Consider the following 94,005-nt stretch of genomic DNA (forward strand, 5'->3'; position numbering starts at 1 on the left):
GATACGATGAACAATCAAACCAAGCACTATTATCGACTACGTTTGAATGATTGGACGATACCGCTCACCTTTCAGCGGAAAACAACAACCTCTAAAGCAATCATTGAACAGTTTAGTTTACCCTGGCTAGCGTTGAGTGTTGAAAAAATATTAGAGACGACACCGTATTCTATGAAGGATGAGTTAGACCAAGACGCGCTTTACCAATTAGCGCAACAACAATTAAGGCAGCGGATTTTATATGAACCGCATGTGGAAGAGGTCTATGATGAAAAAGTTTTGCATCAATCGATAGGGAATGGTAAAGTAAACGTAACCGTCTTTTTTTCAGTATTAGAGACTTATAAAATTGAATGATTATTTCACTTAAGGGAGTTTATTTATGACACAATTGATTGATTTAGTATTCAAAGACCACGATGAAGTGCAGGCCTTATTTGGCACGGAAGATCGCCATCTTCATCTTATCGAAGATAAATTATCGGTCACGATTATCACACGCGGTGAAGAAGTTAGAGTTGAAGGCAACGCCGACGCCGCCGCACTTGTAGATGCAGTATTGAAAGCTTTGATTGATGTAATCAGACGAGGTAATAGCATAACGGAACGCGATGTGATTTATGTTGTGGACCTTGCAAAGAAAGGCCGTATAGATCAATTTCATCAATTATTCGAAGAAGAAATTATGCGCACACATCTTGGACAGCCGATTCGGGTAAAAACGATTGGCCAACGTGGTTATGTGAATCAAATGAAAAAACAAGAGGTTGTTTTTGGCATCGGGCCAGCTGGAACAGGTAAAACATTTTTAGCCGTTGTCATGGCTGTAAAAGCCTTGAAAAAAGGTGAGATTAAACGGATTATTCTTACGAGACCAGCCGTTGAAGCAGGTGAGAGTTTAGGTTTTCTACCAGGTGACTTAAAAGAGAAAGTTGATCCATATTTACGTCCGTTATATGATAGTTTACATGCGATTTTAGGACAAGAACACACAACGCGTCTCATTGAACGTGGCACCATTGAAATTGCGCCGCTTGCTTATATGCGTGGACGTACGCTTGATGATGCCTATGTCATTCTTGATGAAGCACAAAATACAACGCCTAATCAAATGAAAATGTTTCTGACCCGACTTGGTTTTGGTTCGAAAATGATTGTCACAGGTGATATTACGCAAGTCGATCTACCAAGAGGGACAGAGTCAGGTTTACGTTCAGTAGAGACGAGATTAAAAAACGTCTCAGGTATCGGATTTGTTTATTTAAAACAACAAGATGTCGTTAGACACCCTGTTGTTCAACGAATCATTGAGGCATACGAAGAAGAATAGTCTAAGAGACCGTCATTTCATCGTGAGGGTCTTTTTCTCTGCTAATTTACCAACCAAAAAAAGTCGATGTGTGGTAAAATGTAGTTAATGTCACAAGCTAAAGGAGTTTTGTGCGTGAAAATTTGGTTAGAACGATTGGTCAAGTCGTATCAACATATCATCATTTGGGTCACCCTCGCTTTCATCGCGGTGGGCTTGTTTCTATTACTTGTCTCAAATGTTTTTACAGAAACGTACGAAATAGAACGATTTAGTCAAGCGAAAGAAACCATCCGCTCACCGATCACCATTGAGGATACAAAAGAAACCGAACGGTTACAACGTGAAGCCGTGCAAGCGGTTGGTGATCGATACGAGGTGCTACACAGCATTACATCGGAGCAATTGGCTTTAATTGAAGATGTTTTTGAAGCGATTGACGTCGTAAATGAACCTATAACGATAGAAGACGAAAGAGCAGATGACGCTAATAATGAGGAAACAGACACGAGTGATAATCAAGAAACAACTGAAACAGTAGAAGTTGAGCGAACCTTACCTGAGAAACTACAGCTATTAAAAGAAATGCTAGGAGAAGATGTTTATCAAGCGTTACCTGAATCCGAATGGCAAACATTAATGAACATGTCAGCGGCGCAAAAAAATAGTAGTTATACTCTGCTTGTCAGTACGTTAAATGAAGCTTTTAATGAGGGGATTACGCGTGATGAGTTAGCTGCTAAGCGAGAGGGACTTGATGACCGGTTAAAATACGCTATGTTACCGGAAGAAATCATTATGACCTTAAGTACACTCGGTCAGGAAATATTAGTAGAAAATTCGTTTTTCTCGATTGAAAAAACGATGGAAGCCGAACAACAAGCACTAAATAATGTGGAGCCTCAGATGATTAGAGCAGGAGAAGTTATTGTCAGAGAAGGCCAAACAATCTCTAATGATATATATGAGACGCTCTCGTTAGTGGGCTTACTAGACCAAGGACGTAATTTTTATCCGCTTATTGGGCTCGCCTTTTTTGTCGCGTTACTAGTGAGTGTTTTAGGTTATGGCTTTTACTTTGATATTGATTTAACGAAAGATGGCGGAAAGCATGCGTTAGCTTTACTCATTTTAACGTTAGTGCCATTAATCATGATGAAATTTATGAGTTTAATCGAGGTCGAGGCGACCTCGCTCTATTTACTTATGCCAATTGCCTCTGTCAGCATGCTTATTCGTTTGTTGTTTAAAGAAAAGCTGGCGATTTTATATGCGCTGTTTTTCAGTTTATCCGCAACCGTTCTGTTTAATCAATCGATTCCAGGGGCACTGAACTTACAGGCAGGTGTGTATTTGTTATTTTCACAACTCGCGACGATTTTTGTATTGCGAAAAGTGACGGAAAGGTTTACGATTTTAAAAGTTGTACTGGCTAACAGTTTGGTGAATAGTGTTGTTATTTTGAGCTTTTTGTTTATTGCTTATGAAAGCTACTCTTGGACGTTTATCATGTTACAAGTTGGCTTTGGCATTATTCAAGCAATGGTCTCAGGTATTGTTGTGGTCGGTACTTTACCGTTCTTTGAATCCATTTTAAGCATTTTATCCGATACTAAACTCATTCGTTTAGCTAATCCAAACCATCCGTTATTGAAAAAAATCTTAACGGAAGCACCGGGGACATATCATCATAGCTTAATGGTCGCTAATTTAAGTGAAGCGGCGTGTGAAGCGATTGGTGCGAATGGTTTATTTGCTCGCGTGGCAAGCTACTTTCATGACATCGGTAAAACAGCGCACCCGCATTATTTTATTGAAAATCAGATGGGGATTCAGAATCCGCATGATTTCTTAACTCCGATTCAAAGTGCCACGATTATTCTATCGCATACACTTGACGGTGCTAGGATTTTAAAAGCGAATAAATTCCCGCAAGAAATTATTGACGTGGCTAAGCAGCACCACGGAACAACACTCGTTAAGTATTTTTACTATCAAGCAAAAGAAACGTTACCAGATGTGGAAGAAAGTAAATTCCGCTATCCTGGCCCGAAGCCGCAAACGAAAGAAAATGCTGTCATCTCGATTTGTGATTCAGTCGAGGCGGCGGTGCGTTCGATGAAAGAACCGACGAAAGAAAAAATCGATCACTTAATTCAATCGATTATCAATGACCGCATGCAAGATGGTCAATTTGATGACTGTCACTTAACTTTTTTAGACCTTAGAAAAATCAGTTACACATTATCTGAGACGTTAAACGGTATTTATCATTCTCGAATTGAATATCCAGACGAAAAGAAAGGATGACTCCTATGTTAATAGACTATCTAGACGATACAAACGTGGTATTAGGCGAACACATGCAGCTCGTTGATGAATTGCTTCACTATGCAGCGCAAGAAGAAAAAGTATCCGACCTAGCCGAATTATCAGTCACATTTGTTGATGATGCTCGGATTCAAGAACTCAATCGTGATTTCCGGGATAAAGATCAACCGACCGATGTGATTTCATTTGCATTACTTGAGGAAACAGACGATGGTTATCCTGTCGAACCGTTACCCGGCATGCCAGTAGTACTTGGTGATATCATTATTTCCATTGATCGGACAAAAGAACAAGCAGAGCTTTACGAACATAGCTTTGAGCGAGAACTTGGCTTTTTAGCTTTACATGGTTTTTTACATTTACTTGGTTATGATCATATAGAACCCGAAGATGAACAAGTGATGAATAATAGACAAGAGGAGCTTCTCAATGGCTTCGGATTATCAAGAAATTAAACAAAAAACAATCGGGCTAAAATATGCCATTAACGGCTTAGTTTTTGCATTTAAAAATGAAATCAATATGCGGGTACATGTCTTACTAACAGTAATCGTTATTATATTAGGTTTTGTTTTTCAAGTGAGTTTTACCGAATGGGTGCTGTTATTTTTGACTTTCGGATTAGTTCTATCTTCGGAAGTATTTAATACAGCCGTTGAAATGTTATTGGATTATTTAGCGCCTGAGTGGCATCCAAAAGTAGGCATCATCAAAGATTTAACAGCGGGTGGCGTTTTAGTAGCGAGCAGTATTGCGCTCGTAATCGGTTCTATTATTTTTATCCCTAAATTGCTCGCTGTATTTTTCTAACAACAACAGATGGAGGAACATATATGACAAATCAAGCATTTAAATCAGGTTTTATCACGATCATTGGGCGACCAAACGTTGGAAAATCAACTTTTCTAAATCGCGTTATTGGACAAAAAATTGCGATTATGAGTGATAAAGCCCAAACGACAAGAAATACCATTCAAGGTGTCCTCACGACAGACGACGCTCAACTCGTGTTCATTGACACACCGGGTATTCACAAACCAAAGCACCGGTTAGGTGACTTTATGGTCAAGCTTGCTGAAAATACCTTAAACGAAGTCGATGCGGTGATGTTTATGATTAATGCAGAAGAAGGGTTCGGTCGAGGGGACCAGTATATTATTGACCGCTTAGCCTCTGTGAAAAAGCCCGTTTACTTAATCATTAATAAAATTGATCGCATTCACCCGGATAATCTGTTTACTTTGATTACGGAATACAAAGATAAATATGATTTCAAAGAAATTATCCCGATTTCTGCCTTAGAAGGCAATAATGTGGATCACTTATTAGAAGTCTTAACAGACCAACTGCCAGAGGGACCGCAATATTATCCGAAAGATCAAGTGACTGATCACCCGGAACGCTTTATTATTAGTGAGTTGATTCGCGAAAAAGTCCTGCATCATACCCGTGAAGAAGTACCACATTCCATTGCAGTTGTTGTTGAGAAAATCGAGAAAAATCCTGATGAAAAAGTCCTTGTTCAAGCAACGATTATTGTCGAACGTTCGACTCAAAAAGGAATCGTCATCGGAAAACAAGGGACGATGCTAAAAAAAATTGGTCATCAAGCACGCCGTGATATCGAGCGTTTACTCGGTAACAAAGTGTATTTAGAACTATGGGTGAAGGTGAAGAAAGACTGGCGTAATCAAGAACGTTACTTAAGTGAATTCGGATTTGATCCAGAAAATTATCGTTAAGGTAAATTTAAGGGTAGAGGACGGTTTTCATGTTTGAAAAAACAGAAGCAATTGTTATTCGTACATTTGATTACAAAGAAACACATAAAATTGTCACCTTGTTGACGAAGCGATTCGGTAAAATAGCGGTCATTGCTCAAGGAGCGAAAAAACCGAAAAGTAGAAATGGTGCCATTTCTCAAATGTTTATTCAAGGTGATTTTTTATTAAGAGTAGGCAAAGGTCTTGGTACGCTCCAACAAGGTGATGTGATTCATTCATTTCGCAAAGTGAGAGAAGACCTATTCAAAACAGCCTATGCGAGTTACATGGCAGAACTTACCTATCGTGTTGTAGATGAAGGTACGCCTTTACCCTTTATCTATGACCAATTGCTTAAGACGCTTACAGCAATTGAACAAGATAAAGACCCAGAAGTCGTAACGATGATGTATGAGATGAAACTTTACCCGCTCTTAGGAATTAAACCTATGTTAGATCATTGTCAGTCGTGCGGGACAACCGACAACTTAACTCACTTTTCGATTGGTGATGGTGGTGCGCTGTGTCAGTCGTGTGGCAAGCGAGATACGTATAGTTTGGCGTTAAATCCACAAGTGATTAAACTGATGCGACTCTTTTTAGAAGTGGACGTGAACCGAGTTGAGAATATTTCGGTTAAACCTGAAAATAAACAGCTATTAAATTATGTGTTAAAAGAGTACTTCGAACATCATTCAGGTGTCTTCTTAAAATCACGTCGGTTTTTAGATCAGTTGGATGCGTTAAAGTAGCACTTGACAAAAGCGCGTTGTTTCATTAAGATTTTAACTAGAATATGATTACTAGCGATGAAAGAGAAGAGTAAAATAAGGGAACGATTGACTAGCGAATTTGGGATAGTGAAAGCCAAATAATTGTCCTTATTTGAAGGCGCTCGTGAGCTATTGTTTTAAAAAAAGTGACTAAAGCTTGCTTTAGTAAATAGGGTGGAACCGCGGAAATCCCGTCCCTATGTTTCGATCATTGATTGAAGCATAGGGACGGGATTTTTAATGTGGTAGTTAAATAAGCGTACGACAATAACCATGTAAGAAATGAAGGGTTTAAAAAAGGAGGACAATGGTATGCATATTCAAGATATGATTTTAACATTACAAAAGCATTGGTCAGATGAAGGCTGTATTTTAATGCAAGCCTATGACACAGAAAAAGGGGCCGGGACGATGTCACCGATGACTTTACTAAGAAGTTTAGGTCCAGAGCCTTGGAATGTGGCGTATGTAGAACCGTCACGTCGACCAGCCGATGGTCGTTACGGTGATAACCCGAATCGATTGTATCAACACCATCAATTCCAGGTGATTATGAAGCCATCACCAGATAATATTCAAGAGTTATACTTAGATTCACTGAAAAAATTAGGTATTAATCCATTAGAACATGATATTCGTTTTGTCGAAGATAACTGGGAAAATCCAACGCTTGGTGCGGCAGGACTTGGCTGGGAAGTATGGTTAGACGGGATGGAAATTACACAATTTACGTATTTCCAACAAATTGGTGGTCTGGAAGCCAAACCTGTCGCGGTTGAGATTACTTATGGAATGGAACGTTTAGCTTCATATATCCAAGATAAAGAAAATGTGTTTGATTTAACGTGGACGGAAGGTGTCACGGTGCGTGATATTTTCTATCAACCAGAATTTGAACATTCAACTTATACATTTGAAGCGTCAGATACAGACTTGTTGTTTAAATTGTTTAATCAATATGAACAAGAAGCTAAGCGGGCGATGGAACAATCGCTTGTCTTCCCAGCATATGATTATGTTTTAAAATGTTCACATACCTTCAACTTACTTGATGCGCGTGGGGTCATTTCAGTCACTGAGCGAACAGGTTATATCGGACGCGTACGTAACTTAGCGCGAGAAATCGCGAAATTATATGTAGAAAAACGTGAAGCTTTAGGTTTCCCAATGTTAAAAGAGGAGGGCTCTCATGACAACAAGTAATGTCTTATTCGAAATTGGTTTAGAAGAAATGCCGGCCCGTTTCTTGACGGACACAGAAAAGCAATTATCTGAAAAAACAGCGGCTTGGTTAGACGAGTCACGGTTAGCTTATGAAAAAATGGACACATTTATTACCCCGAGACGTTTTGCGGTCCTTATTCATAACCTTGAATCAAAACAGCCTGATCTCCATGAAGAAGTAAGAGGTCCGAAATTACAAATTGCAAAAGACCAAGCAGGCGACTGGTCAAAAGCCGCGATAGGTTTTTGTAAAGGTCAAGGCAAAACGGTTGAGGATATCGTTGTGAAAACAGTCGATGGCCATGAGTATATTTTTGTTGAAAAATATACTGAAGGACAACTTGCAACCGCCATCTTACCAGATTTTAAAGACGTTGTTTTATCGCTTAACTTCCCTAAAAATATGCGATGGGGCGATCGTTCTTTACGGTTTATTCGCCCTATCAAATGGATACTTGCCTTAAATGATACCGACGTCATTCCGTTTGAGATTGAAGAGGTTGTGTCAAGTAATGACACGCGTGGCCACCGCTTCCTCGGTCACACTATCACAATAAGTGACGCTTTATCTTACCAAGCGGCCTTAAAAGATGAGTATGTCATCGCAAGTACAACTGAAAGACAGGCGATGATTGTTGAACAAATCAAAGCGCTTGAAACTGCACAAGATTTTGTTGTGCCAATAGATGAGGACTTGTTAGAAGAAGTCACGCACCTCGTGGAATATCCAACCGTGTTCTACGGAGAGTTTAGTAAAGACTTCCTAGACGTCCCTGAAGAGGCCTTGATTACATCAATGAAAGAGCACCAACGTTACTTCCCGGTTAGACAAACAGATCACACGTTATTACCGTACTTTATAGCGGTGCGAAACGGTAACGATGATCATATCGATACCGTGAAACGCGGAAATGAAAAAGTATTGAATGCGCGTCTTAAAGATGCCGTGTTCTTCTATGAAGAAGATCAAAAACAATCGATTGAAGCGAATAATGACAAGCTAACACGGATGGTCTTCCAAGAAAAACTCGGTACCTTACATGACAAAGTCGAACGTGTAACAGCCATCAGTCAAAGTGTGGCGATTGCGCTACAATTTGACCAAGCAGTCGTAAAAGATGTTCACCGTGCGGCTCACATTAGTAAGTTTGACTTAGTCACCCAAATGGTCAATGAGTTTACCAACTTACAAGGTGTCATGGGCGAAAAGTATGCACGCCTTAAAGGAGAAAGTGAAGCTGTCAGTGTTGCTTTAAACGAGCAATATATGCCGCGACATGCACATGACGCTTTACCGGTATCAACCGTCGGTCAAATTTTAAGTGTGGCTGATAAGATGGATACGATCGTGGGTTGTATTGCCGTTGGCTTAATGCCAACAGGCTCACAAGACCCTTATGCCTTGCGTCGACAAGCGATGGGGGTGGTTCAAATTTTAGAACGCTTTGGTTGGTCTCTATCATTTGAAGATTTACTCGACCTCATCGTGAGTCACTATGAAACAACAGCGATTGCCGTGAATGATTATGACGTGGTGAAACATAATGTGACGGACTTCTTCCGTGCTCGTGTAAGCTATATTGCTAAAGAACGCGGTGTGGAACGTGATATCATAGAAGCTGTCACAAGTTTAGGGCTGGGTCAGTTACATCAACTCTTCATTAAAGCTAATCTACTAGAAGATAGCCGTAAAGATGAAGCGTTTAAAGAAACGGAAGAAGCGCTCGTACGCTCATTAAATTTAGCAAAGAAAGCAACAACAACTGAGGTTGAGGCACATCTATTTGATAATGAATCAGAAACAGCTTTATATCAGACACTCCTTGAAGTGCGAGCCTCATTTGAAGCTCGGATCAAAGAAGAAGCTTACAAAGAGGCGTTAGAAGAACTTGAGGCACTGACACCGGCAATCAATCGTTTCTTTGACGAGACGATGGTGATGGTTGATAATGACAAAGTAAAAAACAATCGCCTTGCCTTGCTTAACCAAGTTAAACAACTCGTCGACCAGCTAGGTGATTTCACACAGATTGAATGGAAACAACAATTTTAAAAAGCTTGAGGTGGTAACATGGTTAAACCTGTGATTTATTTAGTATCAGATTCACTCGGTGAAACAGCTGAAAAAGTTATCAAATCAGCGCTGTTGCAATTTGGTGATCATCATGAATATGAATTAGTCAGAGAACCATACGTTGATGGAACAGAGAAAATCAATCATGTGCTCATGACTGTCGCAAGAGATAGGGCGATTGTTGGTTACACATTAGTTGACCCGGACTTGCGTGAATATATCAGTGAACGTTCCCAAGAACTTGATATTGAAGCCATCGATATTCTAGGGCCAATGCTTGATGCGATGGAGCGGATGTTTAGGAAAAAGCCGCGAGTAAAACCTGGTCTCAGTCATCAATTAGACGAAGCGTATTTTAAGCGAATTGAAGCGATTGAATTTGCGGTCAAGTATGACGATGGGCGAGACCCGAGAGGGATTGAAAAAGCAGATATTGTCCTGATAGGTATTTCAAGAACGTCAAAAACGCCTTTAAGTCAATATTTAGCACTGAAAAGTTTTAAAGTGGCGAATGTCCCTATCGTACCTGAAGTCGACCCGCCGAAACAACTGTTTGACGTGGACCCAAGTAAATGTATTGGACTTAAAATTAATTCAGAGAAATTAAATGATATAAGAAAAGAACGCTTAAAAGCCCTCGGTTTAAAACCGAATGCGAACTACGCAACAACGACGCGTATCGAACAAGAACTCGAGTATTTTGAGCGTCTCGTTGAAAGGATTCAGTGTCCTGTGATTGATGTTTCGTATAAAGCAGTCGAAGAAACAGCTAATATTATTTTACAGTTACAGATGTTGAGGTAACATAGTAGCAACCTTTTTGTTGATGGTGAACATTGGCAAAAAGGTTTTTGCTATTTAGCAATATATGTTTTGATGTTTTCGTTTATTTATACTATAATTAATATTTGCGTAAAAAACTTGTCTATTTTTGATTTTTTTTGTTTTGAAGGCAGGATTTTTTAACTTATATAAAGAATAAGTCATAAAAGAAATGTATTTGATAATGGAATACAGCTGAAAGACGTTTAATGCGTGAGTATTTAAGGTAAAGTAATACTATCATGAGGTGGGATTATTTTTTTCTTCTAGATGTCGAATCTTGAAGGAATTTTTGATTTCATCTAGAAATTAAGTGTTGGTGATATCAATGGCAGGTCAAATTCCTGAACAATTAATTGAAGAGGTACGAAAAGCGAATGACATTGTGGATGTTGTTGGTGAACATGTGTCTCTTAAAAAGAAAGGTCGAAATTATTTTGGTCTTTGTCCTTTTCATGGTGAAAACACTCCGTCATTTTCTGTGACGCAAGAAAAACAAATTTTTCATTGTTTTGGTTGTGGAAAAGGTGGAAATGTCTTTAATTTCTTAATGGAACTCGAGGGATTCAGTTTTTATCAGGCAGTTGAATACTTGGCCAATAAAAGTGGGATGGCGTTACCTGAGTCTGTCTCAAGTCAACACACCCAACAAAACAATCGAATGGACCAAGAAAGTTTAAATGCTTATGAATTTCTGACGATGTTTTATCATCATTCATTAGTACACGCCAACGGCGCAGAAGAAGCTAAGCAATACTTGACGGCGCGTGGATTAACAGAAGAGACAATGAAAAAATTTAATGTCGGTTTTGCTCCATATAAGAGCGATGTCACAACAACGTTACTTGAGAAGAAATCCTTTCATCTCAATCATTTAGCCCACACGGGTGTGCTTTCACAAACAGAAGACGGTAAGGTCTTAGATCGTTTTAGAGGACGCGTTGTCTTTCCGATTAGAAACCATTTAGGAAAAACCGTTGGTTTTGGCGGACGCACGATAAGTAATGAAGAACCGAAGTATTTAAATAGTCCAGAATCGAAGCTGTTTCAAAAAGGGCGCTTATTATATAATTTTGATCAAGCCCGTAGTGAGATGAAAAAGTTAAATCAAGCCATTTTATTTGAAGGTTATATGGATGTCATTACAGCTGATCAGTATGGTATTACTCACGGTGTGGCATCATTAGGTACCGCACTCACCGATCACCAAGCGCAATTACTGAAACGTTATGTTGATGAAGTCATTGTTTGTTATGATGGTGATCATGCTGGAATTGAAGCGGCTTTTAAAGCGGCTGAACGCTTAAAAAAAGCGGGACTTGAATCGCGTATTGCGTCGATACCTGATGGCGATGATCCCGATGATTATTTAAAGGCCTATGGAAAAGAAGCTTTTGAGCGTAAAATACTCGAACAAAGCGCCACATATATGAGTTTTGTTTTAACGTATTTAAAACGTCAGTATGATACGTCCATTGAAGCGAGTCGCATGCAGTATATTGATGAAGCCATTCGATACATTGCGACACTCGCTAAGCCTATTGAAAGAGATCATTACGCCAGAGAACTAGCGAATGAATATAATCTTTCTGTCGATACTATCATGGGAGAAGTGGCGTTAAATAGGCAACAAATTGCGCCAGAACAGAAACCACGGATTCAAAAGCAGACGGCAAGAAAAAAACAACAACGGTTATATCCCGCTTATTATAATGCTGAGAGAAAACTCATCAGTTATATGTTGTACGATGCAACGATTGCCGAACGTATGAAGCACCGTTTAGGTGCCTCGTTTAATGTTGATGTTCATAAGGTGATTGTGACACATCTTTACGCTTATTATGAGGCTGGTCACCCGGCAGATGTTAGTCAATTCGTTGAACGGATTGAGGACTCAGAAATGAAAAATTTGATCATTGAACTGGCAATGCAGTCACTCTCACCTGAGGTGACAGAAGAGGAAATCAATGATTATGTTTATATGATTCAAAGTGAACAAGGAGATAAAGCACTCATCAAGGAGCTGTTTTATCAACAAAAACAAGCAGAGATTGACAAGGACTATACGAAGGCCGCTCAAGTCGGTATGGAAATTGTTAAGCTTAAAAAACGTTTAAAAGAGCCATTACGTGAGTAGGATAAAGTTAGTTGGAGGGGGATGCTGTTATGGCAGATAAGAAGTCGAAACAAAATGAACCAGAAATTACATTGGACCAAGCCAAGGAGTTAATCACACAAATCGGGAAGAAAACAGGGGTCATTGCTTACGATGATGTTGCTGAGAGGTTAGCAATGTTCGAACTGGATTCAGACCAGATGGATGAATTCTATGAACAACTTCAAGACCAAGGGATTGATGTGATTGCTGATTCAGATAAAGACCCAGATGAAAAAGATATTAAAAAAGAAGAAGAGGAATTCGATCTGAATGATTTAAGTGTGCCGATTGGGATTAAAATCAATGATCCTGTTCGTATGTACTTAAAAGAAATAGGTCGTGTTAACCTACTTTCAGCTCAGGAAGAGGTTAGTCTTGCTGAACGCATTGAACAAGGTGATGAGGAAGCAAAACAACGTTTAGCTGAAGCCAACTTAAGACTAGTGGTGAGTATTGCGAAGCGTTATGTCGGTCGTGGGATGTTATTCTTAGACTTGATTCAAGAAGGTAATATGGGTCTTATTAAAGCGGTGGAAAAATTCGATCACCGTAAAGGGTTTAAGTTTAGTACGTACGCCACGTGGTGGATTCGTCAAGCCATCACACGTGCGATTGCTGACCAGGCTCGTACGATTCGTATCCCCGTGCACATGGTTGAAACAATCAATAAGCTCATTCGCATTCAGCGCCAACTCCTACAAGATTTTGGTCGTGAACCCACACCTGAAGAAATTGGCGAAGAAATGGATTTAACACCTGAAAAGGTAAGAGAAATCTTAAAGATTGCCCAGGAACCTGTATCGTTAGAAACCCCAATTGGTGAAGAAGATGACTCTCACTTAGGTGATTTTATTGAAGACCAAGAAGCAACATCACCTTCTGATCATGCGGCTTATGAATTATTAAAGGAACAGTTAGAAGATGTGTTAGATACGCTTACTGATCGTGAAGAAAATGTCTTGCGTTTACGCTTTGGTTTAGATGATGGTCGCACACGTACGCTTGAGGAAGTGGGGAAAGTTTTTGGTGTTACCCGAGAACGGATTAGACAGATTGAAGCAAAAGCTTTACGCAAATTACGTCACCCGTCACGTAGTAAGCGTCTGAAAGATTTCTTAGAATAAGTCGTGATTGGTATAGTCAATCCAGTCTCAATTGAGATTCAATTGATACTCGATTGACTTTTTTTACATAAAAATAATCTAGTGGCGTCAATGAGGTGATTGAATGGACCAACAACGAAAAGCAACGATTATACATGAAATAAAATACTGGAAAGATAATCATTTATTGCCCTCGCATTATTGTGACTTTTTATTGGCACTGTATACAGAGGGAACAGGAGCAACGGACGATGCACTCGATGACTTATTACCAAAGGATGCATCATCAGGAGATAGTGCGCTGTCAATGTTAATACCACATTTATTTAGTTTATTGATGATTTCTATCGTGCCACTTGTGTTAAGTGTGCTGTTGTTGATGGACTTTTCTATCGCCATTGAAATAACAATCATACTTGGTGGCATCATCGTTGTCTCAATATTTTATATGTTAAGTCAACATGTAAAAGTATTCAAAGTGAACTATAGTCGTGCATTGTATTTTATTAGTCTTGTTTTAGCAGGGTTATATGTCAGTGGATTATTGACCAATCCTTTTCTTTATCGGAGTATCATGCTTGTTTTCATGATCGTTGTTGGCGTCAGTTTGGGGTTAGTTAAAAAAGATCGCTGGCTACTTCTCATCAGTGGTCTCATGTTTGTTTTAGGTGTGATTGGGTTAGTTATATAGGTGAGGATGTGAAAAGATGGAGACAATGAAGTTATCAAATCGGTTAAAGCAAGCGAGTCAATATGTCAGTACAGGCGCTTTTTTTGCGGATATTGGCAGTGATCACGCCTATTTACCGATTTACGTCTGTCAAAAAGACGCATCAGCAAAAGGAATTGCTGGAGAGTTGAATCAAGGGCCGTTTGAGGCGGCGGTGTCACACGTGAAAGGGTATCAATTATCCGATCGCATTGATGTTAGAAAAGGTGATGGTTTGACGGTGATAAATGAAGAACCTATAGATACCGTAGTCATTTGCGGGATGGGCGGCGGTTTAATCCGCTCTATTTTGTCAGAGGGTTTACAATACTTATCACATGTTGAGCGGTTAATTTTACAACCGAACGTCGACAGTCATTATTTACGTGAATGGTTAGTGATAAATGATTTTCAGATCGTTGCTGAAGATATTCTAAAAGAAGATGGCCACATTTATGAGATCATTGTAGCGGATAAAGCTTCCGAGGCTGTTTCGTTATCACCAAAAGATGTCTTTTTCGGGCCATTTTTACGACGAGAGTCATCAGACGTTTTTAAAGAGAAATGGCAACGCGAGTATGATAATGTCGTTCGTGTCATCAATAATATGTCTCTAGCAAAACAAATCAATGAAGAGAAGTTAGCACTTTTTAATGAGAGAAAACAGTGGATCAGCGAGGTGTTAAGCGATGAATAAGGCTGTATACATCAAAGACTTTTTACAAGCGTTTGAAGCTGTTGTGCCCGAACGGTTAGCGTATGATTGGGATGCGGTTGGTTTACAAATTGGAGATATCAATACCCCGCTTACAGGTGTTTTAACGACGTTAGATGTAACAGAGAGTGTCATCGATGAAGCCATTGAACAAGGTGTGAATCTTATCATTAGCCATCACCCTATCATGTTTAAACCGATGAAAAAAATCGATTTCTCGACGATGAAAGGACGCATCATCAAGAAATGTCTATTGAACGATCTAACGATTTTCTCGGCTCACACGAATTACGATCGTGTTAATGGCGGGATGAATGACCGTTTAGCTGATCGGTTAGGGTTGATTAATAGAGAGGTGCTCGTTGAAGAAGATAGCTCGACACTTATTAAACTACAAGTGTTTGTACCAAATACGCATAAGCAAATGGTTGATCAAGCTTTGATAAATATGGGTATTGGCACGATGGGAGACTATGAAGCTTGCGTGTATGAAATGACAGGTACAGGGCGTTTTCAACCAACAGAGAAAGCTAACCCCTTTATTGGCACGAGTGGGGCACGTGAAGCAGTAGAAGAAATAAAACTTGAGTATGTGATTACGCGAGAACAAGTATCCGTTGCATTAGCGACGATTCATAGCACGCATCCTTATGAGACACCTGCTTTTGATCTTATTCCACTACTTAATACAGGTAAAGTATTCGGTCTTGGTCGTGTAGGTGATTTAACGGAGTCCTTACCTTTTGACCAATTTGTTGAACGTGTCAAATCAATCTTTGGTTTACAAGGCGTGAGAGTGGCCGGGTCAAAAGATCAAGTGATTAAGCGGGTGGCTATCTTAGGGGGAAGTGGTGAAAAGTTTGTGATGGATGCGCTGAAGAAAAAAGCAGATGTCTATATCACGGGTGATATGACCTTCCATCCAACGCAAGATGCGGAAGCTCTTGGTTTAAATATTATTGATGCCGGGCATTATTTAGAAAGTGTGATGAAAGAGGACTTTAAACAGATAAGTCAGTCTATTTTCACAAAAAAAGAATGGGATTATCCGATTGTGGCCTCAAAAGGCCATACGAACCCATTTCGGTATAAATAGAAGGTTGTACAATAGGCATAGATGCGAATCTAGGTTATACTAAACGTATAGTTTGGACGTTGTTTTAAAAAAAGGAGACCATTATGGAAAAACATTTATTTAAAGAGTATGCATTAAACAGTTGGATTCACGAGGTTGTAGATGGCCTAGGATTTAAAGAACCAACACCGATTCAGCAAAAAGTTATACCAGCCATGTTGCGCGGAGAAAGTGTTATTGGCCAATCGCATACAGGTTCAGGAAAAACCCATGCGTTTTTATTTCCTTTATTCAATCAAATAGAGGTAGATAAGCGGGAAGTACAATTTGTTGTGACCTCACCAACTCGTGAGTTAGCAACTCAAATTCATGAAGAAGTCAAGCGCATCATCGCATTATCACCACATAAAGAGGTGATTCAATCAAAATTGTTTATCGGTGGAACGGATAAAAAGCGTTCGATTGAAAAATTAAAAGAACAACCGCATATTATTGTGGCGACGCCAGGTCGCTTGCTTGATTTAATTAATGAAGGCGCGATTGATTTGTATTCAGCAAAGAGCTTTGTCGTTGATGAAGCGGATTTAATGTTAGATCTCGGCTTAATTAATGAAATTGATCAAATGTTAACCAAAGCGAATCAAAAGATTCAGTTGGCGGTATTTTCTGCGACGATACCAGAACGCCTTCATCCGTTCTTAAAGAAATATTTACAAAATCCGACGCACGTGCACATTAAAGATCACTTTGCGCCTGAAAAAATTGAACATCAATTAATTCCACTAAGACACCGGGAATTAGCGAGTGTGATTCATGATATCACGAAAGTGATTAACCCTTATTTAGCTATCATTTTTACAAACAATAAAGATGAGGCGAATAAATTACACAAAGGTCTTTTAGATAAAGGCATTAATGTAGGTATCATCCATGGTGGCTTGCCATCACGGGAAAGAAAACGCGTGTTAAAGGATATTCAAGCATTAAAATATCAATACATCGTAGCGACCGATTTAGCTGCACGTGGGATTGATATTAAAGGTGTGAGCCATGTCATTAATGCTCAACTTCCTAAGGAAGAAGAATTTTATATTCACCGTATTGGTCGAACGGCTCGTGCCGGTATGGAAGGGACAGCTATCAATATTTATCATGAGGACGATGTGCCATTACTGCAAAAACTAACGTCACGTAAAATTGACTTCACGACCTATGACATTATCAAAGGTGAATGGCGTGAAATTAAACCATGGGATGAGCGTCAGCGCCGGAAGAAAGACGGGCATGACACTGATCGTGAAGCTTGGTTAAAGGTGAGAAAACCTGATAAAGTCAAACCAGGTTACAAAAAGAAAATGAAACGTCAACAACAACGGATTAAACAACAATTAAATCGCAGTAAAAATAAACGAGGGTGAGTAGAATGTTGAAATTAGGATCACATGTTTCGATGAGTGGGAAAAAGATGTTGCTTGGTTCAAGTGAAGAAGCGGCAAGTTATAACGCAACCGCGATGATGATTTATACAGGTGCACCGCAAAATACGAGACGAAAAGCGATTGAGGAACTAAATATCGAAAAGGGTCTTCAGCATATGAAAGATCACGGCATCGAGGATTTAGTCGTCCATGCGCCTTATATCATAAATTTAGGTAACACAACGAAACCAGAAACATTTGAGCTTGGTGTCAACTTTATGAAAAGTGAAGTAGATCGCACCGAAGCTTTAACCGCCAAACAAATTGTGCTCCATCCTGGTGCCCACGTAGGGGCTGGTAGTGAAACAGGTGTTAAACGGATTATTGAAGGGTTAAACGAAGCGCTAACGAAAGGTCAAGACGTTCAGATAGCGTTGGAGACGATGGCAGGAAAAGGGTCAGAAGTCGGTCGCACGTTTGAAGAGATTGCTCAAATCATTGATGGTGTGACGCTAAGTGATCGTTTATCGGTCTGTTTTGATACGTGTCATGTGCATGATGCGGGATATGATATTGTGAACGATTTTGATGGTGTGCTCAATGAATTTGATAAAATTGTTGGTGTTGATCGCATTAAGGTCGTGCACGTCAACGATAGCAAAAATCCAGTCGGTGCCCATAAAGATCGTCATGAAAATATTGGCTTTGGCCACATTGGCTTTGAGGCGTTAAACTACATTGTTCATCATGAGGCATTTAAAGACATTCCAAAGATTCTTGAAACGCCTTATGTAGGGGAAGATAAAAAGGATAAAAAACCACCATACAAATTTGAAATTGAGATGCTGAAAAAGCAAGCATTTGATAATGATTTAAAAAATAAAATTTTAAATCAATAAAAATGAAGCTTTAAATCTTATGTTGAAAAGTATCATCTATCAAACCGCAAACGACCGTCACAATGGTCGTTTGCGGTTTTTTTTTTGCGTTTAATCAAACAATTCAATGAGATGATAAGACTCAATCAGGTCGATAAGCGATTGATGTATATAGGTGACTTCGTGTGCCGGTAAAATAGTACGTAAATAGCTAAACAAATAAACAAGGTTATCCTGTTTAAATGGATCTAGTGGCCGGATGAAAGCTAAAATATCTTTAGCGTGCTTGGCTGTTTCTGGTAAGTTGTGCATCAAAGCGAAATGTTTTATCTCGTCTGTGGATAACTCGTGAAAACGCTTTAATATCAATGGTTTAAGTATTTTTGACACGGAAAAAAACCTCCTAAAAATATCTTTTTATTAACTTAAATATGAAATTAAATGAATTAAATGTTAGATAAATACTATAAATGGGTAATATAAACCTTAAAGGTTGCAAAGGATTTTTAAATAGTGTAGTATAACGACTTGTATTGTCAAACAGACATACAGAAAGGAAGAAATTTATGACAAAACGCTACGTCGTTTTAGTAAGTGCTCTTATTTTTGTTATTTTATTATCTAGCATAAACTTACTAAATATTAACGAGCAAACAGTGCAAGCTGAAGAAAAAACATTTATAGCATCTGATAAATCACAAAGACGAATCGATGAAGAAACTTCAGCTTATGAAAAGGACACGTCCGATGTTCAATCGGTTGTGTGGCAAACAATTGAAAAGGATGCCGAAACAATGATGAATGATAGCGAAGGTCGCTTTAAAAAGAGTTGGGCTGTCTACATGATTAAAGAGGCAAGAAAATATGAGATTGATCCATTCATCGTGTATGAATTATTAAAAGTAGAGACAGGTCATACATTCGCACCTGATACGGTGGGACCAGAAACAATTTATGGTCATGCCTACGGTATGGCGCAATTTATGGAAAATACAGCGCCGTGGATTGCTGAAATGGCAGGTGTGGCATATGAAAAATCGATGTTATTTGACCCCTACTATTCAATGAAATTATCTGTCGTCTATCTTGATTATCTTTATGAGAAATATGGCCGCTGGGATGAAGCTTTAACGGCTTATCATCGTGGGATGACAGGTATGGAAAATTATAAAAAAGCGAATGGCACAGCAAAAAGTCAATATGCTACAGTGATCCAATCAAAAGCAAATCAGCATCATGCGATTGTTATGAAGTGAAATATAATGATATTAAGTCGGGAGCATGTGCTTCCGGCTTTTTAAATTGTGGAAAATAATAATAGCACTGAAGCGGGATACGGGTAAGGTTTTCTAAGTTGTTGATATCTTGAAACACTTCAATTCCTTTTATCGTTATCTGTGAGGCTGTTCCGTTTAATTCATATAGAGTGACTAAGATATCTGAAACATCATGAACATATTTAATTTTTACTTGATATGAAGCAGATGGAGGGGGATAATAGGAAGTGGAAGGGTCATTCATTTTTGGTAAGTTTTCATCTATGATTAATAAACATATAATGATACTACTCAAGATGATGATAGACTTTCTTTTCATTATTTAAAGACCTCACAAAAAGATTTTTTTATATAATATGAAGAAAGAAGGGGTTATATGCCAATTTTATCGACTTATCCTATCCTCAGCTTAATTGTAGTTTTATTTGCGACAATGTTTGTTTTTGGAGAAGTCTTAGTAAAAGCAAAAGGCTTACTTGCTGTTTTAGGATTAGGATTGATCACGTTCTATTTCTCTGTTTTCTTAGATCCAAGCATGGTGTTAATTGTTGGTTTAGTTTATGGTTTAGGACTTATTTTGATCTTTATTGATGGTGAATTAATTAACGATGGGTTGTTAGGTAGTATCGGTGTGCTACTTATGATTGGTTCACTCGCTTTTGCCTCACCTAATGTATCCACTGGTTTATATGCCTTTCTTGGATTGATTTTCGGAGCGGGATTAAGCATTGTCTGGTTGAAAATATTACCACGCCGAGCCCTTTGGTCTAAAGTTATTTTAGCTGATCGCCTTGATAGTGTATCAGGATATAATTCTGTTAATCCAAGCTTTCAATCATTCGTTAATCAAACAGTTGAAACTACGACGGACTTACGCCCTGTTGGTCGGATACTTATAGATGATCAAGAGTATAGCGCTATATCAAACGGTCAATATATCGCAAAAGGTGAACAAGTAAAGATAATCTCCGTAGATGGCACGCGAATATTAGTTGAAAAAATCCACGAACACGCCTAATTTCGGCGTGTTTTTTTATAGATGAAGCGTATGTTAGAAGTTTGTAAAGTTAATGTAAAGTTTCGTCGAATTATCTTTACATTTCATTTATAAATCGTGATAATGGATAAGGATTGTTTTAACACGTATATAATTTTTGAAATGAAGGGATTGGATTCCGTGGAAGTTAATGTGCAACAAATGTTATTTGAATTTTTTGGAGGGTTAGGTATTTTCCTTCTCGGTATTAAGTATATGGGAGAAGGGCTCCAGAATTCAGCTGGGGACCGACTAAAAGATATTTTAGACAAATTTACTAGTAATCCACTGATGGGTGTGTTAGCGGGGATTGTGGTGACGATTTTAATTCAATCAAGCTCAGGCACGACCGTCCTTGCGATTGGTTTAGTTAATGCAGGCTTTATGACATTCAGACAGTCCATTGGGGTTATTATGGGTGCGAATGTTGGTACGACAGTGACCTCCTTTATTATCGGTATTGATATTGGCGCTTATGCGTTACCGATCATTTCAGTAGGTGCCCTTCTTATGTTCTTTGCGAAAAATAATAAATTACAAAATTATGGGCATGCGATCTTTGGTTTCGGTGCGCTGTTCTATGGTTTGGAATTGATGGGTGACGGTCTTAAACCGCTACGCTACTTACAAGCGTTCCAAGACTTAACGATTCAAATGTCAGATGTGCCAATCTTAGGTGTTGTTATCGGGACGGTATTTACGTTTATCGTTCAAAGTTCAAGTGCGACGATTGGTATTTTACAGAATCTTGTTCAAGACGGGATGATTGAACTAGATGCTGCTCTACCAGTATTATTTGGTAACAACATCGGAACAACCATTACTGCTGTTATTGCGTCGATTGGAGCATCGATTGCCGCGCGTCGTGCCGCCTTAACACACGTTATTTTTAATGTGTTAGGGGCTGTTATTGTGATGCTTGTCTTATCACCTTATCAAGCAATAGTGGAATATTTGACGACAACATTAGATTTAAACGCCAGAATGTCGATTGCTTTTGCGCACGGTATTTTTAATGTCGCTGCTGTTCTTGTTTTCTTCCCGCTTATTGGTGTGCTAGCTAACTTAGTTACAAAAATTATTCCTGGTGAAGATTCAGTGATTGAATTTAAACCAACACACTTAGATCCGATCTTTATTCATCAAGCGCCATCAGTTGCTTTAGAGCAAGCGAAAGAAGAAATTATTAAGATGGGTGAATATGCGTATAAAGGCTTAGAGGAAAGCGCAAATTTCTTAAATAATCATGAACAAAAACATGCAGATAACGCCTTGCAAATTGAGAATGCTTTAAATAAGCTAGATTCTCAAATAACAGATTATTTGATTGACTTAGCCTCTGCCCCGCTTTCTGATGCGGATAGTGAGAAGCATACGGCACTCATTGATTCTGTTCGAGATATTGAACGTATTGGTGACCACTTTGAAAATATTATTGAGTTAATTGAATATAAAATTAAAAATAAAATTGTTATTACGGATGATGCTCGCGGAGATTTGAACGAAATGTTTGATAAAACTAAAAATATTGTGAAAGAAGCGATTGAAGCGATATCTGATATGAACCGTGAAAAAGCACTAGATGTAGTTAAATTAGAAAATCAAATTGACCGCTTGGAGAAAAAATTCCGTAAAAAACATATCATTCGTCTTAATGAAGGGTCATGTTCAGGACCATCAGGAATTGTTTATGTAGATATTTTAAGTAACTTAGAGCGTATTGGTGATCACGCATTAAATATCGCTGAAGACGTATTAGGTGAAAAAATACCTGAGACCGTGCATTAAAAACGATGGGATGATTTAAATAGTTGTGAGAACAGAGAGGGGTCAAGCTCTGTTCTCACCTACTATTTTTGGTCAACTAAAGAAATTTAAGATATTTTTTCCTAAATGTATTGACGACTATTTTAAAACATGATATATTATTAAACGTCGCTGAGTTACAAAAACTCAAACGACAACATTATTCCACAGTAGCTCAGTGGTAGAGCAATCGGCTGTTAACCGATCGGTCGTAAGTTCGAATCTTACCTGTGGAGCCATTATGGCGGCGTAGCTCAGCTGGCTAGAGCGTACGGTTCATACCCGTGAGGTCGTGGGTTCGACTCCCTCCGCCGCTACCATTTAAAAATTATATAGCGTTATGGCGGTCGTGGTGAAGTGGTTAACACATCGGATTGTGGTTCCGACATTCGTGGGTTCGATCCCCACCGGTCGCCCCATAAAGGACCCTTAGCTCAGTTGGTTAGAGCTATCGGCTCATAACCGATCGGTCGCAGGTTCGAATCCTGCAGGGTCCACCATCAGACGCTAAGTAATTAACATTATATTTCGGAGGAATACCCAAGTCCGGCTGAAGGGATCGGTCTTGAAAACCGACAGGGGCTTCACGGCTCGCGGGGGTTCGAATCCCTCTTCCTCCGCCATTATATCCCTTTTACGGCTCGGTAGCTCAGTTGGTAGAGCAACGGATTGAAGCTCCGTGTGTCGGCGGTTCGACTCCGTCCCGAGCCACTCGTTAAAACACCTAAGTACTCTGTACTTAGGTGTTTTTCTATGCATGTATATAGAATGTAAGATGATTAGAATTTCAAATATGTTTAAAACATATGACTTGTGGAAAATATAAGAGAAGGCGAAAATAGTTATGGCATAGAGAGGAGAGAGTTCTTTGAATAGTGAACAATTACAAACGATTAAACAAACGTTATTAGAAGAACAAGATACATTAATCGAACAAATTAAAAAGCATAAAGCAGAGGTATTTGATGATGGGGAATTGTCGCACTATGATAATCATCCGGGAGATGAAGGTTCTGCTTTATATGATGAAACATTAAGGCGCACTTTAACTGAACAAGAAATTCGACATTTAGGTGATATTAGACATGCACTTGAACGGATGAATGAAGGTGTTTATCATCTCTGTGAAGTTTGCGGGAAAGAGATTAATCCGGATCGTTTAGAAGCGCTTCCGACAACCTCAACGTGTATTGATCATGCTGAGCATGGATTAGACAGAAAGTTGTACCATGAGTCCAAAGAAGGTCTTGTGATTGATGATGTTGGTGCGCTTGAACAATTACAAGCGTTTGGCTCGTCTGATCAGATAGGTGATCAAGACGGTGATAATGAGGATCCGATTGAAAAAATAAGTAGTCACACAAAACATGTTTAACAATCTTCCGTGAAGTGAATATAGTATGATGAACAGGTAAGAATCAAAATGTTTGCTTCATTTATACAAATTTGATAAAGTATGAGTATAGTAAAAGTGAACATTTTGTGAATCATTAGAATCACTAAAATCTAAGGAGGAAATTTATTATGGCGAAATTTGAATTACCAGAACTACCTTATGCGTACGATGCACTCGAACCACACATTGACAAGGAAACAATGAACATTCACCACACGAAACACCACAACGGTTATGTGACGAAGTTGAATGCAGCATTAGAAGGTCACAGTGCGTTTGATGACTTAACTGTGGAAGAAATTTTAGCAGACTTAAATAAAGTACCTGAGGATATTCGAACGGCTGTAAGAAATAACGGTGGCGGTCATGCCAATCACAGTCTATTCTGGACTGTTCTTGGTAAAGACGGCGCAAAAGAACCTGTTGGTGACTTAAAACAAGCGATTGATGGAACCTTCGGTAGCTTTGATGCCTTTAAAGAAACATTTGCGAATACAGCGGCTACTCGTTTCGGTTCAGGTTGGGCATGGCTTGTTGTTTCTGATGGTAAGTTAGAAGTTTTAAGCACACCAAACCAAGATTCACCTATTAGTGATGGCAAAACACCTATTCTAGGTATTGACGTATGGGAACATGCTTATTACCTCAATTACCAAAACCGTCGACCAGATTATATTGATGCTTTCTGGAACGTGGTTAACTGGGATAAAGTAGAGGAATATTATCAAGCAGCTAAATAATAAATGAATGACACAAAGAATCATGCCTTAGGGTGTGATTCTTTTTTGTCTGTTAGTCTAATTAATGCTATAATACGTAGGAAGTATGTATAGAAAAAGGTGATCAAGATGGCTAAGAAAAAGAAAAAACGAGCACAAACAGCCATGCGTTTAAATATAATGTTTTTATTTGTGTTTCTCTTATTTTCACTGCTTATTTTGCAGTTAGGTGTTGTACAAATATTAAATGGAGAAGAAGCGCGCGAACGGCTGAATGAAACAGAAAATGCTAAAACATCGATTGCGGTGCCGCGAGGCTTAATGTATGATGCTGACGGTGAATTAGTTGTCGATAATGAACCGGTGCGTTCCATCACGTATACACCGCCTAAAAATGGTGATTCACATCTCGCAAAGATTAGTATTGCTGAAAAACTAGCAACGATGGTAATGATGGCAGAAGATGAAGAAGGATTAAATGAGATTGTAAATGAACGAGATAAAAAAGAGTTTTGGTATGTGTCTAATGAAAAAAATCGCGAACAAATTGAAGAGCGCTTAACGGAAGAGGACAATGAATTAGAAGCAGGAGATTTGTATCAAAGGCAGCTTGATCTTATTACGCCTGAAGATTACAACAGTCTTGACTGGTCCGATCCGTATCAACTAAATGTCGTGGCTATAAAAAAAGAACTCGATCAAGCGATAGAATTGTCACCGCACGTGATTAAAAATGAAGAGGTAACGGAGGAGGAATACGCTCAAGTATCGGAACACCTCAATTTACTTCCAGGTATTGATGCGAAAATCGATTGGAACAGAGTCTATCCATTTGACGATACCTTCCGCACATTTATCGGTAATATTACCGATGCTGATCAGGGGATTCCGCGAGATAATCAAGACTATTATTTAAACTTAGGTTATAGTTGGAATGATCGTGTTGGAGAGAGTGGCCTAGAACAGCAATATGAGGATGTGTTGCGAGGTCAAAAAGAAGTCATTCAATATACGATTAATAACGATGGAGAAATTGTCGGTACCAGCACTGTACAAGCAGGAAAAGCTGGGAATGATTTAGTTCTTACCATCGATATGGATTTTCAACAAGCTTTGGATGAGATTGTAAAAGACGAATTAGAAAAGTATATTGCCCAAGACCCTTATCGGAATCGTCACATGGAAGATGCCTTAGTAGCCGTTCTTGACCCACAGACAGGGGCAGTACTAGGTATGACCGCAGCTCATTACAATCGTGATGAGAATACTTTTGAAAATCAACCTCACCGTGTCGTATATGATGCCCATATTCCAGGCTCATCAGTGAAAGGGGCAACAGTGCTAACAGGTTATGAAACGGGTGTCATTGATATTGGAACAGTACTGAATGATCGTCCAATTAAAATAGCGGGGACCCCGATTAAAAAATCATGGCGTAATTTTGGATTGATCAATGACTTGAAAGCTCTAGAACAATCGTCAAACGTCTATATGTTTGAAATTGCGATGCGTATTGCGACTGCGGTATACAATTATAATGAACCACTCCGGTCATTTGACCAATCAAGTTTTCAAACCATGCGGAATCACTTCCAACAATTTGGCTTAGGATCAAAGACGGGAATTGATTTACCGTTTGAAGCGACTGGTTATGTGGGTTCTAATATCATTGATGGTGGTTTATTACTTGACTATGCGATTGGGCAGTATGATACGTATACGACTTTACAGATGGCACAGTATGTGTCAACGATTGCTAATGATGGTTACCGTTTAGCGCCATACATTGTTAAAGAAGAACACTCAGCAAATGGCGACAAAACCACGTTAGGACCAGTGGTCACGAGTACTACGCCAAATGTGTTAAACCGTATTGATATGGATGAGCGTTATATTGACCGCGTGCAACAAGGGTTTAGACTAGCGGCTACACAAGGGACTGGACGAGGACACTGGGCGAATAACCCTTATGACGTGGCGATCAAAACTGGAACAGCGCAAAATTATTTTTACGTTGACGGGGAAGAACAGCGGACGAACAACCTCACTTTAGTAGGTTATGCCCCATATGATGAACCAGAAGTTGCCTTCGCCATTATTATACCTAAAACAGGTGTAGGAAATGATCAAAACGGTATTCACCATAATATTGGGAATCGTTTAATCGAGGCTTATTTTGATATTAAAGAAGAAAAAGCCGAAGAACAGCAATCAAACACTAACCCATCAAATAATGAAGAAGTAAATGAAGATTCTCTGGATGAAGAAGAATAAAATAAATAAAAAAGCTTAAGTGAAGAAGAATATTTCTCCACTTAAGCTTTTACTCTTTATTTGCAATAACATCAACGACTTCATCTAATGTCATGTCACGATCGAGTTCAAATGAGCCCACTTGAATGTTCGTTGCATAACCGTTGTCTGATAAATAATTGATGAATTGTTCACGTGATTCGATTAGGTTGGCAATGATTAAGTAGTTCGAGACTTCGGTAACCGTCATACCTGGTTCAATCGTAAGGATAAACGATGACGTATCAACAGAAGATTCTTGATTATCCTTTGACGGTTCTTCTGGTGTAGGCTCATTTTCAGGTACTGATGATGGCTCGCTCTCGTCTATGTCTGACGTGTTATTTTGATTTTTTTCATCCGCCGTTTGTTCAGCTAATTGTTCGTCAATAAACCGTGTTAACTCATCATCTGTGTAAATATGAAAGCCGTTATCTTCTAAAGATTGAATCATGTCAGTATCACTTGGACGTGCTGTGGATGTATCTGTTTCGTTAAAAAAGAAGATATATATACTAAAAATTGTCGTTGTTGCGAGCATTCCTAAACTAAAAGCACGAAGCGTGTGTTTCATATTAATCTCCTAACTCATTTATCTTATTGTTTGAATAACCTGCTCAATATCGTATTCGCTAATGTTTGTTAGGTGGCTTATCTCTGATAGCGAATGACCGCTACGATACAACGATTCGATGCGTTGTGTCACGGTAGATTTACTTTGAGGTTTAAAATCTGTATGGACTGTTGTTGGTAATAGCTCTTCTTCAAGAATTTTTAGCTTTTGATTTGTTTGATAACTTTCCTGCATCTGATTAAGGGAAAGTTGTTCAATCTGATCCTCTATTTTTTTAAAGCGATCGCTCATAAAGAAAGAGAGTGCAAATAAAACAACACTTATAATGACTAAACCGATGATTAATTCCAGCAAATAAATTGCCTCCTTTCACTCCCCTTATTTATAGCATAATTTACTTCATGTCGTAAAGGTAAATCGAAACGGTGCGATACATGTGCAAAAACAACGGATAAAATAAAAGAAATAATAAACAAGTGCTTGATTATTTCTTTATATCTTGTTAAAATGAATGGGTCTGAAAATGATATTTTATGAAAATGATAGTTGAAAAGTTTGGAGGGATAATCATGCGTGTAAACATCACACTAGCGTGTACTGAAACTGGTGATCGTAACTACATTACGACAAAAAATAAACGTACAAACCCTGAGCGTATTGAGCTTAAGAAGTATAGCCCACGTCTTAAAAAACATACGCTTCACCGTGAAACAAAATAATGTTTGCTAAAACTCTTATCTTTTTACTTTAGATAAGAGTTTTTTCTATAATGAAAGAAGATAGCTTACCGCAGGTATAATATGTACAGTATACACGATTAGTAAATGGGGGCTCTAATGATGGAAGAAAAATCTCACATGCGTAAACAGACAATACAACGCCTCTTAGCTTTTTCGAAAACCCGAAGAAAACAAATAGAAACGACCCTTTATAATCAGTTCATTGAAACAGATCTATATAAAAACAGTAAGACTATAGGCTTGACCGTTAGCCATGCGCATGAATGGGAAACAAGACTAATTATCAAACAGGCGCTATCAGATGGAAAACAAGTCTGTGTCCCGCTCTGTTTAACCGATACAAAGACGTTAGCCTTTTATCAATTATCATCTATTGAACAGTTATCGGTCGGACATTTTAATTTATTAGAGCCTGATCCCACGGTCATGCATAAAGTTAGCAAAGACCACATAGATGTATTAATTGTCCCAGGCGTCGTTTTTGATACGGATCATTATCGCATTGGTCATGGTGGCGGGTACTACGATCGATTCTTAGAAACATTCTCGGGACAAACGCTGTCCATTCTTCATGAAACTCAACTTATTGATCATATTCCAATCGAATCGCATGACCAACCTGTTGGAACATTGATCATCGCAAGAAATTAATGTAATTTAATTTTCTATTTACTTAATAATTTGTTATAATAGATGGGGTGACGTTTTGAAAACATATTACGATGTACAAAAGTTTTTACGTCGATTTGGTATAGTCACATACATAGGTAATCGTGAAGCAGAAATAGAATTAAGCCTCATTGAATTAAAGGCGCTTAAACACGAGGGGATTATCGCCGATGATGACTATTATCAATGTTTAGGTGTACTCAGTTATGAAAAAGAATTAGAATTGGCCAAAAGGAGCGGGAAACAATGACAAAATATTTGTTAGGTGTAGATATTGGTGGAACGACGATTAAACTTGGTATAATTTCAGAATCAGGAGAGATTCTTGAAAAGTGGGAAATTACCACACAAACAGGTGATCAATCTGATCGTATTCCTCACGATATTTGGACATCGCTAACGGAACATTTAGCTACTAATCATATAGACAAAAATCAATGTTTAGGTATTGGTGTTGGAGCGCCTGGATTTGTGGTAGCAGATACCGGAGATATTGCTCAAGCAGTTAATTTAGGATGGGTTGACTTCCCGTTAGGCGACATATTACATGATTTGTCGGGGTTGCCTGTATACATTGAAAATGATGCGAACATTGCAGCTTTAGGTGAGAACTGGTTAGGTTCTGGTGGATTAGCTGAGAACTTAGTTATGATCACTCTTGGCACTGGTGTTGGTGGTGGAATCATTGTGAGCGGAAAGATTGTTAGCGGATCAAACGGCATGGCGGGTGAAATTGGTCATATGACAATGGATGTTCATGGTGTAAGATGTAATTGTGGTCGTAACGGATGTCTTGAAACGATTGCTTCAGCAACAGGTATTGGCCGGATTGCCCAGGAGCAAGTTGAACAACATCCCGAGACAATCCTTACGCCATTATATAAGAAAAAAGGTCGTCTAACAGCCAAAGATGTGTTTGATGCGGTCAAAGAAAATGATCAGGTGGCACAAGATGTTGTCCATCGAATAATGGATACGTTAGGATTAGCGATTTCTAATATTACGACGATTGTCAATCCATCAAAAATTGTCATTGGTGGCGGTGTATCTAAAGCAGGAGAGGCATTACTTCAACCGTTAGAATTGGCGTTTAAGCGTTATGCTCTGCCACGCATTGTAGAGGGTAGTACGTTCGAAATTGCTAAATTAGGTAATGACGCTGGCATTATTGGCGGTGCTTACCTCGTTAAACAACATCAATCATAATGTAACCTTTTTAGGTAGGACAACGTCTAACGAAGTAGAGAACGATTTTACGGTTTGTTTACAAGTCTGTCATAATCGTTTAGTAGAGAAAAATATCGGGTAGTTAGACGTTAAGGAGGACAAGGTAACTATGTTTAAAAAACAACAAATAAATCAATTGTTCGTGATTGCCAGCTTGTTATTTGGTTTAAAGACGTACGTGATTTATCGCTTCTTATTTAATATAAATTTAGAAAATAGCATGCAAGAGATGATTCTTTTCATCAATCCATTCGTGACAGCCTTCTTTGTTTTTGCTTTATCCGTTTGGTTAAAGTCAAAAAACCAAGTCAAGTATATTAAAGTGGTGGCTGTATTAGGGTCCGTCATTTTATATTTGAATCTTATTTTTTATCGTAACTTCGGTGATTTCTTAACGATTCCGATTTTATTCCAAGGGAGTAACGCAAAAGATTTAGGTTCAAGTGTGTTAAACCTAATCGAGTGGTATGACGTCTTGTTATTTACCGATATTGCAGCTATTTTTTATCTCGCTAAACCAAAAGTAGGTGCTGTGCATGTTATTGAAAAGATGCGTCCGAAACGAAAAAAATTAATTTTAAGTTTATCAATCGTATTTTTATTAGGAAACTATGTACTAGCGGAGATTGAGCGTCCACAATTATTACAGCGTGGATTTGACCGGGAGTACTTAGTTAAAAATATTGGGTTATTTAACTTTCACTTGTACGATATTGTGCAACAATCAAAGTCTAAAGCTCAACGTGTATTAGCAGATGGTAACGAATTATCAGAAATTCTTACCTATATCGATGAAGAGACGACGGACACATCGGAAACGGATATGTACGGGATCGCGAAAGATAAAAATGTTATCTTTGTTTGGTTAGAGTCATTGCAAACATTTGTTATTAATAATGAATTGCATGGCGAAGAAATTACGCCATTTTTAAATGATTTGATTGATGACAGTTATTATTTTGAAAACTTCTATCATCAAACTGCGCAAGGTAAAACATCTGATTCAGAATTTATTGCGGAAACATCACTCTATCCACTACCAAGTGGGGCGGTTTATTTTACGCACAGTGAAAATACGTATCAATCCCTTCCTGATATGTTAGGAGAGTCAGGTTATAACACGTCTGTCTTTCATGCTAATAGCGGCAGTTTCTGGAATAGAAATGTCATGTATGAAAATTTAGGTGTTGATCATTTCTATGATGTTGCAGCGTATGATGTGACAGATACGAACCAAGTTGGTTGGGGATTAAAAGATAAAGACTTCTTTAAACAATCCATGAAGTATTTAACAAGTTTAGAAGAACCTTATTATACCCGGATGATTACTTTAACAAATCATCACCCATTTACGCTTGGCGAAGAAGATGCCACACTTGCACCATTTGACTCAAATTCTAAAACATTAAATTATTACTTCCAAACCGTGCGGTATTTGGATGAATCGCTTGAATTATTCTTTGAAGAATTAAAGGCGTCAGGTGAATATGAGGACTCAGTTATTGTACTCATGGGTGACCATTATGGTATTAGTGATTTCCATGATCGCTCAACAGCAAGTTATCTAGGAAAAGATGAGATTACGCCATTTGATCATATTCAGTTACAGCGCGTGCCGCTTTATATTCATATTCCTGGTGAAGAAGGCAAGGTCATTTCTGACATTGCTGGTCAGGTAGATATTAAGCCAACACTCCTTCATCTACTCGGGATCGAAGGAAGCAATGACATTAGTTTTGGTACGAATCTTTTTGGAGAAAACAGAAAAGATTTTATTGCCTTACGTGATGGTAGCTTTATAGCAGATGATGTCATCTACACGAAAGATACGTTCTATGATCGTTCGACAGGTGAGATAATGGAAACGACCGATGACCTGCTTGAACTAAAAGAACGTGCACAACATGAATTAACGTATTCAGATCAATTAATTTATGGTGATTTATTGCGTTTCCACGATTTAAATAAATAACCTATCGAAAACCATCTGATAGACGAGTTGTCTCAGATGGTTTTCTTGTGCTATTCTTGATAAAACAACAGAAGTAGAGGTGAAATGATGGAGGTCAAGAAATATACGTTAGGTCAATTAGGAACCAACGGTTATTTACTAATGAATGATGAAGATCTAGTAATTATTGATCCAGCTGGTGAACCGAATCGATTAATAAAAGAGATTGAGTCAATAAATATTAAACCAAAAGCTATTCTTTTAACTCATGCACATTTTGACCATATTGGCGCACTTGACGCTTTGCGAGATGAGTATGGCGTGCCTGTCTACTTACATGCCAATGAACATGAATGGTTAGAGAATCCGGCATTAAATGGTTCGAAGTATTTCCCAGTAAAAGAAGTGATCTGTCAACCGACAGATCACACCTTAAATGCGGGGCCGATGTCGATCGGTGATATGCATTTTACTATTATTGAAACACCTGGTCATTCTCCAGGGGGTGTGGCATTTGTTTTTAACGAAGAGCGTTTAATTATCTCCGGTGATAGTCTCTTTCATCGGGGGATTGGTCGCACGGACTTACCGCTAGGGGATTATGATACGCTTATTCACACGATTAAAGAACAACTTTTTCATTTGCCAGACGATTATGTGGTATATCCAGGTCATGGACCTGCAACCACCATTGGTGATGAAAAGAAATTAAATCCATTTGTATAATGAAAAGCACGCCATACAGTTACCTGTATGGCGTGCTTTTATCGATGGATCGAATAGTAATGATCACGATCTCTTGCCTTCATGTATACGGGATGACATGATCAATCAGTTAACCAGATCATTGCCTCTGGTAGCGCATAATAGTAACGCATACTGAACGTATCTGTCGTTTGGCTGTCAATGTATAGTAGAGCTTGATTATTGATTTTAGATAAAGAATAACGCGTTGTTCCTGTAGGAAAGGTGAACTGGCCAAATTTGGCGGGGGGTACCTCTGTTTGATTGACTTGATTTAAAACAAGTTGATAGGTCATTTGATGAAGACTGTGATGGTTTAACTGGACACGTTCAAGTTCAGTGAATTGTTTTTCAGTTAAATAAACGGTTGTTAACGACGTTAATGATAATAACAACCCAATCACTACAAACAAAGCTAGAATAGTCACTGAACCTTGATCATCTCGAAGTGAAGGGCACGATAGTGTCATAGAATAATGCCTCCTCAGTGGTTTTAATGATAATATCTATCTCCTCATCTTCAGTTACAGTAAAATCTTTGACGTCTCGCAACAGTATTTCGTGTCCTTGTCCATTCACTTGCCGCCTAATGAAGTTTTGATAATGTGTAATAGATACGAGGTCACCATTAAGTGTCGTCAAGTATAAGGTATTATTTATAATATAAGTGTCGCTACTCGTTTGTATTTCTTTTTCAAGCGTGCCCATGAATTGATATACTTGAAACGTTTGATAGCTAGAGGGAGGTTTCATGTAAGGAATAATCATCATAAGTAACATCATAAAAAGCATCGTTAGTTGAATGGTTAATAATAATTCAATCATCGTAAACCCTTTGTTGTTTCGGTACATAATAGATAGTCATCACTTCCTTTTTATTACTTCGGTTTAAGTAGTGACCAGTAACTTTTACATAGTTGTCAATAGATTCGCGTTCGATCACGATCACATAGGAAGCCAGTGTAACAACCTCATCATATTCTTCAACTAATATATAGTCATAAAACTGATGATAGAGCGACAGGCGTTCTCTTTCTATTGATTGTTGATAGGCAATTTTCTGTTGAAGTGGCAGGTGGATAAAGATGATCATCGTCAACAGAGTTAAGACAAACAAAGCTTCTAACAACAGAAAACCTTTAGTGTTCTTTAGAAGTGACATAACATCTTCCTTTACCGAAAGGAAATACAATCGTATAAACATAATAATTGGTTTCTACCCTTATTGTTCCAGGCTCAAGAAATTGACCGTTTTTATTGAAGGCTAACTTATTTTTGGTTGATGCGAAAATGATACGCCAATCATCATCATAGGTTTTAGTAAATAGCGGCGGTTGCTTTGAATCAATGATGAGTGAATACCGATGATTAGATGAATCAAATTGAAGGTAAGGGCGATTATCCGAAAGACTGCTTCGTTTTTGGAGATACAAGAGATCCACCTCAAATTGTGTGTACCAACGGTTGAATGCCTGTTTGTCTTGTGATTTTTCGATAGGTTTAAAACCAAAAGAGAGTAAAAGTTGTATTACACTAAGGACAATAAGGACCTCAATAAGTGTAAAGCCACCTTGCGTTTTATTCACTTACAAGAGCCACTTTTTTATTCGAAGTATCAGTAAAGTCAATAGGCTTCGACGCACTGCCAATCAATTCGGCATCAATATAGTCATGTGAAACTAAATCATCTAAAGTTGACGGAAACTGTCCTTCATCTAAATAAAAGGCTTGAATTTGTGTGTTCACAAATCCGACTATAGCGTCATCAGACTTTCGGGTAATACTCTCTTGATGGTCAGCTAGTTTTGGTGTAATTAGGATGAGTAGTACAGCAATGATACTCATAACGATCAACATTTCAATGAGGGTGAATCCGTTGTTGTTTCTTAAATGTTTGTTTAAGTTTTTCAGCATGTTATTTTCCTCCTAAAGAGTATTCATCATCTCAACCATTGGCATCAGTAGCGACAAGTAAATGAGTACGATACTTAAGGCAATAATGGTAAAAATAATGGGTTGAATCAAATGGATGGATTTTTCAATAGTGTTAGTGACATCTTCTATCGTCTCCGTCATATAAATATCTAGTGATGAACGGATCAAAGTTTGAGCTTCATAGTTTTGAAAGATATAGCTAAGTCTTTCGCTAAAGAATGGTTGAATGGCTAGACATTGATATAAGGTTTCGCCGTCATTTAGGTTGGCTAATAATTCGATCATCGTTTGATTAAGAATGGAAGACCGCTCTTGATTATGAATCAGCGTGAACGCTTCCTTCATTGAATACTGGGCATCGAGTAAATTCTTTAAATGATGGGCAAAGAAAAAACTCGTGTGGAGGCGAGTAAGACGAAAAGCAATAGGCAGGCGTAATAGTATGGTCATTAACTGATCGGGGGTGACTTTTTTGTAGATGAGGAAAGTCAAGATTATGAAAAGAATGAGCAAGACGATAACAATCTGAACGATGTGAAATAGTAAAGAGACACTAAAGATGGCCGTTTCAATCAGATCAGGCGTTTGGTGTGCGGTTTGAAATAACTGAAGAAAATTTGGATAAATATACATTTGAATAAAGTACAGCATGATAAGGAAGCCGAAAATAAGCACAAGTGGGTATCGAATGGTTTTAAGAAAGTGTTGTTTCAGTCTGTGTTGTTTGTCAATAAAAGTGATGGCCTGTATGATCCCGTCAGAAAGGTGGCCTCGCAACAGTCCGTAATGTACATGTGTAATAAACTGTGGGTGAAACTGAATCTGTCTCAAAATATGATCAAGTGTGTCCCCATTACTGAGTCTTGCTAAGATGGTTTCTGCGACATGATGGAAAGTTTTATTGAATTTCAACACGTGTAAGGCTTCTTTCATCGAGTAATTGGCTTCAAGTAATGTGGCCAAGCGCTTCATAAAAGATAATTGTTGCATTAAGGATAATGAGAGAATAGATTTACGTCTCTGAAATAAAGCCATAAGCATATGCCTTCCTTTTTAAGTCGGTAAAAGTTGGTTCTCTAAATGTATCGAGTGTGAAGTCATGGCAATAGGTTGTGAGATTATCGCCAGTTAAAAATTCAATGATAGCTGCACGATCATGGACGGGATGATGAAGGTTTAACAGTTGAGTGGCGCAAATCGCCAATAAGTTTTGTGTTAAATCAATCGGTTTAATACCCATCTCTATTAATCTGTGAATCGTTCCTTTGGCATCTTTGGCATGCAGGGTAGAAAAAACTAGATGACCAGTGTAAGCAGCATGAAATACGAAATCGGCTGTTTTCGCATCCCTAATCTCTCCGACCATTAAAATGTCAGGGTCATGTCGCAGTGCGGCTTTTAATCCTGTATGATAGGTCATGCCACTTTTTTCATTAATTTGGACTTGAACAAAATGATTTAAATCTTTTTCAATCGGGTCTTCTAATGTGATGGTTTGGAACGATTGTTCTTTAAGAAGTGTGTCAATCAGGCTATACAGTAACGTCGTTTTTCCTGAGCCAGTCGGTCCAGTAAGTAAAATGATACCGGATGTTTTTTTAATTAGGGAAGTTAATTTATTGACTTGGTTATTAAATAGTAGCAGTTGCTTTAGTGGTTTTATTTCATTATGAGGAAGGAGACGAATCGCAAGAGATTCTTCTCGTTTAGCGGGTAATGTTGATAAACGTAAATCGATTTTCACTGTATTGACAAGCATAGTAACAACGCCATCTTGGGGCAACCTTTTTTCGCCAATATCCATTTGAGCTTGAAACTTTAAATAATTCAACAGCTGTAAGTAATGGTCCTTTGATATTGATTTGTACAAGTGTCTCTCGCCATGGACGCGTAAATAGACGGCAGTGTCATGTTCTCTAGGTACAAAGTGGATATCTGACACGTTTTCTTTCACAGCGAACATAATCAATGCATTTAAAAATCGATCGGAACTATACATCTTTTCACCTCCAGTGACTTTAGATAATGTTGATTGTAATGGAAATGATGTAAAACAACAAGTCAGTGACTAACAGGTTAATTCAAAAAAAGGGTTGTAATTGATGATAAATTTCAGTGAGGTAGAATTTTTTTCGTAAAACTTGTATAATAATTCAGACAACTTATTGTTTTTGAAAGGTGTGAAAATACATGACAGCCATCTATTTAGTAGGATTTATGGGAAGTGGCAAATCAACAGTCGGTCAATATTTAGCTGAGCTGACAGATTTACCTTTGATTGATTTAGACCAAGTGATTGAACAAGAGGCGGATATGTCGATTAAAACGATGTTTAAGGAATATGGTGAGACTTATTTTAGACAATTAGAGCATGATTGCTTAATGCGAACACTAGGACAAGAGGGTATTATATCTACAGGTGGCGGTATTATTGAACGTGCGGATAACCGTGAATGGCTAAAAAAACAACAGGTCATCTTTTTAAAAGCGTCGTGGTCAGACATTGTTGAACGCTTAAAACATGACAACGATCGCCCACTTTGGCAACAAGGTTTAGCGGATAAAGAAAAGTTATTTTACCGTAGACAACCGCTTTATGAGGAAGTAAGTCAACGTATCATTGATACGCATGGCAGCTCACCAGAACGTGTCGCTAAAATAATTGTAGAAAAAACTACTAATAAAACAAGCAGCTCATCATTTAAATGATGAGCTGCTTGTTTTATTATTTTGATGATTTTTTAATTTTGCCTTTCCAGTCTTTATAGCCACCTTTTAAATCATATAACTGTGTGTAGCCATTTTTATAAAGTAACCATGCCGCTCGTTGTGAGCGTGAGCCTGATTGACAGTAAAGATAGATAGGCATGTCTTTACGTAATTCTTTCATGCGTTGTTTTAACTGAGTAACAGGGACGTTTCTTGCGCCCCAAATATGACCGCCATCAAACTCTTTTTGTTCACGCACATCAATTAATTGTGCTTTTCTGTAACCTTCTCTAAACGCTTCCTCAGATAATGTCGTAAGAATTTTTTTGGTTTTGAAATAGCGATACAACGTGTAAGCAATATAAGCTACAGCAAGGGTGAGAAGTACTATCCAGTCCCAAGCAATCGCAAGTGTTAAGTTCATAATTAAAATCCCCTTTTTTTCAGTCTGCGTCTATTATACGCCTTTTTAGATAAAAAGTGAACCGTTTTCTTTTGCATGGAAAGAGAACAAGCGTGTGACGCTTCTGTTTGGAAATATTTCATTTGATGTGGATTTAGACGCTTTCTCATGATTGTTTTACAAACAATGCTTTACTTATGCTAAAATAAAGTGGTAAGCTTAAAAGTACTGTCAACGTTATAGCATTGTTGAGAAAGTGAGGGATGATAATGCCAACACCAAGTATGGAAGACTATATTGAACAAATATATTTATTAATTGAATCTAAAGGCTATGCGCGAGTATCTGACATCGCGGAAGCTTTATCTGTTCATCCTTCCTCTGTGACTAAAATGGTAAAAAAGCTAGATAAAGATGGGTATTTAAACTATGAGAAATATCGTGGCTTGATTCTAACAGCAAAAGGAAAGAAGGTAGGTAAACGCTTAGTCTACCGTCATGAACTGTTGGAACAGTTTTTAGGCATCATTGGTGTCGATAAAGAGAATATCTATGATGATGTTGAGGGGATTGAACATCATCTTAGCTGGAACTCTATCGACCGTATCGGAGATCTCGTACAATATTTTGAAGGGGATAAAAAAAGAGAAGAAGCCCTGAAAGAACTAAGAGACAAACAATCAGATGAAGTAAATTAAAAAACGATCTAAATAATTGGAAGGAAGACAAGCCAATTATTTGGATCGTTTTTGTTATAGCATCAATCGGTTATAAAGTCATTTTTTTATGCGTATCTTTTTTACCGTCAATGACTCGTAAATGAGACGCACGCTTATGTTTGCTCGTTTTTGATTTGGTTGTTACACGCTGTTTTTGTTTCCTTTGTTGCTTTTGAGCTCGCTGATAATGTGTTGGTTGATTGTGTGGATACTTCTTTTTTGATTGTTTGACGGCTTTGCGATATTTTTTTATATCATTCGGTTGGCGATGTCTGAGTACAAAAAAGTATACCAAACCATAAATAACCGCAATCATTAGAATAGAGCTCAGAATATTTCTAATGAGGCTCGTCATATCAAACAATAACGTCGTAACTAAACCTAGGGCGGCAAAAGCAAAAAGAATATACGTCCAAATCGGTAATCGTCGCCTCATGTCATTCACTCCTTCTTTGAAGTTCTTATAGTTTCATTTTCCCAATAAGTTAGTTTTTTAATCCTATAAATGTTATATTCCTAAAATATTTTGATTTACTGAACAGAAATGGGCGATGCTATAAAAAAATAATCGGTTATGGTACACTATATAAGGAAATCAACAGAAAGGGAAGTGACAAACATGCAAAAAATGACTAAACTACGCAATGAATTAAAAGAACAGAATTTAGATGGATTGATTATCACAAATCCATATAACCGTCGGTACATAAGTGGGTTTACAGGAACGGCAGGCATTGTGTTAATTACGCAAGACGAACAGATTTTTTTAACGGACTTTAGATATATGGAACAAGCAGCAAAACAAGCTGTTGGATACACAATTATTGAACACAAACAATCGATTATTAAAAAGTTAGCGGAAGTAATCGATGAACTAGACTTATCAACCGTAGGATTTGAAGAAGATGATTTGACTTATCAAACATACAAAGCCTATGCCAAGGAAATTAATGCGGAACTCACTGCGACATCAGGAATTATCGCTAACATTCGTATGATTAAGACAGAGGCTGAGTTACAAGTGATGGAAGAAGCAGCAGCCATTTCAGATAAAGCATATGACCATATCTTATCTTTTGTTAAACCAGGGATGACAGAAATTGAGGTGTCAAATGAATTAGAATTCTTCATGCGTCAACAAGGGGCGACCTCATCTAGTTTTGATATTATTGTCGCCTCAGGTGTTCGTTCAGCGTTACCACACGGGGTAGCCACGGATAAAAAAATAGCTTCAGGTGAATTGGTGACGTTAGATTTTGGCGCCCTTTATAAAGGATATTGTTCTGACATGACGCGTACTTTTGCCGTTGGAGAGATCAGTGATGAATTAAGAAAGATTTACGATACGGTACTGGAAGCGCATATGCGCGGCATTCAAGGGACTAAAGCAGGTATGACGGGTAAAGAGGCAGATGCGCTCACGCGAGATTATATTAAAGCAGAAGGATACGGTGATTACTTCGGTCACGGTACCGGTCATGGTTTAGGTATGGAAGTACATGAAGGTCCCCGGTTATCGCCAATGGGTGAGGTTATGCTTAAAGAAAATATGGTTGTGACAGTTGAACCAGGCATTTACGTCCCTGATGTAGGGGGGGGCCGCATTGAAGATGATATCGTTATTACGAAAGACGGCAATAGAAGCTTGAATAAAGCACCAAAACAGCTTATTATAGTATAGTTAGAAGTAATCGATACGCTTAGGAGGATTTTAATGATATCAGTAAATGATTTTAAAACAGGTTTAACCATTGAGGTAGACAATGACATTTGGCAAGTAATTGAATTCCAACATGTCAAACCAGGTAAAGGGGCGGCATTTGTACGCTCTAAATTGCGTAGTCTACGCAGTGGGAATATTCAAGAAAAAACGTTCCGTGCGGGTGAAAAAGTCGAAAAAGCCCACATTGATAACCGTAAAATGCAATATTTATATGCCTCAGGTGAAATGCATACATTTATGGATATGGAATCGTATGAACAATTAGAACTTAATCAAAAACAAATAGAATATGAACTTAAATTCTTAAAAGAAAATATGGAAGTCAACGTGATTTCTTACGGTGGTGAGATTTTAGGTGTCACGCTCCCAAACAGCGTTGAGCTTGAGGTGGCAGAAACAGAACCAGGAATTAAAGGCGACACCGCAAGCGGTGGCTCAAAACCAGCGGTAATGGAAACAGGTTTAACGGTACAAGTGCCTTTCTTTGTTAATCAAGGCGATCGTTTGATAGTGAATACATCAGACGGTAAGTATGTTTCACGCGCGTAAGTAATAAAGCATGAAGCTAAACAGTCATTGAATGTCTTTAGACAGACGATGGCTGTTTTTTTGTATGTCCTTTACCTTCGTCCACTCATATTGTAAACAACATCGACATACATATAATTAACGTGCTTGTAAGGAGGTAAAACATGGTGCCAATCGAGGTTTTATCGTTATTCACACACGAGGTAAAGACAATGCTGATGGATGGTGAAAAAACTAGAGGACCGATTGAAGAAATACGTGTGCGTGTATTCGAACCAGTGGAATGTATTGATCGCCTAGGATTTTATCCACTCGATTACGTGATGAACGAAGAGCGTTTTCGGATAATTCTCGATCAGTTATTTCAATCTTCTCGATACCGTTTTACTCGTGAGTTGCGAGAGGGCTTTATTACTTTATCAGGTGGGCATAGAGTAGGCCTCTGTGGTGAAGTCGTTATGAATGGTGATGGGATTGATCATATTGAGACAATCACCTCGTTAAATATTCGTATTCAACACAATAAACACGTCCCGTTTCGCTTATCGCATCGGCAACTTTTTCAAGAGAATCGCTACGTTAATACCTTGATTATAGGTCCACCTAATAGCGGAAAAACGAGTCTGTTGCGTTTTCTTATTCAGTCGATAAATGATGATCATCTTCCTTACTCAAAAAAGATTGGCGTGATTGATGAACGAAAAGAAATCCTTCCTGCGATGTCCTATCGACCATCGACTACTCTACGTGTTGACGCATTCAGTGGCTGCCCTAAACATTTAGCGTTACCACTTATTATTCGAGCCATGTCTCCTGAGTTAATCGTTATCGATGAAATTGCGACCCACCAAGATGTCGAAGCTTTATTAGATGGTATGAAAGCAGGGGTTTCACTTATCTGTACAGTTCACGGCACTAGTTATGACGATGTTTGTTCACGCTTATTTTTTCACCAAATAATCAAGCATCACTTATTTGATTATTGTGTGACGCTAGATCCTGCGCGTAGAGGTATAGTGAGTATAAAATCCATAGTGAAGCGAGCGATCATCTAATGCCTAGCTGGCTCTTAATTATGGTGTTTTTTTGTATCAGTGCTCTCGGTTTTGTCAAAGCTGAGAAACTCAAACGTCGTCAAACGTCTTTAAAAGCTTGTCACTTATTTTTTCAATCATTAAGGCGTGAAATAGATTATCACCACTATTATATTGACCAGCATATCAGTCAATATGTTAAAGGAAAATCCGGTCTGTTTTATGCCTTTTTAATCGAAGTGAGTCAGGGGAGCGGTTCATTTCAATCGCGCTTTAAAGTGGCGTTAGACATGTATCATGCCCGTTTAGCGTTATCAAAAACAGATGTCTTTATGCTGGAAGAGTTCGGTGATATCGTCGGTTCTACGAGTATGACAGAACAATTGCGCCATCTTGATTTTTTAGTTCAGTATGTCGAGATTGAGCTTGAAGCATTGAAAGGAAGAATCGATCAAGATGTTCATCTGTATATCATTTCTTCAATGTTGATGGGAGGGCTTATTATAATTTTATTATTGTAAGGCATGTTTTTCGCTTAACTGCGTATGTTGAGATAGGAGGGGAGGCCAGTAATGGGAGACACAACGATTATTTTTCAAATAGCGGGGATTGGTATTATAGTTGCGATGATTCATACTATTTTGAAACAACTCGGGAAAGAAGAGTATGCACAATTTATTACCTTAGTAGGGTTTATCATTGTTCTCATGATGGTCATCAATCAATTGTTACAACTTTTTAATCGCATTCAACAAGTGTTTCTATTTTAGAGATGATGGATTGGCTTCGTCTGATATTATTTATTATCATCATCCACATGTTTCGTACTTTGTTAAAAGAACAAGCCCCGTTGTTTAGTTTTTTATTAGGCATCATGGCTGTGATTTTTATTTATCTCTACATCATTGACCCACTCGCCGAACTGTTCGGGCTATTTGAAACGTTCATCTCTATGACAAGTATACAGTCACATTATGTCGGGATTATTTTTAAAATGATTGGGGTGAGTTACCTTATTGATTTTTTTCATTTGTTGTTAAAAGATGCTGGGGCAGAAGCTTTAGGCATGCTTGTCGATACCATCGGTAAAATCATGCTACTCATTATGGCTATTCCTGTAATCGAAGATATGTTTACCTTTATTTTAACGCTGCTAGACTAAGGGTGAAAATAATGCTCGCTACAAACTATCGCGTCTTTGTGACTGGTTTGATATGTGGGTTGATAGCTTTGGTTGGGCTATTTCCCTCTTCGGTCATCGCAACAGAAAATCAAACCAATCCAACGTCTTATGATACATTAATTAACGAATTGGATGATGATCTGGCACTAAAAAATGACGCGTCATTTCATTTGCATGCGTATTTAACCGGAACGTCCACCTTTTCACTAAAAGACTATGTTATGTCGTTAGTGCCACTGTTTTTTAGTGAAGTTAAAAATACGGTGACTATTCTTTATCGTATCATGATTTACCTTATTCTAAGTATGTTCGTCAGTGATTTTTTTTATAGTCATCTATCTACGATGGCTCAGTCCGTCATATCTTTTACCCTCAAATTATTGTTGATTAAAGAATGTTTAACGATCTTTCATCTGATTGAAAATGTGTTATCAACAACCGTTGAAACGATGTATGGATTTATTATCGTACTATTATCTTCCGTTAGTGGGTTATCGCTGATTCTCCAACCTTTATCCATGATGCAATCATTAAAGCCACTTCAATTATTATTATTACCACTATCGTTTCAAATATTTAAGCAAATCATTATGCCATTGATCCACTTTCAATGTCTCATGGCATTACTCGGTGAATTATTTGAACTCTTGCCACTCCAGCCATTAGCCAAAAAGATGGGAGATTGGCTCCATTTTGGTCTGTCTTTATTACTCAAAATTTATTTTTCATTTTTAATGCTCAGCAGTAGCTTTCGTTTTTTTCAAACCCGTCTATCACTGATGCAAGAAAAACATTTATTTAGCCAATTATATACGTTAACCGGTCATTGGTTTCAAGAAACGGCAGAAATGAGCTTTTTAACGCTCGGTGTTCTTCGCGATGCACTGGGGGTTTATGGCGTGATTGCGCTCGCACTCGTCGTGATGACCCCTCTCATCAAGATGACCGCTGTCTATATCGTTTTAACGGTGTTTGAAGCAATGATACAAACGTTAAGTCAATCAACGTTGGTCGCACATGTGACTGTGTTAAATCGTACGATTCTTATATCGATACGCGCCCTAGTTGTGTTCGGTTTTTTATTTATTGGAAATATTCTTGTTGTGATTATCTTTGCGCAATTTTTCCAACAATAATGAGGTATTTAAGAGAGGTTGAGATGTGTTTGGACAACTATTAAGAGACATTTTACTTATCGCTTTTGTTTTATCCTTGTTTCGCTTACTCGTTGCTGATAAGAAAAATAAACAACTCATTGAACGGGTGATCTATCTTATCTTTTTATTATCCGTTGTGTATATGATAAGTGATGGTTCTGTTTGGCAACGGGATCGTTTTATTTACGAAGAGATGGAGGTGAACGAGTGGGAAAATAAATATCTCGAACTAGGCGAAAGTATCTTAGTGGCTGATACGGAACAAACCGTCAGTCAAGCGATCCATGACATGTGTGCACAAATGGAAGGTGTTGATTTTGTTACAGTGGCCGTGCATAACCCAAAGAATCTCGAGGCACTTGACCTAGATATTGTTTTAAAGGTAGAAACAGGAAATGAACAAGCAGTCATGACGATGATAGAACGAGGTTTAATCGACGGTTTTGCTATAGACAAAGAGGCGCTAAACTTTATATTTAAGTAGGTGGTTAGATGCATCAATCAGCGCTGAAAAAATTCATCCAACGACTATTCTCACAATCGCCCGATGACCGGATGAAAATGATTGTTTGTTGTTTATGTGTGTTGTTCGGGCTAATTTTTCTATATCGGGGAGATAGGATGGATGAGGGAGAGGAAAGTGAAACGGGACAAATGGAAGGGGTGTCTCATCAACCTTTTTCTGAGTTAGAAACTTATTATGAGGAAAAAGTAAAGCTAGCGTTAGAATCAACAGATGGCCTTACCGTCAGTCACGTATTGATAAATTTTAAATCGACAGCTGAGACCGCCTATTTGACAGATGAACAGATAGATTATAATGAGCAAAGTCAAGCTTCTGGGGAAACAATAGATGAACAGGTATCACACAAAACATCAGCCACCATTGTTATGGAAGAGACTGATCGTGACCGAACACCTGTCGCGTATCAGACGAATAAACCGGCTGTTCAAGGTGTGTTAATTGTTGTTGATGGCGTCGCTGGGATCCAGGTAAAAAAACAGTGTGTGGAACTTGTATCAAAATATTTAGCGATAAGTCCCCACCGGGTAGCGGTTCAATTTAAGGGAGGATAAAAAATGAAAAAACAAACAGTATGGTTATTGACGCTTTTTAGCTTAATGGTTGTTTTAAGTGTATACTATTTAAATCAATCAGGTGACGCCTCTTTCTTAACTTTAAGTCCTCATCAAAGCGAGGTACCAACGACTCAGACGCCAGATGCTAGTACAGGAGAAGTAGACCAAGAGTCAAGTGGTGAGTTAACGCCGAGCGCGATGGAAGACGATTTATTCTCCTTTGTTCGACTCGAGATGAGTGCGAAACGTGGTGAGCGATTAGAACAACTAGAAACCGTCATTGCGGGAGAAAATGTGTCATCTGAAGAAAAATGGCAAGCTTTTGAAGAGATTGACCGGATTAATCAATTAGAAACAGGAGAAATCATTTTAGAAGAAACTTTAAAGAGTCGCTATAGTTTCGAAGATGTGCTCGTGCGTACATTAGACGAAGCGGTCGTTGTTTCAATTAAATCAGCGTCACTGACAAAGGCGGACGCAAATAACGTGATGCGAGACCTATATGATGAATTAGGGCCTGTCCGGGTGGAAGTGAAGCATTATCCCGTCGAGTCCTCATGAAAATTTCAATCGTTTCTTGAACTTTTTATGAACATCGACTAAAATATTAAGAGTAAGGATTAGTACCTGTTATTAAAAATGAGTGTTCATTTACTAACACATTTAAATTGAGGAGTGTCATAACCATGTTTACTATAGCAGAATTAAAGGAATTGATTGAAGCTCTAGACCAATCAACATTAACAGAATTAGCATTGGAGCAAGATAATCAGAAATTAAAACTTAAGAAAGAGATTCACACGTCAGTGGCTGATCAATCAGTTTCACACCAGCCGTTAGTCACAACGGTGAGAGAAGAAGCTAAAGCCATGCCCGCTGAAAAACCATCAGCTGAACAAGCACCAGCTGAAGCAGAGACGAAAACTTATGATTATACGATTAAATCACCAATGGTCGGAACGTTTTACTTAACGTCATCGCCTGATAGTGACCCTTTTGTTGCTGTGGGTGATACCGTGAAAGATCATACCACTGTCTGTATCATTGAAGCGATGAAACTATTTAATGAAATCGAAGCAGAGGTTGACGGTGAACTGGTTGAAATTCTGGCGAAAAATGGAGAGCTTGTTGAATACAATCAACCTCTATTTGGTATTAAGACAAAATAGGGGGTGATGACACATGATTAAAAAATTATTAATAGCTAACCGCGGAGAGATTGCGGTAAGAATTATTCGAGCATGTAAAGAAATGGGGATTGAGACGGTCGCTGTTTTTTCAGAAGCCGACCGTGAATCACTCCATGTCCAATTAGCGGATGAAGCCTATTGTATTGGCCCAGCCAGTAGTTCTGAGAGTTATTTAAACTTCACCGCCATTATGAGTGTCGCTAATTTAACTGAAGTGGATGCGATTCATCCCGGTTATGGTTTTTTAGCTGAAAACGCTGATTTCGCTGAGATTTGCGAGAAATGTAACATTACCTTTGTTGGACCAAGTGTCTATGCTATTCAACAAATGGGGACAAAAGATGTGGCGCGTGAAACGATGAAACTGGCAGGTGTGCCGGTAGTGCCAGGCTCTGAAGGTATTATTCGATCAGAAGAAGAAGCGGTGACAGTAGCGGAATCTATCGGTTTTCCTGTCATTATTAAAGCAACAGCGGGTGGTGGTGGAAAAGGGATACGAATCGTAAGAGAACCTGAGGCCCTTTTAAAAGCTATTCGCGTGACCGAACAAGAGGCCGAGAAAGCATTTGGAAATCCTGGCGTCTATATTGAAAAATTTATTGAAGATTTTTCGCATGTCGAGATACAAGTACTAGCCGATAACTTTGGTAATGTGATACACTTAGGGGAGAGAGATTGTTCTATTCAACGTCGTATGCAAAAACTAATCGAAGAGACACCTTCTCCTGCCATTAACGAAACGATTCGAGAACAAATGGGACAAGCAGCCGTTAACGCAGCTAAAGCCGTCGATTACACTGGAGCCGGCACGGTAGAGTTTATTTTTGATAAAGCGAAACAAAACTTTTATTTTATGGAGATGAATACCCGTATCCAAGTGGAGCACCCGGTGACTGAAATGGTGACAGATGTTGATCTCATAAAAGAACAAATTCGTGTCGCGAGTGGTGAACAGTTATCACTGAGTCAAGAAGATGTGGTGTTTAACGGCTGGGCGATTGAATGTCGGATTAATGCAGAAGACCCGAACCGATCCTTTATGCCGACGCCGGGACAAATTCAGTCATACTTAGCACCTGGTGGATTTGGCGTGAGAGTGGATTCATTTGTTTATCCGGGCTATAAAATCCCACCGTACTATGATTCAATGGTAGCAAAATTAATTGTTCATGGTAAAACACGGACTGAAGCGATTGATCGAATGAAGCGTGCACTTGATGAATACTTTATCGAAGGTATAAAAACAACCCTACCTTTCCATCAACGTATGATGACGCACCCCGTGTTTCTTTCAGGAGACTTTAACACGAAATTTTTAGAGAACTATCCAATTATGGAAGAGTAGCAACGACTGAGCTAAAGAACAACTCGATAAACATTAAAGGGGTCGATCCAAATGAGTGAACAAACATTAAGAGTAAGCGAAGATCTAAAATTAGGTAAAGTTGAAATCGCGCCTGATGTCATCGAAGTCATCGCTGGTATTGCTACAAGTGAAATTAAAGGTGTTTATTCAACACGTGGAAACTTTGCTGTGGGTGTTGCTGAGAAATTCGGTCTTAAATCACATAGTAAAGGAATAAAGGTAGAACTCACTGAAGAAGGCGTCATGATTGATGTCTTTGTTGTATTTGATTTCGGTGTGACGATACCTGTCGTCGCTCAAAAAGTACAAGCGAATATTCGTGAGACGCTTAAAAATATGACAGCGTTAGAGATTCAAGAAATCAACGTCCATGTTGTCGGTGTTCAGATGGATAAAGAAGACGAACAGTCAAAAGAATAGTAAAAAAGAGCATGTAGCTTTTGCATGCTCTTTTTTTTAAGTATGTGTGGTTGTGAATAATTACGGTTTTATTATGAATTCTCTTTATCAACATAGCTAAACTGTGATAAGATAAACACTTAGTAGAGTAGAATTTGTATTGGAACGAGGAGAATAATAAATGAAACGACGATTAGCAAGAGAAAAGGCATTCCAAGTGTTGTTTTCAATAGACAACGAAGACTTTGATGTTGAAGAAGCAATTATGTTAAGTATGGAAGACGAAGAAGTAGATGATTTTTTATCAACACTGATTCATGGTGTTGTTGAAAATAAAGAGACCATTGACAATAAAATTGATGAGAATTTAGAAAAGTGGTCGTTTAAACGTTTAGCAGCGGTTGAAAAAACGTTGTTGAGACTGGCGACTTATGAAATTGATTCAGCGCTTCAAACACCGATTGGTGTGGCCATTAACGAAGCGGTTGAACTTGCTAAAATCTATGGGGATGAGAAATCGGGCAAGTTTGTCAATGGTGTGCTTTCTAAACTATATAAATAGATAAAGGGGATGACGGTTTGGCAGCAGAAGTTATTTATGGAGATCAATTAGCGCTCTCTTTACGCGAAGAGATGAAAGAAGAAGTGACACTGTTAAAGGAACAGGGGATTATTCCTAAACTCGTTGTTGTATTAATTGGTGACGATCCAGCATCAAAGTCTTACGTATCGGGTAAACAAAAAGCCGCGGATTTTATCGGTATTGACTCAGAGCTTATTACTTTAGACGACACAACAAGTGAACAAGCGTTACTCGAATTAATTGAACAACTAAATAATGATTCACGTGTGAATGGGATTTTGGTTCAACTACCATTGCCTGATCAAATCAACGAACAGGCCATTATTGAAGCGATTGATCCTGAAAAGGATGTCGATGGTTTTCACCCGATTAGTATCGGACGGATGTTAACGCAACAAGAGACATTTTTACCGTGTACACCTTATGGCATTTTAACGATGTTACAATCGAAAAATATCGAGATTGCCGGTAAGCATGCGGTGATTATTGGCCGAAGTAATATTGTTGGTAAACCAGTGGGACAATTATTGCTCAATGAACATGCGACGGTGTCTTATTGTCATTCGCGCACCAAAAATTTAAAAGAAATCACCCAGCAAGGTGATATTTTAATTGTAGCGGTCGGTCGTGAAGAAATGATTGATGCGTCTTATATTAAACCAGAAGCCGTTGTTATTGATGTCGGTGTCAATCGTACGAAAGAAGGTAAGTTAACAGGTGATGTTGATTTTGAATCAGCAAAAACTGTTGCTTCATATATTACACCCGTACCAAAAGGTGTTGGACCGATGACGATTACGATGCTCATGAAAAATACTATTAAGGCAGCTAAAAACCACAATACAAAGAAGTAAGGTGTTTATATGACGAACAAAATATTAACGGTGACAGCACTCACCCGTTATATTAAACATAAATTCGAAACCGATCAGCACTTAAAATCTTTTTGGTTAAAAGGTGAAATCTCTAATTTTAAACACCATAATCGTGGTCATATGTACTTAACGATCAAAGACCAAGGCGCACAAATTCAAGCCGTCATGTTCCAAGGCTATAACAGACAACTAACGTTCACACCTGAAAATGGTATGGACGTTATTGTGCGAGGAGAAGTAAGTGTCTATGAAGTCCAAGGAAAATATCAACTGTATATCCAAGAGATGCAACCGGATGGTGTTGGGGCATTACACTTGGCTTTTGAACAACTAAAGGAAAAATTAGAGCGTGAAGGATTATTTGATCCAGCGCATAAAAAAATGATTCCACCGTATCCTGAGCACATCGCGGTGTTAACCGCAAGAACGGGCGCCGCTGTAAGAGACATTCTATCGACTTTAAAGGCACGTTATCCGATTGCTAAGGTTACGGTATATCAAACACTTGTCCAAGGAGCGAATGCGAAAGAAGATATCGTGAAACGCCTGAAGGAAGTGAATGATCATCATCAGGCCGATGTCATTATTTTAGGTCGTGGTGGTGGCTCTATTGAAGATTTATGGCCATTTAATGAAGAAGATGTCGCACGAGCCGTGTTTTCGTCAGAGATTCCGGTAATTTCAGGTGTTGGGCACGAAACCGATTTTACGATGACCGATTTTGTCAGTGATTACCGCGCACCAACACCAACAGGCGCAGCGGTAAAAGCGGTGCCGGAGCTTACGCAGATAAAGCAGAACGTGAATGACGCATATTCACGTCTTCAAAGACAAATAGATGAGCAGTTGTTGTCGAAAAAAGAGCAGGTAGCGCGTTTAAAAGCAAGTTATGCTTTTAAGTATCCGAAAAAATTGATCTTTGAAAAAGACCAACAGTTAGATCAACTATTAGAGCGGCTCTCTCGTGCAACGAAACATGTACTCGCAGCGAATCAAACAACACATGACCACCTTGCACACCGGTTAGGAAAAATATCACTTCGTGATAAAGTAACACGCCATCACCAAGACGTCACGCGGTTAAATCAAGCACTTGATAAATCAATTCTCCATCACGTAGAAAAAAACAAACACCGTTTCTTTCGAGTAATGGAAGCGCTGGAATTAATTAGTCCGTTAAAAACGATGCAGCGAGGCTATAGTTTAATTTACAAAGGAAATGCTTCATTGGTTAAATCGTCTCAAGACGTGCAAGTTGGTGAAACAGTAAACATAAAACTGGCAGAAGGTAAGATTGAGGCAGTGGTTCAAAAAATAGATAACCAATCGGATAATAATTGAAGTAAATGTTGATGAAAATGAGTTGAAAGAGGTTAAAACATGACACAAGAACGTAAATTTGATGAAGTGTTAAAAGAATTAGAAACGATTGTGACAAAACTTGAAGCAGCAGATGTGCCACTTGAAGAAGCCCTTGATTACTATCAAAAAGGGATTGCGTTATCGAAGTGGTGTGATGAACGATTAAAATCAGTTGAGGAACAAGTCGTTGAATTAATCGATGAAAATGATCAATCACAACCGTTCCCGTCTGATGGAGAAAACACATGACGATCACGCCTAATCACAAAGTAAGGGAATATAAGGACATAATCGATCAGCAATTATCAACATTATTTGATGATGTCACGATGAACACACGTATCAAAGCAGCCATGAGTTATTCACTGACCGTTGGTGGTAAGCGAGTACGTCCGGTGTTAATGATGTTAACAGCAGACGCCTTTGGTGCAGATGTTGAAAAAGTACGACCAGTTGCGTTAGCATTAGAATGTGTGCATACGTATTCATTGATTCATGACGACCTTCCCGCAATGGATAATGACGATTATCGTCGCGGAAAATTAACCAACCATAAACAATTTGATGAAGCCACCGCAATTTTAGCAGGAGATGCTTTACTAACGTATAGTTTTCAGCTGATAAGTGACGCTACACAGCTGTCAGCCGAAGAAAAAGTTTATGCATTAAAACGGTTAAGTGAAGTCAGTGGACCATTAGGTATGGTCGGTGGTCAGATGTATGATCTAAGTTATGAACAAACAGATATTTCACTGGACCAGTTAGAAGAAGTGCATGATTTAAAAACGGGACAGTTGCTCATCTATGCGTTAGAAATGGGGGCGTTTTTAAGTCATCAACCGATGGAAGTCATAGAAGCGATGAAAAAAGCAGCGACAGCAATCGGACTCACTTTTCAAATTCAAGATGACATTTTAGATATTATTGGTGATGAAACAGCACTCGGCAAAAAAGTAGGCAGTGACGTTTTAAACGATAAAAGTACGTATCCAAAGTTACTAGGCTTAGACGGGGCGATTAAAGAAAAACAAAAGTTTGTAGACGAAACAAAAAAACAACTCGATTTTGCCGGTGTATTACAAACGCCATTGGCTCAGTTTATTATTTCGCTTAGTGAACGCACCGTATAAAATAATAAACGTCAAACAATGGTCAAACATTATTTTTTTTGATATACTTAAGATAATGGGAATGGTGCAGTATTCTAGTCGATTCTCCGTTTCTGAAGGCAGGGCTAAAAATCTGCCAAAGGGCACATCGATGAAGTTTCTTGTGTCGGCTTGAGGCGCCCAGCCTTGGGTCGGTGCTGGAAGTTAAGGTTGTAGGGCGATCCACAATGGCATGTGGGCGTTGACCCTACTTCCGCGGAGGCCCATCTCTGTCGTGCCTTTTTAGCTAAAAAGCATGGCGGAATGGGGTATGAACCTGTTAAGTGGATCAATTGGGATGCCAACTGACAGCGTAGCCTGCCTTGAGTGATTACCGAGGGGATTACAGCAAATCGTTAACTATTATTTAGGTGGCCACTAAATAAGGTTGGCCGTCTGTATGAAATTGGTGTTGCAAAAGAGGCTAGGAAACGGTTAAGAGTTGTTGAGGAAAACTCCTAGACTGTTCATAAGACATTTATTAGGGATTATAGTGCGCGCTAAGTGGCAATCCAGTCTAGCAAGCGGTGACGTTGTTAAGGTGCAATTAAAGGGGAACCGCCAAGATGGCAACATCTGGTTTGTACTTGGGAAAACCTACTGGACCTAAGCCGCAGTTTTTACTTAATAAATGACCATTCCATTACATAATTTTTATGAGTGAGGTAGGATTTACATGGCGAAGTCATCATCGCAACTTAAAAAATCGTTAAAATTTAGTATAAGTATTGCCGTTATCACCTTTGTGTTAGCGGCAATTTTTTCAGTTATTTCATCATCTGTTTTAGGTGGTGTAGGGTGGGTTATTGGCATTTTCATTGTCTTTTCGATTGTGTTACTTGGGGTGTTATTTGATACACTCGGGGTTGCGTCGACAGCTGCGATTGAAACGCCCTTTCATGCGATGGCCGCAGAAAAGGTGTATGGAGCAAAAGAAGCGGTATTAATCGTGAGGAATGCGGACCGTTTTGCAAGTTTTTGTAATGACGTTGTCGGTGATATTTCCGGTGTCATTAGTGGAACGGCATCAGCGATTGTTGTGTTACAATTAGCTCGGCTCTTTGGGTATGGTGAAGGTAGTCTGATCCAAATCACGATCAATGTTTTTATGACCAGTGTCGTTGCTGCTTTAACGGTCGGAGGAAAAGCCATTGGTAAATCAGTTGCCATTACCTTTGCGACGAACATTATTTTAGTGGCAGGGAAAGTATTGGCCTTTATGGACCATCGCTTTAAGATAAAATTAATTAAGAAATAAGTGTGAGAGATCATAGAAAAGGAACGATGTTATGAAAGCTAAGAAAGTACGTTTAGATGTGTTACTCGTAGAAAGAGGACTATGTGAAACGAGAGAAAAGGCTAAACGAACGGTAATGGCTGGCTTGGTTTACTCGGAGACAGAACGTTTAGACAAACCGGGAGTCAAAGTAAGTGAAGATATTCCACTTGCTGTAAAAGGTCAAGTGATGCCATATGTTGGACGTGGAGGATTAAAGTTAGAGAAAGCGTTAACTTACTTTGATATTGATTTAACGAATCGGATCATGCTTGATATCGGGTCATCGACGGGTGGTTTTACCGATTGTGCCTTAATGAATGGGGCAAAATTAAGTTATGCTTTAGATGTCGGCTATAATCAACTCGCGTGGAAGTTACGAAATGATCCTCGTGTTGTTGTCATGGAACGAACGAATTTCCGTCATGCGACACCGGATTTATTCAAAGAAGGCTTACCAGATTTTGCGACAATTGATGTGTCATTTATTTCGTTAAAATTGATTATCCCGCCGCTTAAAGATATTTTATTAATGCAAGGTGAAGCTGTCGTCTTAATAAAACCGCAATTTGAAGCAGGTAAACATCAAGTGGGTAAAAAAGGCATTGTTAGAGACGCTTCGGTTCATCAGGATGTGTTAGAAAGAACGCTTCTTTTTATGATGGCTGAAGGTTTTACTGTTTGCGACCTTACTTTCTCACCTATTACAGGTGGCGATGGTAATATTGAATTTTTAGCGCATATTAAAAGGACAGCAACAAATGAAACAACCCTTGAGGTACATGAGTTGATTGAACAGACAGTAAAAGCTGCTCATCAATCCCTTACACATTAGTGAGAAAGGTCGGAGAGCCATGAATAAAGGACAACGTCATATTAAAATTAGAGAATACATTACAAATCATGAGATTGAAACACAAGATGAACTGGTTGATGCTTTGCGAGAAGAAGGTTATCCGGTAACCCAAGCAACGATTTCGCGTGACATTAAAGAATTGCACTTAGTTAAAGTGCCAACATCAGAAGGACATTATAAATATAGCTTACCAGCGGATCAACGCTTTAATCCTTTAGAAAAGTTAAAACGCCTTATGCGTGATGCATTTGTAAGGATAGATAAAGCGACGCATTTTCTCGTAATAAAAACATTGCCAGGTAATGCGAATGCGCTTGGTGCGCTAATAGATAACCTCGATTGGCCGGAAGTACTAGGGTCGATTTGTGGCGATGATACGATTCTCGTTATTTGCCGGGATGTTGACGTGACGGATGAAATAGAACAACGTTTTTTAGCGATGTTGTAAACATGGAGTTGGGAGTGATTCAGATTGCTGAGGGAATTATCGATTAAAGATTTTGCGATTATTGATCAATTACAGATCCCATTTAAAGAAGGATTAACGGTCTTAACAGGAGAAACCGGTGCAGGTAAATCCATTATTATTGATGCGATTCAATTATTAGCCGGTGGCAGAGGCTCGGTTGAATTTGTCAGACATGGCGCAAAAAAAGCTTCGTTAGAAGGGTTATTTACGATTGACAATCTAAAGCACCCCGTCTATAAAATTGCTGAAAGCTATGGCGTTGAAATTGATGAAGAGATGATCATTCTTCACCGAACGATTTCACATTCAGGTAAAAGTATTTGTCGCGTGAATGGATCACTTGTCACACTAGCGATTTTAAAAGAATTTGGCCGGGTTTTAATTGATATTCATACGCAACACGAAACTCAATCGTTGATGAATCAAGAGCTGCATATTGACTTACTAGATTTGTTTGACCAAGAAGGTATTGGTCAAGCGTTATTGGAATATCAAGATATGTACCGTCAGTGGAAGATAATAAAAGATCGCTTAATGCACTTACAGACGAATGAACAACAGATCATTCAGCGGTTAGATTTATTAACCTTCCAATTAAATGAACTGCAACAAGCTGAACTTGTGCCTGATGAAGACGTTGAGTTAAATGAAGAGCGAGAAAAACTGAGTCATGCTGAAAAAATATATGCGGGTGTGACAGAAGCTTATAAAGCGCTGTCAACTGAGCAACGAGCGAATGATTGGCTGGCGATGGCGCAGACATCACTATTAGATGCAAGTGAATTTGATACTGGCTTAGCAGAGGTTAAAAACACCTACATGGAAGCTTTTTATATGATTGAAGATGTGACCTACCAATTACGTGATTACTTAGATCAATTTGAATTCAATCCTGAGCGGTTAAATTTTATTGAGGCACGTTTAAATGAGTTGCACCGTCTCATGCGCAAATACGGGACAAGCGTGAATGACATGTTAGAGTATCAAGCGAAAATTAGCGATGAGATTGATCAACTAGAAGACCGTGACGGTTCGCTTACCCGACTGAAAAAAGAAGTCGAAGATAAAGTGCGTGATGCGGCACTTGAAGCAGAACATTTACATGATTTACGTATAAAAGCAAAAGAAGCATTAGAAATAGCGATCAGACAAGAATTAGCTGACCTTTATCTTGAAAAAGCCGATTTTCAAGTAGAAATCACGAAAAAACAAGACTTAAGTCAATTAAGAGAGGACTACATTGATCAAGTAAAAATAGCGCCAAATGGCAATGATCATGTTCAGTTTTTACTGTCAACAAATCCTGGTGAACCGATAAAACCGTTAAATAAAGTCGCCTCTGGTGGCGAATTATCTCGAATTATGTTAGCATTAAAGAAAATTTTCGCAAAACATCAAGGTATGACTAGTGTGATTTTTGATGAAGTGGATACAGGTGTAAGCGGACGTGTCGCTCAGGCCATTGCCGAAAAAATCGGCTCGATTGCTGACGGTTCACAAGTGCTCTGTATTACGCACTTACCTCAAGTCGCCGCAATGGCAGATACACACATATTAATTGAAAAACAACAAACAGATCATCACACGTATACAACAGTAACTGAATTAGCTCTCGAGCAACGAACCGATGAATTGGCTCGGATGATGACAGGGAAAGAAATTACTGATACGTCACGCGCGCATGCGCTATCACTTATCGATTATGCCACTGATTATAAGAAACAACGCGACTAAGCCTTATCACTCTAGTGGTAAGGTTTTTTTTTTTTAATGAAGGATGATGCACGAAAAAGCAGTATCCATCATGCCTGTAACGTTATTGTCTTCGACATATCTACGCTATTCTCATCTCTCTTAGTAATTCCTGCTAGCTTTACTTAACATTACAATGAGTACAACACGTCATTTTGACGTAAGCTAGTCGTATCAAATTGAAAGGAGAGGATGACATGATCAAACGTTTAAATTTAGCACTCTTTGTTTTTTTAACGGTGCTAACCATGGTGTTTCCAATGGCTTTAACGATTCATGCGGAAAGTCTGCCACGGTCCCAATTAAGTCAAAAAAATGAAAAGGAGGCAGGAACATTTACGGTTGTTGATGTGACTTTAGCTCAAAATGATGTACCGGCATTAACAACCAAGGTGAGACAAATAAGCCAACAACTTATTCCTTCAGGACAATCGATTGGCATGCAAATTGAAGGCAGTGGGGTAGTTATTGTTGGATTTGAAGAATTATCCTACAATAACGAAAAAGTCTCACCAGCAAAAGACGCTGGTTGTGAAGTTGGTGATATTATTGTATCCATCAACGGAACAGATATACGAAAAATGTCTGATGTCACGACATCTTTAAAAGCGTTACCTGAAGAAAAAGACTTAACAATGGAATTATTAAGAAAAGGAGAAAAAATCGCGATTCATTTAACACCCATCCAAGATGATCAAGATGTATCACGACTGGGTCTGTTAATCCAAGACCAGTTATCAGGTGTTGGTACACTGACGTATATTGATCCTGAAACAAAGAGTTATGGTGGTTTAGGTCATAATATTTATCCGTTAGATCAACAAACAGAGAATGTGGAGGAAGGTTTGATTTTTTACTCATTTGTTGATCGGATAAATAAAAGTGCCAAAAATGAACCAGGAGAAAAAGAAGCGCATTTTTTGGCTGAAAAAGGTGTATTAGGTGCCATTCGTCAACACTCAGTGTTTGGTATATTTGGTGAATTAACCGAAGTCAATGGTGCCATTCTCGGGTTAGATCCCATACCTGTCGCTAAACCGAGTGAGGTTGAAGTTGGACCAGCTGAATTTCTCACGGTTATTTCAGGTGAGAAAATCGAACGCTTTACGTGTGAAGTGATTGATGTGTCCGAACAAACGACACCAGCGATTAAAAGTTTTATTATTAAGTTGACCGATGAACGCCTGATTGAAAAAACAGGCGGAATTGTGCAAGGGATGAGTGGTAGTCCGATTATTCAAAATGGAAAGCTGATTGGTGCAGTGACGCATGTGTTTGTCAACGATCCACTAAAAGGATATGGCGTCCATTTAGAATGGATGTTAAGTGTCCAACAACAACATCAAGAAGAAGCAGCATAATAGAAATAGACAAGCCACATGGCTTGTCTATTTTTGTCGAATAGTTACTTCTTTTAGCAAGTTTTAGGAAGTTTATTAAAAGATGCAGGAATTTCATTCGCGATGTCGAAATTAACATGTGGTTTACATCGTAAAAAGGAGGAAAAAGTGATGAAACAAACAGAAGTGGTGTTTATTGATGATAATCTGGCTTTAACAGAGATGCTTGAAGAATATTTCTCTGAAAGACAAGGTTATGATGTGTTAGGCGTTGCCAATAATGGTGAAGAAGGTGTCCAGCTAGTCAAAGACATGGAACCAGATGTCGTGTTATTAGATATTATTATGCCACAAATGGACGGTATTAGTGTGCTGGAAGCGATTCAATCGATGCGCTTGAAGAAGAAGCCACAGGTCATTATGTTGACGGCATTTGGTCAAGAAGATGTGATGAAGCGAGCGAGTGAATTAGGCGCGAGTTATTTTATCCTTAAGCCGTTTGACTTTGAGCAGTTAGAGCATAAAATTCAAGCGGTTCAAGGTTTTAATGAAATGAAACGCAATACAAGCAAATTACCAGACCATAACCGTAAAACATTTGATTTAGAAGCAAGTATTACCAATATTATTCATGAAGTCGGTGTTCCAGCTCATATTAAAGGTTATATGTATTTACGTGAAGCCATTACGATGATTTTTCATGATATCGAATTACTAGGCTCCATTACGAAAATTTTGTATCCGGATATCGCCAAAAAATTTAATACAACACCTTCGCGAGTGGAACGTGCGATTAGACACGCGATTGAAGTGGCTTGGGCAAGGGGGAATATCGATTCAATCACAGATTTATTCGGTTATACCGTTCATGCGAATAAGGCGAAACCGACCAATTCTGAATTTATTGCGATGGTCGCGGATCATTTGCGTTTAAAATATAAAGCTAGTTAGTCGGGTGCTACATAAAAAAATTCAAATAATCTGAATTTTACTATAACAATTTCTGCGCATATATGATAATATTTATACTATTATAAAGATTATTGGAGATGTTAAAGAGATGAAAGTAGCAAAATTCGGGGGAAGTTCAGTCGCAAATGCTGAGCAATTAAAAAAAGTAGCCAATATTATTCAAGCAGATGACGATCGACGTATCATTGTCGTCTCTGCGCCGGGAAAAAGAAATAGTGATGATATGAAAGTCACTGATTTACTCATTGAACTAGGGGAGGCGTATCGTCTCGGTCAATCACATGAGGCGCCACTTCAAAATGTATTAGATCGTTTTGATGCCATTTTAGAAGAACTACAGCTATCGAAAGTTGTGTTAGCGGATATTCAGTCGCAAGTAGAAAAAATCTTTAACGATGGTAATGATCTTGCTTCAAAACTCGATGCCATTAAAGCCATTGGAGAAGACTCGCTTGCTAAAATATTAAGCGAATACTTACAATCATTAGGTATTCACGCTCGTTATGTTAATCCAAAAGAAGCGGGTCTCATTTTAAGTGATCAACCTGGTAGTGCTCAAATCCTAGATGAGAGCTTTGAGCTGATTCATCGGTTACGAGACAGTGAAGACATTGCTGTCATTCCAGGCTTTTTCGGATATACTAAAGAAGGGAAATTAGTCACTTTCTCTCGCGGAGGCAGTGATATAACCGGTTCGATTGTCGCAGCGGGTGTGAAAGCTGATTTATATGAGAATTTCACCGATGTTGACTCTGTTTATTGTGTGAACCCCCAGATTGTCAATAATCCAAAAGAAATTACGTCGTTGACGTATAAAGAAATGCGTGAATTATCCTATGCAGGCTTTTCAGTCTTCCATGCCGAAGCACTCATTCCAGCTTTTAAAGAAAAGATTCCTGTCTGTATCAAAAATACGAATAACCCAACTGCCAAAGGCACAATGATTGTTAGTGAGAAAAAAGATGTGAATCAAGCCGTTGTTGGTATTGCGAGTGACGCAGGGTTTGTGAGTCTATATGTAAGTAAGTATTTAATGAACCGCGAAATTGGTTTTGGCCGACGGTTACTTAATATCTTAGAAGATGAAGGCATTTCATTTGAACATACGCCTTCAGGAATTGATGATTTATCCGTTATTATTCGAGCGAATCAACTGACAGAAGAAAAAGAAGCGATTGTCATTAACCGAATCAATAAAGAACTAAAACCCGATACAGTTTATATTGACCGCGGTCTTGCGCTTATTATGATTGTTGGTGAGGGCATGCATAGCTTTGTAGGAACCGCCGCAAAAGCGACAAAAGCTTTTGAAGAAGCCCATGTTAATTTAGAGATGATCAATCAAGGATCTTCAGAGGTATCGATGATGTTTGGTATTAAAGAAGAGGGTGTGAATCGCGCGGTTCAATCACTCTACAAAGTATTTTTTGAAAACAATTAAATGTAAGCTGATGTGAAAGACATCCGTCTGTCCTAATAGGAATAGACGGATGTTTTTTTGCCGTTAATAGCTTGAAAAGTGATTGTTATATAACCAGGTACTAATATCTAATTATAATTACATCTTGAAAATTATATAATAAAGCGCTATGATGAAACATGTATGAGGTGCTATAAATCTTATATTAAAAGGAGTCTTTTTATGTCAAAAAATTATGACCTAGTCATACTGGGTGGTGGTATGGGTGGCTATATATCTGCGATTCATGCCCGACAATTAGGTAAAACTGTCGCCTTAGTAGAGAAAGAAAAGTTAGGTGGGACCTGCCTTCATAAAGGGTGTATCCCAACAAAAGCACTACTAAAGAGCGCAGAAGTATTTCAAACAGTAAAAAAATGTGGGCGTTTTGGTGTGAAGGTAAAAGAACTTGCTTTAAATTACGTTGAAGCATTCGAACGCAAAAATAACGTCGTTGATAAATTGTATCAGGGGGTACAACAGTTGATGAAAAAACATCGAGTAGATGTGTATAAAGGCGTGGCCAGGTTGCTCGGTCCGTCGATTTTTTCTCCAATGGCTGGTGCCGTCTCAGTAGAAATGGAAGACGCGAATGAAACATTAATAGGGAAGAATGTTTTAATTGCGACAGGCGCACGGCCGAGAGAAGTGAGTCAATTACCCATTGATCATCAACACATCTTAACGTCCGATGATTTACTTGACCTTGATGACTTACCGACATCGCTTACGATTGTGGGTGGGGGTGTGATTGGTGTGGAGTGGGCATCGATGATGCTTGACTTTGATGTACCGGTTACGCTGATTGAACGAGAAGGAGCACTGTTACCTGGGTTTGATCACGATATTCAACAAGAAGTGTTAAATCAATTAAAACAACGCGGCTTAACCGTGCATCTAAATGCTAATGTGACCGACACGAAAGTACAGGAAGACACATGTGTTTTGACAGGCATGAAAGACGATGAAACATTTACCGTATCATCAAGTCATGTACTTGTCAGTGTCGGACGGGTGGCTAATACCGACCAACTCGGTCTTAGTAATACGAATATTACGACCGACAAGGTGGGTTTTATCGAGGTGAATGAACATTTTCAAACAAAAGAGTCACATATTTATGCTGTTGGGGATTGTATCGGTGGCAAACAACTCGCACATGTGGCCAGTGCCGAAGGAAAGCTCGCGGTTAAGCATATGTTTGATGAAAAAGTTGATTTAACCCCACTTCACTATATTCCTAGCTGTGTCTATGCTTCACCAGAAGTAGCCACCGTCGGTTTAACTGAAGAAGAAGCGAAAAATCAGTTTGCGGATGTGAAAACAGTAAAGTTTCCATTCCAAGCAATAGGAAAAGCGATTATTTCAGATGAGACAAATGGGTTTGTAAAGCTAGTGATTGATCAACAAACACGCGATTGTCTTGGTGTTTCTATTATTGGCGAAAAGGCAACAGAACTCATTTCTGAAGCGGGAATGGCACTCGTATTAAATGCATCCATTGATGAATTAGGGGAGACGGTACACCCGCATCCTTCATTATCTGAAGCAATCGCAGAAGCTAGTCTTTTAGCAATGGATCAACCGGTGCATATTTAGCATGTTGAAGGAGGATGACACGATGTCAGAAAAAAATCAAATATTAACAGATCGACAGCTATTAGATATGTTTTATTATATGTTATTAGCAAGACGCAGTGATGAGCGGATGTGGTTACTGAACCGTTCAGGGAAAATTCCCTTTGTCGTCTCATGTCAAGGACAAGAAGCGATGCAAGTTGCGAGTAGTTTTGCCTTAGCAAAAGGTGTTGACTATACCGCCCCATATTACCGCGATGTAGGTGTTGTGTTGACGATGGGCATGACCGTTAAAGAGTTATTTTTACAAGCTTTCGCAAAAGCAGAAGATCCTAATTCGGGTGGTAGACAAATGCCAGGGCACTTTGGTCACCGAAAATTGAATATGCTGTCAGGATCATCTCCAGTGACAACACAGGTACCCCATGCTGTCGGTATGGCCCTTGCATTAAAGATGAAACAACAACCGGCTGTCAGCTTTGTGACACTTGGAGAAGGCTCTAGTAACCAAGGTGATTTTCATGAAGGTTTAAACTTTGCGAGTGTCCATGATTTGCCTGTCATCGTTATGGTTGAGAATAATCAATATGCCATCTCTTGTGGGATTGAGCAACAAGTGAATTGCGCAAAAATTTCTGACCGCGCCCTCGGTTATGGTATTCACGGTGAGACGGTTGATGGGAATGATCCAGTTGCTGTTTATACAGCCGTAAAAGCAGCAAGAGAAAGAGCGTTAAACGGAGAAGGACCATCATTGATTGAGGCAGTCGGTTACCGTTTAACACCACACTCAAGTGATGATAATGATTTAACATACCGTACGAAAGAAGAAGTTAACGCTGCAAAGGAAAAAGATGGTTTGATTATCTTTAGACAACAATTAAAAAAACAAGGGATTTTAACCGATGAACTCGAATCAGGTTACGAATCAAAAATTAAAGCTTTAATAGATGAGGCAACAACCTACGCAGATGAGGCACCGTATGCCGATGAACAGACATTATTTGATGGTGTGTATCACCAATAGGAGGGTTCAATATGACAGTGATGTCTTATATAGAAGCGATCAATCGTGCAATGAAGGAAGAAATGCGTCGAGACGATGATGTATTTCTACTAGGAGAGGACGTCGGTAAACGTGGTGGCGTCTTTCGAGCAAGTGAAGGATTATATGAAGAATTTGGAGAAGCTAGGGTCATCGATACACCTCTAGCTGAATCGGCGATTGTAGGTGTGGGAATTGGTGCAAGTATGTACGGCATGAAACCTATTGCTGAAATCCAATTCGTTGATTTTATTTTACCAGCCGTCAATCAAATCATTTCAGAGGCTGCTAAAATGCGCTACCGTTCAAATAATGATTGGAGTTGTCCGATCACTATTCGGGCCCCATACGGTGGCGGCGTTCACGGGGCGTTGTATCATTCGCAGTCACTTGAAGCTCTATTTGCTTCACAACCGGGCTTGAAAATCGTCATGCCATCTTCACCAAAGGATGCCTTAGGTTTATTAAAAGCCGCTATTAGAGATCCTGATCCAGTGCTGTATTTTGAACATAAAAAGGCATATCGCTTACTAAAAGAAGATATTCCAGATGAAGAAGTCTTGATCGAAATTGGCAAGGCCAATACCGTTAGAGAAGGTGATGACTTAACCGTTATTACGTATGGCTTATGTGTTGAGTTTAGTAAAAAAGCAGCCGAAAAGCTAGCAACACAAGGCTACGAGGTCGAACTGGTAGATTTACGTACGGTCTATCCATTAGATGAACAAGCCATTATTGAGGCGGCCAAAAAAACAGGTAAAGTCTTACTGATCACGGAAGATAATAAAGAAGGCAGTATCATTAGTGAGGTTTCAGCGATTATTGCGGAACATTGTTTGTTTGACCTCGATGCGCCTATTTTTAGATTAGCGGCACCGAATGTACCAGCCATGCCTTATGCGCCCCCACTAGAAAAAGCGTTTATGGTCAGTGAGGACAAAGTGTATGAAAAAATGTTAGAAGTCGCCCAGTACTAGTAGAGGAGGGAAAACCATGACGTTAAAAACAATGAATATGCCGCAGCTCGGCGAAAGCGTAACTGAAGGAACGGTGAGTCAATGGCTTGTCTCCGTCGGCGATGAAGTCGATCTGTATCAACCGCTTGTCGATGTAATGACTGATAAGGTTAATGCTGAAGTGCCTTCAAGTTTTAAAGGCATTATTAAAGAGTGCCTTGTTACAGAGGGGGAAACGGTCGCTGTTGGAACACCTCTTTGTCATATTGAGGTAGAAGAAGTAGAATCACCTAAAAGCGAAGCAACAGAAGCAAAAGCGACAGAGCAAAAACCGTCTGTCGCTCAGGAAAATCAATCGATGAAGAAACGTTATTCACCGAAAGTCTTAAGTTTAGCGAGTGAACACGGTGTTGATCTAAATGCTATCACGGGGACAGGGATAAATGGTCGGATCACAAGAAAAGATGTTGAAGTCTTTGTAGAAAAACAAACATCACAAACGACCAATGAGAAACAAACTGACATTTATTTATCTCAACCGACACAAACACCAGCGACACAGGATAACTTTACTAATAATAAACAATCACCGCGTCCTGAATTTAAAGGGGATCGTGAAATTCCAGTGACGGGTATCAGAAAATCAATTGCTGAGAACATGGTCCGGGCAACGTCAGAAATTCCACATGCCTGGATGATGATCGAAGTCGATGTGACAAATTTAGTGAACTATCGTAATGCTGAAAAAGCGAAGTTTAAAGAACAAGAAGGCTATAACTTATCGTATTTCTCTTTCTTTTTAAATGCTGTCGCAAAAGCACTAAAGAAGTTCCCTGAACTGAATAGTTCTTGGCAAGGCGATACGATTGTCCAACACAAAGATATTAATTTATCGATTGCGGTCGGAAATGAAACAGAATTATATGTCCCAGTCATTAAGAATGTCGATGAGAAAAGTATCAAAGGCATCGCAAAAGATGTCCATGTGCTCGCCCATAAAGCGAAACACGGACAATTAACAAAAGAAGACATGACCGGTGGAACATTCACCGTAAACAATACCGGCACATTCGGTTCGGTGCAGTCCATGGGTGTCATCAATTATCCGCAAGCCGCCATTCTCCAAGTCGAGTCGATTGTGAAGCGTCCGGTGATTATTAATGATATGTTCGCTGCTCGTGATATGGTGAATTTATGTCTCTCACTTGACCACCGCGTGTTAGATGGCGTGATCTGTGGCAGGTTTATGTCACATGTCAAAGAAATACTTGAGAATATCTCGGGAGATACGACGCCGATTTATTAATATGTACGCATGCATATAATATAGTTAAACAAGAAAAAGAGTCAGTGGTTTTGACTCTTTTTCTTGTTATTTTCAATTTTAAGGGTCTTATTTATAATCACACTCGCAACAACCAAGCCAATGAAAAAAACAGCTAAACCAGTAAATACGACACCATAAACTATGTCACGAGCGTTAAACTGATTATAAGCATGAAATGCCATTGTGGTCGCACTTATGGTTAAAGACACTATGATTAATGGGCGGGTTTTCACATTTTTCAAAACAGTTTCCCCTTTCTTTAACTTTCAAAAAACTATGAGGTGGTATATGTCGCATGCGCTTAGTTAGTCTCAGTATAGCACATATGAAAATGACTGGAATAAAAGGACATGATAGCATGAGTCATCTTACTAAGTCATGATTTTTTAAATTCTGAGGAATGAAGCAAATACAGGCTTAAAGTCTTTGGTTTAAAAACATGTGTCAATAGCAAATGAAAGACGTGTAGATGCTAGATGTATTTATATTAAAAAAATGTATAAAAAGTATTTAATGTTTGTGACAATTCATGTATAATTGTGTAATGTTTCACATGAAAGGGGTGGGTGTATGTCGAAAAAAATAAAGAAGACATCGTCAAAAAGAAAGATAGATCAAATAACCCAACAGAAAAACAGAAGGGGGATTAGACAACGACTGACAGTGGCGTTTAGTATCGTTTCGCTACTGGCTATCTTTGTGATAGGTGGACTGGTTTACTGGTTAGCATCTGAAGCTTTAACAGATGAAGTAAGCGAAAAAGTTGCAACGACATCCGACATACATATGGAAAAGTTAGACCGTTTTATGTATGAACGTACATACGATTTAAATGTATTGCAACAACGCTTAATATCAAGCCCAGACGGAAATAATAGCTTGATTAAAGCACTTCGCGAAGAAGTTTATTTCGAGCGCCTCACGGTGTTCGATGCTAGCGGGAATGTGATAGAAGATACTTCACAAGCATCGACTAATCTACTGCCTGCGATAGAGTTAGCGTCGTCTTCTGAGGTGACTGTCTCAGACGCCTTATATGATGACGCTTTAGGTGAACAAGTGATATATATCTATTATCCGATGGATAATAACGGTGTCTTACGCGGAGCCTTCCCGATTCGTTACATTTGGGATGAAGTCAATCAGATTGCCAGTGACACTGTGACGGTTGAGTTAGTCAATCAAGCAGGTGAACAATTGGCCGACACAACAACGAGTGCCTCGGTTGAAGGTGAAACGAAAACAGCCTCACTTGATCCGGATTCTCTGTTATATAGACGGATCAATAGCCTTGAAAAAGGGGAAGTGGGTAGTGTACACGCCGATTCAAGCACCGGGATTGATAGTTTGATTGGCTATAGTAAAAGTAGCGGTTATCAAAACTATCAAGGCAATGATTGGGTACTGATTGTGACAGAACCGACCAGTTTAGCCTTAGCGCCAGTCGCGGAATTACGCCAAATTATTCTGATTGTCGCAGGCGTCACTTTGCTGGTTGTTATTTTAACGGCGCTGATGTTAGCACATTCAATAGCCAAGCCGATCATTTCACTCGCCAAAACAGCTGAAGCAATCGCAAAAGGTGAATTGGATCAAGCGGTTGATGTAAAAGCTACAGGTGAAGTGGGGACTCTTGCGGCTAGTATTTCAACGATGGTTGAGAACTTACGTGATTTTGTTAAAACAACGACAAAAGAAGCGGATGCTTTAGATGGTGAATCAAAACAATTATCATTAGAAAGTCGTGCCTTAACGGAAGGAACGACCCAGCTCAATGATGTCATGACCTCGATTGCTGAAGGAGCAGAAGAACAAGCTCAAATAACGGCGGATATCTCACTCTTTACAGATACGTTAACAAAAGAAACCGAAGCAATGCTTATGCAATCAGATCAACTGAAACGTTTCTCTGAAAAAGTGAAGCAATCGTCGGTTAATGGATTATCGCAAATGGATCATTCATTTAAGCAAATGAAAAATATTAACCAAGACGTTGAAACGGCCAATAGTCGGATGCAGTCACTTGAAGCGAAAACAAAAGCCGTTGTCGATTTAACCTCTGTCATTAATGACATCACCGAACAAACGAATCTTCTCGCTTTAAATGCAGCGATTGAGTCAGCACGAGCCGGTGAAGCGGGTAAAGGCTTTGCGGTAGTTGCGAATGAAATTCGCAAATTAGCCGATCAAGTCTCAAAAGCGGCGGTCGATATTGAGACGGTTATTCTTGAGATGAATAATGAATCACGTCTTGTCAATGAAGCGCTAAAAGAAACCGTCAAAGAAACAGGTCAAGGTATGGCGGAGTTAACAAAATCAAAAACGAACTTTACAACCATTCATGACCAAGTAACAGAACTAAATGATGTCATTGAACAGATGAAATCACAATTACAACAAGTGGATGCCAGTAGTCTGTCGATTCATACTAGTGTGAAAAAAGTGGCGAATATTAGTGAAGAAAGTTCGGCAAGCATTGAAGAAACAACCGCAACAATTGAAGAACAAAAGCGAGCGGTCGATGAGTTAGATGAACAGGCCCATACACTGGAACGTTTATCACTCAGACTAAAAGAACAGCTCTATCGTTTTAAAATATAATGGGGACGGTCCAGGCATCAATTGCTTGGGCCGTATTGACATGAAAAGGATGTAAGATTAGGATATAATAAGAGCATAAGAACATGATAAATGTTCTTGAGATAAGAGAAAGAGGTGATGGGATGCAAATAGGCTATCGTACGCTAAAAACGGCCATTGCGGCACCAGCAGCGGTATTTATTGCTGAGATGTTGCAATTAGATAATTACGGTTCGGCCGGGATTATATCCGTTCTTTGTATACAACCGACACGGAAACAATCGTTTTTAACGGCTTGGCACCGGATTGCTGCGGGGTTATTATCCATGGTCTATGCTTATGTCATTTTTGAGTGGATCGGTTATTCACCACTGACCATCGGGCTATTACTGTTACTGTTTATCCCAGTCACAAATAAATTACATATTACACCGGGGATTGTGACCAGTCTCGTCATATTGTTTCATTTTTATGCCGCAAGGCGCGTGGACGTAGATATTGTGATCAATGAGTCACTCATTATGTTTATTGGGATTGGTGTGGCGCTCTTGTTAAATCTTTATATGCCGAACTTAGATAACAAGTTTATCGAGCTCCGTAAAGATGTCGAAGCGAATTATCAAACCTTTTTCCGCAGTATTGCCTCCTATTTAAGAGGCGAAAGTACGATGATTAATACAACTGTACTCGAGAGCACGAAGAAAATTTTGCGAGAGGCAGACGATTTAGTCCAGCGAGATATGGAGAACAGTTTTTCAAAAAGTACGAGTTACCGGCGTCGTTACTTTTCGATGCGTGACATTCAACTCCACTCATTGGAGCGCATGTTAAAAGTGATGCGTCCACAAATGGTGTCTGTGAAACAAGCCAAATTGATTGCTGATTTATTCGATGATTTAGCTGATGCGATTTACCCGGAAAATCCGGTTGAATATCATATCAGCTATGTCGATGACTTATTGGAACGTTTCGAAAAGCAAGATTTACCGAAAACGCGCGAAGAGTTTGAAATCCGTGCAGATTTATTTCAGTTACTCAATGAAATTGATCACTATCTTGCCATCAAAAATCAAACCGTAAAAGATGTGATTGATTGAAGTACGTGATTGACATATAGATTATAAAAAAACGTCAGGTCCCGTAATGGGTCCTGACGTTTGTCGATGGTGACATTATAAAATATAGGTTAAACCAGATGCCATTAGTGAACCGACCATCGCAAGAATCATGACGTAAACAATGATTTTTTGACGACGCTCACGTTTTGATGGCTTTCTTGTTTGTTCTTGTGGTGCTTTTTTTGTGTGCTTTGCCATTAGTAAACCTCCAAGCATGATGTAAGTTTTGAAATCATTGAATATTATTAGATTATCTCTACTCAAACAGTCTTTCAAAATAATTTCTATTTTTATTTTAGCGCGAATCCAAATAAGATACAAGTAAAACTTCTCAGAAGCCTTCATCCGCTGCCATCATTGACAAACGCTTGATTAATGGAGTAACGTAGAAGGAGAAAAATATGAAACTGAAGGGAATGGACAAAATGATTAATGAAGCACGGTTAGTCGATGAATTTTTAACACTCGTTCAAATTGATTCAGAAACAGGACATGAAGGAACGATTCAAACACGATTAAAAGCCTTATTTGAGTCACTTGGTGTTGAAGTAAAAGAAGATCAAGCGAAAGAAGCGACGGGATTTGGAGCCAATAACTTGATTTGTACGTTGAAAGGTAATGTAGATGCCCCGACCATTTACTTTACCTCACATATGGATACGGTGGTACCTGGTAAATGTGTGAAGCCCCTCATTGATGGTGACGTGATTAAATCCGATGGGTCAACCATTCTTGGCGCCGATGATAAAACAGGCCTTGCGGCCATCTTTGAAGCAATCCGAGTCTTAAAAGAACAAAATATAGCTCATGGTGATATTCAGTTTGTTATAACTGTCGGTGAGGAATCGGGTCTTGTTGGTGCCAAAGCTTTAAATAAAGAGATGATTCATGCCGAATTCGGTTATGCGCTTGATAGTGATGGACCTGTTGGGGATGTCATCGTGGCAGCGCCAACACAAGTGAAAGTGTTTGCGAAGCTCCACGGAAAAACAGCCCATGCTGGTGTCGCACCGGAAAAAGGCGTTTCCGCGATTACGATGGCATCCAAAGCGATTAGTCGGATGCCCCTCGGCCGGATCGATGAAGAAACAACGGCGAATATTGGCCGTTTCTCGGGTGGGGATAAGACGAACATTGTTTGTGATTATGTCGAAGTGTTAGCAGAAGCGCGTTCACTCGACCAGGATAAGGTTGAACAACAAGTGAAAAAAATGGTGGAGGCGTTCGAGGCAGTCGCGGCTGAAATGGGTGGTCGGGCTGAAGTGGAAACAGAATTTATGTATCCAGGCTTTAAACGAAATGAATCAGATGACGTTGTTCAAATCGCCAAAACAGCCATTGAACAAATCAATCGTACGTTTGTCGTTAAAACGAGCGGCGGCGGAAGTGATGCTAATATTATTTCTGGTTTTGGGATTCCAACGGTCAACTTGGCGGTAGGTTATCGTGATATTCATACAACGAATGAAGCCATGCCGATTCAAGAACTTGTTAAAATTACTGAACTCGTTGTTGAAATCATTAAAACAGTCACACAGAAAGCTTAATGTTCCTAACCACACTCACGTAAACGGGTGTGGTTTTTCAATGTTTAGATCAATGAAGATCCAACACGTGCATAATTATTTGTTGTGTCCGCCATCACAAACACATGTATTCCCTTTTACTTTCAGGTTGTGATACGATAGAGCTAGAACGGTTGTTCTTAAGAGAGGAGAGTCAGATAAGGTGAGTTATTATCCCAAAAAAGGACGCGTTATTTTTCATGTGGATATGAATAGTTTTTATGCCTCAGTTGAAATGGCGTATAATCCTTCGCTAAAAGGAAAACCGCTTGCCATTGCTGGAAATCCTGAGGAACGCCGCGGTATTATCGTCACAAGTAGCTATGAAGCAAGAGCCAAAGGTGTCAAGACAACGATGCCACTATTTCAAGCGAAAAAGCTTTGTCCGGAATTGATTGTCTTAAAACCTAACTTCGAACGTTACCGCGAAGCATCAAAAGCCATGTTTAAGGTAATGGCAGAGATTACTGACAAAGTTGAACCCGTTTCGATTGATGAAGGGTACTTAGACATTAGTGAGTGTGAGACGCAAGGCAGTCCACTTGAAATCGCTGAAAAATTACAACAACGTCTTTTAAATGAACTAGATTTACCATGCAGTATCGGGATTGCCCCGAATAAGTTTTTAGCTAAGATGGCCTCAGATATGAAAAAGCCACTCGGTATTACGGTGTTACGAAAAAGAGAACTAGCGCAAGTGTTATGGCCACTAGATATTGGTGAGATGCACGGGGTTGGGGCTAAAACAAAAGAAAAGCTTAATCAGATAAATATTTATACAATTGGCGACTTAGCTGTGGCTGATGATGTCATTTTAAGGCGTGTGCTTGGCATTAACGGAGTAAGGTTGATCAAGCGCGCTAACGGAGAGGATCATCGAGCGGTCGATCCTGATAGTGTGTTTGATTTTAAGAGTGTGGGCCATTCAGAAACATTAAGGCACGACACCATCGATGAGACGATACTGTTATCATTGATTCGGAAACTATCCAATAAAGTATCGATCCGTCTTAAAAGAAAAGCTTACATCGGTGAAACGGTCCAGCTGATGATTCGTTATTATGATCGTAAAACGATTACGCGAAGTGTCACGGTCCATCGACCGATTGAACAAGCAGGGGATATCTATGGCCTTGCGACCCAGTTATTTGAGATGCATTGGAATGGTGAGGCGATTCGTCTACTTGGTGTGACTGTTCAAGGACTGATTGAGAAAAAACACTACTACGAACAACTCGATTTGTTTCACTATAAAGATCATTTAAAACATGAACAACTCGAATCAACGATTCAAGCACTAACAAATAAGTATGGATACAACCCGTTTGATCGCTCTTTGAAGAAAAAGAAACAAACTGATTCGCTGATTGATTCAGAGTCAAATCAACCGACAACAAGTTTTCAAAAAGATTTTTTAGATGATTATCGACAAGACAACTAGCCACTTTCCTTAATATAAGGAGGTGGCTAGTTGTCTTTCATTACGATCGCTTCGGGACAGTGTAAGTCATAAAATCATAAGCGAAAGCGGTCTGTTGAAAAATTATTTGTGCATCTTCTAAGAGCGTGTTCAGTTGATGCGGATCATAACGCTGGGATAGGTGATTAATAATGAGCTGGTCAACATTTCCTAATTGAGCAAGTTCACATGCTTCATCAATCGTACTATGCGAATGACTTCTCGCAAGTTCCACGAGTGCTTGTTCATAAGTCCCTTCATGAATCAGTAATTGACTCCCTTTAATAAAATCAACTAAAGCGTCAACAGGGCCGGTATCACCGAGAATGCTTATGACGCGGCCTTTTTTATCAGGACCGATAACATCACGGCGCATAATCACGCGCCCGTCAGGTAAGGTTGTTTCTGGTTGGTCTTTGATTTGTTGATAGAGGGGTGAAGGTTTGAGACCAAGTGCTTGTAACTTTTGAACGTTTAGTTCTCCTAATTGATTGTGCTCACACACTTTAAAGCCGAAAGAAACAAGACCATGGTTTAACTGTTTGACGTGAACATCACATGTCTTTAGCTGGAACACACCACCGTCGACTAAATCATGATAATGAATCACATAAGGTACATGCGTGCCACTCACACGAAATGCCGTGTCAATAAAGGTCTGTATACCCTTAGGTGCGTAAATATCGACAGGTGACGTACCATCTAAAAAGGCACGACTTGACAATAGCCCCGGTAATCCATAAATATGATCGCCATGTAAGTGCGTGATGAAAATTTTGCTAATCTTACGGGGCTTGATCGATGTTTTTAATATTTGATGTTGGGTAGCTTCCCCGCAATCAAATAACCAAATACCCTCCCCTTTATTCGTTAAATCAAGAGCTAAACTAGACACATTACGGTTATTAGACGGAAGACCAGAACCTGTGCCTAAAAAAGTAACGTGCATTAGTTCCACCCTCGCTTATATGGTGTAGGTGCTTCCAGTTCAACGTTTAATGCCTCACTAGCCACTTTTGGCCAGTACGGATGACGTAAGAGCTCGCGTCCAATAAAAATCAAATCCGCTCGTTGATTGTTTAAAATCTCTTCGGCATGTGCCGCTTCCGTAATCAAGCCGACGGCGCCAGTAGCAATGTCTGCCCCGCGTTTAATCATCTCGGCGTGAGCGACTTGATAGCCTGGGAAGACATTGATAGGCACATTCACGACACCACCGGTGGAGACATCGATTAAATCAACGCCTTGAGCTTTCATTTCTTGGCTGAAGTAGATGAAATCTTCAGCCGTATTGCCTGCTTCATGGTATTCATCTGCAGAAATTCTAACAAACAATGGACCATGAAAGACAGCTTTAACGGCGTCAATGACTTTTTTTACTACCTGATAACGATGTTCTCTTGTGCCACCGTAAGCATCGCTGCGTTTATTCGTAAGCGGTGATAGAAATTGGTTTAATAAATAACCGTGAGCCGCGTGAATCTCAATAATATCAAACCCTGCTTTTCTCGCACGAATCGCGGCGACTTTGAATTGGTCAATCATTTGATCAATCATGTGCGGCGTCATAGCTGTCACAGTACCCTCTTCACTAAAAGGCGCAATGGGTATGTCATTTGTCTGGGCTTTTATACCGGCATGTCCAAGTTGAATCGCCGCATGAGCCTCGTGGGCGTGAATCCGGTCTGTTAAGGTTTTCAACCCCTCAATATGATCATCTGACCATATACCTAAGTCACTAGGTCGAATCCGTCCGCGTGGTTCGATGGCTGTTGCTTCGACCATCACAAGACCTGTGCCTCCAATAGCGCGTGATTCATAATGTGTCACATGAAACGGGGTCACGATTCCGTCTTCTTTTTCCACAGCGAACATACACATGGGTGACATCACGATGCGGTTTTTCAATGTTATATTTTTAATTGTAAAAGGTTCAAATAATTTTGCCATAGAAATCACTCCTAAATTTTTAAAATGTTAAAATAAGGGCTTTTAGAAGCCACCACGTCAAAATACGTTAGAGTTTAAAAGGTCGATAATTGACCTAACTTAAACATCTGGTGATGTTCTTAATGCTGGGTCGTCAGTAATAATCCCGTCAACACCTGCCCGTAAGTAGTCATCAAATAAGACCGCATCATTGACGGTATAAAGATGCAAGTAAAGACCAAGTGAATGGACGCGTTTTAAGTAGTCCGTTGTAAAAGCTTTATAATGTAAATGCACACCGTCAATATAGCCACAGTGTTTTTTCAATAAACGTTCACTCAGTTGTTTTTTCGTCAAATAACCTGTCGTAAGTGCTGGATTTAACGTTTTTACTTGTTTTAAATACGCTGGATTGAAACTGGACAAAGTTAATTTTTCCGTTTTCTTAACGTGTTTTAACTGTCTCAGCGTTTCACTAACAAGTCCACGGTCGTTATAGCGATGGCTTTTTAATTCAATATTTAAAAACAGGTTGGTTGTTTCCCACCAATCAAGCAATTGGGGTAGGGACAGAATTTTATCTTCATGAAAAGCCTGATCAAACCATTCACCGTTAGATAACGCTAATAATGTCTTTAATGTGTAATCCTTAATTTTACCATGCGCAGGTGTCGTGCGATCGACCGTCGCATCATGCATAACGATAACGGCGTGATCCTTTGTTAATTGAACATCTGTCTCAATCCCGTCAGCTTCTAAAACTAACGCGTGTTTAAAGCTTGACAGCGTGTTTTCAGGCGCATACTTACTTGCCCCTCGATGTGCATAAATAAGCGTCACCAACATCACCTCAATTTTTGTTTGCAGTCTCTTTTAAATCGTAGCATAATAAGAGGAGAGAAAACAGTAAAAAGGTGGGGCTTTTATGAAAAAAGATACGATTGTCATTACTGGCGCAACCAAGGGGCTAGGTCGGGCGTTAAGTTATCAATTAGCAAGAGAAAACCGTACGTTAGTTCTAATTAGCAGAAGTGAAGATAAACTAACGGCATTGGCACATGACTTACAATCAAAAGGAGCCACCGTCTTTATTTACCCAATGGATTTAACTGAAACGTCAAAGCTAGGGTCACTTGTTGAAGAAGTTTTGACCGATGTTTCTTCGGTGGATGTCATCATTAATAATGCGGGCTTTGGATTATTTGAATATGCTACAGGCACGCCCAGAGAAACGACTTCACAAATGTTTCACTTAAATGTGCTCTCTATGATGGAACTTAATCGTTTACTTATACCTGAGTTTATCAGACGCAACACGAAGACACACATTATTAATATCGGCTCTTTGGCAGGTAAATTAGCGACGCCTAAAGCGACGAGTTATGCGGCGACAAAACATGCGGTGATTGGTTATTCTAATGCTTTGCGACTGGAATTAAACGATACAAATGTTGCGGTGACAACCGTTAATCTCGGTCCCGTCAAGACGTCATTCTTTAAAACAGCAGACCAATCCGGTCAGTATGAACAAGCGGTTGAAAAAATCATGTTAACACCTGAGAAGGTGGCAGTAAAAATTGATCGCTTACTCTATACGAATAAACGCGAACTAAATTTACCGTTATGGATGAGTTTTGGCAGTAAACTACATGCTTTGTTTCCGCGAACGTTAGAATTTTTTATGCAAGGTGCTTTTAACAAAAAATAATGAAAACACGAAAAAGTAACCAACTTAATTAAGGAGTTTTGAAAAATGAGTAAACGTGAACTGAAAAAGATGACAAAAGATGCCGAAGAACGTTTAGGTAAAAAAGAAGTTGATTTACTACAGCGAATGAAATCAAAATTATTGAAAGACGAAGAAGAAGCATTAGGGCGCCAAAAGAAAGCCAAACGAAAAGCTGCGCTCGAACGCGAAAAAAATAAAACGTTCGAGGAATTGTTAAGCGAGAGTGAGATGGACTGGCATCAGTATAAGTAATCCGGTACAGTAAAAATGAGCTTAACCATACTTAGGAGGGAAGACATGAGTAAATTTGAAGAAAAGACAATACTATCACAAGAGATTTTTAACGGTAAAATAATCAAAGTCAGTGTGGATGATGTGTTATTACCTAATGGAGAAACCTCGATTCGTGAGCTTGTAAAACATCAAGGTGCTGTTGCAATTATTGCTGTGACGAAGGATCAACGGGTAGTGATGGTTGAACAATACCGTAAGCCGCTCGAAAAAAACTTAGTAGAAGTGCCCGCCGGTAAGCTTGAACCGGGTGAGGCTCCTGAAGTGACTGCGGTGAGAGAATTAGAAGAAGAAACGGGGTTTACCACAAACCAATTGGAGTATGTCACGTCGTTTTATACAACGCCAGGCTTTTGTGATGAGCGTATTTATTTATACTATACGGATAAATTAATCCCATTAATAGAAGAAAAAGCCCTTGATGAAGATGAATTTTTAGATTGTGAGACTTATACGATGGAAGAGCTTGATCAACTTGTAAAAGATGAGCGCATTCATGATTTAAAAACGATGTATGCTCTGCAGTATTTGAAATTACGCGGCTTTTAATTATTATGTGAAATTGTTGATCACCTGATATTTAACATCATTCTGTCGTTTCCTTCATAGAATAGAAAAGAATAACTATATGGAGGGACGACTTTTGAATCAATCAACTATTTTTCACTACATCATCCAACATAAACATCAACTCATTGGTTTGTTTGTTCTGTTTCTTATAGGTGTCGTATTAGGCAGTTATACGTTGGTCCATTCTTTTTCTGAGACGTTCACCTTGTCTGTCCCGAGTTTTACCGTCAGTGAATGGTCATTAACTGAATACGGGACGTTGTTGATAGACAATATGTGGCTATACGTCGTCATATATATTGCTGGACTATCCTTCATTGGTGTCCCCATCATTTATTTTATATACGTATTGTTAGGCGTACGGGTCGGCTATACGATTGCGATATGTTTGTCTACTTTTGAGTTTAAAGGGATAGGACTAGCGATGAGCGCATTGGTGGTCGATCACCTTGTTTTCTTGCCGTTAAGTTTAATATTTGGCATTCAAGCGTTACATATACATAAACTGTTTTTTAGTAAACAGTCATCTCATACGTCAATGCAGCTCCCTCGTACATTGAGTCTCTACCACCGACGGATGGTTTTGTGGGTTGTCGTGATTATGGTTTTATCTGGTATCGAATACAGTTATTTTATGTATGTCTTCCCAAAACTTTTGGCTGTTTTCACTTAACGCTCATGATAAGAATGTGTTATTGATAATCATTTACACTTGATAATAATTTTAATTGACAGACGACATATCGCTGACTATAATTGAGAATGTAGGGAGGTTTCCGTGATGGAACATCGTATTGAACGTATTAAAAAACAATTACATGCTGAAAGCTATAAGTTAACCCCTCAACGGGAAGCGACCGTACGTGTACTACTTGAAAGAGAAGAAGACCACTTAAGTGCTGAGGATATTTATTTACTCGTGAAAGAAAAAGCACCTGAAATAGGTCTAGCAACGGTTTACCGAACCCTTGAATTATTATCAGAACTTAAAATTGTGGATAAAATTAATTTTGGTGATGGTGTCTCACGTTATGACTTACGTAAAGAAGGGGCAGCGCATTTTCACCATCATTTAGTCTGTATGGAATGTGGCACAGTGGAAGAAATCGTTGAAGATTTACTTGAAGATGTTGAGAAAAAAGTTGAAGATCAATGGCAATTTCAAGTGAAAGACCATCGATTAACGTTTCACGGAATTTGTCGCCATTGCCAACAAAAAAATAAGGAATCCAATTAAATCACAGGTGACCTGTGATTTTTTGTTTCATTTTTACTTTTTCGTATTTTTATGTATCAATGAAAAGAGGGATTAAATGATAAATGAACGTCAAGATTTTATTCAGTATATTAAAATTGAACGTGGCTTAAGTGACAATACGATTGAGTCTTATCAGCGCGACTTAATCCAATATGAGGTCTTTTTAACATCGCAACAGATTAAGCAGTGGGAAGACGTGAGTCGTGAGGTTTTGTTGATGTATTTGTATGACATCAAAGATGCTGGAAAAAGCGAAGCGACAATCCAACGGGTTCTATCAACCTTACGGTTGTTTCACCAATTTTTAAAACGAGAAAATCGCGTGTCACATGATGCGAGTTTACATATTGATACGCCAAAAAAAAGACAAACATTACCTGAAGTCCTCTCTGTTAGTGAAGTTGAACAGTTATTAGATATAGACGTGACAACACCGCTTGAATCACGCACGAAAGCGATGCTTGAACTCATGTATGCGACTGGTTTACGTGTGTCTGAATGTATCGGACTAAGTCTTAATGATTTACATTTAGATATTGGCTTTATCAGGCTCATTGGAAAAGGGAATAAAGAGAGGATTATCCCGTTAGGTGAAGTAGCAACAGAAGCGGTTAGTGAGTATATTGCCCATGCTCGATTAGTACTCATAAAAAATAAACAGCATCACACGTTATTTGTCAATCACCATGGCAATCCTCTCTCTCGTCAAGGATTTTTTAAACTTATTAAGCAGCGCGCAAAAGATGTTGGGATAAAAAAAGATATCTCGCCTCATAAATTGCGACACTCGTTTGCCACGCACTTGTTAGAAAATGGGGCGGATTTAAGAGCAGTGCAGGAAATGTTAGGGCATAGTGATATCTCAACGACACAAATATATACACATGTCACAAAAAAACGACTCCAAACGATTTATCAGACCTATCATCCAAGAGCTTAGCGCTAAACACAGGGAAACCTGTGTTTTTTTCTTTCATCCTTTTTTATTATTTTTTTCTGTTTTCAAACGAAAGCTCTGATGTCGATTCTCTTCTAGTTTTAGCGATAGCTGACTAGTTTTCTGGTGTGGCAGGTAAACCGTCTTTCCTCGCCGAAATCTGTTGATGAAAGTGAAATTAACGTAATCTATTCAGAGAGGAAGACGATGATGGGATTAATGAAAGAATTCGAAGTACACGATGATTGTTTAATTGTCAGATTAACAGGAGATTTAGATCATCACGAGACAGATCAGTTTAGAGAAGAATGGATGTATTATTTAACGAACTATCCGATTAACCACGTTATTTTATCACTTGCAGGTGTTGACTTTATTGATAGTTCGGGTTTGGGTGTGATTTTAGGCCGTTATAAAGTACTAAAAAGTTATGGAGGGAGTTTAGTGATTTGTGGTATTACCCGACAAGTTAAACGCCTATTTGATTTATCCGGGTTATTTAAAATTATCACGTTCACTGAGGACGAATATGATGCGCGTGAATGGCTGGGGGTTTCCTAATGAAAAATGAAGTAGTTGTTCAGTTCCCGAGTTTAAGTGAGTATGAAAGCTTAGCGCGTGTGATTGTCTCTAGCTTTATGTTGCCATATGACCCGACCTTTGATGAGCTATCTGATGTGAAGACGGTCGTCTCAGAAGCGGTCACCAATGCGATTATCCACGGCTATGAATATCAACCGGGCATTGTTGAATTAAGGCTAGCTATTGTCGCTGGTATATTAACGATTGTGATTAAAGATAACGGTCAAGGCATTGACAATATTGAACAAGTCAAAGAACCATTATTCACAACAAAACCAGAGTGTGAACGTTCTGGCATGGGCTTTACTATTATGGAGCAATTTATGGACCGTTGTCATATTGAGTCGACACCTGGTAAAGGCACTGTCGTGACGCTTGAAAAAATGTTAGTGTCCGTTGCGATGGGTGTATAAGATGGCGGCAGATTTACTAAAAGATGATGAATTGAAACGATTAATTATTCAAGCGCAACTACACGATGCGAACGCCAAATCCATTCTTGTCGAAAAAAACGAACGGCTTGTTTGGTCGATTGTTAATCGTTATAAACATCGGGGTTACGAGTCGGAAGATTTATTTCAAATGGGTTCCATCGGCTTAATTAAGGCGATAGATAAATTCGACTTGTCTTACGATGTGAAGTTTTCAACATATGCGGTCCCGATGATTATCGGGGAAATCCAGCGATTTTTACGTGATGATGGTGTGATTAAAGTCAGTCGAACGTTAAAAGAAATCGCCGTAAAAGTCCATCATCAACGTGAACGTATCATGAAGTCGACAGGTAAAGTGCCAAGTATTCATGAGTTAGCGGTTCAATTAGACTTAACAACGGAACAAATCATTGAAGCAGAAGAAGCGGTAAGACGTCCACAATCGATTTATGAATCGATTTATGAAAGTGACGGACAAGCGATTCTTTGTTTAGATCAGCTCGCCAGTGACGCACCCGATGTCGTTGAGCGTTTGTTAGTAACAGATAGCCTCAACCGTTTAGCAAGACGCGAAAAAATCATCATGTACTTACGTTATTTTAAAGACTGTACCCAAATGGAAGTAGCCGAACGTTTAGGTATCTCGCAAGTACAAGTGTCACGCTTAGAAAAGAAAAGCCTCCAATTACTTAAAAACTATTTATCTCAAGAAGTATAGCCCGATTCTTTTTTGACTAAACTGTCAAAAAAGGAGGGAAATAGATGGATGAGAAAGTAGTAGGGCGTTGCGATCTAATCAAAAAGAAAATGACCCGTGAAATGGGGCTAGGACAATCGTTCGACTTAGGCATCAGACGGTTTCATTTGCAGGGGGTTGAAGTCGACTTATATTTTGTCAATGGTTTAGCTGATACAGAACAAATTATTCGTTTGCTTGGAAATATGCAGTATCAACAAGAAACTCGAGGACTTAATGTCTTTACGGTTTTATTTGACCGTTTAACGCACCAACAAGTGCGGGAAGAGAAAGATTTTACGGTCGCCATGACCGATGTCTTGTCCGGTTTGATTTGTTTAGTTGTTGACTGTGACACCCGCTTTTTATTGATTGATGTCAGACAGTACCCTGGGAGAAACTCAGAAGAACCCGATACAGAACGTGTCGTAAGAGGCTCACGTGATGGCTTTACCGAAAATATTATAGAAAATACGGCGCTTATTAGAAGGCGGGTACGCGACCCTCATTTGCGTCATGAAATCATTAAAGTTGGTAAGCGATCACAAACGGATATTTGTCTATCCTATATTGAAGGATTATGTGACCAAGACCTCGTCGACTTAGTCAAAAAAGAACTGGATATGATTCAGATTGATGCGTTGCCGATGGCTGATAAAACACTAGAAACCTATTTAGTTAAACAAGGGTATAATCCTTTTCCGTTAGTCAGGTATTCAGAACGACCGGATGTGTGTGCCGCCCACTTGTTTGAGGGACATCTACTCGTGATTGTAGATACGTCACCAAGTGTGATGATTGCGCCAACAACGTATTTTCATCATTTACAACACGCGGAAGAATATCGACAATCCCCATTTATCGGGACATTTATTCGTTGGATCCGTTTTGTCGGGGTGTTTTTATCGTTGTTTTTAGTCCCGATTTGGTATTTATTTAGCGAATACCCTGAACTGACACCTGACATACTTAGTTTTGTTGGACCGAAAGAAGAGGCCACGCTCAGTTTGTTTATCCAGCTGTTTCTAGCAGATATGGGGATAGAATTCCTACGTATGGCAGCCATTCATACGCCGACACCCTTAACAACAGCGATGGGGCTCATTGCGGCCGTTTTAATTGGTCAGATTGCTATCGATGTTGGTTTATTCGTACCAGAAGTCATTCTCTATATTTCGATCGCTTCGATTGGTTCTTATCTGACACCAAGTTATGAGTTAAGTATTGCGAATAAGGTGGTGCGACTCATGCTTTTAAGTGTGACTGCCCTATTTGGATTATGGGGGTTTATCGGTGGTGTCACGTTCTTATTCTTATTCCTGGTGACGACAAAAACGTTTCACGTGCCTTACTTATGGCCGGTTATACCGTTTGATTGGCCGATGTTTAAACAACTTGTGTTTAGAACAAGTAAGTCCAGTCAAGAAGCTCGACTGAAGCCAGTAAAGAAACGTAAGAAAACATAACACCTGTCGCTTTTGATTGATTAGTCGCCCTAGATATGATAAATTAATGCTATTCTAAGAAAGTTTGACGAGAACGTCGTCAACTGTTTCGACTAGAGGAGGCAGATGGGTGAGTGAGTTAGTAGAGGTGAACGAAAAAGGACATATGGTGTTTGCAGGACGTGACGTGGTTGAACTCGCACAAACGTTTCAAACGCCTTTATTTGTTTATAATGTTGAGAAAATTCGGAAGAATGCTAAAGCTTTTGTTGACGGTTTTAAGTCATTAGGCGTAAAAGCACAAGTCGCTTATGCGAGTAAGGCCTTTAGTTCAGTAGCCATGTTACAAGTGGCAAAGCAAGAAGGGTTAAGTTTAGATGTCGTATCACAAGGTGAGCTTTATACCGCGATGAAAGCTGGTTTTCCTATGGAAAAGGTTCATCTTCACGGTAACAACAAAAGTCGCGAGGAATTAAAGATGGCTTTGGAGCAACGCATTGGTTGTATTGTTATTGATAACTTTCACGATATTGCGCTATTAAAAGAATTGCTTGTTGACTATGATGGAACAATGGATGTGTTACTAAGGGTGACGCCTGGTATTGAGGCTCATACTCACGATTATATCTTGACAGGGAATGAAGATTCAAAATTTGGGTTTGATTTAAAAAATCAAGCGAAACAAGCGTACGATCAAATTAAACAAATCGATCGATTACATTTAAAAGGGTTGCATTGCCATATTGGGTCACAAATATTTGAAACAGATGGATTTATTATGGCGGTTAAACGCTTATATGAAGTCTTAGTCGCGTGGCATGTACAAGATGGTTTTGAAGCAACGGTTCTTAATTTAGGTGGGGGTTTCGGTATTCGTTATACGGATGAAGATGAGCCATTACCACTTGATGACTATGTCAGTGCACTTGTTGACGAAGTAACGAAGGAAGCTCATGCGCATGGGTTATCCCTACCAGAAATTTGGATTGAACCTGGTCGTGCGATCGTAGGTGATACTGCGATTACATTATATGAAGTCGGTTCTAAAAAAGAAATTCCTAATGTAAGAAATTATGTCGCTGTTGACGGGGGTATGACGGATAATATCAGACCAGCTCTCTATCAAGCTAAATATGACGCAATTATTGCTAACAAAGCCCATGCACCTAAAACGTATCCATGTTCAATCGCAGGTAAATGCTGTGAATCTGGTGATATGTTGATTTATGATACTTTATTGCCAGAAGTAACACCAGGTGATATACTAGCAGTATTTAGTACAGGTGCGTACGGATACTCGATGGCTAGTCATTATAATCGCTTTACCAAGCCAGCGGTTGTTTTTGTTGAAGACGGTGAAGCTAAGTTGGTAGTGAAACGAGAAACGTATGCAGATGTGACACAAAATGATTTATCATATGAATAATGGAGGAAATGTACATGGCTAAACAAGCAACAATTACGTTTGAAAATGGTGAAAAAATCATCATCGATTTATTTGAAGAGGCAGCGCCAAAGACAGTTGAAAACTTTGAAACGCTTGCTAATAAAGGGTTTTATGACGGCGTTGTTTTCCACCGCGTCATTCCGGGATTTGTCGCGCAAGGTGGCGACCCAACAGGAACTGGCATGGGTGGTCCTGGTTACACAATTAAATGTGAAACAGCAGGTAACCCACATAAACACGTCGCTGGTTCATTATCAATGGCACATGCTGGGAAAGATACAGGGGGTAGCCAGTTCTTCTTAGTACATGAACCACAACCACATTTAGACGGGGTACACACAGTCTTTGGTCAAGTCAAAGAAGGCATGGATGTTGTTTTACGCATTAAACAAGGAGACGTTATGGAGAAAGTTGTCGTAGCGGAAGTTTAATTGAATGAATCGTCCACTCAGACGTTAAAGACCTTTAGGTCTAGTAAGGAGTTATTATGTTAATACGGTTTAAAAAAACAATGGAAAAAATCGCTATGGGATTATTATCGTTTACGCCTGAAGAGAAGGATGTTAAAAAACTTCAAGAAACGATTAAAAACTATAGTGAGAATCAGGATGAGGTACTCTTTCTTTGGAAAGAAGCTGAAGATATGATTGGGGCCATTGGTGTACATGTTGACGATGATCAAAAACAAATCATGATCCAACATGTGAGTGTAAACCCTTCGCATCGCGATAATGGCATTGGCCAACAAATGGTACAAGCTTTGTGTCAGCGCTATGAGTCGTATGAAGTTGTTGGTAACGAACTAACAGATGACTTTTTAAGTAAATGTAAATAGACGTGTAAAATACCACAGAATTGACTGTGGTATTTTACTGTTTACCTTTATATGTAACGCATCAATCAATGTAAAAATGACATACATAAAAAATAAAAGACATAGCGGTAAGTAAGAGTGAAGACTAACATGGATAGAAGGTGAGGTGACATGATGAGGCACGTGTATAAAGTGGAAACAGATTTATTCGAAGGACCACTGGATTTGTTGCTGCATCTCATCAACAAACTAGAGATTGACGTCTATGAGTTACCGGTAAGTGAAGTGACCCGGCAATATATGACGTATATTCATACGATGCAAGAGTTAGAATTAAATATTGCCAGCGAATACTTAGTGATGGCGGCAACATTACTTCAAATTAAAAGTGCGATGTTATTACCTAACCCGACACTCGAAGATGAAGGTGATTATGACGAAGGGGAAGACCCAAAAGAAGCGTTAATTGAACGGTTAATGGAATACCGTAAATATAAAGAAGTGGCAAGTGATTTAGAAGAACGTCAAACAGAGCATAAAGAAAGTTATACGCGACCGCCGCTAAAGGTTGAGGTAAAAGAGCAAGATACGGTTATCGAACAAAAAGGGTCCATCTATGATATGTTGAAGGCGATGCAAAAAGTCTTTGACCGCAAAAAGTGGACGCGACCTATGACGCGAACGATTGAGAAGATGGATGTCCCGATTAGAAAAAGAATGGAACAAGTGCTTGATGTCGTTGACCAGGCACCGAATGGTGTACCCTTTGATGATTTATTTCCTTACCCATCTAAAAGTCACATGGTTGTTACCTTTATGGCTATGCTTGAATTAATGAAAGAAAAGGAAATTTATTGTGTGCAACACACAACGTTTGATGAACTATTACTATTTCGATGGAGGCAAGCTGATGAATGAGCAACAATTAACCGGTATTATAGAAAGTTTACTGTTTGTCTCAGGGTCTGATGGCTTAAGTGTGAGGCAAGTCAAAACAATTCTAGAAATAGACGAAGACAAAGCGGTGAGTATGTTAAAGAAACTTCAAACAGCGTACCAAGATGAAAGTCGAGGGATTCAGTTAATCGAAGCAGAAAACGCCTATTATTTAACGACTAAAAAAGACCATGCGGACTACTTACAGTCGCTTGTGGCGAGTAACAAACATAACAAATTATCACAAGCAAGTCTTGAGACTTTGGCTATTATCGCTTACAATCAACCGATTACTCGATTAGAAATTGAAGAAGTTCGGGGAGTTAAAAGCGACCGGCCGGTTCAGACGTTATTGTCTCGAGGGCTTATTGAAGAAGCGGGAAAAAAAGAAACGATTGGTCGTCCGCACTTATATAAAACGACGCTCGATTTTTTGACGTATTTCGGCTTGAAATCGATTGAAGAATTACCCGCTTTGACGGATCAGTTAGATGATTTAGATTTTAGTGATGAGTTAGATTTATTTTTTACTGACCCAGGCAGTGATTCTAACGAATAGGTTATGATGCCCTCTTTATTGACATATGTTTAATTAAGTAGTCAAAAAGAGGTGAAGCTGATTGGAAAAAATACGGCAACGTGGTCTAGTATTACTCATACTGAGCATCATTATTTATACGGCGAGTATGACACCGGTTCAGGCTTTTTCATTTGAGAAAGCGGTCGTGTTGAATGGTTTAACGGGTGATGTGCTGTATGAAAAGCAAGCGTATGAAGCGAGTCGCGTGGCGAGTTTAACTAAGATCATGACCGCTGTGGTTGCTTTAGAATATGGACAATTATCTGATACAACCACGGTTAGTCAAGCGGCTAGTGAGATGACAGGGTCTAGTGTCTATTTAAAAGTAGGTCAACATGTCACGTTGGAAGAATTACTCTATGCGCTCATGTTGCGCAGTGGAAATGATGCGAGTATGGCGATTGCTGAAATGATTGGTGGAAGTGAAGCAGGTTTTGTTTTCTTAATGAATCAGAAAGCACGCATGTTAGGGTTACACCAATCTACTTTTAAAAACCCTCACGGTTTAGATGAAGAAAATCACGTCTCAAGTGCTTATGACTTAGCGGTTTTAACGCGTCATGCCCTCACGTTTCCTGATTTCATTAATATTACGAGTGAAAGAGTCTATCAATCGAAGGTGAGTACGTATCCGTGGTTGCATAAGCACAAACTGGTCAAGTACCAATATGCGCAAACCATTCTCGGTAAAACCGGTTATACAACACTAGCTGGTCGTACGTTAATGACCGTGTTTCGTAAAGATCAACACCCTGTAATTGTTGTCACGTTAAATGCACCGAATGATTGGGCAGACCATCAATCATTGATGAGACAAGTAACGATCCCTAAAGAACCAGACGTTTTCCCGTACTTAGGTGTCAGCCTATGTCCATGATTTGGCTTGTCTTTATTTTGTTAGGAATCAGTTCGCTTTTATTCACACAACAGACCGATGTATTAACGATGCTTATGATTGAGAGCGCAAAAGATACCGCGATGCTTAGTGCGCATTTACTTGTGTTGATGATGTTTTGGTTAGGTTTTATGAAGATTGCCGAAGCCGGCGATCTTATACAATTATTGACTCGACTCATGAAGCGTCCTCTTATGTGGCTATTTTCATCGGTGGATCAAAACAGTCAAGCTTTTAGCTATATCGCCAGCAATATTTGTTTTAATATGCTCGGATTAGGTAATGCGGCAACGCCATTTGGCCTAAAAGCTATGCAGTTACTAAAAGGGAATAATCAAGCAATGACGACGCTTGTTATTTTAAATACCTCCGGTTTAGCGCTCTATCCTACAAACTTAATTGCGTTGCGGCTCGCCTTTGACTCACGTGAAGCGAGTGTGATTATTTTACCAGTGTTAATCACAAGTTTTATTACGACCGTTAGTGCTATTATTTTATTGCGCGTGACTTTTAACGCGCGCCATAAGTGGGTGAAGCAATGACGATCGCTCGTTATATTTTACCTGGTCTAGTTTTCATCATTGTTTGTCGGGCCATCTATAAAAAACTGCCTGCGATTGACTTATTTGTTGAAGGGATAAATGAGGCCATCACCTTAATGAAACAACTATTTCCGCGCTTATTAGCGCTTATTTTTTCGGTCAAATTATTGCTTTACTCTGACGTGTTTGGTTGGATAAAAACCGGGCTTAATACCATTACTCACGAACAAATCTCAGGTGAGTTATGGCCATTATTATTAATCAAGCCTCTATCTGGTTCAGCTTCGCTTGCGATTACAGAAGATATTTTTTCGCGTTTCGGGCCAGATTCTTCTCTTGGTTTAATCGCATCAGTCATGCAAGGAGCCACCGATACAACGCTATACATTGTGACGGTGTATTTCGGTGCAGTCGGGATTAAACATGTGAAAACAGCATTAAAGGTTGGACTAATGGCTGACTTTATTGGTATAATGACGGCGGTATTTATAGCAAAATGGTTTTTCTCCTTATGAAACAGTTGTGAATCAGTCAATAATTTGAGAGAATAGAACATAATAAGATTTGACGGTTTCATTGATGACTCGGTGCTATTTGATACAAGTTAGATGAAACTCAGTACGTCCGAATGATAAATATTAAAAAAATGCATGTAAGATGAAGGGTGAAAACATGGAACAACATAAAGAACGGTTACAGAAGGTGATTGCACACAGTGGCGTCACATCAAGAAGAAAAGCAGAAGCAATGATTGAAGAAGGTCGTGTTAAAGTCAATGGTGAAACGGTGACGACGTTAGGTGTGAAAGTGACACCAAGTGATCGTGTAGAAGTTGACGGTGTCCAGTTAACAAAAGAAACACGCGTGTATTATTTACTTTATAAGCCGCGCGGGGTTATTTCAGCCGTCACCGATGATAAAGGAAGAAAAGTAGTGACGGATTTATTGCCATTTGTTGAACAACGGGTCTATCCGGTCGGTCGCTTAGATTATGATACATCTGGTTTATTATTGCTGACAAACGACGGGGAATTGGCCCAGTTAATGATGCACCCAAGTTATGAGATGGATAAAGTATACGTCGCGAAGATAAAAGGGGTACCAACGAAATCTGAATTACAACAATTTAAGCGCGGTATTAAATCAGAAGGTGATGTATTAAAAGCCGTGAGTGCAAATATTATCTCAATCAACAAAGAAAAACAACAATCCATCATTGAAGTGACGTTACACGAAGGTAAAAACAGACAAGTCAGACGTATGTTTGAAGCGTTAAATTATCAAGTGATGAAGTTAAAACGTGAACGTTATGGCTTCCTTGACTTACGCGGGATGACCTCTGGTGACTATAGAGAACTGTCGCCACACGAAGTAAAACAACTGCGTGCGCATGCACTTGACCAACATAAATAAACATCGGCCTGATTAATATACAGGCCTAAGTTTAACTTATTTAGATACTTTTATATTCATAAAGAAAAAAAAGGATAATAAAAGAGGGATTGGGAGACGTAAGAAAGGGGTAGTGAGATGGACACACAACAAACCATACTCGTCATTGAAGATGAAGACCGCATTCGCAAATTAATCACGATGTATTTGGGTCGGGAAGGGTTTGCGACAGCAGAAGCAGCTAATGGAAAAGATGGTTTAACATTGGCTTTAGAAAATGATTATGCTTTGATCATTCTTGATCTTATGTTACCTGAAATGGATGGCATTGAGATGTGTAAGGCACTCAGAAAAGAAAAGTCTACACCTGTCATTATGTTAACGGCAAAAGGTGAAGAAAATCATCGTATTGAGGGATTTGAAGCAGGGGCAGATGATTATGTTGTTAAGCCATTTAGCCCAAGAGAAGTAGTGCTAAGAGTCAAAGCGATGCTTAGACGCTCACCAGATGTTGATGTGGCGATGACAGAGACGACGACAAAAAACATTCTTGAATTTGAACATATGCGAATAGACCATGATGCCCATAAAGTGACGGTAAAAGGACAAGAGTTAACGCTCACGCCTAAAGAATACGAATTATTGTACTTTTTAGCGAGTCATGAGGAACGTGTTTATGACCGAGAACACCTGCTAAAAGAAGTGTGGAAATATGAGTTTTTTGGTGATCTACGTACAGTTGATACCCATGTTAAACGCTTAAGAGAAAAATTAAGCAAGATATCAAAAGAAGCGTCACAAATGATTGTAACGGTTTGGGGTGTCGGGTATAAATTCGAAGTGGATGATCACTAATGATTAAGCGAGGGCTGTCAAGAACAGCTTTGATAGGGCTTACCGCTATGTTGATGGTGTTGATCGCGGTAGCTGTATGGTTTAAACCTATTGTCACGCCACTGGTGACTAAACGCCATCTAAATGAATTAGCAGCATTTGCTCAATCAGAAGTTGCTGTAGACACATCGCTGCTTCTTCCGCATGATGTCACCGTTATCAATCCGTCATCAACGATGTTTGAACAGCTGAATTTTTCAACAGCGACAACGCTAGATTATGCTGATGAGACGTGGCTATACGTTGAATCAGATCGACTGCTGGCGATGAAACAAAGTACGGTCATTACTCAGGAGGTAGGGGTTTTACGTCACACCTTGTTAATGGTTTTGACATTTTTTTACCTTGTCGTGATAATCATTCACTGGTACAATGTTGTACGGATTAAAAAATCACTCCAACCGTTTCGCAAGCAAGCTTTAGCCTATGCTAATTACGACTTCTCTCAGCGAGTCAATAGTCGTGCACCGATAACTGATGAGTTTGCTTTAAGTTTTAACCGGATGGCGAGACAACTTGATCAACATTTAGCTCAATTAGCACAACGCAATCAGATTTTTGATTATGTTCTTAATGCGATGAGTGACGGTGTATTAGCGATAAACGTCGATAAAACCACGCTCGTATCAAATAAACAAGCCGAGCGTATGGTGAGGTTATTTAATGATGACTCGGCCCAACAACATCACGAAATCCCAGCGGAATGGGTTGACATGATTGAGAAAGTGATCGATAAGTCTTCTGTGATGACAAAAGAAGTTCTCGTTCACGGGCGCCATTATTTTTTGCTGTTTTCACCTTTGATGAAAATAGATCAGGTCGTAGGAGTTGTTATTATTTCGCGTGATATAACGGAAGAAGTTCAACTTAATGAGCTTCGTGAGTTATTTGTAGCGAATGTTTCACATGAGTTAAGAACGCCCATTTCTTTATTACAAGGCTATAGTGAAGCGATTGTTGATGGCATTACTGAAACGAAAGAAGACCAACAAGCGTTAGCGCAAGTTATTTTAGATGAGTCAGAACGAATGGGGCGTTTAGTGAATGATTTGTTGGATTTAGCTAAAATTAAATCAGGTCATATTGAGTTGAATAAAGACATGTATCCCGTTAAAGATTTTGTGGATCGCTTAATAGGGAAATTCTCACATAAGGCTGCTAATAAAGCGGTACACATCTTTAGCGAAATCGATCCATCGGTTGAAGCGTTAAACTTTGATTATGATCGAATGGAACAAGTGTTTACAAACTTGATAGACAACGCTTTACGGTATACCGAAAACGGGTCGATTACACTCGGTGTAAACAAGGTGGCAGAAGAGGTGAGTTTTGCCGTGTCAGATACTGGAGTCGGTATGGAAGCTGATAACTTACCGTTTGTATTTGAACGCTTTTATAAAGCCGACCGCTCACGCACACGCAATAAAACAGGGACCGGGCTAGGTCTTGCGATTGCTAAAGAAATTGTAGAAGCACATGGTGGGTCAATCAGTGTCAAAAGTACGATTGGAAAAGGAACAACATTTACGATTACTTTGCCGATTGTTACGGAATAAAAAATTCATAAATGGGTGTATAACAGGGAAATTGGTGAAAGTCCAATACTGTCCTCGCAACTGTAAGTAGTATCGAACGGAACATAACCACTGCGATAAACGCGGGAAGGGTTCTTAGTAGCAAGCTATAAGTCAGTAGACCTACCCTTTATTTAATTATAGACAATGCTTCGAGGATTGAGCGTTTAACCTAGAAGAACTCTAGGCGTTTAATCCTCCAAAAAATGGAGGAATTATAGATGAAAAAATGGTTGTTTAGTTTCTTAGTTGTATTAGTCATGTTGACAGGTTGTGCCAATGATGGAGAAGGGGCTTCTTCAGAAGTGACCGATCCCATTGATGTCGACATCATTATTAGTCTTGACAATGATGCAGAACGTTTAGTAGATGAGACACTCACAGTCAATGATGGTGCGAACTTACTTGAAGTGTTAACGGACGAGTATGACATCGAAAAAACGGCTGATGGTTTTATTCAATCCATCGAGGGTCATGCGCAAACGTCTTCGGCATTTTGGTTGTTTGATGTGAACGGTGCACCAAGTGAAGTCGGTGCAGGTGACGTCGAACTTAGTGACGGTGATGACATTCATTTTGATTTACATGAGTACGAAGGCTAATGAACATGTCGACGTATCGACTAACGCTCATCGCTGTTTTAGCAGCGATGGCGACCGTTGGTCGTTTCTTTTTGCAACATATACCTAATGTCCAACCTGTCACGGCTATTATTATCTTATCGGCTTTCTTTCTTGGTCCTTTTTCAGGTTTTTTACTCGCTTTTTTAACAACATATTTAACTAACCTTGCGCTTGGCATGGGGATTTGGACACTATGGCAGATTCTTGCCTGGTCTCTCATCGGTGTCATCGCAGGCTTACTCGGTAAAATAATTAAACGACGTGTCCTCGTCTATTTAACCGTCCTCGCTTTTTTTAGTGGCTTTTTATTCGGCTTCTTTTTTGCCGTCATTAACTATATTGTCTCAGGTAAGTTTCTCGGTTATTACTTATTGGGGCTACCTTTTGATTTTTACCATGCATTAAGTAATGTGTTATTTATTATCTTACTTTATCGACCATTCTCACAGCTCTTTGCCCGTGAATTTGATCGAGTTAATCAACGAAAAAAATAAACTTACATAGCATATGTAACGTTTTTAATAATATAACGACTAATTTAGGGAAACAGGGGGTCTCACTATATGAAGACCACATTTGATTATTTATATGACACATATCATAACGATGTGTATCAATACATCTTTTATTTAGTGAAGAATCATCAAGTAGCTGAAGACCTCATTCAAGAGACATTTATTAAAGTGTTAAAAGCACATAAACAGTTTCGTGGGGAGAGTAGTGAAAAGACATGGTTATTCTCGATTGCGAGACATACAGTTATGGATCATTTTAGAAAACAACAACGCGAAAAAAATAAATGGTTCGGTTTGTTTAATAAAGGGGATGATTGGCAACAAATTGAAGCGAATGACCCGCTTCCTGAAGAGTTGCTGATTCTCAGTGAAGAGCATAAAAGGCTCTATCAACAATTGGATTTATTGACACTCGATCAAAAAAACGTCATCATTTTACGTTACATTCAATCGATGTCTATTCATGATACGGCGCGTATTTTAGAATGGACAGAAAGTAAGGTGAAGACAACGCAGCACCGTGCCATTAAAAAATTACAACAATTACTGATGAATACTGAAGAGAGGTGAGGGATTTGACGACAAGAGATGACGAACGCAGAATCATAAATCAGTTAAGTGATTTTCCTCACGTACGTTCAAAACAATCGAAACAAGTGTTATATCAAAAAGTGAGTAGTAGTTTGACGCCCGAGCAACAAAGAAAATCAAAGAAGTGGATGGTCACTTTTCCAGCACTTGCGACCGTTTTTGTCTTGGCCCTTGTCTTTTTTGTATTAAAAGATCATTTGCTTCCTTCTCAAACAGAACAAGCTGTTAATGATTTAGCGCTAGAAACGGCACAAGAAGGACGTATAACCGACACAGCCAGTGAAGATGCGCCTGAAAGCCAACTACTTCGAGACGACATGATGTTGTTTAACTCAACGACGTATCAAACAAGTGACTTCTCAAATGTTCTTGGGCACCACGTAATTTTGCCAAGTGATACTGTAAACGAACAATCGAAAATTCCGGTTGTGGCGATGGATGCTTCTGTTATGTATCCTGTGCCATTAACTATTATTGACCAACAAGCTGAACCGCTCACATTTTATAACGAACAATTATCATCGTTTGATTTTAATCAACTCGGTTTAACGGCAGAAACATTTAATTTCGGGACATTCTCGCAAGAGAATCAGGCCATAACTTTATCAATCGATGCCGAAGCATCTGACATTGGAAGTTCTACTCAAGCTACGGTCTTTGAACAAACGTTACGCTACATGTTCCAAGATACTTATGAAACGGTATTCATTGAAAATACCGGTGGACAGCCCATTGAGTTAGGACCCTTTGGAGAAATTAACCGGATTGATTTTAAGGATGTAGAGAAATTGAGTTATAAATATGTGTACACGTCCTCTGGCCATAAATTTATGATACCAATTGAAGCAACATTAAATGGTGAAACATTTATTACCATAGATGAAGCACTCGTTGATATGCAAGAACCTATACCGGAATTCAATATTGAACCTGCCATCCCTGAAGGGGTGACGTATACCCTTGATTTGTCAAATGATGGAGAAATACGCTTGACTTTTGATGAACATAAGTTATTTGGTGACAATCCTGAAACAATCGATATGATTGAAGCGATTCTTATGACAGCCAAAAGTTTTGATTTTGGTCATGTCTCTATCTCGATTAAAGGTTTAGATAGTCATCAAGTAGGTCCATATTCACTCGGTGAACCTTTACCGCTTCCAGTGGCGATTAATCCAGTGAAAATAATTCAATAGCTGCTGGCGTCTCTTAACAAACTAAATTAAATCATAATAAAAAGCGTACACCACTTCGGTGTACGCTTTTTAGGTTGTATAATATTTGGTGTTGGTGAAGGGATTTTAAGTGAGATAGAGATTGCTCACTAAAATTACTCACTAGCACCTTTTTCTTTCTAAATAT

107 protein-coding genes, 6 tRNA genes, 1 riboswitch and 1 other annotated feature (1 of these 115 cut by a window edge) are annotated in these 94,005 nt (G+C 39.1%); of the genes, 95 read left to right on the top strand and 18 right to left on the bottom strand.

All coding sequences use genetic code 11. The features are described 5' to 3' along the window. The 17 genes from BM390_RS02295 to BM390_RS02375 all read left to right on the top strand — a co-directional run. Nucleotides 1-357 carry the end of a sporulation protein YqfD gene (locus BM390_RS02295; RefSeq protein WP_062319105.1) on the top strand. Its footprint begins 795 nt before the window's first position, so the window shows 357 of its 1,152 coding nt (coding positions 796-1,152); its start codon lies off the left edge, out of view; it ends in the stop codon at nt 355-357. Between the two features lie 25 nt (nt 358-382). Beyond that, the gene (locus tag BM390_RS02300; RefSeq protein ID WP_062319106.1) at nt 383-1,330 is read left to right on the top strand and encodes a PhoH family protein; all 948 of its coding nucleotides are present in this window, start codon (nt 383-385) and stop codon (nt 1,328-1,330) included. Nucleotides 1,331-1,444: 114 nt separating this feature from the next. After that, nucleotides 1,445-3,619, top strand: coding sequence for an HD family phosphohydrolase (locus tag BM390_RS02305; protein WP_062319108.1), 2,175 nt, complete (start codon nt 1,445-1,447; stop codon nt 3,617-3,619). 5 nt (nt 3,620-3,624) lie between these two features. Next, on the top strand, nt 3,625-4,095 hold the full coding sequence (gene ybeY / locus BM390_RS02310; RefSeq protein ID WP_062319110.1) for an rRNA maturation RNase YbeY: 471 nt from the start codon (nt 3,625-3,627) through the stop codon (nt 4,093-4,095). Further along, nucleotides 4,070-4,450: a diacylglycerol kinase family protein gene (locus BM390_RS02315; protein ID WP_089852827.1), complete on the top strand. Its 381-nt coding sequence runs from the start codon at nt 4,070-4,072 to the stop codon at nt 4,448-4,450. Before ybeY ends, BM390_RS02315 begins: the two co-directional genes overlap by 26 nt. Before the next feature lie 23 nt (nt 4,451-4,473). Next, nucleotides 4,474-5,382 (top strand): GTPase Era, encoded by a 909-nt coding sequence (gene era, locus BM390_RS02320; RefSeq protein WP_062319112.1) that lies wholly within the window; start codon nt 4,474-4,476, stop codon nt 5,380-5,382. 29 nt (nt 5,383-5,411) lie between these two features. Next, nucleotides 5,412-6,155, top strand: a complete 744-nt coding sequence (gene recO, locus BM390_RS02325) for a DNA repair protein RecO (protein ID WP_062319115.1) — start codon at nt 5,412-5,414, stop codon at nt 6,153-6,155. 48 nt (nt 6,156-6,203) lie between these two features. Continuing rightward, nucleotides 6,204-6,378, top strand: a binding site (T-box leader). Between the two features lie 110 nt (nt 6,379-6,488). Next, nucleotides 6,489-7,379 carry a glycine--tRNA ligase subunit alpha gene (glyQ, locus tag BM390_RS02330; RefSeq protein WP_062319117.1) on the top strand — a complete coding sequence of 297 codons (891 nt, stop codon included), beginning with the start codon at nt 6,489-6,491 and terminating at the stop codon, nt 7,377-7,379. After that, a complete protein-coding gene (gene glyS, locus BM390_RS02335; RefSeq protein WP_062319119.1) occupies nt 7,366-9,453 on the top strand; it encodes a glycine--tRNA ligase subunit beta in 2,088 nt (695 codons plus the stop codon). The genes glyQ and glyS overlap by 14 nt, the downstream gene beginning before the upstream one ends. A gap of 18 nt (nt 9,454-9,471) precedes the next feature. After that, the gene (locus tag BM390_RS02340; protein ID WP_062319121.1) at nt 9,472-10,278 is read left to right on the top strand and encodes a pyruvate, water dikinase regulatory protein; all 807 of its coding nucleotides are present in this window, start codon (nt 9,472-9,474) and stop codon (nt 10,276-10,278) included. A 346-nt stretch (nt 10,279-10,624) separates the two neighbouring features. Next, nucleotides 10,625-12,433, top strand: a complete 1,809-nt coding sequence (dnaG, locus tag BM390_RS02345) for a DNA primase (protein WP_089852828.1) — start codon at nt 10,625-10,627, stop codon at nt 12,431-12,433. A gap of 29 nt (nt 12,434-12,462) precedes the next feature. After that, on the top strand, nt 12,463-13,578 hold the full coding sequence (gene rpoD / locus BM390_RS02350; RefSeq protein ID WP_062319124.1) for an RNA polymerase sigma factor RpoD: 1,116 nt from the start codon (nt 12,463-12,465) through the stop codon (nt 13,576-13,578). A 103-nt stretch (nt 13,579-13,681) separates the two neighbouring features. Then, nucleotides 13,682-14,248, top strand: a complete 567-nt coding sequence (locus BM390_RS02355; protein WP_062319126.1) for a hypothetical protein — start codon at nt 13,682-13,684, stop codon at nt 14,246-14,248. Nucleotides 14,249-14,264: 16 nt separating this feature from the next. Beyond that, complete coding sequence (locus BM390_RS02360; protein ID WP_089852829.1) at nt 14,265-14,963, top strand: tRNA (adenine(22)-N(1))-methyltransferase; 699 nt, start codon at nt 14,265-14,267, stop codon at nt 14,961-14,963. After that, nucleotides 14,956-16,077 carry a Nif3-like dinuclear metal center hexameric protein gene (locus tag BM390_RS02365; protein WP_062319128.1) on the top strand — a complete coding sequence of 374 codons (1,122 nt, stop codon included), beginning with the start codon at nt 14,956-14,958 and terminating at the stop codon, nt 16,075-16,077. Before BM390_RS02360 ends, BM390_RS02365 begins: the two co-directional genes overlap by 8 nt. A gap of 83 nt (nt 16,078-16,160) precedes the next feature. Beyond that, the gene (locus BM390_RS02370) at nt 16,161-17,474 is read left to right on the top strand and encodes a DEAD/DEAH box helicase (protein WP_062319130.1); all 1,314 of its coding nucleotides are present in this window, start codon (nt 16,161-16,163) and stop codon (nt 17,472-17,474) included. Nucleotides 17,475-17,479: 5 nt separating this feature from the next. Next, on the top strand, nt 17,480-18,373 hold the full coding sequence (locus BM390_RS02375) for a deoxyribonuclease IV (RefSeq protein WP_089852830.1): 894 nt from the start codon (nt 17,480-17,482) through the stop codon (nt 18,371-18,373). A 90-nt stretch (nt 18,374-18,463) separates the two neighbouring features. On the opposite strand, the gene BM390_RS02380 is transcribed toward BM390_RS02375, so the two are convergent. Beyond that, nucleotides 18,464-18,742 (bottom strand): DUF2624 family protein, encoded by a 279-nt coding sequence (locus tag BM390_RS02380; RefSeq protein WP_062319132.1) that lies wholly within the window; start codon nt 18,740-18,742, stop codon nt 18,464-18,466. A gap of 176 nt (nt 18,743-18,918) precedes the next feature. Here BM390_RS02380 and BM390_RS02385 point away from each other — a divergent pair, with 176 nt between their 5' ends. Further along, the gene (locus BM390_RS02385; protein WP_089852831.1) at nt 18,919-19,608 is read left to right on the top strand and encodes a transglycosylase SLT domain-containing protein; all 690 of its coding nucleotides are present in this window, start codon (nt 18,919-18,921) and stop codon (nt 19,606-19,608) included. Here BM390_RS02385 and BM390_RS02390 read toward each other — a convergent pair. After that, nucleotides 19,598-19,948 (bottom strand): hypothetical protein, encoded by a 351-nt coding sequence (locus BM390_RS02390; protein WP_062319136.1) that lies wholly within the window; start codon nt 19,946-19,948, stop codon nt 19,598-19,600. The two genes, BM390_RS02385 and BM390_RS02390, sit on opposite strands and share 11 nt — an antisense overlap. A gap of 57 nt (nt 19,949-20,005) precedes the next feature. Between BM390_RS02390 and BM390_RS02395 the strand changes: the two genes are divergently transcribed. The 11 genes from BM390_RS02395 to BM390_RS02445 all read left to right on the top strand — a co-directional run bounded on the left by BM390_RS02395 (nt 20,006) and on the right by BM390_RS02445 (nt 26,860). After that, entirely contained in the window at nt 20,006-20,647 is a 642-nt protein-coding gene (locus tag BM390_RS02395) for an NfeD family protein (protein ID WP_062319138.1), read from the top strand. A 159-nt stretch (nt 20,648-20,806) separates the two neighbouring features. After that, nucleotides 20,807-22,453 (top strand): Na/Pi cotransporter family protein, encoded by a 1,647-nt coding sequence (locus BM390_RS02400; protein WP_062319141.1) that lies wholly within the window; start codon nt 20,807-20,809, stop codon nt 22,451-22,453. Nucleotides 22,454-22,635: 182 nt separating this feature from the next. Then, a tRNA-Asn gene (locus BM390_RS02405) sits at nt 22,636-22,710 on the top strand. Between the two features lie 4 nt (nt 22,711-22,714). After that, nucleotides 22,715-22,791: transfer RNA gene (locus BM390_RS02410), tRNA-Met, on the top strand. Nucleotides 22,792-22,814: 23 nt separating this feature from the next. Further along, nucleotides 22,815-22,890 (top strand) — tRNA-His (locus tag BM390_RS02415). A 4-nt stretch (nt 22,891-22,894) separates the two neighbouring features. Continuing rightward, nucleotides 22,895-22,971, top strand: a tRNA-Ile gene (locus BM390_RS02420). 30 nt (nt 22,972-23,001) lie between these two features. Then, nucleotides 23,002-23,094: transfer RNA gene (locus BM390_RS02425), tRNA-Ser, on the top strand. A 15-nt stretch (nt 23,095-23,109) separates the two neighbouring features. Next, nucleotides 23,110-23,182, top strand: a tRNA-Phe gene (locus tag BM390_RS02430). Nucleotides 23,183-23,339: 157 nt separating this feature from the next. Continuing rightward, the gene (locus tag BM390_RS02435; RefSeq protein ID WP_062319142.1) at nt 23,340-23,846 is read left to right on the top strand and encodes a TraR/DksA C4-type zinc finger protein; all 507 of its coding nucleotides are present in this window, start codon (nt 23,340-23,342) and stop codon (nt 23,844-23,846) included. A gap of 149 nt (nt 23,847-23,995) precedes the next feature. Beyond that, the gene (locus tag BM390_RS02440; RefSeq protein WP_089852832.1) at nt 23,996-24,607 is read left to right on the top strand and encodes a superoxide dismutase; all 612 of its coding nucleotides are present in this window, start codon (nt 23,996-23,998) and stop codon (nt 24,605-24,607) included. 108 nt (nt 24,608-24,715) lie between these two features. Beyond that, on the top strand, nt 24,716-26,860 hold the full coding sequence (locus tag BM390_RS02445) for a peptidoglycan D,D-transpeptidase FtsI family protein (RefSeq protein WP_089852833.1): 2,145 nt from the start codon (nt 24,716-24,718) through the stop codon (nt 26,858-26,860). Between the two features lie 49 nt (nt 26,861-26,909). Here BM390_RS02445 and BM390_RS02450 read toward each other — a convergent pair whose 3' ends face one another. Then, on the bottom strand, nt 26,910-27,452 hold the full coding sequence (locus BM390_RS02450; protein ID WP_062319145.1) for a hypothetical protein: 543 nt from the start codon (nt 27,450-27,452) through the stop codon (nt 26,910-26,912). An 18-nt stretch (nt 27,453-27,470) separates the two neighbouring features. Continuing rightward, the gene (locus tag BM390_RS02455; RefSeq protein ID WP_062319148.1) at nt 27,471-27,806 is read right to left on the bottom strand and encodes a hypothetical protein; all 336 of its coding nucleotides are present in this window, start codon (nt 27,804-27,806) and stop codon (nt 27,471-27,473) included. 215 nt (nt 27,807-28,021) lie between these two features. Between BM390_RS02455 and rpmG the strand changes: the two genes are divergently transcribed. The 6 genes from rpmG to BM390_RS02485 all read left to right on the top strand — a co-directional run bounded on the left by rpmG (nt 28,022) and on the right by BM390_RS02485 (nt 32,765). Next, nucleotides 28,022-28,171, top strand: coding sequence for a 50S ribosomal protein L33 (gene rpmG, locus BM390_RS02460; RefSeq protein WP_026801018.1), 150 nt, complete (start codon nt 28,022-28,024; stop codon nt 28,169-28,171). Between the two features lie 120 nt (nt 28,172-28,291). Next, nucleotides 28,292-28,843, top strand: coding sequence for a 5-formyltetrahydrofolate cyclo-ligase (locus BM390_RS02465; RefSeq protein WP_177220604.1), 552 nt, complete (start codon nt 28,292-28,294; stop codon nt 28,841-28,843). Nucleotides 28,844-28,898: 55 nt separating this feature from the next. Next, nucleotides 28,899-29,111, top strand: a complete 213-nt coding sequence (locus tag BM390_RS02470; RefSeq protein ID WP_062319150.1) for a YqgQ family protein — start codon at nt 28,899-28,901, stop codon at nt 29,109-29,111. Further along, nucleotides 29,108-30,067, top strand: coding sequence for an ROK family glucokinase (locus tag BM390_RS02475; protein ID WP_062319152.1), 960 nt, complete (start codon nt 29,108-29,110; stop codon nt 30,065-30,067). Before BM390_RS02470 ends, BM390_RS02475 begins: the two co-directional genes overlap by 4 nt. Nucleotides 30,068-30,197: 130 nt before the next feature. Beyond that, nucleotides 30,198-32,060 carry an LTA synthase family protein gene (locus BM390_RS02480; RefSeq protein ID WP_062319153.1) on the top strand — a complete coding sequence of 621 codons (1,863 nt, stop codon included), beginning with the start codon at nt 30,198-30,200 and terminating at the stop codon, nt 32,058-32,060. Between the two features lie 87 nt (nt 32,061-32,147). Further along, nucleotides 32,148-32,765: an MBL fold metallo-hydrolase gene (locus BM390_RS02485; protein ID WP_062319155.1), complete on the top strand. Its 618-nt coding sequence runs from the start codon at nt 32,148-32,150 to the stop codon at nt 32,763-32,765. Nucleotides 32,766-32,866: 101 nt separating this feature from the next. Here the strand turns inward: BM390_RS02485 and BM390_RS02490 are convergent, their stop codons facing one another. From BM390_RS02490 to comGA, 7 genes are read right to left on the bottom strand one after another with little or no spacing between them, the layout of a single operon-like run. Next, on the bottom strand, nt 32,867-33,253 hold the full coding sequence (locus tag BM390_RS02490) for a hypothetical protein (protein ID WP_089852834.1): 387 nt from the start codon (nt 33,251-33,253) through the stop codon (nt 32,867-32,869). Then, entirely contained in the window at nt 33,222-33,608 is a 387-nt protein-coding gene (locus BM390_RS02495) for a competence type IV pilus minor pilin ComGF (RefSeq protein WP_062319160.1), read from the bottom strand. Before BM390_RS02495 ends, BM390_RS02490 begins: the two co-directional genes overlap by 32 nt. Next, nucleotides 33,601-33,945 carry a hypothetical protein gene (locus BM390_RS02500; RefSeq protein WP_062319162.1) on the bottom strand — a complete coding sequence of 115 codons (345 nt, stop codon included), beginning with the start codon at nt 33,943-33,945 and terminating at the stop codon, nt 33,601-33,603. The genes BM390_RS02495 and BM390_RS02500 overlap by 8 nt, the downstream gene beginning before the upstream one ends. Beyond that, a complete protein-coding gene (comGD, locus tag BM390_RS02505; protein WP_062319164.1) occupies nt 33,923-34,369 on the bottom strand; it encodes a competence type IV pilus minor pilin ComGD in 447 nt (148 codons plus the stop codon). The genes BM390_RS02500 and comGD overlap by 23 nt, the downstream gene beginning before the upstream one ends. After that, nucleotides 34,362-34,697: a competence type IV pilus major pilin ComGC gene (gene comGC / locus BM390_RS02510; protein ID WP_062319166.1), complete on the bottom strand. Its 336-nt coding sequence runs from the start codon at nt 34,695-34,697 to the stop codon at nt 34,362-34,364. Before comGC ends, comGD begins: the two co-directional genes overlap by 8 nt. Before the next feature lie 12 nt (nt 34,698-34,709). Continuing rightward, a complete protein-coding gene (locus BM390_RS02515; protein ID WP_177220605.1) occupies nt 34,710-35,753 on the bottom strand; it encodes a type II secretion system F family protein in 1,044 nt (347 codons plus the stop codon). Beyond that, nucleotides 35,731-36,717 (bottom strand): competence type IV pilus ATPase ComGA, encoded by a 987-nt coding sequence (comGA, locus tag BM390_RS02520; protein WP_062319172.1) that lies wholly within the window; start codon nt 36,715-36,717, stop codon nt 35,731-35,733. The genes BM390_RS02515 and comGA overlap by 23 nt, the downstream gene beginning before the upstream one ends. Nucleotides 36,718-36,908: 191 nt before the next feature. On the opposite strand from comGA, the gene BM390_RS02525 reads away from it, so the two are divergent. Continuing rightward, nucleotides 36,909-37,427, top strand: a complete 519-nt coding sequence (locus tag BM390_RS02525; RefSeq protein ID WP_082394355.1) for a shikimate kinase — start codon at nt 36,909-36,911, stop codon at nt 37,425-37,427. Nucleotides 37,428-37,443: 16 nt separating this feature from the next. On the opposite strand, the gene BM390_RS02530 is transcribed toward BM390_RS02525, so the two are convergent. Continuing rightward, complete coding sequence (locus BM390_RS02530; protein ID WP_062319174.1) at nt 37,444-37,851, bottom strand: rhodanese-like domain-containing protein; 408 nt, start codon at nt 37,849-37,851, stop codon at nt 37,444-37,446. A gap of 248 nt (nt 37,852-38,099) precedes the next feature. Between BM390_RS02530 and mntR the strand changes: the two genes are divergently transcribed. Further along, nucleotides 38,100-38,528 carry a transcriptional regulator MntR gene (gene mntR / locus BM390_RS02535; protein WP_062319176.1) on the top strand — a complete coding sequence of 143 codons (429 nt, stop codon included), beginning with the start codon at nt 38,100-38,102 and terminating at the stop codon, nt 38,526-38,528. 70 nt (nt 38,529-38,598) lie between these two features. On the opposite strand, the gene BM390_RS02540 is transcribed toward mntR, so the two are convergent. Further along, nucleotides 38,599-38,985, bottom strand: a complete 387-nt coding sequence (locus BM390_RS02540) for an SA1362 family protein (protein ID WP_062319178.1) — start codon at nt 38,983-38,985, stop codon at nt 38,599-38,601. 183 nt (nt 38,986-39,168) lie between these two features. On the opposite strand from BM390_RS02540, the gene BM390_RS02545 reads away from it, so the two are divergent. From BM390_RS02545 to BM390_RS02685, 29 genes are all read left to right on the top strand, one after another. Next, on the top strand, nt 39,169-40,230 hold the full coding sequence (locus BM390_RS02545; protein ID WP_062319180.1) for a M24 family metallopeptidase: 1,062 nt from the start codon (nt 39,169-39,171) through the stop codon (nt 40,228-40,230). A gap of 33 nt (nt 40,231-40,263) precedes the next feature. Next, nucleotides 40,264-40,821 (top strand): elongation factor P, encoded by a 558-nt coding sequence (gene efp / locus BM390_RS02550; RefSeq protein WP_062319182.1) that lies wholly within the window; start codon nt 40,264-40,266, stop codon nt 40,819-40,821. Nucleotides 40,822-40,964: 143 nt separating this feature from the next. Next, nucleotides 40,965-41,855, top strand: coding sequence for an AAA ATPase domain-containing protein (locus BM390_RS02555; protein WP_062319184.1), 891 nt, complete (start codon nt 40,965-40,967; stop codon nt 41,853-41,855). 20 nt (nt 41,856-41,875) lie between these two features. After that, nucleotides 41,876-42,355, top strand: coding sequence for a stage III sporulation protein AB (locus BM390_RS02560; protein ID WP_177220606.1), 480 nt, complete (start codon nt 41,876-41,878; stop codon nt 42,353-42,355). Nucleotides 42,356-42,406: 51 nt separating this feature from the next. Continuing rightward, a complete protein-coding gene (gene spoIIIAC / locus BM390_RS02565) occupies nt 42,407-42,604 on the top strand; it encodes a stage III sporulation protein AC (protein WP_062319188.1) in 198 nt (65 codons plus the stop codon). A gap of 2 nt (nt 42,605-42,606) precedes the next feature. Further along, entirely contained in the window at nt 42,607-42,996 is a 390-nt protein-coding gene (locus tag BM390_RS02570; protein ID WP_062319190.1) for a SpoIIIAC/SpoIIIAD family protein, read from the top strand. Between the two features lie 11 nt (nt 42,997-43,007). Next, the gene (locus tag BM390_RS02575; protein WP_062319192.1) at nt 43,008-44,153 is read left to right on the top strand and encodes a stage III sporulation protein AE; all 1,146 of its coding nucleotides are present in this window, start codon (nt 43,008-43,010) and stop codon (nt 44,151-44,153) included. Between the two features lie 25 nt (nt 44,154-44,178). Continuing rightward, nucleotides 44,179-44,658, top strand: a complete 480-nt coding sequence (locus BM390_RS02580; RefSeq protein WP_062319194.1) for a hypothetical protein — start codon at nt 44,179-44,181, stop codon at nt 44,656-44,658. Nucleotides 44,659-44,666: 8 nt separating this feature from the next. Next, the gene (locus BM390_RS02585) at nt 44,667-45,251 is read left to right on the top strand and encodes a SpoIIIAG-related protein (RefSeq protein WP_143103131.1); all 585 of its coding nucleotides are present in this window, start codon (nt 44,667-44,669) and stop codon (nt 45,249-45,251) included. A 3-nt stretch (nt 45,252-45,254) separates the two neighbouring features. Further along, nucleotides 45,255-45,815 (top strand): SpoIIIAH-like family protein, encoded by a 561-nt coding sequence (locus BM390_RS02590; RefSeq protein WP_062319198.1) that lies wholly within the window; start codon nt 45,255-45,257, stop codon nt 45,813-45,815. 125 nt (nt 45,816-45,940) lie between these two features. Beyond that, a complete protein-coding gene (gene accB, locus BM390_RS02595) occupies nt 45,941-46,423 on the top strand; it encodes an acetyl-CoA carboxylase biotin carboxyl carrier protein (protein WP_062319200.1) in 483 nt (160 codons plus the stop codon). A 13-nt stretch (nt 46,424-46,436) separates the two neighbouring features. Beyond that, complete coding sequence (gene accC / locus BM390_RS02600) at nt 46,437-47,789, top strand: acetyl-CoA carboxylase biotin carboxylase subunit (RefSeq protein ID WP_062319202.1); 1,353 nt, start codon at nt 46,437-46,439, stop codon at nt 47,787-47,789. 51 nt (nt 47,790-47,840) lie between these two features. Continuing rightward, nucleotides 47,841-48,230 (top strand): Asp23/Gls24 family envelope stress response protein, encoded by a 390-nt coding sequence (locus tag BM390_RS02605; protein ID WP_062319204.1) that lies wholly within the window; start codon nt 47,841-47,843, stop codon nt 48,228-48,230. Nucleotides 48,231-48,390: 160 nt separating this feature from the next. Next, nucleotides 48,391-48,771, top strand: a complete 381-nt coding sequence (gene nusB / locus BM390_RS02610) for a transcription antitermination factor NusB (RefSeq protein ID WP_062319206.1) — start codon at nt 48,391-48,393, stop codon at nt 48,769-48,771. A 17-nt stretch (nt 48,772-48,788) separates the two neighbouring features. Then, entirely contained in the window at nt 48,789-49,646 is an 858-nt protein-coding gene (gene folD, locus BM390_RS02615; RefSeq protein ID WP_062319208.1) for a bifunctional methylenetetrahydrofolate dehydrogenase/methenyltetrahydrofolate cyclohydrolase FolD, read from the top strand. A gap of 9 nt (nt 49,647-49,655) precedes the next feature. Then, the gene (xseA, locus tag BM390_RS02620) at nt 49,656-51,008 is read left to right on the top strand and encodes an exodeoxyribonuclease VII large subunit (RefSeq protein WP_062319210.1); all 1,353 of its coding nucleotides are present in this window, start codon (nt 49,656-49,658) and stop codon (nt 51,006-51,008) included. 39 nt (nt 51,009-51,047) lie between these two features. Beyond that, complete coding sequence (xseB, locus tag BM390_RS02625; RefSeq protein ID WP_062319212.1) at nt 51,048-51,278, top strand: exodeoxyribonuclease VII small subunit; 231 nt, start codon at nt 51,048-51,050, stop codon at nt 51,276-51,278. After that, the gene (locus BM390_RS02630; RefSeq protein WP_089852836.1) at nt 51,275-52,159 is read left to right on the top strand and encodes a polyprenyl synthetase family protein; all 885 of its coding nucleotides are present in this window, start codon (nt 51,275-51,277) and stop codon (nt 52,157-52,159) included. Before xseB ends, BM390_RS02630 begins: the two co-directional genes overlap by 4 nt. 694 nt (nt 52,160-52,853) lie before the next feature. After that, nucleotides 52,854-53,435 (top strand): hypothetical protein, encoded by a 582-nt coding sequence (locus BM390_RS02635; protein ID WP_089852837.1) that lies wholly within the window; start codon nt 52,854-52,856, stop codon nt 53,433-53,435. A gap of 31 nt (nt 53,436-53,466) precedes the next feature. Next, a complete protein-coding gene (locus BM390_RS02640) occupies nt 53,467-54,288 on the top strand; it encodes a TlyA family RNA methyltransferase (RefSeq protein ID WP_062319215.1) in 822 nt (273 codons plus the stop codon). Between the two features lie 19 nt (nt 54,289-54,307). After that, the gene (gene ahrC / locus BM390_RS02645; RefSeq protein ID WP_089852838.1) at nt 54,308-54,757 is read left to right on the top strand and encodes a transcriptional regulator AhrC/ArgR; all 450 of its coding nucleotides are present in this window, start codon (nt 54,308-54,310) and stop codon (nt 54,755-54,757) included. 24 nt (nt 54,758-54,781) lie between these two features. Next, on the top strand, nt 54,782-56,512 hold the full coding sequence (gene recN / locus BM390_RS02650; protein ID WP_089852839.1) for a DNA repair protein RecN: 1,731 nt from the start codon (nt 54,782-54,784) through the stop codon (nt 56,510-56,512). 215 nt (nt 56,513-56,727) lie between these two features. Beyond that, complete coding sequence (gene spoIVB / locus BM390_RS02655; protein ID WP_089852840.1) at nt 56,728-57,891, top strand: SpoIVB peptidase; 1,164 nt, start codon at nt 56,728-56,730, stop codon at nt 57,889-57,891. Nucleotides 57,892-58,041: 150 nt separating this feature from the next. Continuing rightward, nucleotides 58,042-58,821 carry a sporulation transcription factor Spo0A gene (gene spo0A, locus BM390_RS02660; protein ID WP_089852841.1) on the top strand — a complete coding sequence of 260 codons (780 nt, stop codon included), beginning with the start codon at nt 58,042-58,044 and terminating at the stop codon, nt 58,819-58,821. 109 nt (nt 58,822-58,930) lie between these two features. Further along, nucleotides 58,931-60,283 carry an aspartate kinase gene (locus BM390_RS02665; protein WP_089852842.1) on the top strand — a complete coding sequence of 451 codons (1,353 nt, stop codon included), beginning with the start codon at nt 58,931-58,933 and terminating at the stop codon, nt 60,281-60,283. A 201-nt stretch (nt 60,284-60,484) separates the two neighbouring features. Then, nucleotides 60,485-61,900, top strand: coding sequence for a dihydrolipoyl dehydrogenase (gene lpdA / locus BM390_RS02670; RefSeq protein ID WP_062319221.1), 1,416 nt, complete (start codon nt 60,485-60,487; stop codon nt 61,898-61,900). Between the two features lie 22 nt (nt 61,901-61,922). Continuing rightward, nucleotides 61,923-62,906 (top strand): thiamine pyrophosphate-dependent dehydrogenase E1 component subunit alpha, encoded by a 984-nt coding sequence (locus tag BM390_RS02675; RefSeq protein ID WP_062319223.1) that lies wholly within the window; start codon nt 61,923-61,925, stop codon nt 62,904-62,906. An 11-nt stretch (nt 62,907-62,917) separates the two neighbouring features. After that, complete coding sequence (locus tag BM390_RS02680; protein WP_089852843.1) at nt 62,918-63,901, top strand: alpha-ketoacid dehydrogenase subunit beta; 984 nt, start codon at nt 62,918-62,920, stop codon at nt 63,899-63,901. Nucleotides 63,902-63,917: 16 nt separating this feature from the next. After that, a complete protein-coding gene (locus BM390_RS02685) occupies nt 63,918-65,186 on the top strand; it encodes a dihydrolipoamide acetyltransferase family protein (RefSeq protein WP_062319225.1) in 1,269 nt (422 codons plus the stop codon). A 41-nt stretch (nt 65,187-65,227) separates the two neighbouring features. Here BM390_RS02685 and BM390_RS02690 read toward each other — a convergent pair whose 3' ends face one another. Next, nucleotides 65,228-65,449 carry a hypothetical protein gene (locus BM390_RS02690; protein ID WP_062319227.1) on the bottom strand — a complete coding sequence of 74 codons (222 nt, stop codon included), beginning with the start codon at nt 65,447-65,449 and terminating at the stop codon, nt 65,228-65,230. A 328-nt stretch (nt 65,450-65,777) separates the two neighbouring features. Here BM390_RS02690 and BM390_RS02695 point away from each other — a divergent pair, with 328 nt between their 5' ends. Further along, nucleotides 65,778-67,808, top strand: coding sequence for a methyl-accepting chemotaxis protein (locus BM390_RS02695; protein WP_082394357.1), 2,031 nt, complete (start codon nt 65,778-65,780; stop codon nt 67,806-67,808). Nucleotides 67,809-67,930: 122 nt separating this feature from the next. After that, nucleotides 67,931-68,884 (top strand): aromatic acid exporter family protein, encoded by a 954-nt coding sequence (locus BM390_RS02700; protein ID WP_089852844.1) that lies wholly within the window; start codon nt 67,931-67,933, stop codon nt 68,882-68,884. A gap of 75 nt (nt 68,885-68,959) precedes the next feature. On the opposite strand, the gene prli42 is transcribed toward BM390_RS02700, so the two are convergent. Beyond that, nucleotides 68,960-69,103: a stressosome-associated protein Prli42 gene (gene prli42 / locus BM390_RS02705; protein ID WP_089852845.1), complete on the bottom strand. Its 144-nt coding sequence runs from the start codon at nt 69,101-69,103 to the stop codon at nt 68,960-68,962. Between the two features lie 227 nt (nt 69,104-69,330). Between prli42 and BM390_RS02710 the strand changes: the two genes are divergently transcribed. Next, complete coding sequence (locus tag BM390_RS02710) at nt 69,331-70,452, top strand: M20/M25/M40 family metallo-hydrolase (protein ID WP_089852855.1); 1,122 nt, start codon at nt 69,331-69,333, stop codon at nt 70,450-70,452. Nucleotides 70,453-70,633: 181 nt separating this feature from the next. Next, entirely contained in the window at nt 70,634-71,911 is a 1,278-nt protein-coding gene (locus tag BM390_RS02715) for a DNA polymerase IV (RefSeq protein ID WP_256212371.1), read from the top strand. Nucleotides 71,912-71,951: 40 nt separating this feature from the next. On the opposite strand, the gene rnz is transcribed toward BM390_RS02715, so the two are convergent. From rnz to BM390_RS02730, 3 genes are all read right to left on the bottom strand, one after another. Then, nucleotides 71,952-72,878, bottom strand: a complete 927-nt coding sequence (gene rnz / locus BM390_RS02720; RefSeq protein WP_089852846.1) for a ribonuclease Z — start codon at nt 72,876-72,878, stop codon at nt 71,952-71,954. Continuing rightward, complete coding sequence (gene namA, locus BM390_RS02725; RefSeq protein WP_089852847.1) at nt 72,878-73,879, bottom strand: NADPH dehydrogenase NamA; 1,002 nt, start codon at nt 73,877-73,879, stop codon at nt 72,878-72,880. The genes rnz and namA overlap by 1 nt, the downstream gene beginning before the upstream one ends. A 99-nt stretch (nt 73,880-73,978) precedes the next feature. Further along, nucleotides 73,979-74,698, bottom strand: coding sequence for a glycerophosphodiester phosphodiesterase (locus BM390_RS02730; protein WP_062319233.1), 720 nt, complete (start codon nt 74,696-74,698; stop codon nt 73,979-73,981). Nucleotides 74,699-74,783: 85 nt separating this feature from the next. Between BM390_RS02730 and BM390_RS02735 the strand changes: the two genes are divergently transcribed. The 25 genes from BM390_RS02735 (at nt 74,784) to BM390_RS02855 (ending at nt 93,839) form a co-directional block, all read left to right on the top strand. Then, nucleotides 74,784-75,566: an SDR family NAD(P)-dependent oxidoreductase gene (locus BM390_RS02735; RefSeq protein WP_062319235.1), complete on the top strand. Its 783-nt coding sequence runs from the start codon at nt 74,784-74,786 to the stop codon at nt 75,564-75,566. Nucleotides 75,567-75,611: 45 nt separating this feature from the next. Beyond that, entirely contained in the window at nt 75,612-75,839 is a 228-nt protein-coding gene (locus tag BM390_RS02740) for a YqkE family protein (protein ID WP_062319237.1), read from the top strand. A 45-nt stretch (nt 75,840-75,884) separates the two neighbouring features. Beyond that, entirely contained in the window at nt 75,885-76,427 is a 543-nt protein-coding gene (locus tag BM390_RS02745; protein WP_062319239.1) for an NUDIX hydrolase, read from the top strand. A 94-nt stretch (nt 76,428-76,521) separates the two neighbouring features. Continuing rightward, on the top strand, nt 76,522-77,121 hold the full coding sequence (locus BM390_RS02750; RefSeq protein ID WP_062319241.1) for a stage II sporulation protein M: 600 nt from the start codon (nt 76,522-76,524) through the stop codon (nt 77,119-77,121). 108 nt (nt 77,122-77,229) lie between these two features. Beyond that, nucleotides 77,230-77,685: a ferric iron uptake transcriptional regulator gene (gene fur, locus BM390_RS02755; protein WP_062319243.1), complete on the top strand. Its 456-nt coding sequence runs from the start codon at nt 77,230-77,232 to the stop codon at nt 77,683-77,685. Between the two features lie 76 nt (nt 77,686-77,761). Beyond that, a complete protein-coding gene (xerD, locus tag BM390_RS02760) occupies nt 77,762-78,646 on the top strand; it encodes a site-specific tyrosine recombinase XerD (protein ID WP_062319245.1) in 885 nt (294 codons plus the stop codon). Nucleotides 78,647-78,853: 207 nt separating this feature from the next. Further along, a complete protein-coding gene (spoIIAA, locus tag BM390_RS02765; RefSeq protein ID WP_062319247.1) occupies nt 78,854-79,204 on the top strand; it encodes an anti-sigma F factor antagonist in 351 nt (116 codons plus the stop codon). Further along, entirely contained in the window at nt 79,204-79,638 is a 435-nt protein-coding gene (spoIIAB, locus tag BM390_RS02770; protein WP_062319249.1) for an anti-sigma F factor, read from the top strand. The genes spoIIAA and spoIIAB overlap by 1 nt, the downstream gene beginning before the upstream one ends. Nucleotide 79,639: 1 nt before the next feature. Beyond that, on the top strand, nt 79,640-80,377 hold the full coding sequence (locus tag BM390_RS02775) for a SigF/SigG family RNA polymerase sporulation sigma factor (protein ID WP_062319251.1): 738 nt from the start codon (nt 79,640-79,642) through the stop codon (nt 80,375-80,377). A 44-nt stretch (nt 80,378-80,421) separates the two neighbouring features. Next, on the top strand, nt 80,422-81,861 hold the full coding sequence (locus BM390_RS02780) for a spore germination protein (protein WP_089852848.1): 1,440 nt from the start codon (nt 80,422-80,424) through the stop codon (nt 81,859-81,861). A gap of 109 nt (nt 81,862-81,970) precedes the next feature. Beyond that, nucleotides 81,971-83,266 (top strand): diaminopimelate decarboxylase, encoded by a 1,296-nt coding sequence (lysA, locus tag BM390_RS02785; RefSeq protein WP_082394360.1) that lies wholly within the window; start codon nt 81,971-81,973, stop codon nt 83,264-83,266. Between the two features lie 14 nt (nt 83,267-83,280). Continuing rightward, nucleotides 83,281-83,718, top strand: coding sequence for a peptidylprolyl isomerase (locus BM390_RS02790; RefSeq protein ID WP_062319253.1), 438 nt, complete (start codon nt 83,281-83,283; stop codon nt 83,716-83,718). 56 nt (nt 83,719-83,774) lie between these two features. Then, the gene (locus BM390_RS02795; protein WP_062319255.1) at nt 83,775-84,122 is read left to right on the top strand and encodes a GNAT family N-acetyltransferase; all 348 of its coding nucleotides are present in this window, start codon (nt 83,775-83,777) and stop codon (nt 84,120-84,122) included. Nucleotides 84,123-84,272: 150 nt separating this feature from the next. Beyond that, entirely contained in the window at nt 84,273-85,019 is a 747-nt protein-coding gene (locus BM390_RS02800; protein WP_307725278.1) for a segregation/condensation protein A, read from the top strand. After that, on the top strand, nt 85,012-85,596 hold the full coding sequence (gene scpB, locus BM390_RS02805) for an SMC-Scp complex subunit ScpB (protein ID WP_062319257.1): 585 nt from the start codon (nt 85,012-85,014) through the stop codon (nt 85,594-85,596). Before BM390_RS02800 ends, scpB begins: the two co-directional genes overlap by 8 nt. Nucleotides 85,597-85,657: 61 nt before the next feature. Then, nucleotides 85,658-86,494, top strand: a complete 837-nt coding sequence (locus BM390_RS02810; protein WP_062319259.1) for a D-alanyl-D-alanine carboxypeptidase family protein — start codon at nt 85,658-85,660, stop codon at nt 86,492-86,494. Next, entirely contained in the window at nt 86,485-87,054 is a 570-nt protein-coding gene (locus tag BM390_RS02815) for a hypothetical protein (protein WP_062319261.1), read from the top strand. Before BM390_RS02810 ends, BM390_RS02815 begins: the two co-directional genes overlap by 10 nt. After that, the gene (locus BM390_RS15790; protein WP_089852849.1) at nt 87,051-87,569 is read left to right on the top strand and encodes a hypothetical protein; all 519 of its coding nucleotides are present in this window, start codon (nt 87,051-87,053) and stop codon (nt 87,567-87,569) included. Before BM390_RS02815 ends, BM390_RS15790 begins: the two co-directional genes overlap by 4 nt. 157 nt (nt 87,570-87,726) lie before the next feature. Further along, on the top strand, nt 87,727-88,467 hold the full coding sequence (locus BM390_RS02825; RefSeq protein ID WP_062319265.1) for a pseudouridine synthase: 741 nt from the start codon (nt 87,727-87,729) through the stop codon (nt 88,465-88,467). Between the two features lie 117 nt (nt 88,468-88,584). After that, nucleotides 88,585-89,301 (top strand): response regulator transcription factor, encoded by a 717-nt coding sequence (locus BM390_RS02830; protein WP_089852850.1) that lies wholly within the window; start codon nt 88,585-88,587, stop codon nt 89,299-89,301. Then, nucleotides 89,301-90,896 (top strand): sensor histidine kinase, encoded by a 1,596-nt coding sequence (locus BM390_RS02835; protein WP_062319267.1) that lies wholly within the window; start codon nt 89,301-89,303, stop codon nt 90,894-90,896. Before BM390_RS02830 ends, BM390_RS02835 begins: the two co-directional genes overlap by 1 nt. Further along, nucleotides 90,893-91,059: riboswitch (cobalamin riboswitch) on the top strand. It overlaps the preceding gene by 4 nt. Nucleotides 91,060-91,135: 76 nt before the next feature. Beyond that, on the top strand, nt 91,136-91,516 hold the full coding sequence (locus BM390_RS02840) for a DUF4430 domain-containing protein (RefSeq protein WP_062319269.1): 381 nt from the start codon (nt 91,136-91,138) through the stop codon (nt 91,514-91,516). A 5-nt stretch (nt 91,517-91,521) separates the two neighbouring features. Next, the gene (locus BM390_RS02845; RefSeq protein ID WP_062319437.1) at nt 91,522-92,031 is read left to right on the top strand and encodes an ECF transporter S component; all 510 of its coding nucleotides are present in this window, start codon (nt 91,522-91,524) and stop codon (nt 92,029-92,031) included. Between the two features lie 69 nt (nt 92,032-92,100). Beyond that, nucleotides 92,101-92,622, top strand: a complete 522-nt coding sequence (locus tag BM390_RS02850; protein ID WP_062319271.1) for a sigma-70 family RNA polymerase sigma factor — start codon at nt 92,101-92,103, stop codon at nt 92,620-92,622. Nucleotides 92,623-92,627: 5 nt separating this feature from the next. Then, nucleotides 92,628-93,839 carry a GerMN domain-containing protein gene (locus tag BM390_RS02855; RefSeq protein ID WP_089852852.1) on the top strand — a complete coding sequence of 404 codons (1,212 nt, stop codon included), beginning with the start codon at nt 92,628-92,630 and terminating at the stop codon, nt 93,837-93,839. Nucleotides 93,840-94,005: the final 166 nt, after the last annotated feature.

The sequence above is a fragment of the Halolactibacillus miurensis genome (assembly GCF_900116255.1).
Lineage (GTDB): Bacteria > Bacillota > Bacilli > Bacillales > Amphibacillaceae > Halolactibacillus > Halolactibacillus miurensis.

What these genes read in the sequence shown, in the direction of transcription:
- BM390_RS02300 (WP_062319106.1), top strand. Translation starts at nt 383, where the DNA reads ATGACACAATTGATTGATTTAGTATTCAAAGACCACGATGAAGTGCAG.
- ybeY (WP_062319110.1), top strand. Translation starts at nt 3,625, where the DNA reads ATGTTAATAGACTATCTAGACGATACAAACGTGGTATTAGGCGAACAC.
- BM390_RS02315 (WP_089852827.1), top strand. Translation starts at nt 4,070, where the DNA reads ATGGCTTCGGATTATCAAGAAATTAAACAAAAAACAATCGGGCTAAAA.
- era (WP_062319112.1), top strand. Translation starts at nt 4,474, where the DNA reads ATGACAAATCAAGCATTTAAATCAGGTTTTATCACGATCATTGGGCGA.
- recO (WP_062319115.1), top strand. Translation starts at nt 5,412, where the DNA reads ATGTTTGAAAAAACAGAAGCAATTGTTATTCGTACATTTGATTACAAA.
- glyQ (WP_062319117.1), top strand. Translation starts at nt 6,489, where the DNA reads ATGCATATTCAAGATATGATTTTAACATTACAAAAGCATTGGTCAGAT.
- glyS (WP_062319119.1), top strand. Translation starts at nt 7,366, where the DNA reads ATGACAACAAGTAATGTCTTATTCGAAATTGGTTTAGAAGAAATGCCG.
- BM390_RS02340 (WP_062319121.1), top strand. Translation starts at nt 9,472, where the DNA reads ATGGTTAAACCTGTGATTTATTTAGTATCAGATTCACTCGGTGAAACA.
- dnaG (WP_089852828.1), top strand. Translation starts at nt 10,625, where the DNA reads ATGGCAGGTCAAATTCCTGAACAATTAATTGAAGAGGTACGAAAAGCG.
- rpoD (WP_062319124.1), top strand. Translation starts at nt 12,463, where the DNA reads ATGGCAGATAAGAAGTCGAAACAAAATGAACCAGAAATTACATTGGAC.
- BM390_RS02355 (WP_062319126.1), top strand. Translation starts at nt 13,682, where the DNA reads ATGGACCAACAACGAAAAGCAACGATTATACATGAAATAAAATACTGG.
- BM390_RS02360 (WP_089852829.1), top strand. Translation starts at nt 14,265, where the DNA reads ATGGAGACAATGAAGTTATCAAATCGGTTAAAGCAAGCGAGTCAATAT.
- BM390_RS02365 (WP_062319128.1), top strand. Translation starts at nt 14,956, where the DNA reads ATGAATAAGGCTGTATACATCAAAGACTTTTTACAAGCGTTTGAAGCT.
- BM390_RS02370 (WP_062319130.1), top strand. Translation starts at nt 16,161, where the DNA reads ATGGAAAAACATTTATTTAAAGAGTATGCATTAAACAGTTGGATTCAC.
- BM390_RS02375 (WP_089852830.1), top strand. Translation starts at nt 17,480, where the DNA reads ATGTTGAAATTAGGATCACATGTTTCGATGAGTGGGAAAAAGATGTTG.
- BM390_RS02385 (WP_089852831.1), top strand. Translation starts at nt 18,919, where the DNA reads ATGACAAAACGCTACGTCGTTTTAGTAAGTGCTCTTATTTTTGTTATT.
- BM390_RS02390 (WP_062319136.1), bottom strand. Translation starts at nt 19,948, where the DNA reads ATGAAAAGAAAGTCTATCATCATCTTGAGTAGTATCATTATATGTTTA.
- BM390_RS02395 (WP_062319138.1), top strand. Translation starts at nt 20,006, where the DNA reads ATGCCAATTTTATCGACTTATCCTATCCTCAGCTTAATTGTAGTTTTA.
- BM390_RS02440 (WP_089852832.1), top strand. Translation starts at nt 23,996, where the DNA reads ATGGCGAAATTTGAATTACCAGAACTACCTTATGCGTACGATGCACTC.
- BM390_RS02445 (WP_089852833.1), top strand. Translation starts at nt 24,716, where the DNA reads ATGGCTAAGAAAAAGAAAAAACGAGCACAAACAGCCATGCGTTTAAAT.
- BM390_RS02450 (WP_062319145.1), bottom strand. Translation starts at nt 27,452, where the DNA reads ATGAAACACACGCTTCGTGCTTTTAGTTTAGGAATGCTCGCAACAACG.
- rpmG (WP_026801018.1), top strand. Translation starts at nt 28,022, where the DNA reads ATGCGTGTAAACATCACACTAGCGTGTACTGAAACTGGTGATCGTAAC.
- BM390_RS02465 (WP_177220604.1), top strand. Translation starts at nt 28,292, where the DNA reads ATGGAAGAAAAATCTCACATGCGTAAACAGACAATACAACGCCTCTTA.
- BM390_RS02475 (WP_062319152.1), top strand. Translation starts at nt 29,108, where the DNA reads ATGACAAAATATTTGTTAGGTGTAGATATTGGTGGAACGACGATTAAA.
- BM390_RS02480 (WP_062319153.1), top strand. Translation starts at nt 30,198, where the DNA reads ATGTTTAAAAAACAACAAATAAATCAATTGTTCGTGATTGCCAGCTTG.
- BM390_RS02485 (WP_062319155.1), top strand. Translation starts at nt 32,148, where the DNA reads ATGGAGGTCAAGAAATATACGTTAGGTCAATTAGGAACCAACGGTTAT.
- BM390_RS02490 (WP_089852834.1), bottom strand. Translation starts at nt 33,253, where the DNA reads ATGACACTATCGTGCCCTTCACTTCGAGATGATCAAGGTTCAGTGACT.
- BM390_RS02495 (WP_062319160.1), bottom strand. Translation starts at nt 33,608, where the DNA reads ATGATTGAATTATTATTAACCATTCAACTAACGATGCTTTTTATGATG.
- BM390_RS02500 (WP_062319162.1), bottom strand. Translation starts at nt 33,945, where the DNA reads ATGTCACTTCTAAAGAACACTAAAGGTTTTCTGTTGTTAGAAGCTTTG.
- comGC (WP_062319166.1), bottom strand. Translation starts at nt 34,697, where the DNA reads ATGCTGAAAAACTTAAACAAACATTTAAGAAACAACAACGGATTCACC.
- BM390_RS02515 (WP_177220605.1), bottom strand. Translation starts at nt 35,753, where the DNA reads ATGGCTTTATTTCAGAGACGTAAATCTATTCTCTCATTATCCTTAATG.
- comGA (WP_062319172.1), bottom strand. Translation starts at nt 36,717, where the DNA reads ATGTATAGTTCCGATCGATTTTTAAATGCATTGATTATGTTCGCTGTG.
- BM390_RS02525 (WP_082394355.1), top strand. Translation starts at nt 36,909, where the DNA reads ATGACAGCCATCTATTTAGTAGGATTTATGGGAAGTGGCAAATCAACA.
- BM390_RS02530 (WP_062319174.1), bottom strand. Translation starts at nt 37,851, where the DNA reads ATGAACTTAACACTTGCGATTGCTTGGGACTGGATAGTACTTCTCACC.
- mntR (WP_062319176.1), top strand. Translation starts at nt 38,100, where the DNA reads ATGCCAACACCAAGTATGGAAGACTATATTGAACAAATATATTTATTA.
- BM390_RS02540 (WP_062319178.1), bottom strand. Translation starts at nt 38,985, where the DNA reads ATGAGGCGACGATTACCGATTTGGACGTATATTCTTTTTGCTTTTGCC.
- BM390_RS02545 (WP_062319180.1), top strand. Translation starts at nt 39,169, where the DNA reads ATGCAAAAAATGACTAAACTACGCAATGAATTAAAAGAACAGAATTTA.
- efp (WP_062319182.1), top strand. Translation starts at nt 40,264, where the DNA reads ATGATATCAGTAAATGATTTTAAAACAGGTTTAACCATTGAGGTAGAC.
- BM390_RS02555 (WP_062319184.1), top strand. Translation starts at nt 40,965, where the DNA reads ATGGTGCCAATCGAGGTTTTATCGTTATTCACACACGAGGTAAAGACA.
- BM390_RS02560 (WP_177220606.1), top strand. Translation starts at nt 41,876, where the DNA reads ATGGTGTTTTTTTGTATCAGTGCTCTCGGTTTTGTCAAAGCTGAGAAA.
- spoIIIAC (WP_062319188.1), top strand. Translation starts at nt 42,407, where the DNA reads ATGGGAGACACAACGATTATTTTTCAAATAGCGGGGATTGGTATTATA.
- BM390_RS02570 (WP_062319190.1), top strand. Translation starts at nt 42,607, where the DNA reads ATGATGGATTGGCTTCGTCTGATATTATTTATTATCATCATCCACATG.
- BM390_RS02575 (WP_062319192.1), top strand. Translation starts at nt 43,008, where the DNA reads ATGCTCGCTACAAACTATCGCGTCTTTGTGACTGGTTTGATATGTGGG.
- BM390_RS02585 (WP_143103131.1), top strand. Translation starts at nt 44,667, where the DNA reads ATGCATCAATCAGCGCTGAAAAAATTCATCCAACGACTATTCTCACAA.
- BM390_RS02590 (WP_062319198.1), top strand. Translation starts at nt 45,255, where the DNA reads ATGAAAAAACAAACAGTATGGTTATTGACGCTTTTTAGCTTAATGGTT.
- accB (WP_062319200.1), top strand. Translation starts at nt 45,941, where the DNA reads ATGTTTACTATAGCAGAATTAAAGGAATTGATTGAAGCTCTAGACCAA.
- accC (WP_062319202.1), top strand. Translation starts at nt 46,437, where the DNA reads ATGATTAAAAAATTATTAATAGCTAACCGCGGAGAGATTGCGGTAAGA.
- BM390_RS02605 (WP_062319204.1), top strand. Translation starts at nt 47,841, where the DNA reads ATGAGTGAACAAACATTAAGAGTAAGCGAAGATCTAAAATTAGGTAAA.
- nusB (WP_062319206.1), top strand. Translation starts at nt 48,391, where the DNA reads ATGAAACGACGATTAGCAAGAGAAAAGGCATTCCAAGTGTTGTTTTCA.
- xseA (WP_062319210.1), top strand. Translation starts at nt 49,656, where the DNA reads ATGACGAACAAAATATTAACGGTGACAGCACTCACCCGTTATATTAAA.
- xseB (WP_062319212.1), top strand. Translation starts at nt 51,048, where the DNA reads ATGACACAAGAACGTAAATTTGATGAAGTGTTAAAAGAATTAGAAACG.
- BM390_RS02630 (WP_089852836.1), top strand. Translation starts at nt 51,275, where the DNA reads ATGACGATCACGCCTAATCACAAAGTAAGGGAATATAAGGACATAATC.
- BM390_RS02635 (WP_089852837.1), top strand. Translation starts at nt 52,854, where the DNA reads ATGGCGAAGTCATCATCGCAACTTAAAAAATCGTTAAAATTTAGTATA.
- BM390_RS02640 (WP_062319215.1), top strand. Translation starts at nt 53,467, where the DNA reads ATGAAAGCTAAGAAAGTACGTTTAGATGTGTTACTCGTAGAAAGAGGA.
- ahrC (WP_089852838.1), top strand. Translation starts at nt 54,308, where the DNA reads ATGAATAAAGGACAACGTCATATTAAAATTAGAGAATACATTACAAAT.
- spoIVB (WP_089852840.1), top strand. Translation starts at nt 56,728, where the DNA reads ATGATCAAACGTTTAAATTTAGCACTCTTTGTTTTTTTAACGGTGCTA.
- spo0A (WP_089852841.1), top strand. Translation starts at nt 58,042, where the DNA reads ATGAAACAAACAGAAGTGGTGTTTATTGATGATAATCTGGCTTTAACA.
- BM390_RS02665 (WP_089852842.1), top strand. Translation starts at nt 58,931, where the DNA reads ATGAAAGTAGCAAAATTCGGGGGAAGTTCAGTCGCAAATGCTGAGCAA.
- lpdA (WP_062319221.1), top strand. Translation starts at nt 60,485, where the DNA reads ATGTCAAAAAATTATGACCTAGTCATACTGGGTGGTGGTATGGGTGGC.
- BM390_RS02675 (WP_062319223.1), top strand. Translation starts at nt 61,923, where the DNA reads ATGTCAGAAAAAAATCAAATATTAACAGATCGACAGCTATTAGATATG.
- BM390_RS02680 (WP_089852843.1), top strand. Translation starts at nt 62,918, where the DNA reads ATGACAGTGATGTCTTATATAGAAGCGATCAATCGTGCAATGAAGGAA.
- BM390_RS02685 (WP_062319225.1), top strand. Translation starts at nt 63,918, where the DNA reads ATGACGTTAAAAACAATGAATATGCCGCAGCTCGGCGAAAGCGTAACT.
- BM390_RS02695 (WP_082394357.1), top strand. Translation starts at nt 65,778, where the DNA reads ATGTCGAAAAAAATAAAGAAGACATCGTCAAAAAGAAAGATAGATCAA.
- BM390_RS02700 (WP_089852844.1), top strand. Translation starts at nt 67,931, where the DNA reads ATGCAAATAGGCTATCGTACGCTAAAAACGGCCATTGCGGCACCAGCA.
- prli42 (WP_089852845.1), bottom strand. Translation starts at nt 69,103, where the DNA reads ATGGCAAAGCACACAAAAAAAGCACCACAAGAACAAACAAGAAAGCCA.
- BM390_RS02710 (WP_089852855.1), top strand. Translation starts at nt 69,331, where the DNA reads ATGATTAATGAAGCACGGTTAGTCGATGAATTTTTAACACTCGTTCAA.
- rnz (WP_089852846.1), bottom strand. Translation starts at nt 72,878, where the DNA reads ATGCACGTTACTTTTTTAGGCACAGGTTCTGGTCTTCCGTCTAATAAC.
- namA (WP_089852847.1), bottom strand. Translation starts at nt 73,879, where the DNA reads ATGGCAAAATTATTTGAACCTTTTACAATTAAAAATATAACATTGAAA.
- BM390_RS02735 (WP_062319235.1), top strand. Translation starts at nt 74,784, where the DNA reads ATGAAAAAAGATACGATTGTCATTACTGGCGCAACCAAGGGGCTAGGT.
- BM390_RS02740 (WP_062319237.1), top strand. Translation starts at nt 75,612, where the DNA reads ATGAGTAAACGTGAACTGAAAAAGATGACAAAAGATGCCGAAGAACGT.
- BM390_RS02745 (WP_062319239.1), top strand. Translation starts at nt 75,885, where the DNA reads ATGAGTAAATTTGAAGAAAAGACAATACTATCACAAGAGATTTTTAAC.
- fur (WP_062319243.1), top strand. Translation starts at nt 77,230, where the DNA reads ATGGAACATCGTATTGAACGTATTAAAAAACAATTACATGCTGAAAGC.
- xerD (WP_062319245.1), top strand. Translation starts at nt 77,762, where the DNA reads ATGATAAATGAACGTCAAGATTTTATTCAGTATATTAAAATTGAACGT.
- spoIIAA (WP_062319247.1), top strand. Translation starts at nt 78,854, where the DNA reads ATGGGATTAATGAAAGAATTCGAAGTACACGATGATTGTTTAATTGTC.
- spoIIAB (WP_062319249.1), top strand. Translation starts at nt 79,204, where the DNA reads ATGAAAAATGAAGTAGTTGTTCAGTTCCCGAGTTTAAGTGAGTATGAA.
- BM390_RS02775 (WP_062319251.1), top strand. Translation starts at nt 79,640, where the DNA reads ATGGCGGCAGATTTACTAAAAGATGATGAATTGAAACGATTAATTATT.
- BM390_RS02780 (WP_089852848.1), top strand. Translation starts at nt 80,422, where the DNA reads ATGGATGAGAAAGTAGTAGGGCGTTGCGATCTAATCAAAAAGAAAATG.
- BM390_RS02790 (WP_062319253.1), top strand. Translation starts at nt 83,281, where the DNA reads ATGGCTAAACAAGCAACAATTACGTTTGAAAATGGTGAAAAAATCATC.
- BM390_RS02795 (WP_062319255.1), top strand. Translation starts at nt 83,775, where the DNA reads ATGTTAATACGGTTTAAAAAAACAATGGAAAAAATCGCTATGGGATTA.
- BM390_RS02800 (WP_307725278.1), top strand. Translation starts at nt 84,273, where the DNA reads ATGATGAGGCACGTGTATAAAGTGGAAACAGATTTATTCGAAGGACCA.
- scpB (WP_062319257.1), top strand. Translation starts at nt 85,012, where the DNA reads ATGAATGAGCAACAATTAACCGGTATTATAGAAAGTTTACTGTTTGTC.
- BM390_RS02815 (WP_062319261.1), top strand. Translation starts at nt 86,485, where the DNA reads ATGTCCATGATTTGGCTTGTCTTTATTTTGTTAGGAATCAGTTCGCTT.
- BM390_RS15790 (WP_089852849.1), top strand. Translation starts at nt 87,051, where the DNA reads ATGACGATCGCTCGTTATATTTTACCTGGTCTAGTTTTCATCATTGTT.
- BM390_RS02825 (WP_062319265.1), top strand. Translation starts at nt 87,727, where the DNA reads ATGGAACAACATAAAGAACGGTTACAGAAGGTGATTGCACACAGTGGC.
- BM390_RS02830 (WP_089852850.1), top strand. Translation starts at nt 88,585, where the DNA reads ATGGACACACAACAAACCATACTCGTCATTGAAGATGAAGACCGCATT.
- BM390_RS02835 (WP_062319267.1), top strand. Translation starts at nt 89,301, where the DNA reads ATGATTAAGCGAGGGCTGTCAAGAACAGCTTTGATAGGGCTTACCGCT.
- BM390_RS02840 (WP_062319269.1), top strand. Translation starts at nt 91,136, where the DNA reads ATGAAAAAATGGTTGTTTAGTTTCTTAGTTGTATTAGTCATGTTGACA.
- BM390_RS02845 (WP_062319437.1), top strand. Translation starts at nt 91,522, where the DNA reads ATGTCGACGTATCGACTAACGCTCATCGCTGTTTTAGCAGCGATGGCG.
- BM390_RS02850 (WP_062319271.1), top strand. Translation starts at nt 92,101, where the DNA reads ATGAAGACCACATTTGATTATTTATATGACACATATCATAACGATGTG.